Below are 83,261 nucleotides of genomic sequence, written 5' to 3'. Positions count from 1 at the left end.
ATTTTAAATCATCCAAATCTTCCTTCAGTCTTGTCTTATGGTACTCTGGCTGCTTAAAAACTGTCCGGAGTATTGTTGCTAACAAACCTAAGAACAATTCTCAAACATTAGTTTTCCGAGGAAATACAAGCTGTTTGAGCACATCCAACCGCGAACAGTCCCAGTAATCGATGTGAGAAACAATTAAACCGTCGCTGTTGACTTTCAGTTCGCTCCTACCGGCGATCGCCATTTTCGGTTTCCAAGGTAACGGTGCGGTCCAGCTCAGAGTCCAGCGAGTTTCTATAGTATCTCCCGACTGGGAAATCCCGTGCAAATCGAGATTTACATCCTGAAAAAAAGTCCCCATAAATCCGATCATTTTGCGGTAGCGATCGATTCCTGTAAATCGATTGACCGGATCTTCAAAATAAACATTTTTTGCATAGATGCTGTAAGTCTGATTATCGGGAAATCTTTGATAATCGTTTTTGAGAATTTCAATAATGTCCATTGCGAGCGATCGTTATTCTTATATTATTAGAATATAATTTTAACACAAGAGAGCGAAAATCCCCAATTCTAGTCCAAATTGTGATAGTATATTCGGTTATTTCCTGCCTTGCCAACTTTCACCTTAACATCACAACTATGATTGACCTCTACACTTTTACCACCCCGAACGGTCGCAAAGTCTCGATCATGCTCGAAGAAATAGGTTTACCCTACAACGTGCACGTCATCGACATCAAAAAAAACGACCAATTTAGCCCAGAGTTCATCGCAATCAACCCCAACAGCAAAATTCCGGCGATAGTCGATCGAGATAACGGCATCACCATCTTCGAGTCCGGCGCTATTCTAATCTATCTTGCCGAAAAAAGCGGCAAATTTCTTCCCACAGACAAACAAAAATACTTTCAAGTTATAGAGTGGCTGATGTTTCAAATGGCCAGCGTCGGCCCGATGTTTGGTCAGCTAAACCACTTCAAACGCTTTGCACCCGAACAAATTCCCTATGCGATTGGGCGCTACGAAAAAGAAACCTTGCGCCTCTACGGAGTATTAGACGCTCAACTAGCAAAATATGAATACATCTGTGGCGACTATTCTATAGCCGACATTGCTACCTATCCCTGGGTTGCTATTTACGAATTTCAAGGATTAACCCTCGACAACCACCCCCACCTCAAACGTTGGGTAGAAACCTTGCAGAACCGTCCCGCTGTTGAGCGCGGAATGGCTGTTCCATCATTATAAACCCCGCATCTAAATTGTATTTTCGGGAGGGCTAGGAGCAACGGCTCACAAGCAAATTGACTTTTGTGGAACGGGCTTCTAGCCCCTTGTTAATAAACAGCGGGCGGGCTAGAAGCAACGGCCTACAAGCAAGTTGACTTTTATGGAACAGGCTTCTAGCCAGTTCTGAATAAACAGCGGGCGGGCTAGGAGCAACAGCCCACAAAGCAAGTTTACTGGTTGTGGAACGGGCTAGAAGCCCGTTCAAAAAAAGCCCTCCAACTCAATCCGCGAAATGCTTAATAATCGCCTCAGCAAACTCCGAACACTTCAACTCAGGCACCGGCGGCTCCATCAACCTCGCCAAATCGTAAGTAACTTCACCATTAGAAATGGCCGATCCCAAACCCTTCTTAATCAAGTCTGCTGCTTCCTGCCATCCCATGTATTCTAACATCATCACCCCGGACAAAATCAGGGAACCAGGATTGACTTTATCCAAACCAGCGTGTTTCGGTGCAGTGCCGTGAGTCGCCTCAAAAACTGCACATTCATCACCAATATTCGCACCGGGACCCATACCCAATCCGCCGACAATGGCGGCGGCCGCATCGGATAAATAATCCCCGTTCAGATTCATGGTCGCCAAAATCGAATACTCTGCCGGTCGGGTTTGAATTTGTTGGAAAATACTGTCAGCAATTCGGTCGTTGACCATAATTTTTTCTTTCCACTGGCCAATGCCGTGACTGTCCCAAATTGCAAACAAAACGTCGGCGACTTCTTGACGAATTTTAGCTTGCTTTTCTGGCGTCAAAGCATCATATCCAGGGTCTATTTGGCGAGCATTATCTTCTAAGCTAATGTCTGGATTTTTTTCTTTGTTGCCTAGAATCCAAGACTCTCTTTCCGTTACGCACTGAGCGCGAAATTCGGTAGTTGCTAATTCGTAACCCCAATCTCGGAAAGCTCCTTCAGTATATTTCATGATGTTGCCTTTGTGCACCAAAGTCACTTGCTGCTTATCTTTTGGCAAGCGTAAAGCGTGGGTAATGGCGCGCCGTACTAAACGCTGAGAACCTGTTTTGCTAATGGGTTTAATTCCGATTCCCGAATCGAGGCGAATTTGTTTTTTACCATGTTCTGGTGTTGCTGGAATTAACTCATTATTGAGGAATTCAATCAATTTTTTGCCGATTTCGCTGCCTTTGGCCCATTCAATTCCGAGGTAAATATCTTCTGTATTTTCCCGGTAAATAATTACATCTAGGAGTTCAGGAGTTTTGTGTAGCGATGGTGTTCCAGCATAATATTTGCAGGGCCGCACGCAGGCGTAAAGGTCGAAGATTTGCCGCAAAGCTACGTTTAGCGATCGAATGCCACCCCCGATTGGGGTTGTCAGTGGCCCTTTGATGGCGACTCCGTATTCTTTGATGGCATCTAAGGAATCCTGGGGCAGATATTGGTAAGTACCGTAGACATCGCAGGCTTCGTCGCCTACATAGATTTTAAACCAGTTGATTTTTCGATTGCCACCGTAAGCCTTTTCTACCGCAGCATCCATGACTTTCTGGGATGCAGGCCACAAGTCAACGCCCGTACCGTCGCCGCGAATGAAGGGAATAATCGGGTCATTGGGGACGATCGGCGAACCGTCTTTGAAAGTAATTTTAGAACCTGTTGTTGGGGCTACAATCTTTTCGTACATATCTTAACAGTGGGGATAGGAATGTTCCCTATTTTGCCACGATTGTCTGCATAAACCTCAATCAATGCTAAATATTTGTATGAATTTTTGATAAATGGATTTTTAACCGCACATAACAGCAGATAAACGCAGATGTTTTTGGGGATGTCTGCATTTATCTAGGATTTTATTCTTTTTGCATATTCTTCTTCACAATCCACAAAATACACCAGATGACTATAATCACCACAACTATTTTGGAAACCGGGCCCAGATAATCGTCTACAAGTGTATAATTTTCCCCTAGTTTATATCCGGCAAAAGTCAGGAAACTTACCCATAAAAGAGTGCCGCCTGTTGAGTAGATTAAAAAAGGAATTAAAGGCATATTATTGATGCCAGCGGGCAGGGAAATTATGGTACGAACTCCGGGTACTAGGCGACACAAAAACACGGCTTTGTTGCCGTGTCTGTTAAACCATCTATTTGCTTTGTCAATATCGGCGCCCGATACTGTGATCCACTTACCGTATTTGTCGGCTAAATTCCTCAAGCGTTCTTCGCTCAATAATTTACCCGCATAGTACCAGGGAAGCGCCCCCAAAACTGTACCGATTACTCCTGCTGCGATCGCGGGAAAAAACTCCATTCTGTTCTGGAATACCGTGAATCCTGCCAGCGGCATAATCAATTCTGAGGGGATGGGGGGGAAAAGATTTTCTAAAAACATCAACAGGCCTATTCCGAGATAGCCCATCGACTGCATTGTGTTAGTTATCCATTCAACCATTTTGATTTAATAATTTGGTAAGAAGAAGTCAGTAGTCATTAGTCATTAGTCATCGCTCGTTCCTAGACTCTGCCTGGGAACGCATATCTAGAGGCTCTGCCTCGACTCCCCAGGAGGGAGGCAGAGCCTCCTTGTATTCATTCCCCGGCACAGCGTGGAAACGATAAACGATGATTAAGTGCCCGAAGTCCAAGAGTTTGTGTACTCAATTTGTTCGGCGGTCAAGGTATCAATGTGAATACCCATTGCTTCCAATTTGAGACGGGCAATTTCTTTGTCAACTTCCACGGGGATTGAGTGAATACCAGGCTCTAGTTTGCCTTTGTTCGTAACCAGATATTCGCAGGCTAAAGCTTGGTTTGCAAAGCTCATATCCATCACGGCGCTGGGGTGTCCTTCGGCTGCTGCCAAGTTGATCAAACGGCCTTCGCCCAACACAATAATCGATTTGCCATTATTGAGGTGATATTCTTGAGTGAAAGACCGAACCGTTTTCACGTCGGTGCTTTTTGCGCCGAGGGATTTGAGGTCAATTTCAATGTCGAAGTGACCGGAATTGCAAACAATTGCGCCGTCTTTCATGCTCTCGAAATGTTCGGCACGAATGACGTGCTTGTTGCCGGTAACGGTAATGAATATATCTCCGACTGTTGCTGCTTCGTCCATCGGCATCACGCGGAAACCGTCCATCACTGCTTCGATCGCCCGAATCGGATCGATTTCGGTGACAATTACGTTAGCACCCATACCGCGGGCGCGCAGTGCCGTGCCTTTGCCGCACCAACCGTAACCTGCAACCACAATATTTTTACCGGCTAACAAAATATTGGTAGCGCGGATAATGCCGTCTAGGGTAGATTGACCGGTGCCGTAGCGGTTGTCAAAGAAGTGCTTGGTGTCGGCGTCGTTGACGTTCATTGCGGGGAAAGTCAGCACGCCGTCTTTCAACATAGCTCGCAGGCGCACGATGCCTGTGGTAGTTTCTTCGGTAGTTCCGATTAAGTCGGAAATTTGGTTCGGGCGGTGCTGGATCAGGGCAGCTACCACGTCGCTGCCGTCGTCGATGATAATATTGGGGCGGTGGTCTAGGGCTGTGTAGACGTGACGTTCGTAGGTAGCGGCGTCTTCTCCTTTGAGGGCGAAGACGGAAATGCCGTAGTCTTGAACTAAGCAAGCCGCTACGTCATCTTGAGTGCTCAAGGGGTTGCTGGCGATCAGTACGGCGTCGCCACCGCCGAGTTTGATGGCGATCGCCAAATGAGCGGTTTCTGTGGTTACGTGGCAGCAAGCAGCCAAGCGAATGCCAGCGAAAGGCTTTTCTTTAGCGAAGCGTTCTTGAATTTGCCGCAAAACGGGCATTTCCCGGCCGGCCCACTCGATGCGTTGCTTTCCCAAGGGGGCGAGGGACAAGTCTTTTACTTCGTGTTTAATCTTGACGGATGTAGCAACCATGTATGTTATTTCTCAGAAATCATCAAACTTTGTTAGTTTTAGCAGATTAAGTCATCGGCGGGCAAGTGCTGTGATTTTACTCGATCGGGGTCGGCGCTGCTAATCTTAAATTGTGATTGTGTTTTAATGATTAGCGAACGAGTCGATGGAGTCACCTGCACAGCCAGAGTCAAACATTCCTGTCGGGCGATCGATCTCAATCTTTTGTGTTAGCGTGGCGTTCTGGAATTATTTGACACTCTCACTTGGGCTGCTGGCAGTTTGAGCGCCTGCGTGATTGCGTTCCCAGCTTGGCTGCCTGCAGATATCATCAATTGGTTAGGACTTGGTTCAGTAGCGATTAGTTTCGCGTTCCAAGACATCTTCAAATACTTTTTAGGGGAAATATTGTTGCTGTTGCACGAATCGTTTCAATTGGGCGATCGGATGATTGTAGAAGGCTTTGAAGGTACGGTTGAAAAGATTTTGTGGCGTTCAACTCAAATTATTAGCGATCGGGGAGAGCCAGTTATCGTGCCGAACGCGATCGTATTTACCAATTCAGTGCGGGTACTAACAACCATTACACACAGGCCAACCAACCTGCGTTGAATTTTAGCCTACGATATCGGCTTTCCTGAGCAATTGAAACCTGAGTTAAAGCTATTTCCGAAGTCGAAGGCGTTTTGTCCCAAACAACTCCAGAAGTTGATATTTCAGGCATTAACCAAGATTCTTTGCATCTTATTGTCCCCTATTGGAAGCTGCCGTAACAAGCACAGGTGCGACGGACAAAAACCGTGGTTGTGGTGGCGATTAAAGTAGCGTGCGTCTGGGCGGACATTAAAATTATTCAATAGGTAGGGGTGACTTTGTACGATCGAACCCTTTACCGTGAGTGAGTTTGGAATTTTGAGTTGGGAGAAGGCGAGAGTGGGATAGTCGGAGAGTGGGAAAAATCCTGTTTCTCCTGTCGGACTTCTTCACTCTTGACTTGTGCCATCCCCCTCCATCCGTTAAATCCATTAAATCCCGTACACTGCTGCGTGGCCGAACGTCCCTCTGACTTCTCCCTTCTGACTTTTCAAATCAAGCAAAAGGCGAGCCTATTTATCATTAGCGCGCCTCCAAATAGAACTTTATTTTGTTGTCAAACGTAATTGAGGAGATTGTTCCGGTTGAAACAAATCATGAAGTCGTCTTGCTAGCGCGGCGACGGCGTGCTGCAACCAAGCCACCCAAACCGAGAGCCAAACCAGTCATTGTCATCGGTTCTGGAACTGCTTCTGCGCTCACTGCGAAGTCTTGGAAGTCTGCGTCGTTGTTGTTACCACGATCGTCGAAGGATATTAGCGTACCTCCATTAAACAGAGAACCTGTGCCGTTGGTAAATTGTCCAGCAGCTTGGAAGACGTTCGTGGTTTCTTTGCCAAGTGCGTCCCACAGTTGCGATTGCGCCCCAAACACCGCTTGCTGGTTGCCACTGTTCAAGGCTGAGGTTGAGTAGACACTGCCACCCCAGTCACTGTCGAGCCCCAAAGTGTAAACTTGATTTGCCAGGAATGTGAATACTACCGAGCCAGAACCCAAGACTGTATTGCCCAGAGTTCCTTTCCATTCGTTGTCCCAGTAGTTGTCTGAGGATTTAGTTTCCGAAAACAGCGTGCTAACTAGAGACACCGCCGAGTCCTTCACACTGTAGACTCCCAAAGAGGATTGGTACATTCCGTGAGATTCTTTGAAGTTAAACTTGACGCTTGTATCTTGGGTGAATGTGATGCCGTTGGTGCCAAAGGAGAAGGCTTGAGCTGGAGCTCCGGCGCCAAACAGAGCTGTGGCGGCTGCGGTAGCTGTTAGGGCGGATAAGAGTTTGGTATTCATAACCTGTTCCTTTTGTGCGAGGGTCTTAATATTTTCATTATGCGATACTTTCTTTGTATTTGGTTCACTTTAGGTAAAGTTTGACATATTCTTTATCAAGCCTTTACATAACCTTCACAAATGCTGTCGATCGCATCTATCAGCAGGCGATCGCTCCCTACAAATAGCCACTAAATAATTATAAAGAGTGTGGACGGAAACCTTGCCGTCACTAGCATGGGAGCGCGGAGTAGCGAAACTGATTTGGCTCTGACCTATGCTAATTTGTTATTTAATTCTCAAGTCTAAATCCTGAACAGCAAACACTTAAGTATAAATACGGTAATATTTGTGTGTACTGACAGTTAGAGAAGTTTTATATTAACCAGAAACTGAGAATATTGGTTTTTTGGGACTTTTGTAGGGGAGTTAAAGTAGTTTATCTATCGGGTAAAGTACGTACAAACTGCGATCTTTGGGTTTACGTGTTTTCGTTGAATTAAGTAGATACGGTGGCGTGAGATATCCCAAAAATGCGATCGAGGGGATGCAATTTCCGCAGACTGAAGCAGTAAAAGATCGGATTGCCCCTCAACAAAGATTGTATAGAGAAGATCTCGCCCCGTCTTTACTCCCGATCGCCCGAATCAAAAAAGACCGCTGTAGCGTTCCTCTGCCCAAGGTTCGCCCCGCTGGTGGTAGCCGTTGCGTTCCCAAAAACCGAGTTCTTCGGTTTCTGTAAATTCCAAGCCGTTAATCCATTTAGCGCTTTTCCAAGCGTACAAGTGGGGAACTACGAGCCGCATTGGGCCGCCGTGGTCTGCTGACAGAGGTTCGCCGAAGACGGTGTGGGCGAAAAAGTTTTCTTCTCGGAGGAAGTCGGCGATCGCAATGTTGGTAGTATAGCCGCCGTAGCAGTGTTCCATGACGTGCAGAGCTTTTGGATCGACTTCTATGTAGTTCATAAAATCTGTGACTTTGACTCCCGTCCACTGCACATCGAGTTTTGACCACCGGGTGACGCAGTGAAAATCCGCCGTAAAGTTACTTTGGGGCATGGCCTGGAAGTCCGACCAAGTGAAGGTTTTTGGTTTTGCTAATCCCCAGACTTTAAATTCCCAACTCTCAATACTGACGGAGGGTGTATCGCCGTAGGTCAGCACAGGAAAGCCGTTGGCGAGGTATTGACCTGGGGGGACGCGATCGAGGTTTTCTGATTCTGGCTTGCGAAAAAATTTGCCCAGCATTGATTCACGCTCTACAGTAACTGACTGCAATCCTGAGTATAACTTGCAGAGATGGGCGCATCGCTATTCGTCTCTAGGTAGAAAGCTTTCATCACTTCTGTGGAAATAAAAGTCCCTAAATCATGCTTGATGACCGCCTAATTCTGCCTTTGGAGAGAGGGTAAGCTAAAAATTTTTAAAATTTATCACCCCAGCGTATGAATTACCTAACCTTAAATTTTATCGTAATCAATGGTGCATTTCCGAATCTTTGATGTATTGTTACAATATGCTCAAATGCCATATGTAAAAAAATTGATGGGGTAAACATCATGATCGCAAGTTGCTTGATTCCGTTGACGGTATGCTTGATTGCTTGGTGGGTGACTGCCGGGACTGACAACAGAACGCTAGACGGAATTCCGGCTCCCATAGCTGCAATTATTGGAATGTGTTCGTTAATTTGGTTGGTGGCGGTGTGTCCTTGGCCTGTTGAACTCGCTCTAGTGTTGGCGGTGCTGGTTTTCGGCAAAGCTTATTTGCAAGATCTCTTGAAAGTCGGCTGAATTTTCAGTGCTAGCGCTCCTATGATTTGCGGGAGCGCGATCGGCTGCTGCATCGAGTGCTGCTACTTAGTTAAAATTTTTCTCGATTTGTCTAGCTAGGTTCTCCGAGGGGGTCGCAAAGACGGAACCAACGCTAGAATTGGTGCAATTCAATTTACATATTTCAGTTAAAAATTAGAACATAAAGAATATCGACAGAGAAACCCGGTTTATCTAATATCAACCGGGTTTGTGAGGGTCTAAAATTTTCACACATCCCGCAAGAATTGCTTAGGACTTCAACACTCGGAACCCAAGAAACCGGGTTTCGGAGTCGAGGAGTGTTGCTGTATGTGCATAAAATGGCGATCTGTTAAATTGGCAAGCGATTGATATCTTTATTAGAACCAACTACTACCATCGCGTCGCCCTTTCTCAAGCGTTCGTTTGGCTGCGGATTGATCTCGAACTTGTCGGCGCGACCGACTGCTAGCAAGTTCAAACCATACCTGCGCCGGAGTTCCAATTCGGAGATGGTTTTACCGTCAAACTTTTCAGGAACGAGCAACTCAACGATGCTGTGATCTGGGTCGAGGTCAAAGCGTTCTAAAATGCTGGGTTGTGTAAGAACCCGGGCCAAAGAGCAGCCCATTTCTCGTTCGGGAAAAACTACATGATCTGCACCGACTTTTTTCAACAGTTTTAAGTGAGTTTCCGAAGAAGCTTTGGCTATTACGTGACTTACCCCGCCTTCCTTAAGATTTAGGGTGGTGGTAATGCTTTCTGCTAGGTAATTGCCGATCGCAACAATCACTGTTTCAAATTCAAATATACCGGCTTCCTGAAGAGCGCTAGGCTCAGTAGAATCTAACTGCACAACGTGAGCAGCAATACGATCGTTCAAAGCTTGAGTTACTTTTTTTTCATCGGTGTCAACTCCCAAGACTTCGTAACCCAAGCCGTGCAGAGTCGAACACACAGCTTTGCCGAAGCGTCCCAAACCAATAACTGCAAACTGCTTGTTTTCGGCGCGCAAAGTCCGAAAAAAATTTAAAGATGACAGGTTCACTGAATATCCAGCGCTGAGCGTCTTGCTGTTTAAATTTTAGCAGAGACAGCGCCGCCTCCTTTTGATTTTTTGGTAAGTAGTAAAAGTTGATTTGGGTTGTCACCCATTGTTTAGATTATCAGCAACGAGGCAGGATTTTCTTATCCGACTAACAAACTTTCCTCAGCATACTTAAAAGACCTGGGTTTGGGGTCGCCGAAGGCAGCACTCATCAGCAGCAACACGCCAACCCGACCTACATACATTGTAGCAATCAAAACCAACTTACCGAGCGCTGAAAGCGTGGGTGTAATCCCAGTGGAAAGACCGACCGTGGCAAAAGCTGAAACTGCTTCATACAGCGCTGCGATAAATTCTACTTGGGGATTGGTCACCTCGATTAAAATTGCAGATGTGAACGCGACCAACAGGGAACCGAAGACTACACTAATGGTTTTCAGAATCATTGCTGGCGGGATTTGACGCTGATAGCACTCCACATCTTCCTGGCCTTCGATAACTGCTGTGGTACAGCAAAACAATATCCTAAAAGTTGTGGTTTTTATCCCGCCGCCGGTGCTGCCAGGACTGGCGCCGATAAACATCAGCGCGATGGTCAGAAATAGGGAGGCTTCGCTCATTTGACCAATGCTAATTGTATTGAACCCCGCCGTGCGGGGAGTAACAGATTGAAACCCAGCTGCCATCACCTTTTGAGGAAAATTTAGAGCGCCGAAAGTGTCTGGGTTGTCGTATTCCAGCACCAAAAAGGCTAGCGTTCCTAAAATTAAAAGGACAGCCGTTGTAGTGGTAACAACTTTGAAGTTCAGGGAAAAAACTGTGCAGATAGGGCTTTTGTTGAAACGATCGCGCAGCCACAGGTACATTTCCATAATTACTTGATAGCCGATTCCCCCAAATATGATTAAACCGCCGACAGTGAAGTTAACCATAGGCGAATTGATATAGCCGATCAAATTATCTGAATAGATGCTAAAACCGGCGTTGTTAAAGGAATTAACGCTGTGAAATATAGCAGACCACACACCCTCTTTAAATCCGTATTGAGGGACGAAAACCGTCATCAGCAAAAACACTCCTGTTAATTCAAACAAAAGCGTTGTTGCTAGAATTGACTGCACGAGTTGTACTACGCCGGCTAGCCCGGATTTGTCGAGAGATTGTTGCAGGGCAATTTTGTCTTTCAAACAAAAGCGGCGGCCCAATAACAGGAGCAAGAAAGTCGTGGCTGTCATGTAGCCCAAGCCTCCTATTTGCACCAGTAAAACTAGGCACAGTTGCCCCCAAAAAGAGTAATATTTTCCGACATCCACAACCGACAAGCCCGTGACGCAGACAGCGGAAGTAGAGGTAAACAGTGCTGTTATTGGATCGCTCCAAGTTCCATCAATTGTGGAAAATGGCATCATCAGTAATAGAGCACCTGCGAGGATGACAGCGAGAAAGCCCAAAGCAATGGTTCGCGAGACAGTCATTCGATTTTAGATTTTAGATTTTAGATTTTAGATTTGAGAGGGAACCCACAAATCGAGTTGAGATTTGAGGTTTGAGAGGGAACCCACAAATCGATTTTAGATTTGAGGTTTGAGAGGGAGCCCACAAATCGATCATCGGGCTTCAAATAAGGACATCTCTGTCTGGCCAGTGCTTGCGGTCGATCAAACTAAATGGCCAAATTCTATGACAACAGCGGGAAAATAACGGTAGAATTCCTTTAATAACTTGCGATCCGGCGATGACATCAACACTTTACCAGCAAATTCAGCAACTTTACGACGCTTCTAGCGGTTTGTGGGAGCAGGTGTGGGGCGAACATATGCACCACGGTTACTACGGCCCGGATGGCAATTTGAAAAAAGAGCGCCGACAGGCTCAGATAGATTTGATAGAAGAACTGCTGGGCTGGGCTGGAGTACCCTCAGAGAAGGCACTGTGTGAATCTTACCGCATTCTCGATGTCGGTTGCGGAATCGGCGGCAGCACGCTTTATTTGACCGAAAAGTTTAGTTCGATCGCTCAAAATAATTTAAAGTTGGATGGCGAGGTCGATCGAGAGAGCAGCCGATCGCCCGAACCAAATAAAACGGGCGCTAGCGTTACAGCGACCGGGATTACTCTGAGTCCGGTACAGGCCAACAGAGCGACCGAACGCGCTAAAATTGCTGGGCTAGAAAGCAATGTCAATTTTTTGGTAGCCGATGCTTTGAATATGCCTTTTCCTGATGAGTCCTTCGACTTGGTTTGGTCGCTCGAAAGTGGCGAACATATGCCCGACAAAATTAAGTTTTTGCAGGAATGCTGCCGCGTGCTCAAGCCGGGAGGAACTTTGATTTTGGCAACTTGGTGTCACCGCCCGCTGGGAGAAACGGCGGGAGAATTAACTGATGAAGAGAGAAAGCAATTGGCCGAAATTTACCGGGTTTATGCTTTGCCTTATGTGCTTTCTTTGCCGGAATACGAGGAAATTGTCCGCAGTTTGCCTTTGACAAGTATTCGCACCGCTGATTGGTCAAAAGCTGTTGCTCCTTTTTGGGATGTGGTGATCGATTCTGCTTTGACTCCGAGCGCGATTTGGGGTTTGCTCACGAGCGGTTGGACGACTATTCAAGCTGCACTTGCTCTCGGATTGATGAGCCGTGGATATCAGAGCGGGTTGATTCGTTTTGGGATGATTTGTGCTGTAAAATAACAGGCATATATCAGAGAATTGTTGAGTGTTGAGTTGATGAGTAAGGTGCGTATTACGCACCCTACAGAACATTATTTGTTTGGGGCGGGTGTGAGATTTATGGGCAATGATTCGATTGGCAACTCTTGGATTGATAAAAATGGCTCGGCTCCGCAAAGCTGGGTGAGGGCATTTTGGGAGTTTTCTCGACCTCACACAATTGTGGGTACTAGCTTGAGTGTATTGGCGTTGTACGCGATCGCCCAAAGTTCGCGGCTGTTTGTGAATCCTGTATTTGGGCCCCTAGCTTTTGCCTGGCTGGCTTGCATTTGCGGCAATATTTATATTGTGGGATTGAACCAGTTAGAAGATGTTGAAATTGATAAAATTAATAAGCCGTATTTGCCGATCGCATCGGGAGTGTTTTCTCGGAAAACCGGGGAATTAATTGTAATTGCCACGGGAATTATAGCAATTTTGACTGCTGTTTTACAAGGTCCGTTTTTGCTGGCTACCGTTGGCGTTAGTTTGGCAATCGGGACTGCTTATTCTCTGCCGCCAATTCGCCTGAAGCGGTTTCCTTTTTGGGCGGCGCTGTGCATTTTTACGGTGCGGGGCGCGATCGTAAATTTAGGGTTGTTTTTACACTTTAATTGGGTGTTGGGTTTGGGAAGGGCGAAAAGCGCTTTTTCTGGCTGGAATTTGGAGAGTGTGTCTTTTCGGATTCCTGCGGAAGTTTGGGTACTGACGGTTTTTGTTGTGGTGTTTACATTTGCGATCGCCATTTTTAAAGATATCCCCGACATGGAAGGGGACAAGCAATATAATATTACTACGTTTACGATTGAGCTGGGCAAGCCGGCCGTCTTTAATTTATCTCGCTGGGTGTTGACGGTTTGTTATTTGGGCGCGACTTTGGCGGGAGCGATCGTATTGTCTAATGTTAATTTAGTGTTTCTGGCAGTTTCTCATTTGGTGGCTTTGGGTTTGATGTGGTTTTGGAGTGCGAAAGTTGATTTGGACGATCAAAAAGAAATTGCTGCATTTTATCAGTTTATCTGGAAGCTCTTTTTCTTAGAATACCTGATTTTTCCCGCATCTTGTTTGTTGGGGTAGAAGGGGAAGTTCGGCAACGAGCAATGTACGGGATGTAGCAGATGGCAGCAAGAAGGCAGTTCGGCAACGATCACTGTACAAGATGTAACGGATGTAACTGATGTCCGGAAGAAGGAAGAAGGCAGGAGGAAGAAGGAAGGAAAAGTTAACAAGTTATAACAAGTTGGCAATTACAAGTTAGCGAACTCCCAAACAACAAAGATAACTATGGCTTCTAAAAAAAAATCCCCAAAATCTGCCTGCAAATTGGGTGCAGAAGACTCTTTAAAAATAGCTTGGGAACACCACCAAGCGGGACGTTTGTTAGAAGCTGAGAAGTTGTATCGGCAGATATTAGAAGCGCAGCCGGAATCAGCAAACGTGCTGTGTTTGTTGGGAATAGCGGCGAGACAGCAGGGAAAAATTGCAGAGGCGCTCGACTTTTACGAACAGGCGATCGTCCAAAACCGCCATTTTGTAGAAGCACATTTAAATAAGGCTAATCTTTTACTGGATGTGCGCGAGTATCAAAGGGCGATCGCCAGTTACGAACAAGTAATCAAAATCCAACCAAATTCCGCCCTCGCCTACAATAATTTGGGCTGGATTAAACAGCAATTAGGTGAAATAGACGCTGCTATTTTAGCTTACCAAACGGCGCTGCGACTCGACCCCAACCTGCACGAAACAGCGCACAATTTAGGACATTTATTTAAACAAAAAAATCAATTAAACGAGGCGACAGATTATTACCTCCACGCTTTAAAAATAAATCCCAATTTGACATATTCCATGATGGGCTTGGGAACAGTTTTGCAGCAGCAAGGTAAATTAGCAGAAGCTTTCAACTGCTACCAACAAGCTGTAAAAATAGAACCAAACAATCCCGAAGCTCACAACAATGTAGGAGCCTTTTACCACGAACAAGGCAATGCAAAAGCAGCAATACCACACTACCGACAAGCATTAAACTTAAAGCCAGATTTCGTGGAGGCTATTAACAATCTCGGACACGCTTTGGTCGATTTAGGAGAGTTTCAAGAGGCTTTTTCTTGTCACAGTAGAGCTTTGGAATTGCAGCCAGACAATGCCATCGCACACCTGGAATTAGGTTTAACTTTGCTATTGTTCGGAGATTTTCAGCGCGGTTTTGCTGAATACGAGTGGCGGTGGCGCACTCCGCAACTATCGCCCAGGCAATTTAAACAGCCGATTTGGGATGGTTCGGATTTGCAGGGGAAAACTATTTTACTCCACGTCGAGCAAGGCTTTGGCGATTCTATTCAGTTTATTCGCTACGCCCCAATTCTTCGGAGCCGAGGCGCTAAAGTTATGGTGGCTTGCTATCCAGAACTGCTGCGGTTGTTTGCGACAGTTCCTGGTATTGAATATTTATCAGTTAGTTTGGAGGGTTTGCCAGAATTTGACGTTCACGCACCTCTGATGAGTTTGCCGCGGATTGTGGGGACAACTCTGGAAACAATACCGGCAAATGTTCCTTATTTAGCTCCGCCTGCTGAGTGCAAATTTGCGCTTTATTCTGATGCCCAATTGAAGGTAGGGATTGTTTGGGCGGGAAGTCCGCAGCGCCGGAAAGACAATCAGCGTTCTTGCAGGTTGAACGATTTTATTCGATTTTTGGATGTTCCGGGAATCGCTTTTTATAGTTTACAAAAAAACTTGTCCGAGAGCGATCGCACTTTGTTGAACCAACACTTATTGCCGGATTTAACTCCGCATTTGAGCGACTTTGCTGATACCGCTTCGGCTATATCTCAACTGGATTTAGTCATTAGTGTCGATACGGCTGTGGCGCACTTAGCCGGTGCTTTAGGGAAACCGGTTTGGGTGCTGCTTTCTTTTGCTCCTGACTGGCGTTGGCTGCTGGATCGTGAAGACAATCCTTGGTATCCAACTGCGAGGCTTTTCCGCCAAAGTCAGCCGGAAAGTTGGCAAGAATTGTTTGACGAAGTACAGGCGGCTTTGAGTTTATTTGCGATCGCCAATACTGCTAGTTATTCCGAGGATTCTGCCAAAGATTCGCTTGACTTCGTTTCACTCGCAAGGAGTGCTAATCATACGGCTTCCCTCGATTATGTGGCGCTCACAATGACAGGTGCAAGCGTCGTTCAAGAGAGTAAAAAAATATTTTTGATTGCCAGCGAAGGGTTAGCAGAAGGCTCTGCAGCTAAGCAATCGCAGGGGGTTGAGACATCGGTTGCGATCGCAACGGGTGGCGATAACCCGGTTGTTTTAGAGGATTTATTGCGACAAGCAGAACAGTTAATGGAAACAGGAGATCGGGAAGATGCGATCGCCCTTTACGAACATATTATATCTATTGAGCCAAATTGCGTTCAAGCGAGGATTAATTTTGGTTTTCTCAAGCAAGAAAAGGGCGAATTAGAGGCCGCTATCCCGCATTACCGAGAAGCTTTAGTCATCGATCCAAATATTCCTCAAACCGCTTACAACTTGGCAAAGATTTTTGAGGAACAAGGTCAAGTGTCCGAGGCGATCGCACATTACGAGCAAGCTCTTGTAGCTCAACCGGATTTCGTACCCGCCCTGATTAATTTAGCGGTTGCCCTGCAAGAAAAAGGTGAACTTGTAAGGGCGATCGAGCTGTACCGACGAGCGCTGGAAATTCATCCGCATAGCTGGGAAGCTTACAACAATCTGGCAACAGTGTTGCAAGAACAGGGCAATTTAGAAGAGGCGCTGGAGTATTATCACAAAGCTCTAGAATTGCTGCCGGATTTTGTGGAAGCTATTAACAATTTAGGCCGGACGTTTCTGGAAAAAGGCGCGGTAGAAGATGCGATCGCCTGCTACAGACGGGCGATTCATTTAAGTCCCAAGCACGCTAGCGCTCACCTAAATTTATCCTTGGCTTTGCTGTTGGTGGGAGATTTGGAAAATGGTCTCGCCGAATACGAGTGGCGCTGGCAAATTAAAGAATTTCACACTGGTCACTCGTGTTTTTTGACGGGGCCGGATAATACTGTTTCGGCGAGAGAATACCGACCGCTGTGGGACGGTTCTGATTTGGTGGGAAAGACTATTTTGCTGCACGCCGAACAAGGTTTAGGCGATTCGCTTCAGTTTATCCGCTACGCTGCGAACGTCAAAAATAAAGGCGGTAGGGTAATTGTTGGCTGTTACCCGCAATTGCACCGTTTGTTTGCAACGGTTGACGGCATTGATTTGCTAATAGTTAAAGGCGAGCAACTGCCGGAATTTGACGTGCAAGCGCCGATGTTGAGTTTGCCGTATATTATCGGTACAAAGCTGGAAACAATACCAGCAAATACTGCTTATTTGTCTCCGCCTGCGGGTGCTGAATTTACGCTTCTGCCCGATCGCACTTTGAAAGTTGGCATTGTCTGGGCGGGGAATCCAAAACACCGCAAAAACAAGCAGCGTTCGTGCAGTTTAAGCCAGTTTCTGCCGCTTGTGGAGGTTTCGGGGGTAAGTTTTTACAGCTTGCAGAAAGAGGTTTCCGAGGCAGATCGCGCGCTGTTGAATCAAACGTCGATCGTAGATTTGAGTCCGCATTTTGGCGATTTAGCCGATACTGCGGCTGCGATCGCCAAACTGGATTTAGTGATTAGTGTCGATACCGCTGTCGCCCATTTGGCGGGGGCTTTGGGCAAACCGGTGTGGATTTTGCTGGCGTTTTCGCCGGATTGGCGGTGGCTGCTGGAACGGGAAGATAGTCCTTGGTATCCCACGGCGCGGCTGTTCCGGCAGCATCAGCGGGCCGACTGGGAGGACGTTTTCGATCGGGTGGCGGAAGCTCTAGGCGCGGTTGCTGCTGCATTTGTGCCGTCGGATTCGGCGGATTCAGAGTTTCGGTTGGGCGTGGATTTGCAGCAGCAAGCCGATTTTGGCGGTGCGATCACTTGTTATGAGCGAGCGATCGCGATCGATCCTAATTACGCAGCCGCCTACAGCAATTTAGGCGTTGTCAAACAGCAAACGGGCAGGCTAACAGAGGCGATCGCGCACTACCGACAAGCCCTAGCAATCGACGGGAATTTGGCGGAAACTGCAAGCAATTTGGGTAGCGCGCTCGCGGAAGCAGGAGAGACTGAAGAGGCGATCGCAGAATATGAGCGGGCGCTGTGTTTAAACCCGAATTGCGCGGAAGCGCTGATTAATTTGGGCCTGTTGCGGGAAGAGCAAGGGGATGTGGCGGAGGCTATAAGCTGCTACGAGCAAGCCATTCAAGTCAATCCTAATTGCGCGGTGGCTTATTTGAATTTGGGAATTGCTTTGGAAGAACAAGGGGAGGAATCGGGCGCGAATTACGAACGGGCGATCGCGAATTACGAACGGGCGATCGCGATAGAGCCAAATTATGTGGACGCCCTGCAGCATTTAGCATACGCCTCGATCCGACAGGGCAAAATTGACCGCGCCATCGCATACTACGATCGAGCTCTGGCGCTGCAACCGGATTGGGCAAAAACTGATCTCGCTTTCGGGAGTTCGCTGTCTAGCCCAGATAAGGTGGATGAGGATTTAGCTGTTTGCCAGCAAGCGATTCAGGCATTGCCAGCCAGTGCCCAGGCTCACTGCAATCTGGGAATTGTCCTGCACAAACAGGGCCAAATTGAAGATGCGATCGCCTGCTACGAGCAAGCTTTGAGCCTGAAACCCGACTTTCCACAAGCTTTGAACAATCTCGGCAAAGCTTTTGAGGAAGCGGGAAAAATGGCAGAGGCGATCGATTGTTACCGTCGGGCGATCGAACTCAAACCCGGTTATATCAATCCCCTCACCAGTTTGGGAAGTGCTTTGCACGATCGCGGCCAAGTTGCAGATGCTCTCACCTGCTACAGCCATGCAGTTAAATTCAATGTCGGCCATCCTGAATCTCACCTAAATTTAGGTTTAGCGTTGCTGCTGGCGGGAGACTTTCAGCGCGGTTTTTACGAGTACGAATGGCGGCTCCTAGTTAAAGAAAAACAGTTCCGCTCCCACAACTTTATTCAGCCGCTTTGGGATGGTAAAGATTTGCAGGGGAAAACTGTTTTGCTTTGCCCGGAACAGGGTTTAGGCGATGCAATTCAGTTTATCCGCTACGCAGATTTAGTCAAACAAAAAGGCGGTAGGGTAATTGTTTGGTGTTTGCCGCACTTGCAGCGCTTGTTTGCACAAGTTTCGGGAATCGATGGGTTAATAGTTAATCCCGATGATGCGCCGGATTTTCAAGTTCACGCGCAGCTAATGAGTTTGCCACACCTTCTGGGAACAACTTTAGAAACTATACCGGCGAAGGTTCCTTATTTAGATCCGCCGACCGGTTGGGAATTTACTCTCAGTCAAACTCCTAATTTGAAAGTAGGGATTGTGTGGTCGGGAAATCCTAAAAATTCCCAAAATAAGGTGCGATCGTTACCCCTGAATTTATTTACCAAACTGTTAGATCTTCCAGGAGCAAATTTTTACAGTTTGCAAAAGGAAAAGACAGCAGACGATCGCGCTTTGTTAGAGCAAATGCCAGTAACAGATTTAAGCTCTTATTTGCACGACTTGGCGGATACTGCGGCGGCAATCTCCGCTCTGGATTTAGTGATTTCTGTAGATACTTGTGTGGCACACTTGGCTGGTGCTTTGGGCAAACCAGTGTGGATTTTGCTCTGTTTTGTGCCGGATTGGCGGTGGATGTTGCAACGCGAAGATAGTCCTTGGTATCCCACGGCGCGGCTGTTTCGCCAGTCAACAGCGGGAGATTGGGAAGGAGTTTTAGAAGAAGCTGCTTTGGCGCTGAGAGAAAGAATTTGTCAGCATAAACCAGCTCTATCGCCAAGAGAAACTCAAACCAATATTGAATTATATCAGAAACAGTTCAATCAGGGAAATATTCTCAAATCGCAAGGAAGACTTTCCGAGGCGATAGCTTATTTTAAAAATGCTTTGGTTTTGCAGCCGAATTCGATAGAGGCTACCACTAATTTGGCAGTGACGCTGCACCAAACAGGCGATTTAGCCGAAGCTGCCACCTATTATCAGCGCGCGCTCGAAATAGATCAAAACTGCGCTCAATCCCACAATAACTTGGGTATTTTGCTGCAAGATCAAGGCAATATAATGGCTGCTATATCTTGCTTTCAAAAGGCGATCGCCCTGAATCCCGTTTACGTCAAAGCTCTCAACAATCTCGGCGCGATACTCCAGCAGCAGGGCGAGTTGCCGAGTGCGATCGCGTGTTTTCATCAAGCACTTTCTGTCAATTCCAATTATGTGCCCGCGCTGGTAAATTTGGGTGCGGCGATGCAAACACAATCTCAGCTAGACGAGGCTGAACGGCTTTACGAGCGTGCAATTGGAGTAGAACCAAACAATCCTACAGGACACTATCACCTGGGAACGTTATGCTTGAGGGCGGGAAAAATAGAACAGGCAATTTCTAGCTTGGAACGAGCCATATCTTTGAACCCTAATTATATAGAAGCTATTACTAATTTAGGCAGTGCTGTTGAGCAATTAGGAGACGTAAGTCGAGCAATTTGGTGTTACAATAAAGCACTAGAAATCGATGTTAATTGTGTAAAAGCTCACTTCAATTTAAGCTTAGTCTTGCTGTTGACTGGGGACTTGCCGCGCGGTTTAGCAGAATACGAGTGGCGCTGGCAAACAGAACAGGCGAAAAAATTGCCACGGTTGAATTTTGACCAACCAGTTTGGGATGGTTCAGATTTGAACGGACAAACTATTTTGCTCCGATCCGAACAAGGTTTGGGCGATGCCATTCAATTTGTGCGATACGCGGCAATTGTGCAGCAAAAAGGTGGTAAAATAATCATTTCTTGCTATCAAGAACTGAAGCGTTTATTTAAGCAGATTCCTGGCATCGCACAAGTTGCTGTTCGGATGGATGAATTGCCGGATTTCCAAGTACAAGCACCGCTGATGAGTTTGCCTCACATTCTGGGAACAAATTTAGAAAATATACCGGCAAATGTTCCTTATTTAGCTGCGCCGCCGAATTGGCAATTTTCCCTAACTTCCGATCGCAATTTCAAAGTTGGGATTCTGTGGGCGGGAAGTTCGGAACATTTGAAGGATTTTCAGCGATCGAGCGATTTAAGCTATTTTCTGCAATTGTTAGATATTCCCGGTGTAAGCTTTTACAGTCTTCAGAAAGAATTATCGGCGGGCGATCGTACTTTGTTAACTCAAATTCCCGTGATAGATTTGAGCGACAATTTGAACGATTTTGCCGATACTGCGGCGGTGATATCGCAACTAGATTTAGTAATTTGCGTGGATACCGCTGTCGCGCACTTAGCAGGTGCTTTGGGTAAGCCCGTATGGATTTTGCTGTGTTTTATGCCGGATTGGCGGTGGATGTTGGAACGCGAAGATAGTCCTTGGTATCCGACGGCGCGACTGTTTCGGCAGCAAACACCGGGCGATTGGGAGGAAGTATTCGATCGCATAAAAACAGCCTTAAAACACCTAATTTCTACTCGTTCTCAAGCTGTGCCTGGTAAGGAAGATACCGAAGCCTCGCCTCGATTTTCTTTATCGCCCGCACAGGTACAATTTCACATAGCAAATGCCTTAGAAAAACAAGGTAAAAAATCAGAAGCAGCCGCTCGTTACGAACAAGTAATTGCCACCTCACCCAGCCACGGCGAAGCCCACAGTTATTTAGGTTATCTCAAACAGGAAAACGGGCAAATAGCCGAAGCTATTGCTCATTACCAAAAATCGCTAAAAATCAATTCTAACCAGGCTGAAACTAACTTATATTTGGGTTATGCCCTCGAAGAACAGGGACAAGTCGCAGAGGCGATCGACTTCTACAATAAAGCAATTCAACTACGTCCCAACTCGCCAAATTGGCGCTTGAGACTAGCATTAGCTTTGCTTTTAACTGGAAAATATGAGCCGGGTTTTGCGGAGTACGAATCGCGCTGGCAAACTCAAAAATTAGATCCGCGCTCTTTTGAGCAACCGCTTTGGGACGGCTCGGATTTGCAGGGAAAAACAATTTTATTGCACCCCGAACAAGGTTTTGGGGATACGATACAGTTTATCCGCTACGCTCCTTTAATTAAGCAAAAATGCGGCAAAGTAATTGTTGCTTGTCATGTCTTGCTGAAGCGTTTATTTGAAGGAATTGCAGGAGTCGATAGAGTAGGAGTCAGGCCGAGCGATTTGATAGATTTTCAAGTGCAAGCCCCGCTGCTAAGTTTGCCCAGAATTCTGGGAACGACTTTGGAAAATATACCGGCGAATATTCCTTATTTAGCTCCGCCACAGGATTTTAAATTTTCCCTACAGCCGAACAATAAACTAAAAGTAGGTATTGTGTGGGCGGGCGGCCCGCTGCACCGCAACAATCATCGGCGATCGTGTAAATTGAGCGATTTTCTGAAATTTGTAGATGTTCCGGGAGTGAGTTTTTACAGTCTTCAGAAAGATTTGTCAGCGGGCGATTCCCTACAGGATAGCTGCGCTTCACGCACTTTATTAAAGCAACACCAAATTGAAGATTTAAGCGAACATTGCGTCGATTTTGCCGACACCGCAGCAATTATTTCGCAACTCGATTTAGTAATTTGCGTAGATACTTCTGTCGCGCACTTGGTCGGTGCGTTGGGCAAACCCGTGTGGATTTTGCTGTCTTTTGTTCCCGATTGGCGCTGGATGCTGGAACGCGAAGATAGCCCTTGGTACCCCACTGCGCGGTTGTTTAGGCAGCAAAAAGCCGGTGATTGGGATGGAGTTTGCGATCGCATAAAAGCAGCCTTAGAACACTTAATCTATACTCGTTCCCAGCCTCAGACTGCTAACGCAAATTCTGATACTCCGCCTCAAATCCAACCCCCAGAAACTCCGCCACAAATTACCGGAATCGGCATTAGTTGGCCCCTCAGTATCACCAGCGGCTGGGGAATTTACGCCATGAATTTAACACTACAACTGCGGCAAACTCCTGCCTGGGAAGTTGCACTTTTATCACCGCCATCAATTACCTCAGAATCGATGAATCCGCTGCATAAATCGCTGTTGTTACCTGTAATTGAAAAGCAAAAAACTTTTCAGGAATTAGTAGCAGCCAATTCCGACAAACAAATCAGTTGTAATTTTCCCGTACTTTACGCTTTGGGGAATAATTTAGCATCCTCTGGAGTTGACAATCAAATTACCAGCGCTTGTCAAATAGGAGTCATATTTTTTGAAGACACACGCATCACAACAGAAGCAGTAGAAACAGCCAAAAAATATAGCGCCATTGTCGCAGGTTCCAACTGGAATGCGGATGTTTTGAGAAGCTGTGGCTTGACTAATGTGGCGATGGTACATCAAGGAATTGACCCAACAATTTTCCATCCAGCACCCAAATCTAATCTATTTGGCGATCGCTTCGTCATTTTCTCCGGCGGCAAACTGGAATATCGCAAAGGTCAAGATATTGTAATTGCTGCTTTCAAACGATTTCGCGCCAAACATCCAGAGGCTTTGTTACTAACAACATGGCACAACTTCTGGCCTCAGTATATGCTAGGAATCGAACAAACCGGAAACGTTGCCGGACTTCCCAATATCAACGGCGACGGAAGTTTAGGAATTTCCCAATGGTTAGTGGCTAACGGTTTGCCGGTTGACTCTTTTATCGACATCGGCTTAATTCCCAATCACCTCACCGGACAAATTTTGCGAGAAGCCGACTGCGCTGTTTTCACCAACCGCTGCGAAGGTGGCACTAATTTAGTGGCGATGGAAAGTATGGCTTGCGGAATTCCGACTATTCTATCAGCAAATACTGGTCATTTAGACTTGATTTACAGCCACATTTGCTATCCTTTATGGAGTCAAGGACAAGTTAAACCTACTGCTCCTTTTTCCGGTGTAGAAGGTTGGGGAGAGTCTGAGGTTGCAGAAGTTATCGAGGCTTTGGAACAAATTTATACTAATCGCGAAGAATCAAAACGGATCGGTTTAGCTGCGGCTAATTTTATGCTGGAGTGGACTTGGGAAAAACAGGTTAAGCGCTTTCTTGATGTTATACTAAATCTGAGATAAAACCTGTTGATGAGAGTCGGCGGTTGAAAGCGCTACTACACAAACAAAGTTTCTCTCTAAAAGACTAAAGTATAAAGGTGGTAAAAAGCCAAAAGAGGGTATTATTACAGGTAAGTTGCCACACTTAATATTATTTCAACTTTTGAAACCACACTCCTGTTTCATCAATCGTATGCAGAAAAAATGACTCGCCTTTGATCCTCTCAAAATCGTGTACTGCTTGCTGGCACCCCTCCCAGTGACCGTAATCATCAACCTGAATTAAACCGTTACAAATAACGCTGTCATAAAGCGTATTAAATATATCCATTGTTGACTCGTACCAATCTCCATCAGCGTGCAGAAACGCAATACTTCCTATTGCTGACTTGTATTTGGGTAAAGTCTCGGCGAATAATCCCTTAACTGGTACAACAATATCTCTAACTTGGAGTAATTCACAGATTTTATCCAAATTTTCACTAATTGCAGCTTTGAGAGTTCCTTCGCCAAAATTGGTGAGATTTGCAGGTATTCCCTGATGTTTATCAATCTCCGTAGGTGGGGGCATTCCTTCAAACGTATCAAAAGCATACAGCACTCTCGGACGGCGGCTGTAATGTTTAATTACAAATGCCATTAACGCCGCTGAACCGCCTTTGCAAGTTCCGCATTCTACAAAATTTCCCGGCAAATCTTCCAGACATATTTGTTTGGCTAGGGAGTATAGCGAGAACAGTCGAGATTCACTCAATAATGTGTAAGGTCTGATAGCTAAGAGTATTGATTGAAACTCGCCATCAAACAGCTTATTTGAAACTGGTTCACCGGGGGATGACGAGGCTTTTATTTTCTTTAAAAAACCATTGGTACACCAAGTAATGTTATAGCCAAAGTAATCGCAATAACTGCTATCAATTTCATATTCATCTTCGTGCTCGGAGAGGAACTTTTTCAAGGCCTTATGAGGGCCAGTGTTATATGAAGTATCTTGCTCTAAATCTGAAATAATTCCGTCTTCAATAACAATATATTCTTCCCGCTTAAGATACGGATGGAAGAACTCCAAAACGTGCTTGCTGGTTTCGTAGGTATGGTCGGCATCTTCTATTACCAGTAAGGGACGTGGCAATGAGTTGATAAAATCAGGTGTTAATATTTCTGGTAAAGCACGTCCGTTTCCTTCCATGTAAGTGACACGAGGATGTTGGACTGAAATAACTTTGAAAATATCAATAGAATAAATGTGACCGTCAATGCCAAAATTATTTAGCATATCTCCAAACCACAAAGCACTCCCACCATATTTTGACCCGATTTCAATAATTGTGAGCGGTTTTAAGTTCCAAAATAATAGGGGGTATAGCGTAAAATCGAAGGGATTTTTTAGCATCGGTACGCCTCGGTATGAATAGTTCAGAGTGGCGTTTTGAATTAACAGCATATGTTCGCGTGAAAGAGTTGTATTCCACGATCGTTGCTGTGTGGGTATTTTTATTTGCGATCGCAATAAAGCCCTAGTTAATTTTTCAACTTGCACTTGTGCTGGGCGGTGGGTCGGATCGATCGCCAGTTCCACTTTAGCCGCTGCAAGTGCTTCTTGGTGGCGTCCTAAATTGCTCAAGCAAACAGACCGCAGGTAGTACATTCCTGGAACATTGATCTTTAGTGAAGCGATTTGTTCAGTTATTCCCATAGCTTCTACAGGATTATTGCTCTTGAGTAATGCAACAGCTTGTTGCATCATTTCATGCACTTGTCGTACAGTTATTTCTCGACCGACCGACTGATTGTTTGAGATACCGCTGACTGAATAACCGTGCAAATGTGCTGGCAACTGCCAGGAAATATTAGGGTCAGGTTGATGTTTTACTGGCTTGACATTACCCCGCCAAGCAGCGCCCATAATTTGCATTGTTTGATATACTACCGTTTGCCATCCCCTTTGCCTCAAGTAATCTAAACCTTCAGCAACATCTGGAGCCGCTAAATCGTGAAATAAAATTATCGCATCTTCTTCAGCCAAATTTTCACAGGAAATAGCATCATTTAACGGGCCTTCATTTTCGTGTTCCCCGTCAATAAAAATTAACGACCATTTGCGGTTAAATTGATTGGCTAATTCCTCTACTCTCTGAGGGCTATAACCGGGTACTAGCGTCACGGAAGTTTGAACGCCAGACGCATTTAGAGCACCTTGAATTGAATCGATTACGCTTTGTCTGATATCTTCTCTTTCTAACAGCGGATCGACGACATCTAACTCAACTCCTGCGAGGGCTAAGTGACAGGCAGACCACCCAAGCCAGCAGCCTATTTCTAATGCTTTTTTACCTTTGAATTGCAGAGCAGTATTGTAAAGGATGTGTGCTTCGTCGCGACTGATAAATCCGACTGAATTAGCACGGCGATCGACATACCAATTGTGCTTGATTTCTCGGCGCAAATAAGGCCACGAACAAGTCTGAGTATCCCCAAGAATCATGTTGGGAAAGTACGCATCTGGGATAATAACTTTCAATCCGGGCGAGACGTAATCTCCGGCAGGCAGCAAAGTATTGTTTGTGATTTCCGATAACGGCGGTAATGTCATTTTTTCTGGTGTTAAATTAGGATATTGGGGGGTTTTTATCGGTTGATAGCGGAGAGTAATTTCTATTTGATTTCCGTCCGTTGTTGCTAATCTTACTAAGTCGTGTTTGTGGCCAGTCATGTGCAGAATGCCGATCGCCTCCTGTGGCAAATACGGCTCCACAAAACAGGCTTGGTGCTTGTCCCAGACGGGCAAGCCAAAGTTGCAACTCCAGTTGCAGCGAGCCGGCAGCATCTCTGTTTTGTCAAACATTTCAGTGCCGTAAACTAACCGATTTAAAGCTATTTGGTCGCTCATTAAAGAAACGTGCCGCTGCAATCCCTGTTCCAGGTATTCTGCCCAAATTTCCCAATGGGGGGCGTCTTTTTGCAGCGCGAAAATACCTGCATTTATGGTTGGATAGCTGTGCAAATTTTGGGCGACTTCTTCGCCAAAAGCTGCTTGATAATCGCGGTAAACAAATTGCCAGTACCAAGGCAGTTTGCCGTAAGCTAAATAATAACCCCGGTCTAGTTCTGGAACAACTGCTAAACCGCGTTTGGCCGCGCCTATAACTAACAGTTCAACGGCTTGCCAATCTTGCACCCAAGCATCGGCATCTATCCAAAGGTAGATGTCAAAATAGGGAAAATATCGACGGAGAAACGGACGGGCTAAAAGTCCTTTGAGATAGTGAGGGGCTTCATTTTGGCAGGGAAAGTCAAAGTCCCAATCGGGCTTTTGAATAATATTAACTTGTGTTTTTAGCCACTGCAACTGTTCGAGAGTACAGCCGAGATCGAAAAAGCCGATCGCCACATTTTCACCTTCTGGTTTTTCCCGCACCGATAAAATAGTGCCTCGCACCAATTCAAAGTAATTTGCATCGGCGGCCGTGATGATGATAATCTGCATAAATAGTGGGTGGGGCGGGTTTATTTAACCTGTTTGCACCGTTGAGGGCAAGGGGTGAACCCGCCCCTACAGGCTGCTTGAAAAATCTGATTAAATTATAGGGTAGGGTAGGGTGCACCGAAGCACCACAATATTCATAAAACTATACTATCGAGACGATCGAGGAGGACTTATGAAAAACCACAAAGGGAAAGTTTATCTAGTCGGTGCCGGGCCAGGAGATTGTAACTTGATGACAGTGCGATCGCACAAACTGCTATCCCAAGCCGAAGTCTTAATCTACGACGCTCTCATCGACATCCCGCAACTGGAATTAATCCCAGCAACTTGTCGGAAAATAGAAGTCGGCAAACGCGGCGGCAAACCTTCCACCCAGCAGCAAGAAATTAACCGTTTGCTGGTAGAACATTGCAAGTTAGGAAAACAAGTAATCCGCTTAAAAAGTGGCGATCCGTTTATTTTTGGTCGTTCCAGTTCCGAAATTCAAGCATTAATCACAGCGGGCTGCCCGTTTGAAGTAATACCCGGAATTTCTTCCGCCTTAGCCGCACCTTTACTAGCAGGAATTCCCCTCACAGATCCGGTAATGAGCCGCTGTTTTGCAGTGATGAGTGCCCATGAACCGGACGCTCTGGAATGGGAAGCATTAGTGCAGATAGAAACTTTGGTAATATTGATGGGAGGGCGAAATCTGAGCGAGATCGTCTGGCAATTGCAAAAGCACGGACGATCGACCGAAACTCCGATCGCCATTATCCGAGATTGTGGCCGCCCCGAACAGCAAATTTGGCTGGGCACTCTCTCCAACATTGTACAGCAAACAGCAGGTCAATCTCTATCGCCTTGCGTAATCGTAATTGGGGAAGTAGTCAGATTGCGCGAATATTTAATCCAGCCAGAAAGCACAAATATGATCGATACACCAGTCACCGCTAACAACAACAAATTGCCACTAGCAGGAAAAACCATTTTAGTCACGCGATCGGTTTCTCAGTCTGCTGAATTTAGCGATAGACTCCAGCAACAAGGAGCTCGCGTTATCGAAATGCCCGCCTTGGTAATTGGGGCGCCGTCCACTTGGGAACCATTAGACAGCGCGATCGCACAATTGTCAAGCTTTCACTGGTTAATTCTCACTTCCCACAATGCTGTAGACTGCTTTTTTCGACGCTTACAAGCAAAAGGCAAAGACGCCCGGAGTTTGTTTGGCATTAAAATAGCAGTTGTCGGGAAAAAAACAGCAGAAAGTTTGCGATCGCACTCTCTACAACCCGACTTTATCCCCCCCAACTTTGTCGCCGATTCCCTAGTCGAGAACTTCCCCGACAACTTGCAAAACTGCAAAATCCTATTTCCGAGAGTAGAAAGCGGCGGCAGAGAAGTTTTAGTTAAAGAATTCACCGCCAAAGCAGCGCAAGTAATAGAAGTGCCAGCTTACCAATCTTGCTGTCCCGAAACTATCGAGCCGATCGCCCTATCCGCACTCCAAAATCAAGCCGTAAATATCATAACATTTGCCAGTTCCAAAACCGTACAAAATTTTTGCAAGCTCATAGAAGAAAGCCCGGAATTGTCCCGATATCAGGATTGGTTAAAAAATGTTTGTATCGCTTCTATCGGACCGGAAACTTCCAAAAGCTGCCAAAATTTATTGGGTAAGTTAGATGTGGAAGCTAAGGAATATACCTTGGATGGGCTGACTGAGGCGATCGTTGAATGGGCACAAGGGAGGTTGTAAAATAGTTGTACGATCATTAGGAGGAAAGAAACATGACCGCAAAAGACCAACTTCTTCAAGAACTCGACCAAGTGCCAGAACCCTTGCTGCTGAAAGTGCTTGAATTTGTCCGTTCCTTAAAGACTGAAGAAGAACCACAAAAACTAGAAGCCAAAGCATGGCAGGCATATCTAGATTCAGAACGCGAAAGAAAGGAGGTTTATCGTCGCCTTGCCAACTCCTAATTTTGTCAGCAAAAGTATGGTTGTCAATATCCATGCTAGACAGATAGAAAGATTGGGTGGCACTCCCGGCGTCAGAGACGAAGGCTTGTTGGAGTAGGCTTTGGGTCAACCGCAAGCAATTTTTGGCGGTCAATTGTCGGATGCAACAATTGCCGAACAAGCTGCTGCTTATCTCTATCACATAGCTATGAATCATCCGTTTATTGACGCTAACAAGCGATCGGCTTTTGCGGTGACAGATACTTTTTTGCGTTTGAATGGTTGCGCTCTGAATTTGACGGACGAGCGAGCATATGATTTAGTCATGCGAGTCGCACGGGGAACGATGACTAAGGAAGAATTAAGCAGGGAGTTCGAGTCATGTATTATTTAGTTTTAATAAGTAAGTTGGGCAGCCTGCATGGAGCTTAATTAAGCTACGCAGTGTGCACCAACATTGAAATAGGGAATCGCGGAACAAAAAAGCGAGTAAAATTATCACTAAAGAACAAAGCCGAGATCCTTTGCGTCAAATCAGTAATAAAACTAAACACAAAAAAGCACAAATCGCCGATCGCCCTTTCTCCGCCAAATCCCGCTACCCAACTACTAATTAGCAATAGCCATGAATATAAATTTTTCTCGTTACGACACCCTAACCACCCTGCTAGCAGGAACTACCGCAGCCTTAACCATAGTCATCAGCCAACCCGCGATCGCCAAAACCCCCCAAGAAGTCGCCAGCATTGCCGGACCGCTGACAGTACAAATTAACAGTTCCCTCGGAGACGGTTCTGGCGTAATTATTGCCAAAAAAGGCAAAACTTACACAGTTTTAACAGTCAATCACGTCGTAGAAAAAGCAGACGTGAAATACACCGTTCGCACGTCGATAGGCAAAAACTATCAAGCAACTGCAGTCACCCGTTTGCAAACCGCCGAAACTGACCCGGATTTAGCCGTAGTCAAATTTGAAAGCCCAGAAGAATATCCAGTCGCGACGATCGCAGATTCCGATCAAGCCGTCATCGGCACTCAAATCTTCGTTTACGGCTATCCCGCTACGGGCGGACTTTTCGGCGCCCAACGAGAACCCGAACTCTCTCCCGGACTCGTTACCAGCCGCCCTGGTAGCCGCCCGGAAGGTTACACTTTGCGGTATCAGGCCGTAACTTGGAGCGGCATGAGTGGCGGCCCAGTTTTTGACTCCGAAGGCCGAGTCATCGGTTTACACGGACAAGGCGAATTCGGTTTCGCGCAAACGAGTTCCGGCGAAGTCGCCCCGATTAAAACCGGATTTAACGCAGCAGTTCCAATCAATACATTTATCGCGAAGCTAGTGGCGGCGGGAATCAACAAATCTGAGTTGAAAGTAGACAATACTCCCGCCACTATCGGCCCGGTATCCACCGCCAATCCTCAAGACGCCCAAGCTTATTATTTTCGAGGACTTTCGCTGTTAGATCAAGGAGATGCTTGGGAGGCGATCGCGGATTTCAACAGAGCACTCGCTTTCAAGCCCAAATATACCCCTGAATTGTATTTTAATATCGGTAATGCGCGCACTTTCATCACCGCCGCCTTGCCCCCACTCGAACCCACACGCGGTTCCACTGCTATTCAAGCATACACGCTGGCCATCGCAGCCAATCCCGGTTTTGCCGACGCTTACTACAACCGAGCTTTAGCTTACCTGGACAACAAAGACCAACCAAAAGCAATTGCCGACTTTCAAAAAGCAGCAGAACTTTACAAGCAAGGCGGAAGAACCAGCGCCTATCAAGACGCGCTCAACAGAATCAAACAATTGCAGTAGAATTACAAGTTAACAATTAAGAATTAAAAATGGGATTATTCATTTTTAATTCTTAATCAAGTTCTTACAAACAGCAGGTAAATAACAATGACTGCTATCACCTAAAACCTCAGTTCCATTATCAAACTAACTTCTGAACAGTTTTATCAACTGTGCGAAGAAAACCCGGAGTTGAAACTTGAACGGAACGCCAACGGAGAATTAATTGTCATGCCACCAACCGGAGAAGAAACAGGGAAACGCAACTTAACAGCAGGCGCTCAACTCTGGACGTGGAACGAACAAACCGGACTCGGTGAAGCCTTTGATTCCTCCACAGGATTTACTCTGCCCAATAAAGCCGCTCTCCTGATGTCTCCTGGGTAGAAAAATCCCGCTGGGAAGCTTTGACACCTGAACAAAAAGACAAATTTATCCCCTTGTGTCCTGATTTTGTAATCGAGTTGCTTTCTCCGAGTGACAGATTGACAAAGACTCAGGAAAAAATGCAAGAATATATGCAAAATGGCTGCCGTTTCGGTTGGCTGATTAACCGCAAAAAACGGGAAGTTGAAATTTCTCGCCCCGGCAAAGATGTGGAACTTTTACAATCTCCTCTCACCCTTTCTGGGGAAAATGTTTTACCGGGATTTTTTCTCAAATTGCAAAAAATTTGGAATTAGCAGAATTCACTTTTGACTTATTATATTATCTTCAATAAAATAACCGTTACCCTTTCCTAGTGAGGAATGCAAGTCAGAGCGATTTTGCTCAGGACTTTGGGTACTCACTACTAACCATTTTTATTATTATCGTTGCAGCGGACATAATATTAGCTTAAAAATTAATAAAATTATAAGTACCCATAAAATTAACAGGCTAGAATTAGGGTTCCAACAATTCCAGCTACAAATGTCACATTAGAATAATTAAAAACACTTTTTGACCTGCAACTTGTCACAGACGACCAATTTTTGAGAGAATGGCAAGACCAATTGCCAGAAATCCCCGACTTTCAAAAAAGACAGCTAGATCAGATTAAAGCGGGTTACTTCAACTTGCTAGAGTATCCGCCAATGCTGGAAAAAAGCATCAGTTTGTCCCTCGCCTATCCGCTGTTATTTGTCGGCGACTTTTATCTGCATCCTTTCTACATTAAACCCAAAAAATTCCTCGATATTTCCGAAGAAGATGAAGACGTTATCATCAAAGGCAGCATCAACACTTGAGTTTTAAAAGAGCAGTTTTGGCTGATGGTAAGAGAATCGAAACTCTTTTCGTTTTCGAGCGAATCTGGCTTGGCGTAACCCTTAGCTTATATGCTGGCAAATCCCAACCCGGACAAACCTAGTTACAGCATACTTACTACAGTTCGTGACAGTTTTTATTCAAAACTTACCACATATTGGATGTGTTAAAATAATACGTAGGGATTTTTTTTATCTATAAAAGAGATAGTTAACCCGCATTTTGTATTATTGATGAACCGTTTAAAGCATTATTTAAGCGTAGGTTTGCGGCAGAATATTTAAGGTGTTCGCAGCAAACCCAGCGGGTAAAGAGATTGGGAATTATGGGAGAGGTTTATTGGAGAGATAGCTTCTTTCTCTTTAAACTCGATAACTAAACTGGATTAGGGAGCAGAGGTCGAATTAACTCCACAATTTGGTCATACTTAAAGTTATTCACACAATCAATTAGCGCAGTGGAAAGGGTTGATTGAGATGCGGGAATTTGTTTGATTAGCTCGTCCATGACTTCAGGATCAACATAGTAGGCAGCTTGAGACATTTGTTCTAACCACTGAGAAGACATCACGGCTAGATCTTCTGCAGATAAAGAATCAACAAATAGTTGTTGGGAATCTTTTCCTACAACTTTGTAGATGTACTCTACTCCCAAGTGTTGAGCGAGTTTGTCAAAGACGAGCTCTTCCTGAAATGGCTTACTCATAAAGTCGTCACAACCAGCCATAAGAGCTTTCTCTCGTTCTTCTTCAAAAGCACTGGCAGTTAAAGCAATAATGACAGTCTCTTGTCCATGAGGGTGTTCTCTAATGCGTTTAGTAGCTGTGTAGCCATCCATGACCGGCATTCGTAGATCCATCCAAATCAGGTGTGGGGACCAACTTTCCCACAGGGATAGTGCTTCAACTCCCTGTGTTGCTTGGCGCACCTCAAAACCGACTGAGGTAAGGAGTTTGACCAATAAGCGGCGATTTTCCTCTACATCTTCCACCACAAGGATGCGGTAAGTTGGTTGTCCTGGATCTATACCAATCACTCTTTGTTTAAGCAATTCTGAGGCAAGGCAGACTGCTTGAGGTAAGTTTACCCCCAGTTCAAAGTAAAAAATGCTGCCCTGATTCAATGTGCTTTGAACCCGAATCTGACTACCCATGAGTTGGACAAATCTTTGACTGATAGCTAGACCTAGACCAGTACCTTGATTCAATTTATTCCCAGCTTCAGCTTGCACGAACGCCTTAAATAAGCTGTCAACTTCTGTTGGAGCAATTCCCACTCCAGTATCCTCAATTTCAAAAAATAGGCGACAGGACGTTTGGTCGCTCTGTTGTGTTCTCACTCGTAAGGTGACGCTTCCTTTATTAGTAAACTTAATCGCATTACCGAGCAGATTGACTAAGACTTGATACAGTTTTTTCTCATCGGTATGCACAAATTGGGGAAGATTGGAGTCTCGCTCGACAATTAGTTTCAATCCTTTCGATTGGGCTTTAACTTGCAACATTTCTTCAAGAGAACTCAGCAATTTTTTTAGATCAAAGTCAGAAAGATAGAGTGTCATCTGTCCGCTCTCAATTTTGGATAAATCTAAAATGTCGTTAATCAATTCCAATAAATGCGTGCCGCTACGATTGACGATCGCCATATCTTTTTGGAGTTCAGGAGTCAGAACAGGATCGTAACTCATCAATTGCGTAAATCCCAAAATAGCATTGAGAGGAGTACGGAGTTCGTGGCTCATATTGGACAGGAACATACTTTTGGCTCGGTTTGCTGTTTCTGCTGCTTCTTTAGCTTGCTCAAGTTCCAACTCGGCTTGTTTGCGATCGTTAATGTCAATTAAATATCCCAAGATTTCCACTGGTCTACCTGCACGATCTCGAATTAGTCTGAGTTGAGCGAGTATCCAGCGATAAACCCCATCTGAGCGACGAAGACGGTATTCATGGAAATAAAAATCATTGAGAAATAGATTGGTTAAGCCATTAATTACTCGTTCTACATCATCGGGGTGTAAGTTATGCGCCCAAAATTCAGAATCTTCTAAAAATGCAATGCTTTCATAGCCCAATACATCTTTGACATTTTCGCTGATGAACGTTGCTCCATAATTGCCACCAGGTTTACAGCTAAAAATAACTACCGGGCTGTAGTTCAGGAGAAAGTTGAGGCGATTTGTGGTAGCTTGCAAGGCTTGCTCAGCCAGTTTTAGCTCTGTTGCGTCCTCCTGAACTGCAACATATACGGTTCCATATTCAGGATGCTCAAACCTTGACGTATGAACCCTGCACCAAAAAAGTCTTCCATCTTTTTTCTTATTGTAGACTTCATATTGTGCTTCTCCTTTCTGCTCAATTTGAGTGACAATATCTAGAACGCTTGCGTCTGGTGTAACCTCTGTATCGACATAATTCAAGACACCAACGGGTTGACCTGCGAGTTCGCCCTCTGTGTAGCCAAACATAGCGTCAAATTTGGGATTGGTGTAGACGAGCCTGAGATCTGAGGCTTTAATTAAACACACTCCACCTGCCATGTTATTCATAATAACACTCTGAAGTTCTAGGGTCTTTTGAGCTTCTTTTCGAGCGGTAATTTCTTGAATTTGAGCAATAAAATGCAGTGGATTTACCTGTTCATCTTGTACTAGCGATCCATCAAGAAGAATCCAAATTATATGTCCTTGTTTATGGAAATACCGTTTTTCGATTTGGTAAGTTGAAATTGTTCCTGCTAATAACTGATGTACATAGCTAAGATCCAGGTCTAAATCGTCGGGATGGGTAATGTCTTGGAAAGTTAACGCTAACAACTCTTCTGAGGAGTAGCCAAGAATCTGACATAAGGCCGGATTGACTTTAACCCAGTGCCCATCAAGTGAAACGAGCCCCATTCCTATTGACGCATTTTCAAACGCATTGCGAAACTGCTCTTCACTGTTTCGTAAAGCCACCTCAATTTGTTTGCGTTCGTTTTCAGCCCGCTTGCGCTCGTTGATCTCCTTCTCTAAGGCTTGATTGGCCGCAATAAGTTGAGCTGGACTAGGTAAAGCTAAGGCTGATGGAATTAACAAAACTAGCTCAGATGCAGTATATATAGAAATCAGAGCAGTAATAGCTTTAAGTCCTCCAGAAACCCAATAAGTAGGAAACCAAAGCGTCCAAATTTCCATGATATGAGTTGTACCACAGGCAATTATGAAGGCGCCAAACAGAAAAAATACTTTTTGAAATGGAGTATCTTGGCGCTGTCGCACAAAGTAGATTAGCATGATTGGGATGGAGTAGTATGCTAAAGCGATTAAACCATCGGATAAAATATGTAATCCTACTAAGTTTGTTTGCCAGAGATAGCAGTGACCATGAGGAATGAATCCTCCAGTCTCAAAAAATTGTGTAATCATATCTAACCTGAATAATTCATGAGTGCTGAAGTGCTTAGCGATTGAGTTCTGCCATTGCCCGCTTCATGGTCGAAGTCATACCGGGAAAACCACTTTTGAGTAGGGAGATGTCAAATTGCCAACCCAGCAGCACGAGACATCCGATCGCAATGACGAGTAGACTTGCCCTTTAAGAAATGTGCTTGTTCATAAATCGGCTGCTTGGGTTGAAAAAATCTTCTCTTCATGTTACCCGAAACGAATAAGGGCAACCACGGGGAGATTATCCCTACCTCAACAAGTCAGATATTGTAGGGGCTGTGCCAGCGTGCCACTCCTAGAACTCTGCGATCGCATCACTTGTTTCTACGTCAAGTGAGTGGATAACCTAATAATTAAAGTATACTCTTGTTCATAGGGTTGTAGTCCTCTACCAGAAAAGTATGGAAAGCAGTAGGATTCTCGATATAACTAGCGATATAGTTAGCGATCCAGCTACCAACTACCGAGGCAATATTTTAATTGTTGACGATCTGCCTGATAACCTGCGTCTTCTGGGCCGTACTTTGAGCGCACATGGTTATAAAGTTCGCAGTGTCACAACAGGCGCCATGGCGATCCGAGCCGCCCAATCGCCATCGACGGAACTAATTTTACTCGACATTAAATTGCCCGATTTGGATGGCTATGAAGTTTGTAAACAATTAAAATCTGACGAGAAAACTGCAGGCATTCCGATAATTTTTTTGAGTGCTCTCAATGCAACTTTCAATAAGGTTCAGGGGCTGGCTGTTGGTGGCGTAGATTATATTGCTAAGCCGTTTCAAGTTGAAGAAGTATTAGCTCGTGTCGAAACTCACCTAACCATCCGACGGTTGCAACAAAGCCTCCAAGAGCAGAATTTACGTCTCTTGAGAGAAATCGAAGAACGCCAACGTCTCGAAGCGTCCCTCTTTGCCGAAAAAGAACTCGCTCAAGTGACTCTCCAATCGATTGGTGATGCAGTTATTACTACCAATGCTCAAGGTAATGTGCGATTTTTTAATCCTATCGCTGAGCAACTGACAGGTTGGAAGGCTCATGAAGCTCAGGGACTCCCCCTGTCTACAGTCTTTAAAATTATCAATGAAGTAACGCCAAAGCCAGTAGAGAATCCGATCGACAAGGCTTTGTTGGAGAAGCGAATTGTGGGCTTAGCTAACCATACTAAACTGATTGCGCGCGATGGGAGGGAGTATGCCATTGAGCACTCAGCAGCACCAATTCGAGACTGCCAAGGTCAAATTATCGGGGCAGTCATCGTCTTTCATGATGTTACCGAATCGCGCAATCTTGCTCGTCAACTGTCTTGGGAAGCCAGTCACGATGCTCTGACGGGTTTAATCAACCGTCGAGGATTTGAGCAGCGACTAATTGAGGCGATCGCCTCTGTTCAAGATAGCAATCAGCAGCACGCTCTCTGTTATTTAGATTTAGATAAGTTCAAAGTCGTTAACGATACCGCAGGTCATTGTGCGGGCGATGAGCTACTGCGCCAAATCACTACACTTTTACAAAATGGAGTCCGCGCTAATGACACATTGGCTCGCTTGGGAGGTGACGAATTTGGTCTTTTGCTTAATAAATGTCCCCTCTCTAAAGCAGCTCAGATTGCGGAAAACCTCAAAGACCTAGTTCATCAGTTTCGGTTTAGTTGGGATAGGAAAACCTTTATCATCGGGGTCAGTATAGGAGTTATTGCCATTAACCAAGCCAGCCAAGATTTGATGGAGGTTATGGGGGCGGCTGATGCAGCTTGTTATGCTGCCAAAGGCAAAGGTCGCAACTGTGTTCATGTTTATCGTCGAGACGATGACGAACTAATATAATTAGACAACCTTGTGAGAGGAAGTTGATTTCCAAAATCAGCCGTCCGTTAGAAACCAATCGTTTTTGTCTCTACTTCCAAAAAATTGGCTCTATTACCTCTAATCAATCATTAGATCCTTATGAAATTTTGTTGAGAATGCTAGACTAAAACGGAGAAAGCGTTGCTCCCAATGAGTTTATTCTCAGCGCCGAGTGTTATGGCTTGATAACAAAGAGCGATTGTTGTTGGGTAATCGAAACTTTTTTATTGAATTATCATAATTTATCTGAACTAAAAATTTTTAGTAAAAACTTGTATACAATCACTATTTCTGGCGCTAGCAGTCGAGTTTTTTTTTATTTTTCTTGTTCGATTTTATGCCGTTTTCGATGTTGAAATCGCGGTCTCTAGTGTGAGTTACCGCACTTTTTTAGGTATTCCCATCCTCCGAGTTTTGCGACTTGTTCTCTCCCGGTTTTTTTGCCGATCGCACCCTGTTCCTTCAGAATTACCACGGCGAACCGATCATTGTAAAAGCAGCCCAATAATAAGGATGCGACAAATTTCGATCGCCCCTAGCGGTCAACTCCGACGGTAAAGGCAGAGCTTGATTTTTGCCCGATCGCACCAAATAACCATCTTGCAAGCGCACTTCTCCCCGCAGCATCGCCAATTGCGCTTGCCGCAAAGCCTCAGCCTTAATCGGGGCTGTACGCAACTGCTGGTAAAACTCAGTCATCAGCCCCAAAGTACCGACATCGCTGACATACCACAAACTCGCCAAAGCCGATTTTACCCCCGCGTGTACCGCCAACCCCGCAAACCCCAACTCAGCTTGTTCGTCTCCCACCGCCGTAGTACACGCACTCAAAACCAACAACTCCACCTGTGGGTTAGATAACTTCAACTGATCCAACTGATTCAACCGCAACTTAGTATCCCAAAACTGAATGTAAGAATTTTCCGCCCCCCCAGGCTGAAAATCGCCGTGAGTAGCTAAATGAATAATTTTGTATTGGGGTTGATTGCGCTTGTGCTTCAAATTTGCCAAAGTAAAAGCTTCATTGAGAAAAGACGAACCGGGCCAAATCTTGCCCACAATTGTCGATATTTCCAACGGCACCGCCGGCAAAGGATTTTGATCGTATTTGGCCGGAAAATTCGACGCACCCATCGCTAAAACTTCAGAACCCTTAACACCGGCATACCGAGTATCAGTTAAACTCAAACTCGGAATCAGCCCCAGACTGTACTTTTCTACCAAAAACTGCTTGCCGTCGTAAAGAGCAGCCAAAGGCAAAGTTCGCAAACCTGAATCCATCGAAAACACCAAGGTGTCAATCTTGTTAGCCTCCAAGTCCGCTTGCAGCGGTGCAATTAACCACTGGTAAAGTTCCTCGGCAGGTTGCTTGTAGTCAGCAGCATTCAATCTCCTGGGAGTTCTGATAGCATTAGTGAATTCTTTAGCAACTTGCAGCACTGTCTGGCGGCTTGCAGGCACGCTTTTAAAAACACTTTTGCCGTCTGGCAATAACAACACAAGTTCTAAATGTTTGTCTTTTGCCCACACGTAAAGGATGGCGGGTTTAACCCCAGTCAACTGATTGACGCTGTTGAGAGTATCTCGAATACTTTTCTGCGTGACTGACTTTTCAGTTACCGTCCCCCCAAAGTAACGTTCAAATTCCCGGCCCTGAGTTCTATCCCTTTGCTGCACTGCGTCGATCGGACTTATTTGCGCGATCGAACTCGCTCTAGAAATCTCAGGAACTCTCACATTCCCGATACTTTCTGTACTCATCGCACTCCCTGGCTTCTGTGGAGTTGTTGCCACGCTGGCGTTTTCTGTCGTCGCAGGCGTACCCAAATTGTCTTTTAACACCGACGGCGACAGCAGTACCGGGCCGCTAGCAGTCTCGTTCTGCCGCGCCTCAACAGAGGTAGCAGCAGGTTCTGGCGAGACATTTGCGTTACTGCTCTTTGGCACCGACGCTGCAGGGCCGAGAGTCACTTGAGTCACAATTTGTTGAGAATTGTCTGTAGTTTGCAGTTCCACGCTGGTAGTTGGTGCCGGACTCGGCACGATCGCCAGCGGCCCGATAGTAGTTGAGGAGGTGGCAGTGTTCGACTTCGAGTTTCCCGTCCCAACAGCCGCCGCCGTGCAGGTTCCCGACGGGCAAGTGCTTTGCAGCAGAGTCTGTGAACCAGATTGAGCCAGCCCGTCTGTAGAAATGCTGACCTCGGCGCGCTCAGCAGCAGTTCCTGTTCCCGGAGTCCGAAACGCTCCCCCAGCCTCGATTGCCACATCGCCACCCGTATTGCCGCGAGCTTTGATCGAAACAACTTCAACATCTTTCTGTCCGATAATTTGGCTCGAACCGGCACTTCCCGATTGCGAACTCGAGTTGATCACCCCTGTAACGATCCGGCCCGGCGCCGCAATCGAAATATCTCCCCCGCCTCTAGCACCAAAAGCATCGAGGTTGCCTGTTTCTACCCCACCGGCGCTGCGAATATTGATAGGGCCCGCCACCCCAGAAGTTGAGCGAGATGAAACCGTACCCGCAGTCAACTTGCCTTGACTGCTAGTGATGTTAATCCCTGCACTCGAGGTAACATCTCCGACGGCTACAGTACCGCCCATCAGAGAGATCGTGGCGTTATCAGTGCCGACGATCGCACCCGTTCCCACGATCGCGCCTGCGCCATTGGGCGATCGAATCGTCGTCGGATCTTGAAATGTCACCGCGACTGGCGTTGAATTTGGCGTTGAAATTGGAGTCTCAGAAGGAATCGAAATCACACCGCTACCGTCAGCGCGCCCGATCGCGATCGAAGCAAACCCATTCCGAAAAGTGTTCAATTCCGCAGCAGTCAAGTTCAGAGCTTCTGTATCGCCAGAACCTTGAATTATAATATTTTGACTCGGCTCAGCCGGTTGCAGCACCATATTGCCGTTGCTGGCGATCGAATTTTTGTCACCTGTCAAGTCAATTTCGTTGCCCGTCAGGGTAATATCTCCCCCTGTTTGGCCGCCACCAGCTTCGATCGCTCCCGCAGTGACTCCATTGCGCCCCGTCAGCGTCACCTTCCCTGCGCGATCGCCCCTCGTGTCGATCGCCCCGGCAGTCACCGTGCCCTGTGCGATAACACTAACATCTCCCGCCGAATTGCCTGTATCTTCGGAAGAATTGACAGAAGTGTTGATGGTGCGGGAAGTTCCAGTAAGTAGCCGACCGGTTGTGACATTGCCTGCGGTGCTGACGATGCGAATTTCCTGATTGTTGGTAGTGATATTTCCGGTACGGATATTGCCATCAGCTTTGAGAGTAATTGAGGCATTGTCGGCCGCTGTCAAGGAATTTGTGGTAGTGATTGTTCCCAAACCCGCTGGCGACTGAATAATTAGCGGATCGTAAAATGTGAAATCGTTGGCAATCAGAATTGAACCGATACCGTTGCTGCGGCCGATCGTAATTCCAGCAAACCCATTTTCCAAACTTCCGAGGTCGCTTGCAGTCAGATTCAAATAAATATTAGTGCCGACATCTCCAGAACCGCCGATCGCAATATTTTGACCGGAACTCCAAGGTTGCAGTACCAAAAAGCCAGTACCGCTGACTGAATTTTTGTCGCCTTTAAAATTAATTTCATCACCCGTCAAAGTAATGTTTCCCGAACCCCCGGCGACGAAGCTCACTCCGAGAACATTCCGAGCCGTCACAGTTACATTTCCCGTCGCTTCCCGGCCGCTGGCATCAAGTTTTTGGGCCGTTACATTCAGGCCTTCGAGCACAATATTTCCGCTGCTGCCGCTGCTGGGATTGGATGAAGAAAGGTTGTTTGCAACAGTCGAACCCGGACTAATCAAACTAATATTTCCGCCGTTACTCGACAAATTGCCCGCAGTAATTTGACTTCCCGAAATGGCGATCGCACCGCCAGCCGTGCTAATTGTATCTCCAGAATTCATCGAAAAAACACCTGCGCCACTGCGATCGGCATCTGCTCTCAATGTTACCGAACCAGTAGTTGCTGGAAAGCTCAACTGATTGTCCGCCAAATCAGCAATTGTAATATCATTGAGCGCTTCGAGAACCACATTTGATGTAGCCGACATACTTTCCAAAGCTCTAGCCGAAATTGTCAGCGAAGGCTCAGAATTGTTTTCCTGTCCTGGTAGCGTTCCTGTTGCCAAAATATTATTGTTGGCAATTATTTCCGCATCGCCCGCCTCTTCTGGGGAATCTGTAATTAAAATATTTTCCGGATCTAACAGCAAAGTCCCCAAACCGTTTGTCCCAGAGGTATCAACAGTACCGTTAAAAATCAATCTTTGCTTGCCCGAAACTTCCACAAACCCCCCAACACCTGCGGTGGTTGTTGCAGAAACGCCATTGGCGCTGATGCTGCCCAAAAATGCTGTTGTGTTGTCAGCCCAGACCACAACTCTACCGCCGTTGCCTGATTCAGTTGCGTTGGCCACGATCGAACTTTTGCCATCCACGTAAGTCATCCTGGCATTCGGCACAGTTCCCTCGCCTCGGTAATCTCCCCCGATCCGCACCGTTCCGCCGCCGTCGGGCCCCGAAGCCTGAATCTTCGCTCCCAACAGCCCTACCTTGTCGCCCAACACGTTGACGCTTCCTCCCGCGCCCCCCGTAGCAGACACGTCCGCAGATCCGGCTACCAGCGCAGTTCCAGCACCTCCTGGCACTGTTTGACCGCCTGTGAGCACGACTTCACCTTGAGCGTTCGTAGTTATACCCGTAGCGTGAGCCACGCCGGGGCCCGACAGCAGCCCTGGTAAACTCTGGGGAGAGAAGGGAACCGCTTCCGAACCCGACACTCCGGCTGCTGGAGAAACTTCTAAACTCAGCAAAAGCCCGTTTTGACTCAACCGCACCAGATTTTCGCCCGGAACAGCAGCCACAGTAATTTGACCGCCTGGGGCTGAAAGTCGCCCTGTACTGATTACCGTACCGCTCAGCAAAGTCAAATTTTGCCCGGTTCCGACAGCCAAGTTACCGGCACTGACAATACTTCCGGGCTGTGGTCCAAAAACAAAAGCATTAGGTGTTCCGACTAGGGCGGCGTAGTCGTTCGCCCCTGTACCGTTGAACCAACGGTCGTCAAAACCGATACCGTTAGCGGTGGTAGCCAAAAAAGACCCGGACACATCGAGTCGGGCATTTGCTCCGAAGATAATGCCTGCGGGATTCATCAGCAACAAGTTAGAATTGCCACCAGTAACTTGAATTAGACCGTTAATTAACGAAGCGTCCCCACCGACAACGCGGCCGAGGATATTTTTAATGCTTGGGTTGGAGATGAAATTGGCAGTTTCACCAGAATTCAGACCGAACCGAGTAAAACTGTGGAACAAATTTGCTCCGTCTCTGGAGGGGGTGCCGCCTTTAATATCGTAGCGAGGAGACGACCCTGTACCTGGGACGGTGACAGCGGTTCCGGTGCCGTCTGGGGCTGGAGTAATAGATTGTGCGGCAGCAATTTGAGATTGGGGATAAATTGCCACGAGTACCCATCCGCTGCTGTTTTCTTTGAGGAAAACCAGGTTGGGGAAAAAATCTACTATCAAAAATCCAGCAAGGGGAATTGCTGCCAGAATCGACCGCACAGCACGTTGAGCATTCATAAGTTTGCCTCGGTCTAGACCTTAATTCGAGTTTAAAATTGAGATTTTAGGTAAAAAAGAGTCGATCACACCCCAATGCTGACACTTCCTAACGCGAACTCTCGATCGCAAATCTTAAATTTTAAGTCTAAATTTGATTGTGTCACCAACATAGCAAAGACTGACAGTAAGTGTCGAAACACAGGAAGTTTAAACAGAGAAAATTATGAGCGATCGAATTGTCCGTCTGATTGGTTTAACTGGGGGCATCGCCACCGGTAAAACCGCTATATCTAATTATCTGAGAGATGCCTGTGGATTTCCGATTTTAGATGCCGATATTTACGCCCGCGAAGCTGTGAACCCCGGTTCGCCAATACTTGACTCTATTGTAAAACGATACGGCGCGGGTATTTTGCTCCCGGACGGCAATTTAAATCGGCCAGAGTTGGGAAGTATTATTTTTTGTAACGCAGACGAGCGGCAGTGGTTGGAACAACAGATTCACCCTTACGTGCGCCGCCGATTAGTTGAGGAAACTCAAAGCTGCATTGCTGCATCGAGTTTGGTATCCCAAGACACACAGGATTTAGGTACAAAGACTCAAGAAACCGGGTTTTTTCACGAAAAGCTAGAACCGAGTATTGTTGAAAAAAAAACCGGTTTCTGTGCCAAGGCTGACACCTTGACTTTGGTTTTGGTAGTGCCGCTGCTGTTTGAAGCTAACATGACTGACTTGTGTACTGAAATTTGGGTAGTGTACTGTTCACCCGAAGTGCAGTTAGAACGACTAATGCAGCGAGACGGCTTGAGTTACGATCGAGCTAATGGCCGCATTAATGCCCAGTTGCCACTGGCTCAAAAGTGTCAACAAGCTGATGTTATTTTGGACAACTCGTCAACCCTCGACTCGCTATTCCTGCAGGTAGATGTGCAAGTCAGTCGCTGTGAGATTTGATATTTGAGATTGACTCCGCGATATCAGTTTTAAAACCTGGTTTTTTTTACTCCCTGCGCGCCAGTTCGATTTGAGAGTTGAGATTTGAGATTGACTCCACGATTTTGTGAACGGGCTTTTTTCCCCAACCCCTTTCGACTCCTCCTTCGGAGTGGCGCGTAAGCGCTTTTGTCACAAAGCAAGATCAAAAAAGATCAGAAAAGATCAGAAAAAATAAAAGGTTCACAATTTATTTAAAAATACAATAGCAACCATTTATGAAGTAAATGTGAAAATTAGGCATTGCCCGCTTTAAGGAATCTCATTCACCAAGATATGTATATGTAACGTGCGGACTGCGCGCCTCCGTACTCTCCTGTGGTTTCTTTAATCCCCGGGTTGCCGCTTCACCTCAATAAATTATGCAGTTAATCATAAAAGTAGTAAAACTTTACAATTGGCAGTTTTTGTTTCCTTGTTGGAAGAGCGTTTCCAGAGGATTCCAGGGGTCATAGCATTTTAGATTTTAGATTTTAGATTGGGGAATAATTTATAACTACCAGGGTTGGGAAGACGGGCATACAAGAGTAGCATGATTTTTTTGAACATGGTCTTGAATTTTGCTGGTTGCCCGCAAATAGCAGAGAACTAGAAATTATCAGTGAAAAAGCGAGCTAGATGATGGATTTCACCCGCTTTTAACCAAAACTCAAAAAAATTGCAAGTGCCCTTACTTACTAATTGATGATTTCACCGCAATTATTTTTTTATCCTGATAGCAGAGTACAGACTGCGTATCAAGAAGGGGAAAATACAAACACCAAAATTTATGATGCGCGTTTACTCTTCCATTCTGATGTCAAGCCTGTTACTGAGTGCTGGCGCAGTTAATACTCAAAGCTTAGAAACTCGATCGACCTTTTTTGCTCGAGACAACTCTGCTCCCGAAATTTTAACCGCCGTAGCGGACACTCAGAGCTTGTACGATAACGATAAAGATAATACGCCACCAAGACGAGGCGAGGGGAGATAAAGCCGAAAAAAGCGATAATTGCAGGGAATTAGGGGGAGAATGGGAGAATATAAAATTGGGAGAATAAGAGAAAAATTGAAGAGTTCGATTTATTAATTCGGGACTTAGGTACTGCGTACCAAAAAACCGATTTTTCAGCGGTATTTGACGACTCAAGGCATAATTGTTCGCTATTCCGGTTGTTTGGCCAAGCGTCCTCAAGATATCAGACACCACACACGACCGCGAAATGTTGCACTCAAAAAAAAAGGTAAAGCGCGAGTAGGAATCTGGCGCTTTACCTTTTTTTTAAACTTTTGCAGCTTTAATCTTCTGCTGCAGCTTCACCACCAACAACGACATCGCGAATCCGCAAACTCGGGCCGCCGCAGCCGACGGGCAAACCGCTTTGTCCTGCCTTGCCGCAGCCACCGGATTCATCCCAGTAGAAATCGTCGCCGATCGCCTCAATATCGGCTAAAGTGCTGAAAACATTACCCGAAAGAGTAACATCCCGCACCGGATTGTCTAGTTTTCCGTCACGGATCATCCAAGCTTCGCCGGCACTGAAAGTAAACATTTCGCCGTTAGTCATGCCGCCTTGCCAATTGCGCGCATAAACTCCTTCTTTGATACCAGAAAATAAGTCAGCCACTGGCGTGTCACCCCGTTCGATCCAAGTATTCGTCATGCGGACGATCGGCGGATAATGATAATTCAAACAGCGAGCATTGCCAGTAGGCGTTTCTCCCAATTTGCCAGCAGTTTCCCGCGAGTGCAGCCGCCCGACTAAAGCGCCGTCTTTAATTAACTGAGTAGTAGTTGCGGGAGTGCCTTCATCGTCGTAGAAATAGCTGCCACGGTGTCCCTCTGGCGCTGCACCGTCGAAAATTTGCAAGTTTTTGGGGCCGAACTGGCGGCCGAGGGTCATAATTTCCAAAATGTCAGGATTTTCGTAGGCCATGTCGGCTTCGGAAAGATGCCCGAAGGCTTCGTGGACGAATAATCCGGTCAAAATAGGGTCGATGACGACGGTGTAGGTGTTGCCTTGGACGGGGGGTAAGGCTAGGGAATCTACAGCGCGCTGGGCGGCGCTGCGAACTTGAACATCGAGATCGGTTAAATCTTCGTAAGCTTTGCGGGAGCCCGTGGTTTCGCGGCCGGTTTGTACGGTTTCCCCGCTGCGGGCTGTGGCCGCAAAGCGCATTTCCATGTCTGCCCAACCTTGTTCGAGCATGGTGCCTTCGGAGGTGGCGAGGATCATCCGCTGGGTGCTGTCGCCGTAGCGCACGGAGATTGTGGCGATGCGGGGGTCAATGCTGCGGAGAATGGCCGCGTAGCGATCGCACAATTGCTTTTTGTCAATTAGGGGAACCAGACGGGGGTCTGTTCCTGTCAGCGGCAGCAAGCAAATGTCTTGTATTGGGGTGACAGGCGCCAGAATCGTTTCTTCTTCCCCGATCAGTTTGGCCGCGGCGATGGCTTCTTCGATTCTTTCGGCGAGGGTGGAAAGTCGGTTAAAACTGGCAAAGCCCCAGCCGCCTTTGTGACAAGCTCTGACTTGGCCGCCAATTGAGACTCCTTCGCTGAGGGTTTCAATTTTTTCGCCCCGCAGCAGGATGTCGGTGCCTTCGGCTTCTTCCAGTCGAATTGCCAGATAATCGACTTGGTGACGGTAGCGTGCCATTAAGTCGGACAGCAGATTTTTCGAGTCGGCGATCGAGGTGGGCATAAGGAAAGCACGGTGTTTAACTTACTTCATTTTGCACTTTTGTCAGGGCGATCGTACAAAATACCGCCGCAAGCGCGGAGATTGCGACTTATTGGTACGGTTCTGCCAATATCGTTAGTTGACAAATGTGGATATCCTGTGGGTTAGGAGGAAGGCGCAAGAAATTATGCGGGATTTTTCGATCGTGCTGGTGCTTGACTCCTAACTCCTGAACTCTCCTATACATAAATACTTCACCCTTCATGCCTCCGAAGGTGGGTTTATAACTGTGAATACTTACTTTTTACCGACAATAAGCGAAATTTTAGCCTCCGAAGGCCAAGAAAATGACCTGAGTCTCTTTGATGCTAAGTTGGCGGGAGAAAAGAACCGCCATCGGTGTCCTGCCAGCCGTGGGGCTTCTCGGCTGAAAGCGGAACAGGAATGGTACGGGGCGATCGCAGCTTTGAATCAAATGCTCGATCGGCAAAAATCAGGACAAAAAACAGATGCCGATCGAGCAAATTGTCGCTCGACAATCCCCAATGCCTGTCAGGGATTGGTTTTGTCGGGCCCGTCTTCGGTTTTGACTGACCCCGCTTTGGCTTCGGGCTTTGCCAATTGGATTTTTACCAGTATTCCCGACAACGATGCAGCTTTGTGGTCTTTTCGGGCTAGACAAACTTTAGCTTTAATGCCGGCGGCTGATGTGCAAACATCAGTGCCTGCGGCGGCCCCGGCTTTGGCTTTGGCAAGTGGCGATCCTTTGGCGCACGAGCAATTTTGCTTGGTTTTAACTGCTAGTTTTAGCCTGGTGATGGTTTTGGGTGAAAATTCTGCTGGAATTCCGGCTTTTCTATTTTCTTTCGATCCGCAAGTAGTCGCCAAAGCTTGGGAAGTTTTGCGGCGCCGGGTGACTGAAAGCGAATGTTTGCTTGCCAATTCTGACGGTAGTTTCAATTTATCAGTTAGCCAATTAACTAATAATTCTACTAAATTAGACACGCTGTTCCAGCAGTTTTTGCCTGTGGAGCCAAATTATCAAACAGTAATGCAGTTCAGCCGCTTGCTGTTGCATAATTTGCCGGTTGGGAAAGATGAAGCAGGCAGGATAAAGGATGAAAGAATTGATGATGGTTTGAACCCGAAGCATCAAAAGTTATCGGCTACAGATATCAACTGCAAATCTCCAATTCCTCTGGCTACTAAAGAGGTGGAATTGCTACAGGCGATCGCCCACGAAGTCCGCACTCCTTTGGCTACTATCCGCACGCTGACTCGGCTGCTGCTGAAACGTCCCAAGCTCGATCCTGTTGTGGTCAAGCGTTTGGAAATGATTGATGCTGAGTGTACCGCTCAGATCGATCGCTTCGGTTTAATTTTCCGTGCCGTGGAATTGGAAATGTCGCAAGCTAAAAATTCGGGCGTGCAGCTAACAGCAATGTCCCTCGGTGAAGTGCTACAAAATAGCATTCCCCGCTGGCAAAAACAGGCCGCTGTGCGAAACCACACTTTGGAAGTTATTGTGCCGAAAAAGTTGCCTGCGGTAGTCAGCGATCCGACGATGTTGGATCAGGTTTTAACTAATTTGATTGAGAATTTTACTCGAACTTTGCCCTCCGGTAGTCGCATTCAGGTGGAGGTGACATTGGCGGGCGATCAATTAAAGTTGCAGTTGGAATCGGAACACTTACCTGAAGATAATGGCGCATCGACTTTTGCAGCTAAGGCGAATGGTCCTTTGCGCTCGATCGGGCCTTTGTTGATGGTGCAGCCGGAGACGGGAAGTTTGAGTTTAAATTTGAGCGTGACTAAGAATTTATTTCGGGCTGCTGGCGGGAAGTTGGTAATTCGCCAGCGGCCCCAAAAGGGCGAGGTGATGACGGTATTTTTGCCGCTGCAATAGTCAGTTGTCAGTTGTTGGTTGTCCTATCAATTCCGGTTGCATCGGAATGATTTAACCGCAGAGAACGCAGAGGAAGAGAAGAGAGATCTCATTAATATCGGTCAACAAGGGACAACTAACAACTGACAACTAACAACGGACAACTAATCTTTAATCAATTAAAATCTCAATGACAAACTCTGTTCCTTCTCCAGGTGAAGAAAAACAACTCAGTTTTCCGCCGTGTTTTTCTTCTACAATTTGACGTGCAATCGCCAGTCCTAACCCAGTTCCTTTGCCCACATCTTTAGTGGTAAATAGATGGTCGAAGATATGATTTTTTACCTCTTCTGACATTCCTTTTCCGTTATCGGCGATGGAAATTTTTACCTTTTTACTTTCTACTTTTGTCCGAATAGTGATGCGATTGGGATGGGATTCAATCTCTGCAAAATTCTTTCCTAGATTGGATTCTTCTAAGGCATCTATCGCATTTGCTAACAAATTCATAAATACCTGGTTTAATTGTCCCAAATAACATTTTACTTTGGGAATATTGCCGTACTCTTTAATGATTTTAATTTCAGGATGCTTGTCATTCGCTTTCAGGCGATGGCGTAAAATCATCAAAGTGCTATTGAGACCTTCGTGGATATTGGCCTCAACTTTATGTGCGGTATCGGCGCGAGAGAAAGTGCGGAGGGATGTGCTGATGTTTTTGATTCGCTCGCATCCTATTTTCATGGAACTCAACATTTTGGGTAAATCTTCTACTAGATAATCTAAATCTATTTCCTCTGCTTTATTAATCAATTCTGATTCCAGTGGAGGAAACTTTTGTTGATATAGATGCAAATAATCAATTAAGTCTTGGACTCCAGCATGAGCTTCATTAATGTTCCCGGCAATGAAACCAACGGGGTTGTTGATTTCATGGGCAACCCCTGCCACTAGATTACCTAAGGCTGACATTTTTTCACTTTGGATCATTTGCATCTGAGTTTGCTGAAGTTCATTCAAAGTCTGCTGCACCTGGTGATAGAGACGGGCATTCTCCAGAGCGATCGCCGCTTGACTAGAGAGAAAATTCAGCACTAGGAGGCGATCGCGACTAAACACGCCACTGGTTATTCGATTTTCTAGATACAAAATGCCGACCAAATTCCCCTGATTTAGAATTGGCAAACCCAGTAAACTCTCTGGTTGGTGGTGCTCTAAATAATCGTCAATCACAGGCAGATCAGTTTTGGCGTGATCGATGACAACTGCTGCTAGGGTGTTTTTGACATACTGGATTAATTTAACGGGAACGGTTGGATTATTCTCTAGGGGTTCCGTTTGCAGGCTAATGTTTTCCCATGTAGCTATCGCCCGCACTTGCCATTGTTGATCTTGGTAGAGCATCAGTACACAGCGATCGGCTCCCGAGTTTTGTAACATGGTTTGGGTGACAATTTGCAGCAACTCATCGAGGTCGATCGTACTGGAGATCATTTGGGAGATTTGCAGCAGAGTCGAAAAATCTAGAGCCTGGTTGATGGAGGTGCTTGAGGTAGTGTGGTGGGTGCTCGAATGAATTGAGTAGGTGGGATTGGTAAGGGTGGATAGGGTTTCTAAAATAGTGATGGGTTGGCCTGACTGTTGTAAGATGGGGCGCAGGAGATCGGGATAACGCTTTTCTAGGTCATCGGTTTTGGCTTTTGCTCCCCAGCGGGCGTAACAATAGTAGGCTTCCTGCATATAGCCTGCAGCGACTTTTTGTTTGCCCCAGCCGAGGTAAAATTTAGCGGCGAGTTCGTTGGCTAAGGCTTCTTCGTTGAGGAATTGGTTTTCTTGGGCCAGAAAGATGGCGCGATCGTACAAATCAGCAGCCTGCCATTTTTGTTCAGCAACACGAGCCATCTCCGCCTCTAAAAGCAGAAATTTGGACAGACAGTTTTCAGGACAGTTGTGTGCCCAGATTTGAAGTTGTGCCCTATTATTCTGCACAAATTCTTGATAATCTTTTTGTTGTTTCTGGGAGGCTAACCCATAAAGTTGCAATACAGTCAAAGACTGATAAAAACACTGCAGAACACGTTGAAATTGCCCATAGAGTGCATTAGAAAACTCTGCCGTCGCTACTAACATTTCATAAGCTTTAGCATACTCACCATAGGTAAAAAACAAAAATGCTTTAGCGAAATAGTAAGTGCTACTGCCATAGCCGTAGCCAATTTCATTGAACGTTGCTAGCGCCGACTCTTCATCAAATGTTTCAGAGCTAAGGCTATACTTCCCTATCGTTAGCCCTTGCAAATTCTCTAGGAGCTTGCACTGAAGAATGAGGGCAAACGCTGTCGTAATCTCCGTCCGTTCTGCAAAGCTGATGTACTTTTCATGTCGAGCCAGCAAACTGTGAATATCGCTTGATACGATCGCCTGCTGCCAGAAACTGAACAAAGCACTGTGATGACACCAAGAAAAATCCCCTACCTCCATTGCCCCCTGATAAGCAGCTTGTTGCAGAACAAGATTGGAACTGACGTGCTTGCGCCAATGGTTGATAAAGTTGCCGAACGACATATAAATTTTGCCATTCAGGGTGGTGTTATTAAATTTTTCATTTACCTTCAACCCTAAAAGTCCAAACTCATAGCCCAATTCATAGTCTTGAAAGCGTTGGCAGAGAATTGTTCCATACCAAACATAAACAAAACCCGCCACATTGGTATTCCCATATTGCAAACACAGATTAGTCATGTGTAAAACAACCAACACTAACAACTCCTGATTAGTGAGGTAAGTGGGCGGTACCATATTCATTAGCAGTTTGATCAGCATCTGGCGTTCTTCATCGACAATGAGTGGTGCGTCGATTAGTCCTGCAACTGCGCGCTTATTTAAGGTTTTTTTAACTTCCCGAGCCATCCCTTCTAACTCGGCTTCATTTGGTATAACCGCCAGTTCTAAGCCTAACAGTTTCAGCCCTTCTATTCCTACCTGAATCGCCTTTTGATAGAGGGCATTGTTTTGATAATGAGTTAGCTGAATAGCAATTATTTTGGCTCGATCTAGACTAGATTTGGCATGGCTAAACGCGATTTCTACTAATTTTTCGGCTTCCTCAAAGTTTCCGGCTAAAAACTCAGTTTCAATACTTTCTAGATATACACTAAAGGTCAATTCGTAGGCACATTGCCATTTATTGTTCGGTAGAAAACTTAAGCCGAATGCGAGATATTTTGTCCCAGATTCATAAGCCGTTGAGAGTTTGGCTCTATGCCCTGCAAAAAGGCTAATCTTAGCGAGCTTGGTGCGTTCTTCTTGCTGCGTTATTAGCGCCGAGCTAATGATAAAATGATTAATAATATCGAATACTTCTTCTCCTCTTTCCACTTCTGAAAAAGTTGGAAGAAGTAACTGTCCAATTTTGAGATGGGTTGCTTGCTTTTGGTCATCAGGAATTAATGAATAAGCAGCTTGCTGAACCCGATCGTGTAGAAACTTGTAGTGAGGTAATTGATCGGCTGTCGTTGACAATGCGGGGCTGGTTGTCCGCTCTTCTTTTCCTAGATAAAACTTGTAAATTTCACTGGTTGGTAAGATGAATCCTTCTTGCAAAGATTTCCACAAATCCGCAGCAGTTTCTTCCGGCGACTTCTCACTGACTACCGCCAAGGTATTCAAATCAAAGTGCGCTCCAATGCACGCAGCCAACTTCAGCACATCCTGAGTTTCTGGCGGCAACTTCTGCAATTGCACCGCCATAAACTCCACTACATCATCAGTGATAGTTAGGGCCTTGACTTTGGCAATATCGCACTGCCACCCCCCTGTTACCCCCCTTTGTGCTCCCCTAATAGGGGGGGATGTGACCCCCCTCTCTCCCCCCTTGGTAAGGGGGGCGGGGTCAAACGCAATCAGCCCATCTTCCTGTAGCGCCCTGAGAAATTGCGTGGCAAAAAATGGATTGCCTTTGGTTTTTTGATAAACTAACTCGGTTAACGGTTGAGCAAGAATGCGATCGCACGAGAGGGTATCTGCTATCAAATCGTTAATATCGGCTTGACTCAGAGGTTCTAAGGTAATAGTATTTGCCGTTACTTGGGATTTTTCCATCTCTGCTACTGCCAACATAAATGGATGAGCCGGGGATACTTCGTTATCTCGATATGCCCCAATTACCAGCAAATTCTGACTATCTTTTTCACTCATCAACACTTGCAAAAGCTTCAGGGATGCTGAATCTGACCATTGCAAATCATCCAAAAAAATCACTAAGGGATGTTCTTGGGTGGCAAAAACAGAGATAAATTTTTGAAATAGTAAATTAAAACGATTTTCTGCGGCACTTCCCGAAAGTTCAGACACAGGCTGTTGTTTGCCAATAATTCGTTCCAACTCAGGAATTACTTCTACTATAACTTGACCATTTTCGCCAAGAGCATTGATAATTTTCCTTTGCCATTGTTCGAGCTGAGCATCGCTTTCTGAGAGTAATTGAGCCATTAAATCTCGGAAGGCTTGCACAAAAGCACTAAAGGGAATGTTGCGTTGAAATTGGTCGTATTTGCCTTTGATAAAATAACCGCGCTGGCGAACTATGGGTTTGTGAATTTCATTGACTACAGCGGTTTTCCCAATGCCGGAAAATCCGGCAACTAGCATAATTTCGCTGCGGGATAAATTCGAGTCACCCCCGTTTCCCTTAATCAACGGGAGGTCTTCTTTTACATCGTTTCTATCGGTTCTATTATCTTCTGGAGAAGGAGATTTAGAGGGATTTGCTACTCGCTCGAATGCTGCTAATAATGCAGCGACTTCGGTTGCTCGGCCGTAGAGTTTTTCGGGTATGATAAAGCGATCGCAAAAATCCCGCCGCCCAATGACAAAACTCTCAATTTTACCTGTCTCATTGAGTTGTTGCAAACAGTTTTCTAAATCGGCTTTCAGCCCTAATGCACTCTGATAGCGAGCTTCGGCATTTTTGGCCATTAATTTGCTCACAATTTCCGAGAGGACAAGGGGAATTTTGGGATTAATTTCATGTACAGATGGCGGGTGCTGGGCAATATGACAGTGGATAAATTCCATTGGATCGCTGGAGTGAAATGGCAATTTTCCTGTCAGCAATTCGTAAAAAGTTACACCTAATGAATAAAAGTCGGTTCGGTAGTCAAGGCCGCGATTCATTCTTCCTGTTTGTTCGGGAGATATATAGCTGAGTGTTCCTTCGATTACGTTGGGACTCATCACTATTTGAGTTTCTCGCGGCAGCAAAGATGCAATACTAAAGTCAATGAGTTTGACTTGTTTAGTATCAGGATTTATTAAAATATTAGCGGGTTTAATGTCTTTGTGAATGATGCGGTGGCGGTAAAGTATATCTAATGTATTGCTCAGGTCGATCGCAATTTGGAAAAAATCAACCAGAGATGGCACGATTTTTCCTTTTCTCGTCCATTCCTTCAGAGAAATTCCCCCGAAATCTTCCACAATCAGGGCATAGCCGTTGCGGTAGGGTTCCAAGCTGTAGGTTTGGATGATTCCGGGCAAATTCAGGTTTTTGGCTATCGTGTATTGATTGCGAAAATGCAAGAGTTCGCTAAAGCTGGGATACTCGTTCCGCAAGACTTTGATGGCGACACGTTTTTGGTCGCAGAGGCGAGTTCCGCGATAAACTATGGTGCGAGTACCTAAGTAAATTCGATTTAGAATTTGATAGCCCGTTAGTTCGATCATAGCAATAATTATTTTTTTGTGGAGATATTTTTTCTTACTATTATAATCTAGTGCAAATCTGATTTTACTCAGGTATCAATACTTAAAACTACAACAAATTTCACAGCCCACGGACAGCTAACCGTTAACAGTTAACCGAATTCAGTTAACCGTTAACAGTTAACCAAATTCACTTAACCGAATTGATTCTGGCTTTCAAGGCATCTCGCGCTTGTTCTCGATCGTCAAAATGGACTTTTTCGGTACCCAAAATCTGATAATCTTCGTGTCCCTTACCTGCAATCAGCACGCCATCACCCGGTTTAGCCTCCATAATAGCAGTGCGAATTGCTGCGGCTCGATCGCACATCACGATCGGCTTTACAGCAGCGGGAATTCCTGCTAAAACATCCTCCAAAATGCGATCGGGATTTTCAGTACGCGGATTGTCGGAAGTAACAACAGCTAAATCGGCTAATTCTGCCACGATTTTACCCATGATGGGTCGCTTAGTGCGATCGCGATCGCCGCCGCAGCCAAACACGCAAATCATCTGACCCGGAATAAATGGCCGCGACGCCTTCAACAAGTTCTCCAAACTGTCGGGAGTGTGGGCATAATCGACAATAACGCTAATATCTTGGTCGGGACTAATTTGCACCCGTTCCATCCGTCCCGGAACTCCCGAAAACTGAGATAATTTCTCCACAATTGCGGACAAATCTAAACCCAATTCTAAAACAGCACCGACAGCAGCCAACATATTTGATAAATTGAACTGACCGACTAAAGGCAAAGAAAAAGCAGTTTCACCCTTCGGAGTGTGCAGCATTCCCTTAACTCCGTTCGGCTGATACTCCAAATCAAAAGCATACAAATCTGCAGTTTTCAGAACAGTGCTGTAACTCCAAACTCGGTCAGATTGGAGGGTCTCAAACAGCCGCTGCCCGTAGGGGTCGTCAATATTAATTACCGCGCGATTTGCAAGGTAATCCGAACCAAATAAAAGGGATTTTGCCTCAAAATAATCTTCCATATCGCGGTGATAATCTAGATGATCTTGAGTCAAGTTTGTAAACACAGCAACTTCAAAACTACACCCCAAAACTCGCTGCTGTGCTAAAGCGTGGGAACTGACTTCCATCACCCCGTGTTTGCATCCGGCTGCTACAGCTTCTGCTAATTGTTTTTGCAGGTCAACCGCAAAAGGTGTGGTGTAAAGTGCAGTTTGTTGGAAGCCCGGCCAGCGAGTGTAAAGCGTGCCAAAAATCGCCGTCGGCAACTGCATTTCATTGAGCAAAAATTCGATTAAATGAGTTGTTGTAGTTTTTCCGTTAGTCCCGGTAACGCCGACAAGTTTTAATTTGCTAGCTGGATTGCCGTAAAAAGCAGTTGCTATTTGACCGCAAACTTGAGCCATATCGGCTGCTGCGATGACGCAAGTACCCCCGTCTTCCGAAGGTGTTTTCTCGGCTGCTTGGGTGGAAATTATGGCGGCAAGTGCACCAGATTCGATCGCACTTTGCCAAAAATCTCCCCCATCTACGCGCGTTCCCGGCATTCCCAAAAACAAATCGCCCGCCTGACAAGCGTGGGAATTAGTGGATAAACCCTTGACTTCGGCATCGAGGGCGGGATGTTTGGCATCAAAGGAAATGCTGGGAACTGCTGCTAATAATTCTCTCAATTTCATCTGAAAAACTCCTCGCTTGAATGTCTTGAATATGACTGGCGGAACACATTGTTTGAGCCACCATCTACAGGTTTTTGCTGTGCGCGGTGCAAACCCTAGGTTTTTTTTATGCGCGCGCGGTGTAAAACCTATCGGCCTAGATTAAGCTGCACACCGAGCACCCCGAGGTCAGGATTAAAACCTGAGTTTTTGGGTAAATCGTATTATTGTGACCGATCGATTTGCAAATATTTCTGTAACATTTGCTCCAATTGGGCGACACTACAGCGGGGAGAAGGACGGGGTAACAGTTCTTCAGCGGAGAATGCAGCCTCGCCAGTAGAATTTTTGGGCTGAGGCTGCACTTTAAACAAAACTGGAACTTCGTACTGATAAGCTTGAAACCAGTCCTCGCGTTCAGTAATATCTCTGACTTCGAGTTGAAATTTGACGCTTTCAATCTGTTCGAGTTTTTCTTGCAACCCTTCGCACAAGTGGCATCCGGGTTTGCTGTACAAAATCAATCGCATCATAAAAGTACAATTAAACTCGATATTAAATTCTCAAACGTGCGATCGCCAGTTGGCGAACCAAACGCGAGTAAGACGCAACTCACGGCTTTATTGGTCGCAATACGCGATCGAAGTTATCTTAGCATTGGCAGCGAACAGATTACCGCGCTTGACAATCACAACACTACAACCCCATCGCTCTTTTTCTTCTCTTCCTCTGTGCCGTCTGCGCCTCTGCGGTAAAAAAATAAATCTAGTTCACAAATGAAATATGTAGGTTTATTCACAACCAGCTAGTTTTCAAGTGAGTCTCAATTAACTTGACTAATGAATCAAGTTAAAGTATATTGTCAAAATAGCCCTACAGCAAGGAGGCAGTATGGACTGCACCGAATACGCAGAAGCCAAGCGAAAAGCAGCTAAAAAAATTAGCGCAGACATTCGAGAACGCTGGAACAATCGCATCGTAACGCGAGAATTGCACTTGATGGGAGAAGCGGGGGCAGTGCAGTATTTGGCTGATTACGGGCGCGGAATTGGTACGGCAAAAGTTACTGGTTTTGCACTGTGCGCGGAGTCGGAAGGATATCCGGAAATGGCGATCGGCTTTTGGAAAAGAGCCTTGGAATTGGAAACCGGAGAAAAGCCGATCGCCCTCAATACTCGACACAATTCTACCGCCGATATCGATCCTGCTAAACAATCAACTTCTGACCCAAAAATAGAAACAGTCTACCATCCGATTGTTCCCGAATTGCCGGCGCACTTGCAGCCGGGAAGAATTGTAACCATGCAGCCTGTGGACGCGCCCAGTGAACGTTCTTATTACATAGAAAACCCCGATTATTGGGGACAGCCAAAGCGCGACGGCAATCGAGTAGTGGTAATTGCGACGCCAGATAAAGTATACTACCAATCGCGATCGACTAACCTGCGGCAACAAGCATCGATTGAGATCGATCGCACATTAATCGACACAGCGGCTAAAATTGGCACCTTTGTTTTAGACGGCGAACTGTATTACAAAAGCTGTACGGGCAGCGAACACCGCACCGGCGCGCAAGCTGCTACAGTTAACATTGAAAGCGGTTTTCCGACTACTCAGCCCGAGGCCATTTATGCTATTTTTAAAAGTTTGTTTTTCAAAGGCAATGATTTAACTACCGTGGCAGAATCCGAACGGATTGCAGCGGGAGTTGAAGTTGGCGAAATGCTGGCAAATTTATCCCCAGCCTTTGAAGTTGTACCGACATTTCGCACTGCATCCGAAAAACTCGTCCTGGCAAATCAGCAGGAATCTGAAAATAGAGAAGGTGAAGTGTGGGTGTTGCACAACTGCCGCTATGTCGGCGGCAAAGATATTAAAAAATATCCGATGGTGAGGACTAAATACTGTCAAGAACACGATTTGTTTATTGTGGGATTGACGGCGACAAAAGTGGCGGGGCGGCCGTTTAGCGCCGTCAAAGTAGCGCAAGAAATTGATGGCAAATTAGTCCCAGTAGGAACCGTGGGAACTGGGTTTAGCGCGGAGGAAATGCAGGAAATTGCCCGACTCTACGAGGCTAACCCCAAAAGTGTCAAAATTAAAGTGCGAGCGCAGGGTTTGACAGAAAGCGGCAAACTGTGGCACGCCCGATTTCTGGAGTTTTGTTAAATTTGTAGGGAAACGGTACTGCCGTTTCCCAGCCGGGTATGCGATTATTAACCAATAGTGTCAAATAAAAATATCGGTGGAAAAATCAATGTTTGTTAGCAAAAATAATTTCTACATCTCTCCAGAAGAGTACCTAGAAGGCGAACGAGTAAGCCCCATAAAACACGAATACAGACGCGGACACGTTTATGCAATGACAGGGGCAAAAAAGCCTCACATTGTTATTTCAGTAAATTTAGCAAGTTTGCTTAACAATCATCTCCGCGAGAGTTCCTGCTTAGTTCTTTCATCAGATATAAAAGTCCGACTGGAAGAGGCAAATTGCTATTACTATCCTGATGTAGCGGTGACTTGCGACGAAAGAGATACAAGTTCCACCGAAGACTTCATTCTCTATCCATCTCTAATTATTGAGGTGCTATCTCCCTCAACTGCATCTTTTGACAGGGGCGATAAATTTGTCGATTACCAAACTTCTCCGAGTTTGCAAGAATACGTACTCATCACTCAATCTGAGATCAAAATTGAGTGTTTTCGACTCAATGCTGAGGGAAATTGGGTTTCTCAAACTTACGGACAAGGAGATAGAGTAGAATTTGTTAGTGCGAATTTTAGTTGTCCAATTAGCGAAATCTATGAAAAAGTCCCCGGCATCATATTGTGATGTATGAAATAACCTTTTCCGCCACGGCAGATTTAAATTGCATATTCAGGGCTGGCTAGAAGCCCACCCACAATAATTTGATGAATTATTGACACACAATTTCAATGCAAAATAGCTTAACTAACAAATAGAAAAGAACAATGATTAAAATTCTTCACCTTTCAGATATTCACATGGGAAGCGGCTTTTCCCACGGGCGGATTAATCCAGAAACCGGTTTAAATACGCGCTTGGAAGACTTCGCGGCGACGCTGAGTAAATGTATGGATAGAGCAATTTCTGAACCCGTAGATTTAGTCATATTCGGCGGCGATGCTTTCCCGGATTCAACGCCTCCACCGTTTGTCAAAGAGGCTTTTGCTTGCCAATTCAGCCGTTTGGTAGACGCGCAAATTCCCACGGTTTTGCTAGTAGGAAATCACGACCAACATTCTCAGGGACAAGGCGGCGCGAGTTTGGGAATTTACCGGACTTTGGGAATACCTAAGTTTATTGTAGGCGATCGCCTGGACACTCACCTCATTCAAACCCGCAGCGGGCCTGTACAGGTGGTAACATTGCCTTGGTTGACTCGATCGACCTTAATGACACGTTCTGAGACTGAAAGCCTGTCTATGGGCGATGTTAATCAATTATTAACCGAAAAACTGACGATCGCCATGGAAGGCGAAATCCGCCGCCTCAACCCCGACATACCAACCGTACTTTTAGCGCACTTAATGGCAGATAAAGCAAGTCTGGGCGCCGAACGTTTTTTAGCAGTTGGCAAAGGTTTTAATATTCCTGTTTCCATGCTAACTCGCCCTTGTTTTGATTACGTTGCTCTCGGCCACGTACACAAACACCAAAATCTCAATGCTTCCAACAATCCGCCCGTAATTTATCCGGGAAGTATCGAACGAGTTGATTTTAGCGAAGAGAAAGAAGATAAAGGTTTTGTGTTAGTTAATTTGGAACGGGGAAAAGCTGAGTGGGAATTTTGCACTTTGCCCGTGCGGGTATTTCAGACTATTAAAGTGAATGTTTCCGAATCGGATCACCCGCAAGCCGAGTTAGTTAAAGCTATTGGCAAGAAGGAAATTAAAGACGCAGTAGTTAGATTAATTTACCAATTGCGATCGGAACAATTAGATTTAATCGACAACGGAGAATTGCACACGCTTCTGGGCGAAGCGCACAGCTACACAATCCAACCGGAATTAGTCAGTCAGCTAGCGAGGCCGCGGTTGCCAGAATTGAATGCTAATAATAGTATAGAACCGTTAGAAGCTTTGAAAACTTATTTAGCAAGTCGCGAAGATTTGAAAGATGTTGCTGAGAGTATGTTAGAGGCGGCGCAGGGTTTGTTGGGAGAGAAAGAGGAGGTTTTGGTCGAATTTTAGGTCAACTGTCGCGCATCTAATTACAAGATGATTTTGCTTCCAAATATTGTGGGGTGGGCAGGATGCCCGCCCTAAAGATACAATTTAACCCCCAAAAACTTCCCCTACCGCCAACCGAGTTCCGTTCGCAAAATCCACCCCAGACTGCACCTTTTTCCCCGCCAACTGTACCTCCCGCAACAATAATAAACCATCACCGGTTTGGACGATCGCCCCCAAACCCTTCACAACCTTGACAACTTCCCCATTTGCGCCCGATAACTGGGCTAAAACAGGCCATTCGCGTTCCAAAACTCTCAAATCCGCTGGCATTTGCAGCCAATATTCCGGCCCGACAGGCACTGTCGCCATCACCTTCAAAGAATTGCCCCGAAAAGTCGTCGTGCAATCCGGGAAAAAGCCCCTAACTTGATTGTGAAGGGCGATCGCACTTTTCGACCAATCCAGCACATAATCTGCACTCTTAATCATCGGCGCATAAGTCGCCTCAGCATCATCTTGAAGAACAGCTTTAACTTCTCCATCCCTCAACCTCACCAAAGTTTCTATCAACAAATCCGCCCCAACTTCCGCCAACCTATCTGCCAAAGACTCAGCATTATCCAACAGTGAAATACCAGCAAAAGCCTTCAATAGCATCGCCCCAGTATCCATGCCAGCATCCATCAGCATAGTAGTAATTCCTGTTGTCTTTTCCCCGTCATAAAGACAGCGCTGAATCGGTGCTGCACCGCGATACTTCGGCAAAATTGAACCGTGAACGTTAACGCAAGCCAAATTAGGAATATCCAGTATTTCTTGAGAAAGAATTTGGCCATAAGCCACGACCACAAAAAAATCAGCTTCTGCTTCCCGCAATGTGGCAATTGTTTCCGCATCCTTCTTAATTCGGCGTGGCTGCCAAACCGGGAGACTGTGATTTAAAGCCACATCTTTTACAGGTGAAGGCATCAATTGATTGCCCCTTCCTCGGCGTTTGTCCGGCTGAGTCACCACACCCACAACCTCAAATTCTGGATGACTCAGCAAACTGGATAAAGTAGGAACAGCAAAATCGGGAGTGCCAAAAAAGACAATTTTCATAGATTCTTAGTTATTAGTAAGTAGTCCTCAGTCATTACTGATTAGTTATCAAGTAGGTAATGGCAAAAACCAAAGTATATTGTAGAGACTCTTAAACACGTAGGAGCTATGATACAAGCTAGTTTATGAGTGTTTTTACCCACCGAGTTCATGCAATTTTTGTTTTTAGATAGAATAATAGCATTTTGCTCCTAGATTATACACTTCGAGAATAGTTCCGACTTGTGCCAGCGGCAAAAAGTATCTCGATTGGTACTCAGGTGCACCCCGACTCGAACGATCCAAAGCAATGGGTTTGATAGACGCAACCACATTTGCATCCGTTCTTCCCAAGTTAACTATAACTCTTCTACACTAAGAATTATCATCTAATCTACCTTTGTCACTGCTAATCTCAATCTTATCATATCTCTCCAAACAATAAAAAACCGTCTACTCTCCTGCTTAAACTCAGCCGCAGCTTATTTGCAGACACCGCCGAACAAGAAAAGTTTTTTCATGAAGTCACCAATCCCCAAGCTTTTAATCCTGCTATGTGGTGAGTGCAACCCAAACCAACAGAAAACCCATTTACTGTCGAAATTGCCGTTTCTTGGCAACCGCCATTTGTAGAAATTAGCCTTAGAATCACAGTCGGTAAAACATTCCTTACATCAAGCATAACATTACTACTGTCTCGACTTTTCCTCAATTTTAGCCGCCTCAACATTGTTAACAATATCCCAGTCAATCAAACTAATCTTAGATATGTACACCGCCCACGAAGGAAAAAGTATATTTGTTTGGAAAACCTTAAAGCCAGAATTGCTGTTGTGCAACGAAGTCATAGGCAAACGCATAGGAATTCCGATCTCGAATGTAAAACCCTGCCAAATTAAACCATCCGTCCCCACTAACCTCGATTCAAAAATACTTACCGAGAAGATACCACTAACTGCTATCTTAGTAATAGTAGATGCTCCTTATACTGGTCAGTCACTCTTAGCAAAAGGAGACAAAGCACCCGGATGCTTTCATCATGTCACCCTCAACAGCAATGCCAACCGAATTTTTTTTTTTAGCCAATTCTGCTAAAATTGTAGCGCGACCAGGTTATATTGCATACATGAACTGCACTTATTCAACCGCAGAAAACGAACAAGTCAACGAATGGCTGTTAAGCAAATTCCCAGAATTTGAGCCACTCACTGTTCCTCATTTAGAAACATATCGATCGCACCTGACAGAAATTCCTTGCTATCGGATGTGGCCGCAAGATAAACTAGGAGCAGGAGCTTTCACCGTTTTGTTTCAAAACACCTCGGATGGAGAGAGAAATCACCTACCAGCATATTTTCGAGATTTAGCTCATTTTACCAACCTCTAACTATCCGCGTGCATCCGCGTTCATCTGCAGTTAAAGAAAACTTCTTCCATTAATCCACCTAAAAAATGATTTTATCCAACTTATCCAAAACAATTAATATGAAACTAAAACTAGCTTTCGTCATTTTACTGATAGTAAGTTTGCTAATATTAAGCGGCTGTCAAAACAGCACTATCCCAACCTCAAGAAACGGCGAGCCGATCGAACTCACGCTCTGGCACGGCATCAATCCTCCACCAAATCGCGACGTATTTCAAACCCTCACAGACCAATTCAACAAAACCCATCCCAACATCCAGGTTAAACCAGTTTATATAGGTCAGCCAGACCAACAACTGCCCAAAATACTAACAGCCATAGTTGGAAATGCACCACCGGATTTGCTTTGGAATGCTGCCACAATTTCAGGAAAACTCGCAGAACTCAACGCAATTCAACCCTTAGAAAACTGGCTCAACAAATCGCCCCGCAAAGCAGAAATCTACCCGGCACTGTTCGAGTCAATGGAACTCGGCGGACACACTTGGTCAGTTCCTCTAGGGACAAACAACGTCGCCATATTTTACCGTCCCAGCTTATTTGCAGCAGCAGGAATTAAAGAAGTGCCGCAGAATTGGACGCAATTAAAGCAAGTAGCCCGATCGCTCACGCAAGACACCAACGGAGACGGCCGCACAGATCAACACGGCATAGTGCTCCCCCTAGGCAAGGGAGAATGGACAGTATTTACCTGGCTGCCATTCATGTTCAGCGCAGGTGGCGAACTCAAAGGCGAAATACCTCAAAGTCCTGTACCCCAAATAGATAATCCCGGTTCTCATGCAGCCTTAGAATTGTGGAGCGACTTGTTAACAGAAGGTTCAGCAATATTGTCAGCACCCGAACGCGGTTACGAACTCGACAACTTCATCGCCGGCAAAGTCGCCATGCAAATCACCGGGCCATGGACGCTAGCACAGTTGCAGCAAAGCGCGATCGACTACGCAGCAATGCCTTTACCGATTCTCAAACGCCCCGCAGCCGTCGTAGGGGGTGAAAACCTATTTTTAATGAAAACCTCGCCAGAACGAGAGCGAGCAGCCCTAGTATTCTTAGAATACGTTATAGGTGAAGAATTCCAAACAGCATGGGCATTGGGAACAGGTTATTTGCCCATTAACTTAAAATCGAGACAGAGCCAAGCTTATCAAAGCTTTGTGGAAAAAAACCCTGTTTTGCGAGTATTTTTAGAACAAATGAACTCAGCCAGAGCGCGACCCATTATATCAGGTTACTCCCGCCTGTCAGAAAACCTCGGTCGCGCCATAGAGGCAACCCTTCTGGGCCGCAACCCCCAAGACGCTCTTAAAGAATCTCAAGAGCGTTTGACACTAACCTTAGATATTGCAACAGCCAAAGAGAAATAGACAATAAAAAATATTTTTTATTGTTTGTAAATTATCCGCTTTCACTGTATTCGAGCGAAAGACTGAAAGCCTCGATTGATTGGTTAAAAATATAGTGAAAATCACTACCGCCTGCACTTCTAATCAGAAACCGTGTTGCTTGCGCCAAACTTACGTAAAAAGAGAGATTTTACGTCGCTCTTATTTGTATTTTAGGTATGGTAGGTATTATCGATCGTGATGCAAGATGTTAGGGTGAATAGAGTTACGATCGCCAGACACAAAAAGACACCCGCTCTCGCTGGGTAATAAATTTTTAACAAAAACCAAAAATTTACAAACCAATTGCTTAGCCATTAGAGATATATTTACAAAAAAGCGATACTCCCGAAATTCATGGGCAGATTTGAGGGAACAAAAAAACCGATCCCTCAACGGCACTACAAAAAGTTAGCTCAAAAGCTTCTCCCACTACCTACCACCCATGACCTACCATCACCTAATAGAAACATTTTCTCTACCCCGTGCCTGTCCCGTGCCACCTACTGAGATCCCAACAACCGTCCACCTTTTCCCCAAACGACCATGCAGACAAAGTTCCTTAATGCAATCAAAGGACATTCCTGGCGGTACTTCCTCGCAGTAGGCGCGATCGCCCTGGTCTACTATTGGGCGTCGCAATTCGCCATTTCCACCCTCACCCTCAGTTCAGAAATTTACCCGATGTGGCCAGCAGCAGGAATTGCCCAAGTCGCCCTGCTGCTGTTTGGGCGACAACTGTGGCCGGGAATAGCGATCGGAGGCTTCCTGTTCAGCATGAGCGTACCGTCGGCCAACATCGGCACGGCATTGATCTCGGCAGGTGCCAGAACCCTGCAAGCGTGGACGGGAACTTATCTACTCCAGGGCATTAACTTTAGCGCCAGGCTCGATCGGCTCAAAGACGTTTTAGGAATAGTCGCACTAGCAGCGTTGGGATCTACCCTGATCAACTCCACCATCGGCAGCATCGTCGTATGCCTGACCGGTTTATCTAGCTGGAGCAATTTTGGCACGATTTGGGGGACTTGGTGGGTGGGAGACGCTATGGGAATTTTGCTCGTCGCCCCGCTGCTACTGACGTGGCAACAATTGCCCAAAGTCCCCACCCATCGTAAACAGATAGCTGAACGAGCGATTTGGCTGCTGCTGCTACTAGCACTCGGCTGGCTCGTCTTCTGCTCCCGCACCCGCGCCGCCTACGCCCGCTATCCCCTCGAATACTTACCATTTCCGCTCGTAGTTTGGGCGGCCTTTCGATTCGGTCAGCGCTACACGGCCCTCTCCAACCTCATCCTCTGCGGCTTCGCCATCTGGGGTATCGCCCGAGGCAGCGGCCCCTTCCTCAAACACGCCAGCAGTATCCCCCAAGCACTGTTATCCCTGCAAGCCTTCATCGCCGTCATCGCCGTCACCGGCTTAGTCTTAGCTGCCACCGTCGCCGAACGTCACCAAGCAGAAGCCTCCCTGCGCGCCAGCGAAGCCAGCCTCGCTAACGCCCAACGCATCGCCCAGCTAGGTAACTGGGACTTAGACCGCAACGCCCAGCAATTGCGGTGGTCAGAGGAAATTTACCGCATCTTGGGACAGGAACCGGGAACTTTTGAACCCAGCCTGGAAGCCTTCTTGGAATACGTGCACCCTGAAGACAGAGAATTAGTCAAAACCTCGATCGAAGCCGCTTTATTTCAGCAACAGCCTTACAGCATCGACTACAGGCTCATACTCCCCGACGGCAGCAACCGCACAGTCTACGAACAAGCCGCCGTCACCTCCCTCTACATCACCAGCACCGTCCAAGACATCACAGACAGAAAGCAAGCCGAAGCCGCCCTGCGTTCTTCAGAAGAAAGATTTTCCAAGGCTTTTCACGCCTCCCCAGTCGGCATCAGCATCTGCACCCTCACAGACGGATGCTTCCTCGATGCCAACGAAAGCTTTTTGCGCTCATTAGGCTGGCTGCGGCACGAATTTATCGGCCGCACCGCCAACGACTTAGGAATATTCGTCAATTCAGAAGACGGGGGGCGGCTCGCCCAGATTTTGCAATCACAAAATTCGATCAGCAACCAAGAAATCAAAATTCGCACCAAAGCCGGCGAAGTGCGCGACTGGCTGCTGTCAGTGGAACTCATCCACCTCGGCAACACTCAGTGCGTTTTAATCATGACCACCGACATCACCGAACGCTTGCGTTCCGAAGAATTCCGCCGGGCCGCAGTAGCCGCCGAAGCTGCAAATCGCTCGAAAAGCATTTTTCTCGCCAACATGAGTCACGAACTCAGAACCCCTCTCAACGCCATCATCGGCTACAGCGAGATCCTGCAAGAAGACGCCCGAGACCTCGGTGCCGAAGAGTTCATCGACGACCTCCAGAGAATTAACACGGCCGGTCAGCACCTACTCGCGCTGATTAAAGATATTCTCGACTTGACCAAAATAGAAGCAGGGCGCACCGACTTGCACGTCGAAACATTCACCATTTCAACTCTGGTTGAGCAAGTAGTAACCACGATCGCGCCGATGGCAGACAAAAATAGCAATATCCTAGAAATACAATGCCCCGAGGATATTGGCTCGATGCAGACCGACTTGACTAAACTCCGGCAGTGTCTGCTCAACATCCTTAGCAATGCCGCGAAATTTACTTGCTCCGGCGCGATTACATTCGCCGTTACCCGATCCGTCGAAACCCCCGCCGACGCTGCAAAGAAAGGCAAAAAACTTGGAGCGTATAGAGGAGGTAGCCAAGCTGAAAATAGCTTGTCTCTCTTATCTTCCGCTCAAGATTGGATCATTTTTACGGTCAAAGATACCGGCATTGGCATGAGTCCCGAACAGTTAGCCAGAATCTTTGAGCCTTTCACGCAAGCCGATTCTTCAACTACTAAGAAGTACGGTGGCACTGGTTTAGGGCTGACGATTACTAAGAAATTCTGCGAAATGATGGGCGGAGACATTACTGCATTCAGCGAGGTGGACAAAGGTTCTACTTTTACAATTCGGCTGCCAGCTATTTTCACAGACCTTTCGATCTCAACCGAAAAGTCTGACGACTAATATTTTTTTTGACAGTTATTTTCGATGCCTACAACTTTTGTTTGCCTCTGCTATTGGCTGATTATTTCGCTAGGAAAGCAGGAGATTTTGCACATAATTACTCATATTATAAAATTAGTTTGTTAAAAATTTTTATATAGTAATTTTAGGTTATTAGTAATAATAACCCCCACGCCAATCCTACCGCCATCCTTCTGAGGTAATAATAAATTTACCAATAATTGAGAATTGCTATAGAGGTAGAAGATTAGGGCGGGTTAGATTACCCTAATTAATTTATGAGTAAATACAAAAAGTGCTGAAATCGTTTCCGCTGGCATGGGAATAATAAATTTTCCTGTCCAGTAGCCGCGTCCGCGATCGTTTTTTGGTGGCAACCTAGTTTTTGAGGCTAAGTTCACTTGATTAATATTCCGAACAGTTTTTCTATAGCCCAAGGACTGATTCTCGCTTGACATTGATTGACTGTGGATAATTCAATCAATGTCAGATCCACCCTGGTCTTGAATTTAATTCGACTTTTTTATGAGCCTTACCCTGTAAAGCTTGTAGTATCGTTACCCAAACTTTCCTGAGTATTGACTTGATAAGATGATATTATTATTTTTGAGCGTGCTGCCGACATTCAGAGGATTGGTTGGTTGACCAACCTTAAAAAATCGGAGAATTTATAATTAGCGCAGTTTGAAAGATTTTGGAGAGGAGACATGATCCCTCGGCTTCTCAATAAAACCTGTGATAGACTTCGATCCCGTACTTGTCCCCTAACGGTATACCTACGTATATATACTATTAATTAAAAAGATATACTGTAGAAAGTTGCTTACAAAGCGCCAGAAAATATGCACCCCCACCTCCAGCGCCAACTCGAACAGCTCGGTTTAGTCGGCGAGTCTCCCCCTCCCACTGCTGAGCAGTGGCAGCTTTTATTAGAGCAGGTAAGTTTTAGCTATGACCGAGTTCAGAGTCAGCAAGAACTTCAGCAGGAAGATTGTTTTAACTTGGAGACGGTGGCATTAAAGGATTTAACTGACTCGCCCCAGTCCCCTCAAGACTCTGCAACAGCTTCAGAATTCGATCGACTGCGGGCGAGTGTCAACAGTTTGGGGGCGGGATTGTGTATCCTTGACGCGAAGGGCTGTGTAATCTCGGTGAATGCAGAGGCAGAACGCTTGTTGGGGTGGCGAGAATCGGAACTTGCAGGCGTTTTCCTGCTAGAGCGCATCGGGAAGCAAAACAAAGGCAAGAAATCCTCACTTTTGACAGATCCGAAACAGTCGCTAAGTAAAAGTCAAGATGCGACTATCGCACCTACACTAGATTTACAAGAGGCGATCGCTTCCAGTCAACCTTCCAGCAATTGGGACGACGAGTTTTTGTGTCGCGACGGCAAGATTTTACCCGTTTCCTATTTTTTCCATCCCGCAGTTGAGGGTCGCGAAATATCAGTCTTGGTGTTTTTTGACATTTTTGAGATTAGAGAACACAAGCAATCACTCTCGATACTGCAAGCAGTTCTAAAATCTACAGATGCAGGAATTCTGGCGGTTGACAGAAACGGCAATATATGTAATTATAATCAGAAATTTCTAGAGATGTGGGGTTTGTCCGCCAGCCAAGGAAAGTTGAGCCGATCGACCTTGGGCACACTCAAAAACACGATCGAAACAGAATTCCCCTTCGACAGGGAACAATTAAAATACCCGCAAAGATTTCTCCAAAACGTGATCAAAGTGTCGGCAGATTCAGATACTCAAATTAGCGAACTATTAGAATTTAAAGACGGAAAAATTATTGAATTAAATTCGTTGCCATCAAAAGTTGGAGCGCAAACAGTCGGTAGAGTCTGGAGCTTTCGAGACGTTACCGAACTCAAAAAAGTAGAAGAATCTTTGCAGTATCAAATAGAATTCGCTCAGTTGATTGCCCGTTTGTCAACCGATTTCATCAGCCAGCCCTTATCAGAAATAGACAAAGGCATCGCTCAAACCCTGGAAGCGATAGCCACCTGGAGCGGGTTTGACCGCAGTTACATCTACCTGTTATCAGAAGACAAAACCCGCGCCGACAAAACCTACGAGTGGTGCGGCGAAAGCTTTCCGGCAGTCAAAGACAGTACCGACAAACACCTAGACATCGCACAAATCCCTTGGATCGCAGAAAAACTCGATCGCGGGGAATGCCTTTATATTCCAGAAATCGGTGAACTACCGCCCCCAGACAAAGCCGAAATAGCCTATTTTATCGGTCAAAATTCAACCGAATTCCATACAGACTCCCCATCCAAAACAGTCAATCAAACAGAAACGACCTCAATACCTTCGATTGGCGCTTCCCTCAATAATTTAGAATTTAAAAAACAGCTAAAAAATATTCAATCGCTGATAATTATTCCCCTAATTTGTAGTAAAAACCTAGTAGGATTTCTCGGAGTCGATGGCTTAAAGCAAACAGCAGGTCGAGCAACCGAAATATCCACACAGCTAAAAATGGTAGGAGAAATGCTCGCCAATGTCCTAGAGCGCAAGCGAGCAGAAGCAGCATTGAGACAATCCGAAACAAAATACCGCAGCATCTTTGAAAACGCAGTCGAAGGCATATTCCAGACAACGCCGACCGGGCACTACCTCAGCGGCAATAGCGCACTAGCTAGAATTTACGGCTACGAATCCTGTACCCAAATGCTTGCCGAACTCACCGATATAAACTGTCAATTTTACGTTAACCCCAATCGGCGCGCCGAGTTTATGGCCCAATTGCGCGCGCGCCGCCAAGTGTCAAAATTTGAATCCCAAATATACCGCCGAGACGGTAGCACGATCTGGATTTCTGAAAACGCGCGCAGCATCTGCGACGAAAACGGCAGGGTTTTGTACTACGAAGGCACAGTCCAAGACATCACCGATCGCAAACAGGCAGAATCCGCCATGCAGTTGGCCCTAGAAGCAGCAGAATCAGCCAACCGAGCAAAAAGCACATTTCTCGCCAACATGAGCCACGAACTTCGCACACCCCTCAATGCCATCATCGGCTACAGCGAAATGCTTCAAGAAGAAGCCGAAGAATTGGGTAGTTGCGAATCAGTTCCCGACCTTGAAAAAATCTGCAGCGCCGGCAAACACCTGCTGTCTCTGATTGACGACATCCTAGATATTTCTAAAATTGAAGCAGGCCGAATGGATCTCTACTTAGAAACCTTCGACATCCATACCTTAATTGAAAGTGCTGTTGCCACGGCCAGGCCGCTGGTCGAGAAAAACGGTAATACCCTAGAAGTGTACTTTCCAGACAACCTCGACACCATGCACGCGGACATGACCAAAGTGCGGCAAGTGCTGCTTAACTTGCTCAGCAACGCTGCCAAGTTCACACAAAACGGGAGAATTGCGATCGGAGTGGAAAGAATTAAAAATGAACAATTAAAAATGAAAAATCAAGAGGAATCTTCCCAAATTTTAATTTCCAACTCCGAATTTTTAAGTTTCCGCGTCGCCGACACCGGCATCGGCATGACACAAGAGCAATTGGAGCGAGTTTTCCAACCTTTCACCCAAGCTGATGCCTCGACTACCCGCGAGTACGGTGGCACTGGTTTGGGACTAGCAATCAGCCAGCGCTTCTGTCAGATGATGGGCGGCAGCATTGAGGTCAGCAGCACCTTGGGCGCAGGCACCACTTTCACCGTGCTCTTGCCCAAAGCCATCAAACAGCCGGAAATCCCCAACAAAGTCCACGACAGCACTAGCCCTCCGCACGCCCCCGCTGTGGGTACGGTGCTGGTAGTGGACGACGACCCGATATCGCGGGATTTAATCCAGCGCACCCTCAGTCGCCAAGGACTGCACATAGAAGTCGCCGGCAGTGGCGAGCAAGCTCTCCGGCTCGCTAAGCAACTACGGCCAGACGCCATTACCCTGGACGTGATCATGCCCGGAATGGACGGCTGGGCGGTACTCTCAGCGCTGAAGGCCGATCCTGACCTTGCCGAAATTCCCGTAATCCTGCTATCCTTTGTGGGCAACAAAAGCCTCGGCTTTGCATTGGGTGCCTCGGACTACCTCACCAAACCAGTGGACGGCAAACGGCTGGCTGCCTTGTTGAACAAGTACCGACGCGACCAAGACGGCGTTGCAAGTAACAATTTGACCTGTCAGATTCTAATTGTGGAAGACGACCTTGCCACGCGCGAAATACTGCGATGCGTACTAGAAACACAAGGCTGGGCAGTAACGGAAGCTGACAGCGGACGCGCTGCTCTCGATCGGCTAAAAGTTGCTCGCCCGCACCTGATATTACTGGATTTGATGTTGCCAGAAATGGATGGTTTTGAGTTGATCGGGGAAATTCGCAAATCCCATTCAGGAGATCCTATACCGATTGTTGTGATCACGGGAAAAAACTTGACACAGGCCGAAAGCCAGCAACTAAATGGCTACGTCGAGCGGGTGCTACAAAAGGGAGTCTACAGTTGCGATACTTTGTTGCGCGATGTTCGCTCTATAGTCAATGACAGGTTCGATCGCAGGTACGACTCGAAAGGCAAGGAGAACACCAATGGCTAAAATCCTGTTGGTCGAAGATAACGAAATGAACAGAGATATGCTTTCCAGGCGTCTGGCCCGGAAGGGACATGAGGTCTTTATTGCTGTTGACGGTGCTGAGGGGGTGTCGATGGCGCTCGCGAAGGTACCGGATTTGATTCTGATGGATATGAGTCTGCCGGTTCTCGACGGGTGGCAAGCAACGCAGCAAATTAAGGCGGCTCCTGAAACTAGCAGGATTCCGGTGATTGCGCTGACGGCTCACGCAATGGCGGGCGATCGTGAAAAGTGTCTGGCTGCCGGCTGCAATGACTACGACACTAAACCTGTCGAGTTTCCCCGACTTTTGGGTAAAATTGAAACGCTTCTGAAAGAGGCCCTGACATGAAAGGTGATGAGGGCAGCGTGCTGGTTGTTGACGACAATGAGGTAAACCGCGATTTGCTGGCCCGCCGACTTCAGCGTCAAGGCCATTTGGTGAGTGTTGCTGAAGATGGTCTCCAAGCTCTGGAAATGTTGCGAACAGAGCCTTTTGATTTGGTTCTCCTAGACATTATGATGCCGCAAATGAACGGCTATCAGGTGCTCGAAAGTCTGAAGGCGGATGAAAAGTTACGCTACATCCCGGTAATTATGATTTCGGCGGTGGACGATATCGACAGTATCGTCCGGTGTATAGAGTTGGGGGCGGAGGATTATCTTTCTAAACCGTTCAATCCGGTATTGCTCAAGGCTCGGATTAGCGCTTGTCTGGAAAAGAAGCGGCTGCGGGATAAGGAACAGGCGTATTTACATGAGTTGGCCCAGGAAAAGGAAAAGTCCGAGCGTTTGCTGTTAAATATTTTACCGAAGGCGATCGCGCAGCGCCTCAAACACGGGGAAATTACGATCGCAGACAGTTTCGCTGAGGTAACAGTGATGTTTGCCGATTTGGTCGGTTTTACCAAGCTTTCGGCTCATTTATCGCCGGCCCAATTGGTGGAGTTGCTCAACGAGATTTTTTCGGCTTTTGACGAGTTGGCCGAGCGCTACGGACTTGAGAAAATTAAGACGATCGGCGATGCTTATATGGTGGTTGGCGGTTTGCCGACGCCCAGCGACGACCACGCCGAGTCGATCGCCGAAATGGCGCTGGAAATTCAAGCAGCAATGACTAAGATACATACCAAGGGAGGTCAGCCGCTCAGCATTCGCATCGGCATCCACACAGGCCCGGTAGAAGCTGGGGTAATCGGTACTAAAAAATTTACTTACGATTTGTGGGGAGATACGGTAAATACAGCTTCCCGGATGGAATCTCAAGGCGTCCCCGGCAGCATTCAGGTGACAGTTGCTACCTACGAGCGCCTGCGGGGTAAGTACGTTTTTGAGGAGCGCGGCGTGATTCCAGTGAAGGGCAAAGGCGATATGATGACTTATCTGCTTATGGGCCGAAACGCTTAATTAATCATTGGGCATTGGGCATTGGCCCGCGCAGGGCATCGGGTAGCGGTAACTAATATCAACAGTCAACAGTCAACAGTCAACAAATGAACGTAAATTCTAACCTTTTAATGTACGCCCAATGGGCGGGAATTCTAACAGTAGCCTTGGCTATTCTAACTGTTATAGCATTTATCTTCAAATGGGGTTTTCGCTTCCGATTGGTAGGAGTGACAAGCTTTATGGGAGTAATTGCTGCGAGTATATTTGGTCTGGGTTTGGGACTGTTTTCCCGCACAGAAATTCCGGGTGCGGTGCGCTATTCTTTAGTTTACGATACTGGGGGCGCTCAAACAGTAGTTACTGTGCCACCTACGATCACCGAATCGGAATTAGAAGCAACGATGCGGCAAGTGGCTGCGGATTTGTACTCTCCAGGCCGCTCTGGACGGGGCAGAGACTACATGACAATCCGGGTTCGTACAGTTGTACATCCTGAACCTGGGCTGTCGCAGCCGCTGTTTTTGGGCGAAGTGAGGCGATCGCTCGCGACTCGTGATGATGACAAAATGGCGATCGAAATCTTCCCCGAAAAAGTCGCTGTTTTGAAAAAATACCAAGCTTAAAAGATAGCAATGTCGGACACGGCAATGCCGTTTCCTTAGCCCAAAATCATCGATATACGGGTTCCCAGGAGCTGCCTGGGAACCAGTTATAGGCTACAAAAACCCGCCCCCACCAACGACACATCTCCTATAAAAAACATAAAATTATGAGTCAAGAATCCGAACCATTACTAACAAAATTATATAATGCTTTCGATCCCTTCTATCCTTTGCCAGCCGGAGATCCGCAGTATGTTAACTGTCAGGAAGCGCGAGGAGATGGGAATATTATAGAAGATTTGGGCATAAAAATTCAGCGGCGATCGCAACGCATGACTTGTCAGTTGTATACTGGACATCGCGGTGCCGGAAAGTCAACAGAATTGCTGCGACTTCAACAATATTTACAAACAAAAGGCTGTTTTGTAGTTTATTTCGCTGCCGAAGAAGAAGATATCGATCCAGAAGATACTGAATATACTGATATTCTCCTCGCTTGTACCAAGCATTTATTAAAAAAACTTAGGTCAAATTCTAAATCGCAAGCTTTATTCAATTGGGTAAAAAGTCGAGGGAATGAATTAAAAGATTTGGCACAAATGGAGGTAAACATTGACTCTATTAGTCTAGAATCTCAAATTACTTTGTTTACCAAACTCACGGCAAATATTAAAGCTGTACCAAGTTTGCGCCAAGAAATTCGCCGTAAAATCAACCCCCACACAACAACTTTAATTCAAGCGCTAAATGAATATATTGCTGGCGCTAAAGAAAACCTGCCTCAAGGCTATACTCAACTAGCAGTTATTGTGGATAATTTAGACAGAATCGTGCTGTTGAATGGATCTGGAGAAAGCAACAATCATGATGATATTTTTATCAACCGCTGCGGACAGCTTAAAGGATTAGATTGTCACGTTATCTATACTTTACCAATTTCGATGATGTATTCTGATAGTGCCAATGAGTTAGCCTCCAATTACGATAACACTGAAATTTTGCCGATGATTATGGTGCGAACTCGTGATGGCAATATTTACGAACCAGGATTGAATAAAATGAAAGAGTTGATTTGGAAACGAGTCAGTCCTTTTTATCCCAACTTGTCTCTGGAAACTGGATTGTTTGAAAACCTAGAAATACTAAATCAAATTTGCTTGATGAGTGGCGGTCATGTCCGAAATATGTTACAGTTAATGGAAGAAGCAATTCAGCGTACTGAAGAATTGCCGATTTCTACAAAAGCCGTGCAAAGAGCTATTACAAAAGCACGAGATCCTTTTCGCAGAAATGTAAACGATGGAGAATGGAAAATTTTAGCTGAGGTTTCACGCTCAAAAGAAATCAAAAATGAGGACGAATGTCGCAAGTTATTGTTTAACCGCTGTATTTTGGAATATCGTTACTTTGATGAAGTAGGAGACATCCAGTATTGGCATGATGTTCACCCACTCATTAAAGGGATTAAGCAATTTCAAGATAGTCTTGCACAACTTGAGCTATGACAGCAAAAATAATTGATTGGGACGAAGATTTACCAGAAGCAGAACCAGAGGAAGAATATCAAACTCTGGTACGCACACTCAAACGGACAAATGGTTTCCGGTTGCTGTTTGTTGAGTGTTTTCCGGCGGAAGGTGAACGCTTGATTGCGAAAGTTCAAGCAGATGTGCCGCAGAAAAAGATTGAGGTATTGGCGCTGGATGAGTCGGTTTATAATTTTTATAACATAATTGAAAATTTGCCCAACCGAGATGAAATTAATATCTTGTTTGTGAAAGGCTTAGAATATTCACTTTATGAATATGAGAAAGAAAAAAAAGAGCTCGGATGGGAAAGCAAGGATATTTATTCTTATAGTTGGCGGGGTGTACCCCCTGTTTTAATTAATTTAAACCAGCAGCGGGAAAGATTTAGAGATAATTTTAATAGTTGTTTTGTGTTTATTTTGCCTCGTTTTGCACTTAATTATTTGATCCAGCGAGCACCGGATTTCTTTGATTGGCGATCGAGTTTATTTAAGTTGTCAATGGATAAAGAACTGCTGCAACTAGAATCAAGGCAGGCTTGTTCCGAAAGATGGAAGCAAGAAGATTATCTAGCTTTGACTCCCCAAGAAAGAAAACGGGAATTGGTGAGGATTCAATCTTTAATTGATGAGGATGGGCAAACACCTAAACAAAAAGCAGAATTGTTTTATGAACAAGGTTTATTGTATGGCTATGCTGAAGAATATGCAAAGGCCATCGCATCCTACGACAAAGCCTTAGAAATCAAACCAGATTTACACGAAGCCTGGAACAATCGGGGCAATGCACTGGATGATTTAGGCAGGTTGGAAGAAGCCATCGCCTCCTACGACAAAGCCTTAGAAATCAAACCAGATAAACACGAAGCCTGGTACAATCGGGGCTATGCACTGGATGATTTAGGCAGGTTGGAAGAAGCCATCGCCTCCTACGACAAAGCCTTAGAAATCAAACCAGATTTACACGAAGCCTGGAACAATCGGGGCAATGCACTGGGTAATTTAGGCAGGTTGGAAGAAGCGATCGCCTCCTACGACAAAGCCTTAGAAATTAAACCAGATTTTCACGAAGCCTGGGACAATCGGGGCTCTGCAATGATTAATTTAGGAAGATGCGAAGAAGCGCTCGCCTCCTGCGACAAAGCCTTAGAATTAAAACCAGATTATCACGCAGCATTTTATAATAAAGCTTGCTGCTATGGGTTACAGAGTCAAATTGACCAAGCGATTCAGAATTTGCAGCAAGCCATCAATCTGAATCCTGACGAATACCGAGAAATGGCAAAAACTGACTCGGATTTTGACAGCATTCGATCGGATACTCGGTTTCAAGCCTTGATTCAAGGATAGGGATTTGCCATTGGGCGGGGCGGGTTTATGAGATTGTTGGTTTTAGGCAATTATTGTTGGTAAAACCCGCCGCTACAGCATCAAAAATACTCTTATTATTTATTAGTCTGCAAAGGCAGACTTAGCTTGACAAGAGGCGGTTTCAACCCCCGATCGCTCAAAAGGATTACGTGAAAATTATATCTTGGGTGAGGTTTGTGACACCTCAGCGCGATCGCCCCTTCCTCTTTTATACGCAGTCATATAAAAAAATTAGTATTAATCTATACTTACAAATCCCAGCTCTAGGATTATATTGAAAAAAATTGAAAAAGTTCCCAAAATCATGTAAAATTGCGAGAAATAACCAAAAAGTCGCGATCGAAAGCACTCACAGGCAAAAAAGATCGCATATAAAAAAGAAAAGAATCAATTAGACAGAAAAGAAAGAGGTGAAACCCCTTGCAAAAATTAGCCAGCATAGAAAAGCCGATCGACTCAGGGGAAAAATCCATAGCAGTCAACACCCAAAAGGCTCAAACATTTTACGATCGCGGCAACGCCCTAGAAGCAATGGGACGATTCCAAGCTGCGATCGAATCTTGGGAAGAAGCGATCGAACTTGAACCAAAATTTTATGAAGCCTGGTACAACCAAGGCGTAGCCCTCAAAAAAATGGGCCAGCTAGAAGAAGCGATCGCAGCCTACAACAAATCCCTACAAATCCAACCCAATAATCCCGAAGCGTGGTACAATCGCGCCAACGTTTTGCGGAAAGTCAACAGACTCTCAGAAGCGATCGCATCCTACGAAAAGGCGCTCGAACTCAACCCCAGCTACCCCGAAGCTTGGACGAACCGCGGCAACAGCCTCGTCAGCTTAGAGAAATTATCAGAAGCGATCGACTCCTACGACAAAGCCATAGCCATTAAACCAGACTACTGCGAAGCTTGGTACAACAAAGCATTTGCCCTGAGAAAATCCGACCAAAATACAGCCGCGATCGCCTCCTTCGACAAAGCGCTCGAACTCAAACCCGACTTGCATCAAGCCTGGTACAACCGCGGCTTAGCCCTAGCCGATGAACAACTCTACCCGGAAGCCGTCGCCTCCTACGACAAAACCCTGCAACTGCGGCCGAATTCCGCCGAAGCCTGGAACAAACGCGGCACGGCGATCGCCCAAATGGGAGAATTTGAAGAAGCGATCGCATCCTGGGACAAAGCCCTCGCACTCAACCCAAACGACAGCGAAACCTTTTACAACCGCGGCTTAGCCTTCGCCAACTTACAACGCTTTGAAGAAGCAATAGCCTCTTGGGACAAAACCCTAGAGTTGCAGCCAGACAACACCGAAGCCTGGTACAACCGCGCCGTCGCCCTCAAAAAAATTCAACGATTGACCGAAGCGATCGCCTCCTACGATAAAATCATCGCACTCAAACCCGACGATCCCAAGCTGTACTATCAAAAAGCTTGCATTTACGCCCTGGAAAAAGAAGCAGGCGAGCTCACAAACAGCCAGGAAGTTGTAGCCACCAGCATCGGGCTGGCGATCGAAAACTTATCCAAGGCGATCGAACTCAATCCGCAGAAATACCGCAAATTGTGCAAAAATGACTCTAAATTGCGTACAATACGGGAAGAAGTGCGGTTTTTAGCTTGATTTCAGGGTAGCTATGATTGATGGAGACGGATGCCGCACTGCAACCTTTGTAGGCAAAACAGCACCATAAACCCCAATCATGCAAACCCTAGACAAAACTCAAGCAAAATTCGCTCAACTGGCAGCCCACCTCAGAGAAGTTAACGACATAGAATCAGCCTCCTCGCTGCTGCATTGGGATCAATCAACTTATATGCCGGCCAAAGGTGCAAATGCCAGAGGCCGCCAGTTGGCTACTCTCAAACAAATATCCCACGAAAAATTTACAGATCCAAAAATAGGTGAACTCCTAGAAGACTTGCGTTTCTACGAACAAACCCTCCCCTACGACTCCACCGCAGCCAGCCTGATTCGCATAGCCCGCAGAGACTACGAGCGCGCCGCCAGAGTCCCAGCAACCTTCATGTCCGCACTCTGCCGCCACCAAGCCGACAGCTACGAAGCTTGGGCCGCTGCTAGGGCAGCCAACAATTTCGCAGCCGTCGAGCCGTATCTCGAAAAAACCCTAGAATTAAGCAGGCAATACGCCGACTTTTTCCCCGGCTACGAACACATCGCCGATCCTTTGATCGATCGTAGCGACTACGGCATGAAAGTATCCCTGCTGCGCCCGCTTTTCGCTAAACTGCGTGAAGAATTAGTGCCGATAGTCGAAGCCATCACTTCGCAACCTCCAGCCGACGACTCCTGCTTGCACCAAGACTTCCCCGAATTCCAACAACTAGAATTCACTCGCAAAGTTGTAGAACGCATGGGGTTTGACTTCCAACGGGGACGGCAAGACACCACCCTGCACCCGTTCATGACCAACTTCTCCATAGACGACGTGCGAATTACCACCCGCGTCTATGAAGACCACTTAGATCAAGCACTGTTCAGCAGCATCCACGAAGCCGGACACGCCCTCTACGAACTCGGAAATTCCCCGGAATTTGAAGGCACGCTTCTGGCAGGCGGGATTTCCTCCGGCGTGCACGAAAGTCAGTCGCGACTTTGGGAAAATTTGGTCGGGCGCAGCCGCGGTTTTTGGGAATGTTTTTACCCGCAACTCCAAGGCATATTTTTGCGACAGTTGGGACACGTATCCACTGACGCATTTTACCGGGCAATTAACAAAGTCTCGCGATCGCTCATCCGCACCGACGCCGACGAAGTAACCTACAACCTCCACGTCGCCATCCGCTTTGACCTAGAATTGGCAATGGTAGAGGGAAAACTAGCAGTGCGAGACCTCCCCGAAGCCTGGAACGAACGTTATAAAACCGACCTCGGCGTTGTCCCCCCCACCGACAGTGAAGGCGCGATGCAAGATGTTCACTGGTATGTTGGTACGATCGGGGGAATGTTCCAAGGTTACACCCTCGGCAACTTGATGAGCGCTCAATTCTACGAAACAGCAGTAAAAAACAATCCTGAAATTCCCGTAGAAATAGAACAAGGCAATTTTACCGTACTCCACGACTGGCTCAAACAAAACATCTACCAGCACGGCCGTAAATACACCGCTGTCGAATTGATCGATCGCGTTACAGGTTCACCTTTAACTATCGATCCCTTTATCCGTTACATTCGCCACAAATACGGGGAGTTTTATGTCATTTGAGGGATAGCAACTTCACTTTGCAGACTTTAAAATTACAAAAAAAGTAGCCGCTTAAAAAAAAGGGCGATACTGTTTGAGTATCGTCTAATTTTACAGCGGAAATCAAAAGTCTTAAATAAGGGAGTATGTATGTCTGAACTCTTTCAGGCTGTGATCGCCAGCGACGAAAAAACCGAGTTGCGTCAGTTTGTCAGCGATTTACGCGCTTTGGGGAAGAAATATTTACTGCGAAACGACATAGTTAACGCTTTTGCCGCCTACTGCACCAAATACGAAAAGCCCGAACAGTTCCATCAATCTTCTCTTTTAAGCAAACTGATTTACTACGTTCAGGAAATTATTCTCGAAGATGGCAGCATTTGCGTCCTGCTGCGGCCAAAAATTGCTACTATGGAAATAGTGCGAGTTGCAGACGACTTGACTGTTGAGCAGATGACAGTGCAAGAATTGCTCGACGTGCGCGATCGCTTCGTCAACCACTTTCACCCCCAAGAAGGCGATATTCTCGAACTAGATTTCGGCCCTTTTTACGATTATTCCCCCACAATTCGCGACCCCAAAAACATCGGCAAAGGAGTGCAATTCCTCAACCGATACCTGTCCAGCAAACTGTTCCAAGACGCCAGACAGTGGCAGGAAAGTCTATTTAATTTCTTGCGGATTCACCGCTACAACGGCGTACAATTACTAATTAACGATCGCATAAAATCCCAAGAACAACTTTCAGAACAAGTCAAAAAAGCCCTCACCTTTGTCAGCGATCTTTCTGAAGAAGAGTCCTACGAAAGATTTCGACTGGTTCTGCAATTGATGGGTTTCGAGGCAGGTTGGGGAAATACCGCCGCCCGCGTGCAAGAAACCCTAGGAATTCTTGACGAATTAATTGATTCCCCCGATCCCCAAACCCTAGAAGCATTTATTTCTCGCATCCCGATGATTTTCAAAATCGTCCTAGTTTCTCCTCACGGCTGGTTCGGCCAAGAAGGAGTTTTGGGGCGACCGGATACGGGAGGTCAGGTAGTTTATGTCCTCGATCAAGCCAAGAGTTTAGAGAAACAACTGCAAGAAGACATTCATCTTGCCGGTCTCGATAGTTTAGGAGTCAAACCTAAAGTAATTATTCTCACCCGATTAATTCCTAACAGCGACGGTACGCGCTGCAACGAACGTTTGGAAAAAGTTCACGGCACAGAAAATGCTTGGATTTTGCGGGTTCCCTTCAGGGAGTTCAATCCCAAACTGACTCAAAATTGGATTTCTAGATTCGAGATTTGGCCTTATTTGGAAACTTACGCGATCGATTCAGAAAAAGAACTGTTGGCTGAGTTTCAGGGCAAGCCAGATTTAATTGTCGGCAACTATTCCGACGGCAACTTGGTAGCATTTTTGCTGTCTCGCAAACTCAAAGTTACTCAGTGCAATATTGCCCATGCGCTGGAAAAATCTAAATATTTGTTCAGCAATCTCTACTGGCAAGAATCAGAGGAAAAGTACCATTTTTCGCTGCAATTTACTGCTGATATAATTGCCATGAATGCCGCTAATTGTATTGTCAGCAGCACCTATCAAGAGATTGTGGGCCAACCCGATAGTGTCGGTCAGTACGAATCTTACCATTGTTTTACGATGCCGGATTTGTACCACGTTGTGAACGGGATTGAACTGTTCAGCCCTAAATTCAATGTCGTGCCGCCGGGAGTTAACGAAAGTGTGTACTTTCCCTACACGCGGATCGAAGACCGGGTTCAAGGCGATCGCGATCGGCTCAACGAATTGCTGTTTACTCTAGAAGACCCGGAACAAGTCTTTGGCAAACTCGACGACCCGCACAAGCGCCCTTTATTTTCGATGGCCAGGCTCGATCGCATTAAAAACATGACAGGCTTAGCAGAATTGTTCGGAAAAAGCCCGGAATTGCAAGAAAAATGCAACTTAATTCTAGTAGCTGGCAAGTTGCGGGTAGAAGAAACCGAAGACTACGAAGAAGCAGAAGAAATTAAAAAGCTCTACGCAATTATTGACCAATACAACCTTCACGGTAAAATTCGCTGGTTGGGAGTGAGGCTATCCAAAAGCCTGTCCGGGGAAATTTACCGGGTAATCGCCGACGCCCAAGGTATATTTGTTCAGCCAGCATTATTTGAAGCTTTCGGCTTGACAATTCTCGAAGCAATGATTACCGGTATTCCCACTTTCGGGACCCAGTTTGGCGGTCCGCTGGAAATTATTCAAGATGGCGTAAATGGGTTTTATATCAACCCGACCAACCACCAGGAGACTGCCCAAAAACTTCTAGATTTTTTATCGAAATGCGAACACAATCCCAACTATTGGTATGAAATTTCAACGCGAGGAATTGACCGAGTTTACAGCACCTATACCTGGAAAATTCATACTACCAAGCTGCTGACGCTGGCGCGGACTTACGGTTTCTGGAACTACTCGTCCAAGGAAAACCGCGAAGATATGCTTCGCTACATAGAATCGCTGTTTTATCTGATTTACAAGCCGAAAGCGAAGGCTTTATTGGCAGAACACGCGAACCGATAAGTGGGGAATTTTGCTTCTTACGGGCTGGTTGAAGGAAAAAACTTGGTCTCTGATGGATCAACTTTTTAGACAACCCGCCCGTAAAGATTTGTGAATGACAGCAGGTTTTCTACAAGAGGACGGACGCTAAGAAACGCGGTTTCTACTAAAATATTGACTTTAGTAACAAAACATCTCGGAATCAACCGGGTTGATGAGCAATAGTGCGAATCGGCTCCTACTTCTAACACGTAACTTTCAACTAGCAACTTCTGAGTGCTGGTGTCCCCATTGCCGCAATTTTAGAGACCGGGGCAGATATAGCAACCGCGCCAGACGCTTATCGCGTTCTTAATGGCTCAAACCAATGCGGTCTATTACCCCTTCCATCGGACTTTTTATTACCAGATCGCGAAGTGAAATGGTCTGGTTCCTTGTTCGTTTTGTTATATGTTTCAGAAAGCAGTCCGGGTAATACAATTAGATTTAGAAACATGAAAACAGCGAAACCTTGTCAAACCTCACTAACAGGATGAAATTTATGCGTGTGACTACTGTTACGATTTTCAGCTTGATTGCTCTGCTCGTTCCCGGCTTAACCCGAAAGGCCACTGCTGCTTTCGACTCCGAACCATTGGTGCAGGAACAGTACCGCAGAGACTTTACTGCTCCCGCCGATCCGGGTGCGTCAGCATCGCCCGAGGGAAAGTCCCAAGGAGATATGTTTAACAAGCCTTTTTACGCGGGCGAGCAGGCGCCAGTGAAAAAGGAAAAAACTATCTCGGCGGGAGCTGACGGGCCAGAAGTTGCAGCCATACAGCAACGGTTGCAGGTACACAGTTTCAAGGTGGGGACGATCGACGGTACCTATGGCTCTCGCACTACATCGGCGGTTCGTGCCTTTCAGCAGTCTAAGGGTTTGAACGCAGATGGCATTGTGGATAAAGAAACTTGGACAGCTTTAGCAGCAGATCCGGCATCAGCTTCAGAAGCTGTGCAGAGCAATGCTCCAATTCTGAG

At 46.0% G+C, this 83,261-nt stretch carries 48 protein-coding genes and 1 pseudogene (1 of these 49 only partly in view); 33 read left to right on the top strand and 16 right to left on the bottom strand.

The genetic code is table 11. The annotated features are described in order from the left end of the window. Positions 1 to 100: 100 nt before the first annotated feature. Positions 101 to 493, bottom strand: coding sequence for a C6orf136 family protein (locus tag QUA27_RS11495; RefSeq protein ID WP_333068088.1), 393 nt, complete (start codon positions 491 to 493; stop codon positions 101 to 103). 137 nt (positions 494 to 630) lie between these two features. On the opposite strand from QUA27_RS11495, the gene QUA27_RS11490 reads away from it, so the two are divergent. Next, on the top strand, positions 631 to 1,239 hold the full coding sequence (locus tag QUA27_RS11490; protein WP_333068087.1) for a glutathione S-transferase N-terminal domain-containing protein: 609 nt from the start codon (positions 631 to 633) through the stop codon (positions 1,237 to 1,239). 262 nt (positions 1,240 to 1,501) lie between these two features. On the opposite strand, the gene QUA27_RS11485 is transcribed toward QUA27_RS11490, so the two are convergent. From QUA27_RS11485 to ahcY, 3 genes are all read right to left on the bottom strand, one after another. Further along, positions 1,502 to 2,926, bottom strand: a complete 1,425-nt coding sequence (locus QUA27_RS11485; RefSeq protein WP_333068086.1) for an NADP-dependent isocitrate dehydrogenase — start codon at positions 2,924 to 2,926, stop codon at positions 1,502 to 1,504. Between the two features lie 166 nt (positions 2,927 to 3,092). Beyond that, positions 3,093 to 3,695, bottom strand: a complete 603-nt coding sequence (locus QUA27_RS11480; RefSeq protein WP_333068084.1) for a DedA family protein — start codon at positions 3,693 to 3,695, stop codon at positions 3,093 to 3,095. 174 nt (positions 3,696 to 3,869) lie between these two features. Next, on the bottom strand, positions 3,870 to 5,147 hold the full coding sequence (gene ahcY / locus QUA27_RS11475) for an adenosylhomocysteinase (RefSeq protein WP_333068082.1): 1,278 nt from the start codon (positions 5,145 to 5,147) through the stop codon (positions 3,870 to 3,872). A gap of 273 nt (positions 5,148 to 5,420) precedes the next feature. On the opposite strand from ahcY, the gene QUA27_RS11470 reads away from it, so the two are divergent. Then, on the top strand, positions 5,421 to 5,738 hold the full coding sequence (locus tag QUA27_RS11470; protein ID WP_333068081.1) for a mechanosensitive ion channel family protein: 318 nt from the start codon (positions 5,421 to 5,423) through the stop codon (positions 5,736 to 5,738). 576 nt (positions 5,739 to 6,314) lie between these two features. On the opposite strand, the gene QUA27_RS11465 is transcribed toward QUA27_RS11470, so the two are convergent. Then, on the bottom strand, positions 6,315 to 7,007 hold the full coding sequence (locus tag QUA27_RS11465; protein ID WP_333068080.1) for a PEP-CTERM sorting domain-containing protein: 693 nt from the start codon (positions 7,005 to 7,007) through the stop codon (positions 6,315 to 6,317). Between the two features lie 626 nt (positions 7,008 to 7,633). Continuing rightward, positions 7,634 to 8,233, bottom strand: coding sequence for a sulfite oxidase-like oxidoreductase (locus QUA27_RS11460; protein WP_333068079.1), 600 nt, complete (start codon positions 8,231 to 8,233; stop codon positions 7,634 to 7,636). Positions 8,234 to 8,544: 311 nt separating this feature from the next. On the opposite strand from QUA27_RS11460, the gene QUA27_RS11455 reads away from it, so the two are divergent. Further along, entirely contained in the window at positions 8,545 to 8,778 is a 234-nt protein-coding gene (locus QUA27_RS11455; RefSeq protein WP_333068078.1) for a hypothetical protein, read from the top strand. A 352-nt stretch (positions 8,779 to 9,130) separates the two neighbouring features. Here the strand turns inward: QUA27_RS11455 and QUA27_RS11450 are convergent, their stop codons facing one another. Further along, on the bottom strand, positions 9,131 to 9,826 hold the full coding sequence (locus QUA27_RS11450; RefSeq protein ID WP_333068077.1) for a potassium channel family protein: 696 nt from the start codon (positions 9,824 to 9,826) through the stop codon (positions 9,131 to 9,133). A 140-nt stretch (positions 9,827 to 9,966) separates the two neighbouring features. Further along, positions 9,967 to 11,301, bottom strand: coding sequence for a TrkH family potassium uptake protein (locus tag QUA27_RS11445; protein WP_333068076.1), 1,335 nt, complete (start codon positions 11,299 to 11,301; stop codon positions 9,967 to 9,969). 260 nt (positions 11,302 to 11,561) lie between these two features. On the opposite strand from QUA27_RS11445, the gene QUA27_RS11440 reads away from it, so the two are divergent. From QUA27_RS11440 to QUA27_RS11430, 3 genes are all read left to right on the top strand, one after another. Next, positions 11,562 to 12,515 carry a methyltransferase domain-containing protein gene (locus QUA27_RS11440; RefSeq protein ID WP_333068075.1) on the top strand — a complete coding sequence of 318 codons (954 nt, stop codon included), beginning with the start codon at positions 11,562 to 11,564 and terminating at the stop codon, positions 12,513 to 12,515. Between the two features lie 36 nt (positions 12,516 to 12,551). Then, a complete protein-coding gene (locus QUA27_RS11435; RefSeq protein WP_333068074.1) occupies positions 12,552 to 13,610 on the top strand; it encodes a homogentisate phytyltransferase in 1,059 nt (352 codons plus the stop codon). A gap of 207 nt (positions 13,611 to 13,817) precedes the next feature. Then, entirely contained in the window at positions 13,818 to 23,636 is a 9,819-nt protein-coding gene (locus QUA27_RS11430; RefSeq protein ID WP_333068073.1) for a tetratricopeptide repeat protein, read from the top strand. A gap of 130 nt (positions 23,637 to 23,766) precedes the next feature. Here QUA27_RS11430 and QUA27_RS11425 read toward each other — a convergent pair whose 3' ends face one another. After that, a complete protein-coding gene (locus QUA27_RS11425; RefSeq protein ID WP_333068071.1) occupies positions 23,767 to 27,102 on the bottom strand; it encodes a class I SAM-dependent methyltransferase in 3,336 nt (1,111 codons plus the stop codon). A gap of 172 nt (positions 27,103 to 27,274) precedes the next feature. Here QUA27_RS11425 and cobA point away from each other — a divergent pair, with 172 nt between their 5' ends. The 6 genes and pseudogenes from cobA to QUA27_RS11395 all read left to right on the top strand — a co-directional run bounded on the left by cobA (position 27,275) and on the right by QUA27_RS11395 (position 32,067). Next, the gene (gene cobA / locus QUA27_RS11420; RefSeq protein WP_333068070.1) at positions 27,275 to 28,840 is read left to right on the top strand and encodes a uroporphyrinogen-III C-methyltransferase; all 1,566 of its coding nucleotides are present in this window, start codon (positions 27,275 to 27,277) and stop codon (positions 28,838 to 28,840) included. A gap of 32 nt (positions 28,841 to 28,872) precedes the next feature. Further along, positions 28,873 to 29,064 (top strand): DUF2281 domain-containing protein, encoded by a 192-nt coding sequence (locus QUA27_RS11415; RefSeq protein WP_333068069.1) that lies wholly within the window; start codon positions 28,873 to 28,875, stop codon positions 29,062 to 29,064. A 100-nt stretch (positions 29,065 to 29,164) separates the two neighbouring features. Next, the gene (locus QUA27_RS11410; protein ID WP_333068068.1) at positions 29,165 to 29,437 is read left to right on the top strand and encodes a type II toxin-antitoxin system death-on-curing family toxin; all 273 of its coding nucleotides are present in this window, start codon (positions 29,165 to 29,167) and stop codon (positions 29,435 to 29,437) included. Positions 29,438 to 29,668: 231 nt separating this feature from the next. Continuing rightward, on the top strand, positions 29,669 to 30,859 hold the full coding sequence (locus QUA27_RS11405; RefSeq protein ID WP_333068067.1) for a trypsin-like peptidase domain-containing protein: 1,191 nt from the start codon (positions 29,669 to 29,671) through the stop codon (positions 30,857 to 30,859). 117 nt (positions 30,860 to 30,976) lie between these two features. Then, positions 30,977 to 31,521 (top strand): annotated as a pseudogene (locus QUA27_RS11400) (Uma2 family endonuclease). Between the two features lie 291 nt (positions 31,522 to 31,812). Further along, positions 31,813 to 32,067: a hypothetical protein gene (locus QUA27_RS11395; protein ID WP_333068065.1), complete on the top strand. Its 255-nt coding sequence runs from the start codon at positions 31,813 to 31,815 to the stop codon at positions 32,065 to 32,067. Positions 32,068 to 32,461: 394 nt separating this feature from the next. Here the strand turns inward: QUA27_RS11395 and QUA27_RS11390 are convergent, their stop codons facing one another. Next, positions 32,462 to 35,488: a hybrid sensor histidine kinase/response regulator gene (locus QUA27_RS11390; protein WP_333068064.1), complete on the bottom strand. Its 3,027-nt coding sequence runs from the start codon at positions 35,486 to 35,488 to the stop codon at positions 32,462 to 32,464. A 422-nt stretch (positions 35,489 to 35,910) separates the two neighbouring features. On the opposite strand from QUA27_RS11390, the gene QUA27_RS11385 reads away from it, so the two are divergent. Continuing rightward, positions 35,911 to 37,335 (top strand): response regulator, encoded by a 1,425-nt coding sequence (locus QUA27_RS11385; protein WP_333068063.1) that lies wholly within the window; start codon positions 35,911 to 35,913, stop codon positions 37,333 to 37,335. A gap of 489 nt (positions 37,336 to 37,824) precedes the next feature. Here the strand turns inward: QUA27_RS11385 and QUA27_RS11380 are convergent, their stop codons facing one another. Then, positions 37,825 to 42,972, bottom strand: coding sequence for a CHAT domain-containing protein (locus QUA27_RS11380; RefSeq protein WP_333068062.1), 5,148 nt, complete (start codon positions 42,970 to 42,972; stop codon positions 37,825 to 37,827). A 205-nt stretch (positions 42,973 to 43,177) separates the two neighbouring features. Between QUA27_RS11380 and coaE the strand changes: the two genes are divergently transcribed. Together coaE and patX are read left to right on the top strand one after the other, a co-directional pair. After that, positions 43,178 to 43,909, top strand: coding sequence for a dephospho-CoA kinase (coaE, locus tag QUA27_RS11375; RefSeq protein WP_333068061.1), 732 nt, complete (start codon positions 43,178 to 43,180; stop codon positions 43,907 to 43,909). A gap of 808 nt (positions 43,910 to 44,717) precedes the next feature. Beyond that, a complete protein-coding gene (gene patX, locus QUA27_RS11370; RefSeq protein ID WP_333068059.1) occupies positions 44,718 to 44,921 on the top strand; it encodes a heterocyst-inhibiting protein PatX in 204 nt (67 codons plus the stop codon). Positions 44,922 to 45,225: 304 nt separating this feature from the next. Here the strand turns inward: patX and QUA27_RS11365 are convergent, their stop codons facing one another. Then, positions 45,226 to 46,632, bottom strand: a complete 1,407-nt coding sequence (locus QUA27_RS11365) for a TldD/PmbA family protein (RefSeq protein ID WP_333068058.1) — start codon at positions 46,630 to 46,632, stop codon at positions 45,226 to 45,228. Between the two features lie 268 nt (positions 46,633 to 46,900). On the opposite strand from QUA27_RS11365, the gene QUA27_RS11360 reads away from it, so the two are divergent. Beyond that, positions 46,901 to 48,517, top strand: a complete 1,617-nt coding sequence (locus tag QUA27_RS11360; protein WP_333068057.1) for a sensor histidine kinase — start codon at positions 46,901 to 46,903, stop codon at positions 48,515 to 48,517. Positions 48,518 to 48,667: 150 nt separating this feature from the next. On the opposite strand, the gene QUA27_RS11355 is transcribed toward QUA27_RS11360, so the two are convergent. From QUA27_RS11355 to QUA27_RS11345, 3 genes are all read right to left on the bottom strand, one after another. Continuing rightward, positions 48,668 to 54,220, bottom strand: a complete 5,553-nt coding sequence (locus tag QUA27_RS11355; protein ID WP_333068056.1) for a trifunctional serine/threonine-protein kinase/ATP-binding protein/sensor histidine kinase — start codon at positions 54,218 to 54,220, stop codon at positions 48,668 to 48,670. 169 nt (positions 54,221 to 54,389) lie between these two features. Beyond that, positions 54,390 to 55,892 carry a UDP-N-acetylmuramoyl-L-alanyl-D-glutamate--2,6-diaminopimelate ligase gene (locus QUA27_RS11350; protein WP_333068055.1) on the bottom strand — a complete coding sequence of 501 codons (1,503 nt, stop codon included), beginning with the start codon at positions 55,890 to 55,892 and terminating at the stop codon, positions 54,390 to 54,392. A 203-nt stretch (positions 55,893 to 56,095) separates the two neighbouring features. Beyond that, complete coding sequence (locus QUA27_RS11345) at positions 56,096 to 56,401, bottom strand: glutaredoxin family protein (RefSeq protein WP_333068090.1); 306 nt, start codon at positions 56,399 to 56,401, stop codon at positions 56,096 to 56,098. A gap of 361 nt (positions 56,402 to 56,762) precedes the next feature. On the opposite strand from QUA27_RS11345, the gene QUA27_RS11340 reads away from it, so the two are divergent. The 3 genes from QUA27_RS11340 (at position 56,763) to sbcD (ending at position 60,086) form a co-directional block, all read left to right on the top strand. Continuing rightward, positions 56,763 to 58,040 (top strand): ATP-dependent DNA ligase, encoded by a 1,278-nt coding sequence (locus QUA27_RS11340; protein ID WP_333068054.1) that lies wholly within the window; start codon positions 56,763 to 56,765, stop codon positions 58,038 to 58,040. An 88-nt stretch (positions 58,041 to 58,128) separates the two neighbouring features. After that, the gene (locus QUA27_RS11335) at positions 58,129 to 58,704 is read left to right on the top strand and encodes a Uma2 family endonuclease (RefSeq protein WP_333068053.1); all 576 of its coding nucleotides are present in this window, start codon (positions 58,129 to 58,131) and stop codon (positions 58,702 to 58,704) included. Positions 58,705 to 58,844: 140 nt separating this feature from the next. Then, positions 58,845 to 60,086 carry an exonuclease subunit SbcD gene (sbcD, locus tag QUA27_RS11330; RefSeq protein WP_333068052.1) on the top strand — a complete coding sequence of 414 codons (1,242 nt, stop codon included), beginning with the start codon at positions 58,845 to 58,847 and terminating at the stop codon, positions 60,084 to 60,086. A gap of 84 nt (positions 60,087 to 60,170) precedes the next feature. Here sbcD and fmt read toward each other — a convergent pair whose 3' ends face one another. Then, on the bottom strand, positions 60,171 to 61,169 hold the full coding sequence (fmt, locus tag QUA27_RS11325; protein ID WP_333068051.1) for a methionyl-tRNA formyltransferase: 999 nt from the start codon (positions 61,167 to 61,169) through the stop codon (positions 60,171 to 60,173). Positions 61,170 to 61,916: 747 nt separating this feature from the next. Here fmt and QUA27_RS11320 point away from each other — a divergent pair. The 14 genes from QUA27_RS11320 to QUA27_RS11255 all read left to right on the top strand — a co-directional run. After that, positions 61,917 to 62,243: a hypothetical protein gene (locus QUA27_RS11320; RefSeq protein ID WP_333068050.1), complete on the top strand. Its 327-nt coding sequence runs from the start codon at positions 61,917 to 61,919 to the stop codon at positions 62,241 to 62,243. Further along, complete coding sequence (locus tag QUA27_RS11315) at positions 62,206 to 62,535, top strand: hypothetical protein (protein ID WP_333068049.1); 330 nt, start codon at positions 62,206 to 62,208, stop codon at positions 62,533 to 62,535. The genes QUA27_RS11320 and QUA27_RS11315 overlap by 38 nt, the downstream gene beginning before the upstream one ends. Positions 62,536 to 62,600: 65 nt before the next feature. Further along, positions 62,601 to 63,941: an ABC transporter substrate-binding protein gene (locus tag QUA27_RS11310; protein WP_333068048.1), complete on the top strand. Its 1,341-nt coding sequence runs from the start codon at positions 62,601 to 62,603 to the stop codon at positions 63,939 to 63,941. A 564-nt stretch (positions 63,942 to 64,505) separates the two neighbouring features. After that, positions 64,506 to 67,019 carry a sensor histidine kinase gene (locus tag QUA27_RS11305; RefSeq protein ID WP_333068047.1) on the top strand — a complete coding sequence of 838 codons (2,514 nt, stop codon included), beginning with the start codon at positions 64,506 to 64,508 and terminating at the stop codon, positions 67,017 to 67,019. 842 nt (positions 67,020 to 67,861) lie between these two features. Further along, a complete protein-coding gene (locus QUA27_RS11300; RefSeq protein WP_333068046.1) occupies positions 67,862 to 71,581 on the top strand; it encodes a response regulator in 3,720 nt (1,239 codons plus the stop codon). Next, positions 71,574 to 71,948, top strand: coding sequence for a response regulator (locus QUA27_RS11295; RefSeq protein ID WP_015177895.1), 375 nt, complete (start codon positions 71,574 to 71,576; stop codon positions 71,946 to 71,948). Before QUA27_RS11300 ends, QUA27_RS11295 begins: the two co-directional genes overlap by 8 nt. Beyond that, the gene (locus QUA27_RS11290) at positions 71,945 to 73,003 is read left to right on the top strand and encodes an adenylate/guanylate cyclase domain-containing protein (RefSeq protein ID WP_333068045.1); all 1,059 of its coding nucleotides are present in this window, start codon (positions 71,945 to 71,947) and stop codon (positions 73,001 to 73,003) included. Before QUA27_RS11295 ends, QUA27_RS11290 begins: the two co-directional genes overlap by 4 nt. 86 nt (positions 73,004 to 73,089) lie before the next feature. After that, positions 73,090 to 73,608: a Ycf51 family protein gene (locus tag QUA27_RS11285; RefSeq protein WP_333068044.1), complete on the top strand. Its 519-nt coding sequence runs from the start codon at positions 73,090 to 73,092 to the stop codon at positions 73,606 to 73,608. A gap of 146 nt (positions 73,609 to 73,754) precedes the next feature. Continuing rightward, on the top strand, positions 73,755 to 75,092 hold the full coding sequence (locus QUA27_RS11280) for a P-loop NTPase family protein (protein ID WP_333068043.1): 1,338 nt from the start codon (positions 73,755 to 73,757) through the stop codon (positions 75,090 to 75,092). Then, a complete protein-coding gene (locus tag QUA27_RS11275) occupies positions 75,089 to 76,465 on the top strand; it encodes a tetratricopeptide repeat protein (protein WP_333068042.1) in 1,377 nt (458 codons plus the stop codon). The genes QUA27_RS11280 and QUA27_RS11275 overlap by 4 nt, the downstream gene beginning before the upstream one ends. Before the next feature lie 441 nt (positions 76,466 to 76,906). Then, positions 76,907 to 78,109 carry a tetratricopeptide repeat protein gene (locus QUA27_RS11270; protein ID WP_333068041.1) on the top strand — a complete coding sequence of 401 codons (1,203 nt, stop codon included), beginning with the start codon at positions 76,907 to 76,909 and terminating at the stop codon, positions 78,107 to 78,109. A 79-nt stretch (positions 78,110 to 78,188) separates the two neighbouring features. Then, positions 78,189 to 79,712 (top strand): carboxypeptidase M32, encoded by a 1,524-nt coding sequence (locus QUA27_RS11265; RefSeq protein WP_333068040.1) that lies wholly within the window; start codon positions 78,189 to 78,191, stop codon positions 79,710 to 79,712. Between the two features lie 129 nt (positions 79,713 to 79,841). Beyond that, a complete protein-coding gene (locus QUA27_RS11260) occupies positions 79,842 to 82,262 on the top strand; it encodes a sucrose synthase (protein WP_333068039.1) in 2,421 nt (806 codons plus the stop codon). A gap of 520 nt (positions 82,263 to 82,782) precedes the next feature. Beyond that, positions 82,783 to 83,261 carry the 5' portion of a peptidoglycan-binding domain-containing protein gene (locus QUA27_RS11255; RefSeq protein ID WP_333068038.1) on the top strand. Its footprint extends 232 nt past the window's final position, so 479 of the gene's 711 nt are visible here — the first part of the coding sequence; it begins with the start codon at positions 82,783 to 82,785; its stop codon lies beyond the right edge, outside the window.

Origin of the sequence: Microcoleus harperi Pol14_C6 (assembly GCF_036701295.1) — a bacterium.
In the GTDB taxonomy this organism is placed as follows: domain Bacteria; phylum Cyanobacteriota; class Cyanobacteriia; order Cyanobacteriales; family Microcoleaceae; genus Microcoleus.
The sequence above is the reverse complement of the archived record's forward strand: the minus strand, read 5'-3'. Positions and strand labels throughout refer to the sequence as shown.

Bases quoted from the DNA above. Each gene is read 5' to 3' on its own strand.
- QUA27_RS11340 (WP_333068054.1), top strand. From the start codon at position 56,763: ATGGACTGCACCGAATACGCAGAAGCCAAGCGAAAAGCAGCTAAAAAA.
- QUA27_RS11490 (WP_333068087.1), top strand. From the start codon at position 631: ATGATTGACCTCTACACTTTTACCACCCCGAACGGTCGCAAAGTCTCG.
- ahcY (WP_333068082.1), bottom strand. From the start codon at position 5,147: ATGGTTGCTACATCCGTCAAGATTAAACACGAAGTAAAAGACTTGTCC.
- QUA27_RS11480 (WP_333068084.1), bottom strand. From the start codon at position 3,695: ATGGTTGAATGGATAACTAACACAATGCAGTCGATGGGCTATCTCGGA.
- QUA27_RS11440 (WP_333068075.1), top strand. From the start codon at position 11,562: ATGACATCAACACTTTACCAGCAAATTCAGCAACTTTACGACGCTTCT.
- QUA27_RS11335 (WP_333068053.1), top strand. From the start codon at position 58,129: ATGTTTGTTAGCAAAAATAATTTCTACATCTCTCCAGAAGAGTACCTA.
- QUA27_RS11485 (WP_333068086.1), bottom strand. From the start codon at position 2,926: ATGTACGAAAAGATTGTAGCCCCAACAACAGGTTCTAAAATTACTTTC.
- QUA27_RS11415 (WP_333068069.1), top strand. From the start codon at position 28,873: ATGACCGCAAAAGACCAACTTCTTCAAGAACTCGACCAAGTGCCAGAA.
- QUA27_RS11405 (WP_333068067.1), top strand. From the start codon at position 29,669: ATGAATATAAATTTTTCTCGTTACGACACCCTAACCACCCTGCTAGCA.
- QUA27_RS11365 (WP_333068058.1), bottom strand. From the start codon at position 46,632: ATGCCCACCTCGATCGCCGACTCGAAAAATCTGCTGTCCGACTTAATG.
- QUA27_RS11435 (WP_333068074.1), top strand. From the start codon at position 12,552: ATGAGTAAGGTGCGTATTACGCACCCTACAGAACATTATTTGTTTGGG.
- QUA27_RS11430 (WP_333068073.1), top strand. From the start codon at position 13,818: ATGGCTTCTAAAAAAAAATCCCCAAAATCTGCCTGCAAATTGGGTGCA.
- QUA27_RS11465 (WP_333068080.1), bottom strand. From the start codon at position 7,007: ATGAATACCAAACTCTTATCCGCCCTAACAGCTACCGCAGCCGCCACA.
- fmt (WP_333068051.1), bottom strand. From the start codon at position 61,169: ATGAAAATTGTCTTTTTTGGCACTCCCGATTTTGCTGTTCCTACTTTA.
- QUA27_RS11355 (WP_333068056.1), bottom strand. From the start codon at position 54,220: ATGATCGAACTAACGGGCTATCAAATTCTAAATCGAATTTACTTAGGT.
- QUA27_RS11425 (WP_333068071.1), bottom strand. From the start codon at position 27,102: ATGCAGATTATCATCATCACGGCCGCCGATGCAAATTACTTTGAATTG.
- QUA27_RS11345 (WP_333068090.1), bottom strand. From the start codon at position 56,401: ATGCGATTGATTTTGTACAGCAAACCCGGATGCCACTTGTGCGAAGGG.
- cobA (WP_333068070.1), top strand. From the start codon at position 27,275: ATGAAAAACCACAAAGGGAAAGTTTATCTAGTCGGTGCCGGGCCAGGA.
- QUA27_RS11495 (WP_333068088.1), bottom strand. From the start codon at position 493: ATGGACATTATTGAAATTCTCAAAAACGATTATCAAAGATTTCCCGAT.
- QUA27_RS11460 (WP_333068079.1), bottom strand. From the start codon at position 8,233: ATGCTGGGCAAATTTTTTCGCAAGCCAGAATCAGAAAACCTCGATCGC.
- QUA27_RS11305 (WP_333068047.1), top strand. From the start codon at position 64,506: ATGCAGACAAAGTTCCTTAATGCAATCAAAGGACATTCCTGGCGGTAC.
- coaE (WP_333068061.1), top strand. From the start codon at position 43,178: ATGAGCGATCGAATTGTCCGTCTGATTGGTTTAACTGGGGGCATCGCC.
- QUA27_RS11285 (WP_333068044.1), top strand. From the start codon at position 73,090: ATGAACGTAAATTCTAACCTTTTAATGTACGCCCAATGGGCGGGAATT.
- QUA27_RS11265 (WP_333068040.1), top strand. From the start codon at position 78,189: ATGCAAACCCTAGACAAAACTCAAGCAAAATTCGCTCAACTGGCAGCC.
- QUA27_RS11275 (WP_333068042.1), top strand. From the start codon at position 75,089: ATGACAGCAAAAATAATTGATTGGGACGAAGATTTACCAGAAGCAGAA.
- QUA27_RS11290 (WP_333068045.1), top strand. From the start codon at position 71,945: ATGAAAGGTGATGAGGGCAGCGTGCTGGTTGTTGACGACAATGAGGTA.
- sbcD (WP_333068052.1), top strand. From the start codon at position 58,845: ATGATTAAAATTCTTCACCTTTCAGATATTCACATGGGAAGCGGCTTT.
- QUA27_RS11315 (WP_333068049.1), top strand. From the start codon at position 62,206: ATGCCAACCGAATTTTTTTTTTTAGCCAATTCTGCTAAAATTGTAGCG.
- QUA27_RS11350 (WP_333068055.1), bottom strand. From the start codon at position 55,892: ATGAAATTGAGAGAATTATTAGCAGCAGTTCCCAGCATTTCCTTTGAT.
- QUA27_RS11445 (WP_333068076.1), bottom strand. From the start codon at position 11,301: ATGACTGTCTCGCGAACCATTGCTTTGGGCTTTCTCGCTGTCATCCTC.
- QUA27_RS11390 (WP_333068064.1), bottom strand. From the start codon at position 35,488: ATGATTACACAATTTTTTGAGACTGGAGGATTCATTCCTCATGGTCAC.
- QUA27_RS11320 (WP_333068050.1), top strand. From the start codon at position 61,917: ATGTACACCGCCCACGAAGGAAAAAGTATATTTGTTTGGAAAACCTTA.
- QUA27_RS11300 (WP_333068046.1), top strand. From the start codon at position 67,862: ATGCACCCCCACCTCCAGCGCCAACTCGAACAGCTCGGTTTAGTCGGC.
- QUA27_RS11280 (WP_333068043.1), top strand. From the start codon at position 73,755: ATGAGTCAAGAATCCGAACCATTACTAACAAAATTATATAATGCTTTC.
- QUA27_RS11295 (WP_015177895.1), top strand. From the start codon at position 71,574: ATGGCTAAAATCCTGTTGGTCGAAGATAACGAAATGAACAGAGATATG.
- QUA27_RS11310 (WP_333068048.1), top strand. From the start codon at position 62,601: ATGATTTTATCCAACTTATCCAAAACAATTAATATGAAACTAAAACTA.
- QUA27_RS11455 (WP_333068078.1), top strand. From the start codon at position 8,545: ATGATCGCAAGTTGCTTGATTCCGTTGACGGTATGCTTGATTGCTTGG.
- QUA27_RS11385 (WP_333068063.1), top strand. From the start codon at position 35,911: ATGGAAAGCAGTAGGATTCTCGATATAACTAGCGATATAGTTAGCGAT.
- QUA27_RS11260 (WP_333068039.1), top strand. From the start codon at position 79,842: ATGTCTGAACTCTTTCAGGCTGTGATCGCCAGCGACGAAAAAACCGAG.
- QUA27_RS11380 (WP_333068062.1), bottom strand. From the start codon at position 42,972: ATGAATGCTCAACGTGCTGTGCGGTCGATTCTGGCAGCAATTCCCCTT.
- patX (WP_333068059.1), top strand. From the start codon at position 44,718: ATGATGCGCGTTTACTCTTCCATTCTGATGTCAAGCCTGTTACTGAGT.